General features: G+C 70.5%; 98 protein-coding genes, 1 tRNA gene and 4 pseudogenes. 41 read left to right on the forward strand and 62 right to left on the reverse strand.

Going from position 1 to position 113,916, the window contains the following annotated elements; translation table 11 throughout:
- From ACZ4SF_RS04875 to ACZ4SF_RS04890, 4 genes are all read left to right on the forward strand, one after another.
- On the forward strand, positions 1–530 hold a 530-nt coding region (locus ACZ4SF_RS04875), incomplete at its 5' end, for an alpha-glucosidase C-terminal domain-containing protein (protein WP_468378349.1).
- A 168-nt stretch (positions 531–698) separates the two neighbouring features.
- Positions 699–2,084 (forward strand): maltokinase N-terminal cap-like domain-containing protein, encoded by a 1,386-nt coding sequence (locus ACZ4SF_RS04880; protein WP_468378352.1) that lies wholly within the window; start codon positions 699–701, stop codon positions 2,082–2,084.
- A gap of 162 nt (positions 2,085–2,246) precedes the next feature.
- The gene (glgB, locus tag ACZ4SF_RS04885) at positions 2,247–4,472 is read left to right on the forward strand and encodes a 1,4-alpha-glucan branching enzyme (RefSeq protein WP_468380343.1); all 2,226 of its coding nucleotides are present in this window, start codon (positions 2,247–2,249) and stop codon (positions 4,470–4,472) included.
- A 73-nt stretch (positions 4,473–4,545) separates the two neighbouring features.
- A complete protein-coding gene (locus ACZ4SF_RS04890) occupies positions 4,546–5,019 on the forward strand; it encodes a hypothetical protein (protein ID WP_468378354.1) in 474 nt (157 codons plus the stop codon).
- Positions 5,020–5,237: 218 nt separating this feature from the next.
- Here the strand turns inward: ACZ4SF_RS04890 and ACZ4SF_RS04895 are convergent, their stop codons facing one another.
- On the reverse strand, positions 5,238–7,532 hold the full coding sequence (locus ACZ4SF_RS04895; protein ID WP_468378356.1) for a HelD family protein: 2,295 nt from the start codon (positions 7,530–7,532) through the stop codon (positions 5,238–5,240).
- 124 nt (positions 7,533–7,656) lie between these two features.
- Positions 7,657–9,330 carry an MFS transporter gene (locus tag ACZ4SF_RS04900; RefSeq protein ID WP_468378359.1) on the reverse strand — a complete coding sequence of 558 codons (1,674 nt, stop codon included), beginning with the start codon at positions 9,328–9,330 and terminating at the stop codon, positions 7,657–7,659.
- 125 nt (positions 9,331–9,455) lie between these two features.
- Between ACZ4SF_RS04900 and ACZ4SF_RS04905 the strand changes: the two genes are divergently transcribed.
- Positions 9,456–10,070 (forward strand): TetR/AcrR family transcriptional regulator, encoded by a 615-nt coding sequence (locus ACZ4SF_RS04905; RefSeq protein ID WP_468378362.1) that lies wholly within the window; start codon positions 9,456–9,458, stop codon positions 10,068–10,070.
- Between the two features lie 390 nt (positions 10,071–10,460).
- Here ACZ4SF_RS04905 and ACZ4SF_RS04910 read toward each other — a convergent pair whose 3' ends face one another.
- Complete coding sequence (locus ACZ4SF_RS04910; RefSeq protein WP_468378365.1) at positions 10,461–11,840, reverse strand: cation:dicarboxylate symporter family transporter; 1,380 nt, start codon at positions 11,838–11,840, stop codon at positions 10,461–10,463.
- Positions 11,841–11,994: 154 nt separating this feature from the next.
- Between ACZ4SF_RS04910 and ACZ4SF_RS04915 the strand changes: the two genes are divergently transcribed.
- Both ACZ4SF_RS04915 and ACZ4SF_RS04920 read left to right on the forward strand, forming a co-directional pair.
- Positions 11,995–13,623, forward strand: coding sequence for a sensor histidine kinase (locus ACZ4SF_RS04915; protein ID WP_468378368.1), 1,629 nt, complete (start codon positions 11,995–11,997; stop codon positions 13,621–13,623).
- The gene (locus ACZ4SF_RS04920) at positions 13,620–14,312 is read left to right on the forward strand and encodes a response regulator (protein WP_468378371.1); all 693 of its coding nucleotides are present in this window, start codon (positions 13,620–13,622) and stop codon (positions 14,310–14,312) included. The genes ACZ4SF_RS04915 and ACZ4SF_RS04920 overlap by 4 nt, the downstream gene beginning before the upstream one ends.
- Here the strand turns inward: ACZ4SF_RS04920 and ACZ4SF_RS04925 are convergent.
- Together ACZ4SF_RS04925 and ACZ4SF_RS04930 are read right to left on the reverse strand one after the other, a co-directional pair.
- Positions 14,194–16,380, reverse strand: coding sequence for a tetratricopeptide repeat protein (locus tag ACZ4SF_RS04925; RefSeq protein ID WP_468378374.1), 2,187 nt, complete (start codon positions 16,378–16,380; stop codon positions 14,194–14,196). The two genes, ACZ4SF_RS04920 and ACZ4SF_RS04925, sit on opposite strands and share 119 nt — an antisense overlap.
- Positions 16,377–16,934, reverse strand: coding sequence for a hypothetical protein (locus ACZ4SF_RS04930; RefSeq protein ID WP_468378376.1), 558 nt, complete (start codon positions 16,932–16,934; stop codon positions 16,377–16,379). Before ACZ4SF_RS04930 ends, ACZ4SF_RS04925 begins: the two co-directional genes overlap by 4 nt.
- 26 nt (positions 16,935–16,960) lie before the next feature.
- On the opposite strand from ACZ4SF_RS04930, the gene ACZ4SF_RS04935 reads away from it, so the two are divergent.
- The 6 genes from ACZ4SF_RS04935 to ACZ4SF_RS04960 all read left to right on the forward strand — a co-directional run bounded on the left by ACZ4SF_RS04935 (position 16,961) and on the right by ACZ4SF_RS04960 (position 23,964).
- On the forward strand, positions 16,961–17,818 hold the full coding sequence (locus tag ACZ4SF_RS04935) for a 5'-methylthioadenosine/S-adenosylhomocysteine nucleosidase family protein (RefSeq protein WP_468378379.1): 858 nt from the start codon (positions 16,961–16,963) through the stop codon (positions 17,816–17,818).
- 238 nt (positions 17,819–18,056) lie between these two features.
- The gene (locus tag ACZ4SF_RS04940) at positions 18,057–19,961 is read left to right on the forward strand and encodes a tetratricopeptide repeat protein (protein WP_468380346.1); all 1,905 of its coding nucleotides are present in this window, start codon (positions 18,057–18,059) and stop codon (positions 19,959–19,961) included.
- A 68-nt stretch (positions 19,962–20,029) separates the two neighbouring features.
- On the forward strand, positions 20,030–21,430 hold the full coding sequence (locus ACZ4SF_RS04945) for an extracellular solute-binding protein (RefSeq protein WP_468378381.1): 1,401 nt from the start codon (positions 20,030–20,032) through the stop codon (positions 21,428–21,430).
- On the forward strand, positions 21,427–22,290 hold the full coding sequence (locus ACZ4SF_RS04950) for a carbohydrate ABC transporter permease (protein WP_468378384.1): 864 nt from the start codon (positions 21,427–21,429) through the stop codon (positions 22,288–22,290). The genes ACZ4SF_RS04945 and ACZ4SF_RS04950 overlap by 4 nt, the downstream gene beginning before the upstream one ends.
- Positions 22,290–23,117, forward strand: coding sequence for a carbohydrate ABC transporter permease (locus ACZ4SF_RS04955; RefSeq protein WP_468378386.1), 828 nt, complete (start codon positions 22,290–22,292; stop codon positions 23,115–23,117). The genes ACZ4SF_RS04950 and ACZ4SF_RS04955 overlap by 1 nt, the downstream gene beginning before the upstream one ends.
- 139 nt (positions 23,118–23,256) lie before the next feature.
- Positions 23,257–23,964 carry an XRE family transcriptional regulator gene (locus tag ACZ4SF_RS04960; RefSeq protein ID WP_468378389.1) on the forward strand — a complete coding sequence of 236 codons (708 nt, stop codon included), beginning with the start codon at positions 23,257–23,259 and terminating at the stop codon, positions 23,962–23,964.
- Positions 23,965–24,000: 36 nt separating this feature from the next.
- On the opposite strand, the gene ACZ4SF_RS04965 is transcribed toward ACZ4SF_RS04960, so the two are convergent.
- A complete protein-coding gene (locus ACZ4SF_RS04965; protein ID WP_468378391.1) occupies positions 24,001–25,026 on the reverse strand; it encodes an ATP-dependent 6-phosphofructokinase in 1,026 nt (341 codons plus the stop codon).
- Positions 25,027–25,218: 192 nt separating this feature from the next.
- On the opposite strand from ACZ4SF_RS04965, the gene pta reads away from it, so the two are divergent.
- The 3 genes from pta to pyk all read left to right on the forward strand — a co-directional run bounded on the left by pta (position 25,219) and on the right by pyk (position 30,029).
- Positions 25,219–27,309, forward strand: a complete 2,091-nt coding sequence (gene pta / locus ACZ4SF_RS04970) for a phosphate acetyltransferase (RefSeq protein WP_468378394.1) — start codon at positions 25,219–25,221, stop codon at positions 27,307–27,309.
- Positions 27,306–28,517 carry an acetate kinase gene (locus ACZ4SF_RS04975; protein ID WP_468378396.1) on the forward strand — a complete coding sequence of 404 codons (1,212 nt, stop codon included), beginning with the start codon at positions 27,306–27,308 and terminating at the stop codon, positions 28,515–28,517. The genes pta and ACZ4SF_RS04975 overlap by 4 nt, the downstream gene beginning before the upstream one ends.
- A gap of 84 nt (positions 28,518–28,601) precedes the next feature.
- Positions 28,602–30,029, forward strand: coding sequence for a pyruvate kinase (pyk, locus tag ACZ4SF_RS04980; RefSeq protein ID WP_468378399.1), 1,428 nt, complete (start codon positions 28,602–28,604; stop codon positions 30,027–30,029).
- A gap of 127 nt (positions 30,030–30,156) precedes the next feature.
- On the opposite strand, the gene ACZ4SF_RS04985 is transcribed toward pyk, so the two are convergent.
- From ACZ4SF_RS04985 to ACZ4SF_RS05000, 4 genes are all read right to left on the reverse strand, one after another.
- Positions 30,157–31,566, reverse strand: coding sequence for a hypothetical protein (locus ACZ4SF_RS04985; RefSeq protein WP_468378401.1), 1,410 nt, complete (start codon positions 31,564–31,566; stop codon positions 30,157–30,159).
- Entirely contained in the window at positions 31,556–32,143 is a 588-nt protein-coding gene (locus tag ACZ4SF_RS04990; RefSeq protein WP_468378404.1) for a DUF6114 domain-containing protein, read from the reverse strand. The genes ACZ4SF_RS04985 and ACZ4SF_RS04990 overlap by 11 nt, the downstream gene beginning before the upstream one ends.
- A gap of 117 nt (positions 32,144–32,260) precedes the next feature.
- Positions 32,261–32,899, reverse strand: a complete 639-nt coding sequence (locus tag ACZ4SF_RS04995) for a DUF6230 family protein (RefSeq protein ID WP_468378406.1) — start codon at positions 32,897–32,899, stop codon at positions 32,261–32,263.
- Positions 32,900–33,523: 624 nt separating this feature from the next.
- Positions 33,524–34,495 carry a tetratricopeptide repeat protein gene (locus ACZ4SF_RS05000; protein WP_468378409.1) on the reverse strand — a complete coding sequence of 324 codons (972 nt, stop codon included), beginning with the start codon at positions 34,493–34,495 and terminating at the stop codon, positions 33,524–33,526.
- 209 nt (positions 34,496–34,704) lie between these two features.
- On the opposite strand from ACZ4SF_RS05000, the gene ACZ4SF_RS05005 reads away from it, so the two are divergent.
- The gene (locus ACZ4SF_RS05005) at positions 34,705–35,319 is read left to right on the forward strand and encodes a TetR/AcrR family transcriptional regulator (RefSeq protein WP_468378411.1); all 615 of its coding nucleotides are present in this window, start codon (positions 34,705–34,707) and stop codon (positions 35,317–35,319) included.
- Positions 35,320–35,530: 211 nt separating this feature from the next.
- Positions 35,531–36,685: a DUF3103 family protein gene (locus tag ACZ4SF_RS05010; RefSeq protein WP_468378414.1), complete on the forward strand. Its 1,155-nt coding sequence runs from the start codon at positions 35,531–35,533 to the stop codon at positions 36,683–36,685.
- Between the two features lie 68 nt (positions 36,686–36,753).
- Here ACZ4SF_RS05010 and ACZ4SF_RS05015 read toward each other — a convergent pair whose 3' ends face one another.
- The 8 genes from ACZ4SF_RS05015 to ACZ4SF_RS05050 form a co-directional block, all read right to left on the reverse strand.
- Entirely contained in the window at positions 36,754–38,454 is a 1,701-nt protein-coding gene (locus tag ACZ4SF_RS05015; RefSeq protein WP_468378416.1) for an acyl-CoA mutase large subunit family protein, read from the reverse strand.
- A gap of 75 nt (positions 38,455–38,529) precedes the next feature.
- On the reverse strand, positions 38,530–38,868 hold the full coding sequence (locus ACZ4SF_RS05020) for a DUF3817 domain-containing protein (RefSeq protein WP_468378419.1): 339 nt from the start codon (positions 38,866–38,868) through the stop codon (positions 38,530–38,532).
- A 43-nt stretch (positions 38,869–38,911) separates the two neighbouring features.
- Positions 38,912–39,421 carry a MarR family winged helix-turn-helix transcriptional regulator gene (locus ACZ4SF_RS05025; RefSeq protein WP_468378421.1) on the reverse strand — a complete coding sequence of 170 codons (510 nt, stop codon included), beginning with the start codon at positions 39,419–39,421 and terminating at the stop codon, positions 38,912–38,914.
- A gap of 216 nt (positions 39,422–39,637) precedes the next feature.
- A complete protein-coding gene (locus ACZ4SF_RS05030) occupies positions 39,638–40,288 on the reverse strand; it encodes a TetR/AcrR family transcriptional regulator (protein ID WP_468378424.1) in 651 nt (216 codons plus the stop codon).
- Positions 40,285–40,965 carry a DUF4166 domain-containing protein gene (locus ACZ4SF_RS05035; RefSeq protein WP_468378426.1) on the reverse strand — a complete coding sequence of 227 codons (681 nt, stop codon included), beginning with the start codon at positions 40,963–40,965 and terminating at the stop codon, positions 40,285–40,287. The genes ACZ4SF_RS05030 and ACZ4SF_RS05035 overlap by 4 nt, the downstream gene beginning before the upstream one ends.
- A complete protein-coding gene (locus ACZ4SF_RS05040; RefSeq protein WP_468378428.1) occupies positions 40,962–41,714 on the reverse strand; it encodes a hypothetical protein in 753 nt (250 codons plus the stop codon). The genes ACZ4SF_RS05035 and ACZ4SF_RS05040 overlap by 4 nt, the downstream gene beginning before the upstream one ends.
- A 146-nt stretch (positions 41,715–41,860) precedes the next feature.
- Positions 41,861–42,154, reverse strand: a complete 294-nt coding sequence (locus ACZ4SF_RS05045) for an MTH1187 family thiamine-binding protein (protein ID WP_468378430.1) — start codon at positions 42,152–42,154, stop codon at positions 41,861–41,863.
- Complete coding sequence (locus ACZ4SF_RS05050; RefSeq protein ID WP_468378433.1) at positions 42,151–42,501, reverse strand: DUF3817 domain-containing protein; 351 nt, start codon at positions 42,499–42,501, stop codon at positions 42,151–42,153. Before ACZ4SF_RS05050 ends, ACZ4SF_RS05045 begins: the two co-directional genes overlap by 4 nt.
- A 181-nt stretch (positions 42,502–42,682) precedes the next feature.
- On the opposite strand from ACZ4SF_RS05050, the gene ACZ4SF_RS05055 reads away from it, so the two are divergent.
- From ACZ4SF_RS05055 to ACZ4SF_RS05070, 4 genes are all read left to right on the forward strand, one after another.
- Positions 42,683–43,315: an AIM24 family protein gene (locus tag ACZ4SF_RS05055; RefSeq protein ID WP_468380349.1), complete on the forward strand. Its 633-nt coding sequence runs from the start codon at positions 42,683–42,685 to the stop codon at positions 43,313–43,315.
- Positions 43,315–43,965 (forward strand): AIM24 family protein, encoded by a 651-nt coding sequence (locus ACZ4SF_RS05060; protein ID WP_468378435.1) that lies wholly within the window; start codon positions 43,315–43,317, stop codon positions 43,963–43,965. The genes ACZ4SF_RS05055 and ACZ4SF_RS05060 overlap by 1 nt, the downstream gene beginning before the upstream one ends.
- Complete coding sequence (locus ACZ4SF_RS05065; RefSeq protein WP_468378437.1) at positions 43,962–44,771, forward strand: AIM24 family protein; 810 nt, start codon at positions 43,962–43,964, stop codon at positions 44,769–44,771. The genes ACZ4SF_RS05060 and ACZ4SF_RS05065 overlap by 4 nt, the downstream gene beginning before the upstream one ends.
- 93 nt (positions 44,772–44,864) lie before the next feature.
- Positions 44,865–45,341: a MarR family winged helix-turn-helix transcriptional regulator gene (locus tag ACZ4SF_RS05070; RefSeq protein WP_201841314.1), complete on the forward strand. Its 477-nt coding sequence runs from the start codon at positions 44,865–44,867 to the stop codon at positions 45,339–45,341.
- Positions 45,342–45,348: 7 nt separating this feature from the next.
- On the opposite strand, the gene ACZ4SF_RS05075 is transcribed toward ACZ4SF_RS05070, so the two are convergent.
- The 3 genes from ACZ4SF_RS05075 to ACZ4SF_RS05085 all read right to left on the reverse strand — a co-directional run bounded on the left by ACZ4SF_RS05075 (position 45,349) and on the right by ACZ4SF_RS05085 (position 48,955).
- A complete protein-coding gene (locus ACZ4SF_RS05075) occupies positions 45,349–46,584 on the reverse strand; it encodes an MFS transporter (protein ID WP_468378440.1) in 1,236 nt (411 codons plus the stop codon).
- A gap of 143 nt (positions 46,585–46,727) precedes the next feature.
- Positions 46,728–47,684: a methylmalonyl Co-A mutase-associated GTPase MeaB gene (meaB, locus tag ACZ4SF_RS05080; RefSeq protein ID WP_468378442.1), complete on the reverse strand. Its 957-nt coding sequence runs from the start codon at positions 47,682–47,684 to the stop codon at positions 46,728–46,730.
- 71 nt (positions 47,685–47,755) lie between these two features.
- Positions 47,756–48,955 (reverse strand): acetyl-CoA C-acetyltransferase, encoded by a 1,200-nt coding sequence (locus ACZ4SF_RS05085; protein ID WP_468378445.1) that lies wholly within the window; start codon positions 48,953–48,955, stop codon positions 47,756–47,758.
- Between the two features lie 150 nt (positions 48,956–49,105).
- Between ACZ4SF_RS05085 and mce the strand changes: the two genes are divergently transcribed.
- The 8 genes from mce (at position 49,106) to ACZ4SF_RS05125 (ending at position 59,626) form a co-directional block, all read left to right on the forward strand.
- Positions 49,106–49,546 (forward strand): methylmalonyl-CoA epimerase, encoded by a 441-nt coding sequence (gene mce, locus ACZ4SF_RS05090; protein WP_356195143.1) that lies wholly within the window; start codon positions 49,106–49,108, stop codon positions 49,544–49,546.
- Positions 49,547–49,752: 206 nt separating this feature from the next.
- Positions 49,753–53,700: a polarized growth protein Scy gene (gene scy, locus ACZ4SF_RS05095; protein WP_468378448.1), complete on the forward strand. Its 3,948-nt coding sequence runs from the start codon at positions 49,753–49,755 to the stop codon at positions 53,698–53,700.
- Between the two features lie 180 nt (positions 53,701–53,880).
- Positions 53,881–54,816 (forward strand): cellulose-binding protein, encoded by a 936-nt coding sequence (locus ACZ4SF_RS05100; RefSeq protein ID WP_468378450.1) that lies wholly within the window; start codon positions 53,881–53,883, stop codon positions 54,814–54,816.
- Between the two features lie 206 nt (positions 54,817–55,022).
- Positions 55,023–55,283, forward strand: coding sequence for a DUF3253 domain-containing protein (locus tag ACZ4SF_RS05105; protein ID WP_468378453.1), 261 nt, complete (start codon positions 55,023–55,025; stop codon positions 55,281–55,283).
- A gap of 143 nt (positions 55,284–55,426) precedes the next feature.
- Complete coding sequence (locus tag ACZ4SF_RS05110) at positions 55,427–56,380, forward strand: ABC transporter ATP-binding protein (protein ID WP_468378454.1); 954 nt, start codon at positions 55,427–55,429, stop codon at positions 56,378–56,380.
- Positions 56,381–56,383: 3 nt separating this feature from the next.
- Entirely contained in the window at positions 56,384–57,157 is a 774-nt protein-coding gene (locus ACZ4SF_RS05115; protein ID WP_468378456.1) for an ABC transporter permease, read from the forward strand.
- A gap of 130 nt (positions 57,158–57,287) precedes the next feature.
- Entirely contained in the window at positions 57,288–58,742 is a 1,455-nt protein-coding gene (locus ACZ4SF_RS05120; RefSeq protein WP_468378459.1) for an ABC transporter ATP-binding protein, read from the forward strand.
- Positions 58,739–59,626, forward strand: coding sequence for an ABC transporter permease (locus ACZ4SF_RS05125; protein WP_468378462.1), 888 nt, complete (start codon positions 58,739–58,741; stop codon positions 59,624–59,626). Before ACZ4SF_RS05120 ends, ACZ4SF_RS05125 begins: the two co-directional genes overlap by 4 nt.
- A 100-nt stretch (positions 59,627–59,726) precedes the next feature.
- On the opposite strand, the gene ACZ4SF_RS05130 is transcribed toward ACZ4SF_RS05125, so the two are convergent.
- Complete coding sequence (locus tag ACZ4SF_RS05130; RefSeq protein WP_468378464.1) at positions 59,727–60,059, reverse strand: ATP/GTP-binding protein; 333 nt, start codon at positions 60,057–60,059, stop codon at positions 59,727–59,729.
- Between the two features lie 223 nt (positions 60,060–60,282).
- On the opposite strand from ACZ4SF_RS05130, the gene ACZ4SF_RS05135 reads away from it, so the two are divergent.
- Positions 60,283–61,311, forward strand: a complete 1,029-nt coding sequence (locus tag ACZ4SF_RS05135; RefSeq protein WP_468378466.1) for an LLM class flavin-dependent oxidoreductase — start codon at positions 60,283–60,285, stop codon at positions 61,309–61,311.
- 114 nt (positions 61,312–61,425) lie between these two features.
- Here ACZ4SF_RS05135 and ACZ4SF_RS05140 read toward each other — a convergent pair whose 3' ends face one another.
- Positions 61,426–61,818, reverse strand: coding sequence for an SCO5389 family protein (locus tag ACZ4SF_RS05140; RefSeq protein ID WP_067129325.1), 393 nt, complete (start codon positions 61,816–61,818; stop codon positions 61,426–61,428).
- 276 nt (positions 61,819–62,094) lie between these two features.
- Between ACZ4SF_RS05140 and nucS the strand changes: the two genes are divergently transcribed.
- The gene (nucS, locus tag ACZ4SF_RS05145) at positions 62,095–62,766 is read left to right on the forward strand and encodes an endonuclease NucS (protein ID WP_468378469.1); all 672 of its coding nucleotides are present in this window, start codon (positions 62,095–62,097) and stop codon (positions 62,764–62,766) included.
- Positions 62,767–63,100: 334 nt separating this feature from the next.
- Here nucS and ACZ4SF_RS05150 read toward each other — a convergent pair whose 3' ends face one another.
- The 4 genes from ACZ4SF_RS05150 to ACZ4SF_RS05165 all read right to left on the reverse strand — a co-directional run bounded on the left by ACZ4SF_RS05150 (position 63,101) and on the right by ACZ4SF_RS05165 (position 68,102).
- Positions 63,101–65,704, reverse strand: coding sequence for an ATP-binding protein (locus tag ACZ4SF_RS05150; RefSeq protein WP_468378471.1), 2,604 nt, complete (start codon positions 65,702–65,704; stop codon positions 63,101–63,103).
- A gap of 304 nt (positions 65,705–66,008) precedes the next feature.
- Positions 66,009–66,332, reverse strand: coding sequence for an STAS domain-containing protein (locus ACZ4SF_RS05155; RefSeq protein ID WP_014675024.1), 324 nt, complete (start codon positions 66,330–66,332; stop codon positions 66,009–66,011).
- Between the two features lie 157 nt (positions 66,333–66,489).
- A complete protein-coding gene (locus ACZ4SF_RS05160; RefSeq protein ID WP_468378472.1) occupies positions 66,490–67,338 on the reverse strand; it encodes a 3-hydroxyacyl-CoA dehydrogenase family protein in 849 nt (282 codons plus the stop codon).
- A gap of 122 nt (positions 67,339–67,460) precedes the next feature.
- A complete protein-coding gene (locus ACZ4SF_RS05165) occupies positions 67,461–68,102 on the reverse strand; it encodes a TetR/AcrR family transcriptional regulator (RefSeq protein WP_468378474.1) in 642 nt (213 codons plus the stop codon).
- Positions 68,103–68,189: 87 nt separating this feature from the next.
- On the opposite strand from ACZ4SF_RS05165, the gene ACZ4SF_RS05170 reads away from it, so the two are divergent.
- From ACZ4SF_RS05170 to ACZ4SF_RS05180, 3 genes and pseudogenes are all read left to right on the forward strand, one after another.
- The gene (locus tag ACZ4SF_RS05170; protein WP_468378476.1) at positions 68,190–68,975 is read left to right on the forward strand and encodes an ABC transporter ATP-binding protein; all 786 of its coding nucleotides are present in this window, start codon (positions 68,190–68,192) and stop codon (positions 68,973–68,975) included.
- Positions 68,976–68,994: 19 nt separating this feature from the next.
- A pseudogene (locus tag ACZ4SF_RS05175) lies at positions 68,995–69,744 on the forward strand (ABC transporter permease).
- A 13-nt stretch (positions 69,745–69,757) separates the two neighbouring features.
- On the forward strand, positions 69,758–70,330 hold the full coding sequence (locus ACZ4SF_RS05180; RefSeq protein WP_468378478.1) for a cob(I)yrinic acid a,c-diamide adenosyltransferase: 573 nt from the start codon (positions 69,758–69,760) through the stop codon (positions 70,328–70,330).
- Between the two features lie 19 nt (positions 70,331–70,349).
- Here ACZ4SF_RS05180 and ACZ4SF_RS05185 read toward each other — a convergent pair whose 3' ends face one another.
- Together ACZ4SF_RS05185 and ACZ4SF_RS05190 are read right to left on the reverse strand one after the other, a co-directional pair.
- On the reverse strand, positions 70,350–70,853 hold the full coding sequence (locus tag ACZ4SF_RS05185) for a DinB family protein (RefSeq protein WP_468378481.1): 504 nt from the start codon (positions 70,851–70,853) through the stop codon (positions 70,350–70,352).
- The gene (locus ACZ4SF_RS05190) at positions 70,850–71,446 is read right to left on the reverse strand and encodes a hypothetical protein (RefSeq protein ID WP_468378484.1); all 597 of its coding nucleotides are present in this window, start codon (positions 71,444–71,446) and stop codon (positions 70,850–70,852) included. The genes ACZ4SF_RS05185 and ACZ4SF_RS05190 overlap by 4 nt, the downstream gene beginning before the upstream one ends.
- Before the next feature lie 151 nt (positions 71,447–71,597).
- Here ACZ4SF_RS05190 and ACZ4SF_RS05195 point away from each other — a divergent pair, with 151 nt between their 5' ends.
- From ACZ4SF_RS05195 to ACZ4SF_RS05205, 3 genes are all read left to right on the forward strand, one after another.
- Positions 71,598–72,770 carry a sensor histidine kinase gene (locus ACZ4SF_RS05195; protein ID WP_468378487.1) on the forward strand — a complete coding sequence of 391 codons (1,173 nt, stop codon included), beginning with the start codon at positions 71,598–71,600 and terminating at the stop codon, positions 72,768–72,770.
- Positions 72,767–73,408: a response regulator gene (locus tag ACZ4SF_RS05200; protein ID WP_468378489.1), complete on the forward strand. Its 642-nt coding sequence runs from the start codon at positions 72,767–72,769 to the stop codon at positions 73,406–73,408. Before ACZ4SF_RS05195 ends, ACZ4SF_RS05200 begins: the two co-directional genes overlap by 4 nt.
- A 125-nt stretch (positions 73,409–73,533) precedes the next feature.
- Positions 73,534–75,354 carry a glycosyl hydrolase family 18 protein gene (locus ACZ4SF_RS05205; protein ID WP_468378492.1) on the forward strand — a complete coding sequence of 607 codons (1,821 nt, stop codon included), beginning with the start codon at positions 73,534–73,536 and terminating at the stop codon, positions 75,352–75,354.
- Positions 75,355–75,416: 62 nt separating this feature from the next.
- Here ACZ4SF_RS05205 and ACZ4SF_RS05210 read toward each other — a convergent pair whose 3' ends face one another.
- The 27 genes and pseudogenes from ACZ4SF_RS05210 to ACZ4SF_RS05340 form a co-directional block, all read right to left on the reverse strand.
- A complete protein-coding gene (locus ACZ4SF_RS05210; RefSeq protein WP_468378494.1) occupies positions 75,417–75,863 on the reverse strand; it encodes a DUF2550 domain-containing protein in 447 nt (148 codons plus the stop codon).
- Positions 75,864–76,016: 153 nt separating this feature from the next.
- Positions 76,017–76,391, reverse strand: coding sequence for a F0F1 ATP synthase subunit epsilon (locus tag ACZ4SF_RS05215; RefSeq protein ID WP_468378496.1), 375 nt, complete (start codon positions 76,389–76,391; stop codon positions 76,017–76,019).
- A gap of 110 nt (positions 76,392–76,501) precedes the next feature.
- Entirely contained in the window at positions 76,502–77,938 is a 1,437-nt protein-coding gene (gene atpD / locus ACZ4SF_RS05220; RefSeq protein WP_468378499.1) for a F0F1 ATP synthase subunit beta, read from the reverse strand.
- A complete protein-coding gene (locus ACZ4SF_RS05225) occupies positions 77,938–78,855 on the reverse strand; it encodes a F0F1 ATP synthase subunit gamma (RefSeq protein WP_468378502.1) in 918 nt (305 codons plus the stop codon). Before ACZ4SF_RS05225 ends, atpD begins: the two co-directional genes overlap by 1 nt.
- Before the next feature lie 21 nt (positions 78,856–78,876).
- The gene (atpA, locus tag ACZ4SF_RS05230) at positions 78,877–80,469 is read right to left on the reverse strand and encodes a F0F1 ATP synthase subunit alpha (protein ID WP_468378504.1); all 1,593 of its coding nucleotides are present in this window, start codon (positions 80,467–80,469) and stop codon (positions 78,877–78,879) included.
- Between the two features lie 148 nt (positions 80,470–80,617).
- Complete coding sequence (locus tag ACZ4SF_RS05235; RefSeq protein WP_468378506.1) at positions 80,618–81,433, reverse strand: F0F1 ATP synthase subunit delta; 816 nt, start codon at positions 81,431–81,433, stop codon at positions 80,618–80,620.
- Positions 81,430–81,978 carry a F0F1 ATP synthase subunit B gene (locus ACZ4SF_RS05240; RefSeq protein WP_468378509.1) on the reverse strand — a complete coding sequence of 183 codons (549 nt, stop codon included), beginning with the start codon at positions 81,976–81,978 and terminating at the stop codon, positions 81,430–81,432. The genes ACZ4SF_RS05235 and ACZ4SF_RS05240 overlap by 4 nt, the downstream gene beginning before the upstream one ends.
- Before the next feature lie 39 nt (positions 81,979–82,017).
- Entirely contained in the window at positions 82,018–82,260 is a 243-nt protein-coding gene (locus ACZ4SF_RS05245) for an ATP synthase subunit c family protein (RefSeq protein WP_468378511.1), read from the reverse strand.
- Between the two features lie 78 nt (positions 82,261–82,338).
- Positions 82,339–83,109 (reverse strand): F0F1 ATP synthase subunit A, encoded by a 771-nt coding sequence (gene atpB, locus ACZ4SF_RS05250; protein ID WP_468380351.1) that lies wholly within the window; start codon positions 83,107–83,109, stop codon positions 82,339–82,341.
- Positions 83,110–83,382: 273 nt separating this feature from the next.
- Positions 83,383–83,820, reverse strand: coding sequence for a hypothetical protein (locus ACZ4SF_RS05255; RefSeq protein WP_468380354.1), 438 nt, complete (start codon positions 83,818–83,820; stop codon positions 83,383–83,385).
- Between the two features lie 416 nt (positions 83,821–84,236).
- A complete protein-coding gene (locus ACZ4SF_RS05260) occupies positions 84,237–84,572 on the reverse strand; it encodes a hypothetical protein (protein WP_468378513.1) in 336 nt (111 codons plus the stop codon).
- A gap of 314 nt (positions 84,573–84,886) precedes the next feature.
- Positions 84,887–86,260 carry an MraY family glycosyltransferase gene (locus ACZ4SF_RS05265; RefSeq protein ID WP_468378515.1) on the reverse strand — a complete coding sequence of 458 codons (1,374 nt, stop codon included), beginning with the start codon at positions 86,258–86,260 and terminating at the stop codon, positions 84,887–84,889.
- 183 nt (positions 86,261–86,443) lie between these two features.
- A complete protein-coding gene (locus ACZ4SF_RS05270) occupies positions 86,444–87,682 on the reverse strand; it encodes a serine hydroxymethyltransferase (RefSeq protein WP_468378517.1) in 1,239 nt (412 codons plus the stop codon).
- A gap of 100 nt (positions 87,683–87,782) precedes the next feature.
- Positions 87,783–88,460: an arsenate reductase/protein-tyrosine-phosphatase family protein gene (locus ACZ4SF_RS05275; protein WP_468378519.1), complete on the reverse strand. Its 678-nt coding sequence runs from the start codon at positions 88,458–88,460 to the stop codon at positions 87,783–87,785.
- The gene (locus tag ACZ4SF_RS05280) at positions 88,457–89,104 is read right to left on the reverse strand and encodes an L-threonylcarbamoyladenylate synthase (protein WP_201841391.1); all 648 of its coding nucleotides are present in this window, start codon (positions 89,102–89,104) and stop codon (positions 88,457–88,459) included. Before ACZ4SF_RS05280 ends, ACZ4SF_RS05275 begins: the two co-directional genes overlap by 4 nt.
- 52 nt (positions 89,105–89,156) lie before the next feature.
- A complete protein-coding gene (gene prmC / locus ACZ4SF_RS05285; protein ID WP_468378522.1) occupies positions 89,157–90,002 on the reverse strand; it encodes a peptide chain release factor N(5)-glutamine methyltransferase in 846 nt (281 codons plus the stop codon).
- A 39-nt stretch (positions 90,003–90,041) separates the two neighbouring features.
- Entirely contained in the window at positions 90,042–91,109 is a 1,068-nt protein-coding gene (gene prfA / locus ACZ4SF_RS05290) for a peptide chain release factor 1 (protein ID WP_468378524.1), read from the reverse strand.
- A 107-nt stretch (positions 91,110–91,216) separates the two neighbouring features.
- Positions 91,217–91,438 (reverse strand): 50S ribosomal protein L31, encoded by a 222-nt coding sequence (rpmE, locus tag ACZ4SF_RS05295; RefSeq protein ID WP_015657814.1) that lies wholly within the window; start codon positions 91,436–91,438, stop codon positions 91,217–91,219.
- Between the two features lie 142 nt (positions 91,439–91,580).
- The gene (locus ACZ4SF_RS05300; protein WP_468378528.1) at positions 91,581–92,747 is read right to left on the reverse strand and encodes an LCP family protein; all 1,167 of its coding nucleotides are present in this window, start codon (positions 92,745–92,747) and stop codon (positions 91,581–91,583) included.
- A 195-nt stretch (positions 92,748–92,942) separates the two neighbouring features.
- The gene (locus tag ACZ4SF_RS05305; RefSeq protein WP_468378531.1) at positions 92,943–94,745 is read right to left on the reverse strand and encodes a trypsin-like serine protease; all 1,803 of its coding nucleotides are present in this window, start codon (positions 94,743–94,745) and stop codon (positions 92,943–92,945) included.
- Positions 94,746–94,990: 245 nt separating this feature from the next.
- On the reverse strand, positions 94,991–97,003 hold the full coding sequence (gene rho / locus ACZ4SF_RS05310; protein ID WP_468378534.1) for a transcription termination factor Rho: 2,013 nt from the start codon (positions 97,001–97,003) through the stop codon (positions 94,991–94,993).
- Between the two features lie 403 nt (positions 97,004–97,406).
- The gene (gene thrB / locus ACZ4SF_RS05315; RefSeq protein WP_468378536.1) at positions 97,407–98,324 is read right to left on the reverse strand and encodes a homoserine kinase; all 918 of its coding nucleotides are present in this window, start codon (positions 98,322–98,324) and stop codon (positions 97,407–97,409) included.
- A gap of 295 nt (positions 98,325–98,619) precedes the next feature.
- Positions 98,620–99,678 (reverse strand): threonine synthase, encoded by a 1,059-nt coding sequence (gene thrC / locus ACZ4SF_RS05320; protein WP_468378539.1) that lies wholly within the window; start codon positions 99,676–99,678, stop codon positions 98,620–98,622.
- 6 nt (positions 99,679–99,684) lie between these two features.
- The gene (locus tag ACZ4SF_RS05325) at positions 99,685–100,983 is read right to left on the reverse strand and encodes a homoserine dehydrogenase (RefSeq protein ID WP_468380357.1); all 1,299 of its coding nucleotides are present in this window, start codon (positions 100,981–100,983) and stop codon (positions 99,685–99,687) included.
- 167 nt (positions 100,984–101,150) lie between these two features.
- Positions 101,151–102,542: a diaminopimelate decarboxylase gene (gene lysA / locus ACZ4SF_RS05330; RefSeq protein ID WP_468378541.1), complete on the reverse strand. Its 1,392-nt coding sequence runs from the start codon at positions 102,540–102,542 to the stop codon at positions 101,151–101,153.
- A 56-nt stretch (positions 102,543–102,598) separates the two neighbouring features.
- A complete protein-coding gene (nrtL, locus tag ACZ4SF_RS05335; RefSeq protein ID WP_468378544.1) occupies positions 102,599–103,882 on the reverse strand; it encodes an ArgS-related anticodon-binding protein NrtL in 1,284 nt (427 codons plus the stop codon).
- Between the two features lie 787 nt (positions 103,883–104,669).
- Positions 104,670–105,170: pseudogene (locus ACZ4SF_RS05340) on the reverse strand (response regulator); the annotation flags it as partial.
- Between the two features lie 112 nt (positions 105,171–105,282).
- Between ACZ4SF_RS05340 and ACZ4SF_RS05345 the strand changes: the two are divergent.
- A tRNA-Arg gene (locus ACZ4SF_RS05345) sits at positions 105,283–105,354 on the forward strand.
- Between the two features lie 396 nt (positions 105,355–105,750).
- On the opposite strand, the gene ACZ4SF_RS05350 is transcribed toward ACZ4SF_RS05345, so the two are convergent.
- Positions 105,751–107,487: an LAGLIDADG family homing endonuclease gene (locus ACZ4SF_RS05350; protein WP_468378547.1), complete on the reverse strand. Its 1,737-nt coding sequence runs from the start codon at positions 107,485–107,487 to the stop codon at positions 105,751–105,753.
- Positions 107,488–107,768: 281 nt separating this feature from the next.
- Positions 107,769–108,151, reverse strand: a pseudogene (locus ACZ4SF_RS05355) (tyrosine-type recombinase/integrase); the annotation flags it as partial.
- A gap of 192 nt (positions 108,152–108,343) precedes the next feature.
- Here ACZ4SF_RS05355 and ACZ4SF_RS05360 point away from each other — a divergent pair.
- The gene (locus tag ACZ4SF_RS05360; protein ID WP_468378550.1) at positions 108,344–108,736 is read left to right on the forward strand and encodes a hypothetical protein; all 393 of its coding nucleotides are present in this window, start codon (positions 108,344–108,346) and stop codon (positions 108,734–108,736) included.
- Between the two features lie 622 nt (positions 108,737–109,358).
- Here the strand turns inward: ACZ4SF_RS05360 and ACZ4SF_RS05365 are convergent.
- The 3 genes from ACZ4SF_RS05365 to ACZ4SF_RS05375 form a co-directional block, all read right to left on the reverse strand.
- Positions 109,359–109,652, reverse strand: a complete 294-nt coding sequence (locus ACZ4SF_RS05365; protein ID WP_468378553.1) for a hypothetical protein — start codon at positions 109,650–109,652, stop codon at positions 109,359–109,361.
- 259 nt (positions 109,653–109,911) lie between these two features.
- Positions 109,912–110,151, reverse strand: coding sequence for a hypothetical protein (locus ACZ4SF_RS05370; RefSeq protein ID WP_468378556.1), 240 nt, complete (start codon positions 110,149–110,151; stop codon positions 109,912–109,914).
- Between the two features lie 376 nt (positions 110,152–110,527).
- On the reverse strand, positions 110,528–111,517 hold the full coding sequence (locus tag ACZ4SF_RS05375; RefSeq protein ID WP_468378559.1) for a hypothetical protein: 990 nt from the start codon (positions 111,515–111,517) through the stop codon (positions 110,528–110,530).
- 340 nt (positions 111,518–111,857) lie between these two features.
- On the opposite strand from ACZ4SF_RS05375, the gene ACZ4SF_RS05380 reads away from it, so the two are divergent.
- A complete protein-coding gene (locus tag ACZ4SF_RS05380; protein ID WP_468378562.1) occupies positions 111,858–112,328 on the forward strand; it encodes a GNAT family N-acetyltransferase in 471 nt (156 codons plus the stop codon).
- Positions 112,329–112,334: 6 nt separating this feature from the next.
- Here ACZ4SF_RS05380 and ACZ4SF_RS05385 read toward each other — a convergent pair.
- Positions 112,335–113,084 (reverse strand): annotated as a pseudogene (locus ACZ4SF_RS05385) (transposase).
- Positions 113,085–113,916 lie beyond the last annotated feature (832 nt).

The following is a 113,916-nucleotide window of genomic DNA, read 5'->3' on the forward strand; positions in this document are numbered from 1 at the left end:
ACGAGATCGGCATGGGCGACAACATCTGGCTCGGCGACCGCGACGCCGTGCGCACGCCGATGCAGTGGACCCCCGACCGCAACGCCGGCTTCTCGTCCTGCGACCCGGGACGCCTCTACCTGCCGACCATCATGGACCCGGTCTACGGCTACCAGGTCACCAACGTGGAAGCCTCCATGTCCTCGCCGTCCAGCCTGCTGCACTGGACACGCCGGATGATCGAGATCCGCAAGCAGAACCCCGCCTTCGGACTCGGGTCCTACACCGAGCTGCCGTCGTCGAACCCCGCGGTGCTCGCGTTCCTGCGCGAGGCCCCCTTGTCCGAGGAAGGAGGGGACGACCTCGTGCTCTGCGTCCACAACTTCTCCCGGTTCGCGCAGCCCACCGAGCTGGACCTGAGCCGGTTCGGCGGGCGGCACCCCGTCGAGTTGTTCGGCGGGGTGCGGTTCCCGGCGATCGGTGAACTGCCGTACCTGCTCACCCTCGCGGGGCACGGTTTCTACTGGTTCCGGCTGCGCCGGGACGCGTAGGCGCTCCGCGGGGCGGGCCGTCGGCCGTCCGGTGGCTCGTTGTGGCCGGTCGGGCAGCTCCCGGCGCCCCCTCGGGGCGCTGCCGGGCGGGGCGGTGGTTTCCGCCGTCCCGCCCGGGGCACGCAGAAGTGACACCCCCTCGCGCTCAGGGGAAAGGACGTGACGCCCATGGCGGAAACGGTCACCTCGTTCGGCACCACCCCTCTGCTCGCCTCGCTGGACCCCTTGTTGCGCGCATGGCTGCCGCGGCAGCGCTGGTTCGCGGGCAAGGGCCGCCCGGTCACCGGGTTCACCCCCGTGGCCGTCACCGAACTGCTCCCGCCCGGCGGCCGGCTGGGCCTGTACCACCTGTTGCTGCGCGTCCACCAGCCCGACGCACCGGGCGCGCCGCCGCACCCCGGCGACTGCTACCAGCTCCTCATAGGCGTGCGCGAGGCCCTGCCGCCCCGGCTGGCGCCCGCGCTGATCGGCCATGTGGAGGAAGGCCCGCTCGCCGGCTGCACGGTGTACGAGGCCCTGTACGACCCCCGGCCCGCCGAAGTGCTCCTGGAGGCCCTGCGCACCCGGGACCGCATCGGCGGGCTGTGCTTCGAGCGGGACCCGCAGCAGGAGATCCGGACGGGTCTCGTGGCCCGCCTGATGACCGCCGAGCAGTCCAACTCCTCGGTGGTGTACGGCGATACGTTTATCCTGAAGCTGCTCCGGCGGGTGGTCCCCGGTGTCAATCCCGACCTGGAGATCCCGCTCGCCCTGGCCCGCGAGGGCTGCGCCCGGGTGCCGGCGCCGACGGGCTGGCTGCGCGCCGAGCCGGCGGCCGGGGAGCCGTATGTGCTCGCCGTGCTCCAGCCCTATGTCAGCGGGGCGAGCGACGGCTGGGAGCTGGCGCTGAGCGAACTGGCCAAGGGCGAGGACTTCGTCGCCGAGGCACGGGCACTGGGCCGCGCCACGGCCGAGGTGCACACCGCGCTCGCCCGCGCCCTGCCGACGGTCACCCTCGGCCACACCCAGCTGGAAGTGATGGTCGACGGCATGGCCGAGCGGCTGGCGGCGGCCGTCCGGGCGGTGCCGGCGCTGCGGCCGTACGAGCGCGGGCTGCGCTCGGCGTACGAGGCGCTGGCCGGGCTCGCCGCCGAGGGCGGCACCTGGACCGCTCAGCGCGTCCACGGCGATCTGCACCTCGGACAGTGTCTGCGCTCGCCGTCCGGCCAGTGGTCACTGATCGACTTCGAGGGCGAGCCGGCCCGGCCGCTGGCCGAACGCCGTATGCCGCAGCCGCCGGTGCGGGACATCGCGGGGATGCTCCGCTCCTTCGACTACGCGGCCCATTCGGCGACGCCGCCCCACCCGGCGTGGGCGCACACCTGCCGGGCCGCCTACTGCTCCGGGTACGCGGAGGTGGCGGGCCGCGATCCGCGCACCGATCCGGTGCTGCTGCGGGCCTACGAGACCGACAAGGCGGTCTACGAGGTCGTCTACGAGGCCCGGCACCGCCCCGACTGGCTCCCCGTACCGCTGTCGGCGATCCGCCGTCTCGCCGCGTCCGACCAGACCTGACCCGATCCTCGCCCGGGAGACTCGCTCGTGACGTCGAAGAAGCCAGCCCCCTCGAAGAACGCCCAGGACACGAAGAAGGCCAAGGACACCAAGAGCAGCAAGGAGGCGAAGAACAGGTCCGGCAGGGGCAGGGCCGAGAAGCCGAAGGTCCCGGAGCCGCGAGTGCCCGCTCAGCCGGCGGCGCCGGAGCAGGAGGCCGCCGTCTCCCCCGCCGTGGACGCCGGTGACCGCGAGCGGCTGCTGCACGGCACCCATCACGATCCGCACTCCGTGCTGGGCGCGCACCCGGTCCGGGGCGGGGTCGCCTTCCGTGCGTTCCGCCCGTACGCACAGGCCGTCACGGTGGTCTCGGGCGAGCTGCGGGCGGAACTGCACGACGACGGCGACGGCTTCTTCTCCGGCCTGCTCCCGCTCGCCGAGGTCCCCGCGTACCGGCTGCTGGTGACGTACGACGGCACGGTCCAGGAGACCGAGGACGCCTACCGCTTCCTGCCCACGCTCGGCGAGCTGGACCTGCACCTGATCGGCGAGGGCCGGCACGAGCAGCTGTGGCGGGCGCTGGGCGCGCACGTCACCCGCCACCAGGGGGTCACCGGCACCCGGTTCGCGGTGTGGGCGCCGAACGCGCTGGGCGTCCGGGTCACGGGCGGCTTCAACTTCTGGGACGGCACCGGCTTCCCGATGCGCTCGCTGGGCGCCACCGGGATCTGGGAACTGTTCGTACCGGGCATCGGCGAGGGCGAGCTGTACAAGTTCGAGGTCACCCGCCCGGACGGCTCGCGCACCCTGCGCGCCGACCCGCTGGCCCGCCGCACCGAGGTCCCGCCCGCCACCTCCTCGATCGTGCACGCCTCGCACCACGAGTGGGGCGACGCCCAGTGGCTGGCGCACCGGGCGGACACGCCGGTCCACGCGGCCCCCTTCTCGGTCTACGAGGTCCACCTGGCGTCCTGGCGGCCCGGCCTCACCTATCGCCAACTGGCCGAACAACTCCCCGCATATGTCTCGGAGATGGGCTTCACACACGTGGAGCTGATGCCGGTGGCCGAGCACCCGTTCGGCGGCTCGTGGGGCTATCAGGTCACCGGCTTCTACGCTCCGACGGCCCGCCTCGGCACCCCTGACGACTTCAAGTACCTGGTGGACAAGCTGCACCAGGCCGGCATCGGCGTCCTGATGGACTGGGTGCCGGCGCACTTCCCGCGGGACGAGTGGGCACTGGCGGAGTTCGACGGGCGCCCGCTGTACGAGCACCACGACCCGCTGCGGGCGGCCCACCCCGACTGGGGCACGCTGGAGTTCGACTTCGGCCGGCGCGAGGTGCGCAACTTCCTCGTCGCCAACGCGGTGTACTGGTGCGAGGAGTTCCACATCGACGGACTGCGGGTGGACGCGGTCGCCTCGATGCTCTACCTGGACTATTCGCGTGAGCCGGGCCAGTGGACCCCGAACGAGCACGGCGGCCGGGAGAACCTGGACGCGGTGGCCTTCCTGCAGGAGATGAACGCCACCGTGTACCGGCGCTGCCCGGGCGTGGTGACCATCGCCGAGGAGTCGACGGCCTGGGACGGCGTCACCCGCCCCACCCACCACAGGGGCCCGAGCGGTTTCGGCGGGCTCGGCTTCGGCCTGAAGTGGAACATGGGCTGGATGCACGACTCGCTGCAGTACATGAGCCACGACCCCGTGCACCGCAAGTACCACCACCACGAGATGACGTTCTCGATGGTCTACGCGTACAGCGAGAACTACGTGCTGCCGATCTCTCACGACGAGGTGGTGCACGGCAAGCGGTCCCTGGTGTCGAAGATGCCCGGCGACTGGTGGCAGCAGCGCGCCGGCCACCGCGCCTATCTCGGCTTCATGTGGGCCCACCCGGGCAAGCAACTCCTCTTCATGGGGCAGGAGTTCGCCCAGGGCGCCGAGTGGTCCGAGGCGCACGGACCGGACTGGTGGCTGCTCGACCCGTCCTACGGCGCCGAGGCCGACCACCGGGGCGTGCGGGACCTCGTACGGGACCTGAACGCGCTGTACCGCGCGACCCCGGCCCTGTGGCAGCAGGACACGGACCCGGCGGGCTTCGAGTGGGTCACCGGGGACGCGGCCGACGACAACGTCTTCGCCTTCCTGCGCCACGACGCCGAGGGCAGCCCGCTGCTCGCGGTCTCCCACCTGGCCCCGGTGGTCCGGCGCGAGTACCGGATCGGGGTGCCGGAGGACGTGCCGGCCTGGGTGGAGGTGCTGAACACGGACGCCGCGCGCTACGGCGGCGGCGACGTGAGCCACCCGGACGTGGTCAAGCCCGAACCGCACCCCTGGCACGGCCGCCCGGCGAGCATCCGGCTGACCCTGCCCCCGCTGGCCACGGTGTGGCTGCGTCCGGCCTGACCTCCCCTTTGCCCTCCGTCCCGCGCTGCGCATACGCTCTGCGCCCGGTGGGGCGGGGCGGAGGGGGCGGATCATGCGGCGGATCGTCGTGGCTCTGGGGACGATGGCGGTTGCCCTGACGGGCTGTGCGTCCGACAGGGCGTGCACCCTGACGGGCATGGACTCGGGCGTCACCGTGCTGTGGCGGCCGGCCGACTTCGGCAGGCAGCAGGACGCGGTGACGGTCCGGCTGTGCGTGGACGGCAGGTGTGTGCAGCGGGCGTCCGGCGACCCCGGCGACCCGGTCCGCGCCCTGTCGGTGAGGCTCCCGGACGACGCCGGCGCCGGGCCGGTGCCGGTGCGGCTCACCGTGACGTCCCGCGAGGACGGGCGGGTCGTCGTCCGGGGCAGCCGGCGGGCCCGGCTGAGCGAACAGCACCCGAACGGCGCGGCCTGCCCGCCCACCGCCTGGACCGCGTCGTTCCGGGCCCACCCCGAGCGGGGGCTGGTGTCGCCGAAGGGCATGAGGCTGCAACGGCCGGGCGGGAAGGATGCCCGGGGCGGGTGAGCGACCTGCGCAGGCCGGGTACGCAAGAGGACGCGTGAGCAAGGGCCCGGGAACCACTGCCCCCAGGCCCTCCGCGTCGCTCAGAGCCTCTGCGTCACCCCGCGGCCCAAGCCCTCCAAGCTTTCCGCGTCACTCCGCGGCCCAAGCCCTCCAAGCCCTCCGCGTCACTCCCCGCCGCCAAGCCCTCCGCGTCATCCGCGCCGCCCAAGCCCTCCACGTCACTCCGTGCCGCTCAGGCCCGGCGGCAGCGCACCCGTGTACAGCACCCCGAGCCGCTGCGTCGCCCGGGTCAGCGCCACGTACAGGTCGCTCGTGCCGTAGGCACCCGGCTCCACCACCAGCACCGAGTCGAACTCCAGGCCCTTGGCCTGGCGCGGGTCGAGCAGGACGACCGCCTGCGTCAGGTCGGGTTCGGTGCCGGCCGTGACGCCGTCCAGCCGGGCGGCCAGCGAACGGTGCAGCTCGCGCGGGGCGATCACCGCCAGCCGGCCCTCGACGGGCGTGAGTTCGGCGACCGCCTTGGCGACCGCACCGGGCAGGTCGTCGACGGCCCGCCGCACCCAGGGCCGTACGCCGGTGGAGCGCACGGAGCTGGGCGGCTCGAAGTCCGGGTTCCCGGCACGGACCACGGCCGCCGCCAGGTCCATGACCTCCGCCGGGGTGCGGTAGTTGACGCCCAGCCGGGTGTGCTCCCAGCGGTCCTCGACATAGGGGGCGAGGATGTCCGCCCAGGAGCCGACGCCGGCCGCCTCCGCGGTCTGCGCGGGGTCGCCGACCAGGGTCATCGAGCGGGTAGGGCTGCGCCGCATCAGCAGCCGCCAGGCCATCGGCGACAGCTCCTGCGCCTCGTCCACGATGATGTGCCCGAACGCCCAGGTGCGGTCGGCGGCGGCCCGCTCGGCGGCGCTGCGGTGGTCGGCCTCCTCCTGTCGCTCGGCGAACCGCTCGGCGTCGATGATGTGGTGCGCCGAGAGGACCTCGGAGGCGTCCGGGTCACCGTCCTCCTTGTCCTCGAACTCGTACGTCCGCGACGCGTACGACACGTCCAGCACACCCTGCGCATAGGCCACCTGGGTCTCGCGTTCGCGCTCGGCGCGGGCGCGGACCACCCGGTCGTCCTCGCCGAGGAGTTCGGCCGCCTCGTCCAGCAGCGGCACGTCGGCGACGGTCCAGGCGCGGGTCACCCGGCGGCGGACCGCGTCGGCGTCCTCCTCGGAGAGGTAGCCGTCGGGCTCGGCCAGGAAGTCGGCGACCAGCCGCTGCGGGGTGACCCGGGGCCACAACCGGTCGATGGCGGACCAGACCTCGGGGTTCTCGGCGAGTTCGTCGCGGATCTGGGTGAGGTCCGAGGCGTCGAGCAGGCTGCTGCCGTCGTACGGGTCGGTGCCCACACGCTCGGCGTACAGCTCGGTGAGGGTGTTGAGGATGTGCCCCTCGAAGTGCTCGCGGGCCACGTTGTGCGGCAGCCGGGCGGCCCGGGTGCGTTCCCGGGCGACGCCCACCAGACCGTCGTCGAGCATGAGCACCTCGCGGTCGTGCTCGATCGCGACGACCGGGTCGGGCAGGGTCTGCCGGTCGCGTACGACGGCGGCGAGCACGTCGGCCATGCCGGCGCGGCCCTTCACGGCGGCCGCCTCGGGGGTGTCGGCGGTGGTGGCCTTCACCCCGGGGAACAGCTCGCCGACCGTGGCCAGCAGCACCCCGGTCTCGCCGAGGGAGGGCAGCACCTCGCCGATGTAGCCGAGGAAGGCCGGGTTCGGGCCGACGATCAGGACCGCCCGGCGGGCCAGCAGTTCCCGGTACTCGTAGAGCAGGTAGGCCGCCCGGTGCAGGGCGACCGCGGTCTTGCCGGTGCCGGGACCGCCCTCCACGACCAGTACGCCGCGGTGGGGCGCCCGGATGATCCGGTCCTGCTCGGCCTGGATGGTCTGCACGATGTCGCTCATCCGGCCGGTGCGCGCCGAGTTCAGCGCGGCCAGCAGGACGGCGTCGCCGTTGTGGTCCTCGTGGCCGGTGCGGGTGGCGTCGCCGAGGTCCAGGATCTCGTCGTGCAGGGAGGTGACGGTGCGGCCCTCGGTGGCGATGTGCCGGCGGCGGCGCAGGCCCATCGGGGTGTGGCCGGTGGCCAGGTAGAAGGGGCGCGCGACGTCGGCCCGCCAGTCGACGAGGACCGGCGTGCGCTCCGCGTCGTCCTCGCGCAGCCCGATCCGGCCGATGTGGTGCTTCACCCCGTCGGCGAGGTCGATCCGGCCGAAGCAGAGGGAGCCGTCCACCGCGTTCAGCGCGGCGAGCAGCCCCGAGCGCTCGGCGACCAGGATGTCCCGTTCCAGCCGTGCCTGCATGGGCTTGTCGCCCTGGGCGAGCGCGTCCGAGACGGAGGTCTCGGCCTCCCCGCGCAGGACGTCCACGCGCGCGTACAGCCCGTCGATGAATTCCTGCTCGTGCCGCAATTCATCGTCCGGAAATTCACTGTTCGACAGATCCGCGTTTGACAATTCCGCTCCCGCCCGCATATACTGTGCTCACTGGACTTCTACGCGACTCAATTCAATTGAAGTCGCGAACCATTGAATATACGCCCAGAAATCCCCCGAGCGCAATTGCCGGGGGATTTTTTGCGGGCCGGGCGCGGACGGATCAGCCGGCCGCGGTGTCGACCAGTTCCTTCTCCTCGGCCTTCACCTCCGGCGCGGGTGCCTCCCGGCGCGGCAGCAGGACGGCCACCAGGACCGTGCCGATGCCGAGGATCACCGCACCGAACAGGCTGGTGCGGGCCACCGCGTCGGCGAAGGACGAGCCCACCGCGTCAGCCATCTGCTTGGCCCCGGCGGCCAGTTCGGCGGCCTGGTGCTTGAGCGCCGCCGCCTGCTGCGGATCCTGGGCCTGCGCCGCCCGCCCGGCCAGCTGGTGCGCCTTGTCACCGATGCCCTGCGCGACGGCGTACCCGGCGCCGACCGAGTCCTGCGCGGCGTCACGGGCGCTCGCCGGGAGCTTGCTGCCGGCGGTGGCGTCGGAGAGGTGGTCGCCGTAGGAGGTGGCGAGCAGCGAGCCGAGAATGGCGATGCCGAGCGAGCCGCCCAGTTCCAGCGAGGTGTCGTTGACGGCGCCGCCGACCCCCAGCTCGGACTCCGGGAACGCCCCCATGATGGCGTCGGTGCAGGGCGAGAGGGCGAGGCCGATGGCGAGGCCCAGGATGATCAGCGGCGCCACGAAATCGCCGTACGCGGAGCCGGCGTCCACCCGGGTCAGCAGGGCGAGGGCGGTCGTACCGCCGACCATGCCGGCGCTGACGGTCCACTTCATGCCGACGCGCGGGGTGAGCCAGCCGGTCAGGGCGGAGCCGGCGAACACGGCACCGGCGAGCGGCAGCATGCGCACACCGGTCTCCAGGGCGTCGTAGCCGAGGACGAACTGCAGGTGCTGGGTGAGGTAGTAGAAGGCGCCGAAGACGGCGAGGAAGAAGAGGGCGACCGCGAGGTTGGAGCCCGCGAACCGGCGGCCGGTGAAGCGGCGCACGTCCAGGATCGGGCGCGGGTGGCGCAGCTCCCACAGGACGAAGGCGACCAGGGCGACGCCCGCGACCACGGCCGCGGTGACGGCCTTGACTCCCCAGCCGAAGTGCGGCCCCTCGATGATCATGTAGATCAGCGCGGCGGTCCATATCACCGACAGCAGTCCGCCGACGTAGTCGATGCGGTCGTGATGGCCGGCCTTGGACGGCGGCACGAGGACGAAGGCGCCGACGATCGCGACGGCCGCGATGGGCACGTTGATCAGGAAGGTCGAGGACCAGCCGTGGTCGCGCAGCAGGGCGCCGGCGACCACCGGACCCGCGGCGATGGCGAGCCCGGCGGTGGCGGTCCACAGTGTGATCGCCTTGGCCCGCTCGGCACGCGGGAAGGTCGCCGCGAGCAGCGAGAGCGTGGCCGGCATGATCAGGGCCGCGCCGACGCCCATCACGGCCCGGGCCGCGATGACGGTCGTGGAGCTGTCGGCCAGGTACCCGAAGACGGCCCCGCCGCCGAACACCACCAGGCCGAGGACGAGCGCCCCACGCCGGCTGTACTTGTCGCCGATCGCGCCCAGCAGCAGCATCAGCGCCGCGTAGGGGACGGTGTAGCCGTCGACCACCCACTGCAGGTCGGCGCTGGTGAGCCCGAGGTCCTTCGTCATGTCGGGGGCCGCGACCGTGAGGGCGGTGTTCGCCATGACGATGATCAGCAGACTCAGGCAGAGCACCAGCAGCGCCCACCAGCGCCGGGCGTAGGGCCGGTCCATCCTTTCGACCGGTTCGGTCGTGACGAGTCGCATGACAGGGCACCTTCCTCGGATGTGCGACGGAATTGCACAGTGGCGTGCAATTGCACGACCATGTGAAATGTACGTCGTTGCACAGCACTGTGCAAGTCGGGTCGGGAAGGAGCGGGGAAGGCACAATGGCCGCCATGACCACGGGTAGCACCAGCCGCGCGGACGCCAACCGACGCCGCATCCTCGACGTCGCCCTCGCCGAACTGCTGCGCGACCCCGATGCCTCCATGGACCAGATCGCGCGTGCCGCGGGAGTCGTGCGACGGACGGTCTACGGCCATTTCCCCAGCCGCGAGGCGCTGATCAGCACCCTGGTGGACGGGGCCGTGGCGGCACTGGCGGACGCGGACACCCGGGCCCGCGCCGGTGTGACCGACCCGGCGGAGGCGCTGGCCCGTTCGCTGCTCGCCCTGTGGCCGGTGGCCGACCGCTACCGGCTGCTGATCGCGCTGGCCCAGCGCACGGTCACCGTCCAGGGCATCCGCGAACGCCTCGCACCACTGCGCGAGGACAAGATCCGCCTCCTGCAGCGCGGCCTGGACGAGGGTGCGTTCGTCTCCCCGCTGCCCGCGCCGGCCCTCGCCTACGTGGTCGAGCAGATGCTGTTCGCGGTGACGGAGGCGGTCAACGACGGCCTCCTGGCAGCAGAAGAGGCGGCCCACTCGGCCACGGTCGCCGTCCTGACCGCGGCCGGCGTACCCGCCGCACGCGCCACCGAGCTGGTGGCCGAGGTGTCATAGCGCTTTCCCGCGCGCCGACTCGTGGCGCCGGCCTCGGGGTGACGACGTCATGGCGCCGAACGCGTGTCGCCGAACGTGTGACGCCGCACCCATGGCGGTGGCCGCCGCGCCCATGGCGGTGACGCCGCACCCATGGCGGTGGCCGCCGCACCCATGGCGGTGGCGTCGAATTCCGGAGGCCGGGCGGCCGAGGTACGGGGGAGCCTCGGCCGCCCGGCGGCGATACCGGACGCCCGGCCCGGGTTCAGGCGGGGCCGGACGTCCGGAGCATGGGGACGGGGCGCGAAGCGCCCACGTCCAGGGGGGGCGCGCCCCGACAGGGGCGCGGGGAACTGCGCGATCAGCCACGTCGAGGCGGCAGCCGCCCGACGGGACGAGCCCGGCAGACGCCTAGGCCTTGACCAGCCCTTCCTCCCGGGCCCCGGGAACTTCGCCCACCGTCGTGCGGCCCTCGTCCAGCAACGTGGCCTCGTCGAACGGCAGCTCGCCCGCCAGCACCTGCCGCACCCGCACCTTGTCGATCTCCTTGGTCCACGTACCCACGAGCACGGTCGCGACCGCGTTGCCCGCGAAGTTCGTCAGCGCCCGGGCCTCGCTCATGAACCGGTCGATGCCGACGATCAGACCGACGCCGTCGACCAGCGCGGGCTTGTGCGACTGCAGACCGCCGGCGAGGGTGGCGAGCCCCGCACCGCTGACACCGGCCGCGCCCTTGGACGCCAGCAGCAGGAACAGCAGCAGCGGAATCTGCTCCCCTACGGACATCGGCGTACCGAGCGCGTCCGCGATGTACAGCGACGCCATGGTCATGTAGATCATCGTGCCGTCGAGGTTGAACGAGTACCCGGTCGGCACGGTGATGCCGACGACCGGCCGGCTGACGCCCAGGTGCTCCATCTTCGCGATCAGCCGCGGCAGCGCGGACTCCGAGGAGGAGGTGGACAGGATCAGCAGGAACTCCCGGGCGAGGTACTTGAACAGGGAGAAGACGTTCAGGCCCGCGACGATCCGGAGCAGCGCGCCGAGCACGATGAAGACGAACAGGAAGCAGGTGACGTAGAAGCCGACCATCAGCACGGCCAGGCTCTTGAGCGCGTCGAGGCCCGCCGAGCCGACCACGGCCGCGATCGCCCCGAACGCACCGACCGGCGCGGCCCACATCACCATCGACAGGATGCGGAAGACCAGCCGCTGGAGGTGCTCGACACCGCGCAGCACCGGCTGCCCGGCCGAGCCCATGGCCTGGAGCGCGAACCCGGCGAGCAGGGCGACCAGCAGCGTCTGCAGGACCTGGCCCTGGGTGAAGGCCGACACGAACGTGGTCGGGATGATCGACAGCACGAAGTCCACCGGCGGCAGCGCCTCGCTGGAGACCTGTGCGTGCCCCGTCTGCTTGAGCGCGTCGGTCAGCTGCAGCCCCTCACCGGGGTGCAGGACGTTGCCGACGACGAGTCCGATGGCGAGTGCGACGAGCGACATCACCAGGAAGTAGCCGAGGGCGATACCGCCGACGGCCCCCACCTTGGCGGCCTTCCGCACGGAACCGATGCCGAGCACGATCGTGCAGAAGATGATCGGCGAGATCATCATCTTGATCAGGTTCACGAACCCGGCGCCCAGCGGCTTCAGCTCCACAGCGGCATCGGGCCAGATCAGGCCCACGGCGATACCGAGGACGACCGCGCCGATGACGGCGATGTACAGGTAATGAGTCCGGTCCCGCTTCACACGGGGTGCGGCAGGTGCCGTATCGGGAATGCTGGCGGCCACGACTGCCCTCCTTGACGTCTGCGTCGGCGAACAACCGGCGTGCGGCTCACGTCCGGGCGTTGCAGGGGAATGCCGTGACTATCTCCCGCCGTGTGAGGGCGGTCACCCTTCCGTTCATTTAGTTCACGCTGAACCGGAGAGGGACACTGCAGACATGCGCGTACCCACCCTTCCGCGGCCCCGCAGCCTGGCCGGGCAGCTGTTCGCCATGCAGGCCGTGCTGATAGCCGTGGTCGTGGCCGGGTACGCGCTGTTCACCTACGTCAGCGACCAGCAGCAGGCCGAGGACGCGGCCGCCCGCCAGGCCACGGCGGTGGCCCGCTCGATCGCCGACTCCCCCTCGGTCCGCGCGGCGATCCGCACATCGGACCCCACGGACCTGCTGGAGCCGTACGCCCTCCAGGTGATGCGCGACGCGAACGTCGATTTCGTCACGATCATGAACCCGACCGGCATCCGCTGGACCCACCCCGACAGGAAGCAGATCGGCAAACGCTTCCTCGGCAACATCGGGCCCGCCCAGCACGGGCGCACCTTCACCGAGACCTACACAGGCACCCTCGGCGCGTCCGTCCGCGCGGTCACTCCCATCACCGACAACGGCCGGATCATCGGCCTGGTCAGCGCCGGCATCAAGGTGGAGACGATCAGCGCCCGGGTCCAGGACCAGGTCACCGCGCTGCTCGGGGTGGCCGGCGTGGCCCTGCTGCTGGGCGCGGTCGGCACGTACGTGATCAACGCGCGGCTGCGCCGCCACACCCACGGCATGAACGCCACCGAGCTGAGCCGGATGCACGACTACCACCAGGCGGCACTGCACGCGGTGCGGGAAGGGCTGCTGATGCTGGACGGCCGGTACCGGGTGGCGCTGATCAACGACGGCGGCCGGGAACTGCTGGGCGTGGGCCCGGAGGACGAGGTGGTGGGCCGCTCGGTGGCCGACCTGGGCCTGCCGGTCCCGCTGACCGGCGCCCTGCTGTCCGCCGAGCCCCGGGTGGACGAGGTCCATCTGACGGCGTCCCGGGTGCTGGTCGTGAACACCTCCCCGGTGTCGGGAGGCGAGCAGCGCGGCACGGTCGTCACCCTGCGCGATGTCACCGAACTCCAGTCCCTGATGGGCGAGCTGGACTCGGAGCGCGGCTTCACCCAGGCCCTGCGCTCCCAGGCGCACGAGGCGGCGAACCGGCTGCACACGGTCGTCTCCCTGATCGAGCTGGGCCGGGCCGAGGAGGCGGTGGGGTTCGCGACCGCCGAGCTGGAGCTGGCCCAGGCCCTCACCGACCAGGTCGTCGCGGCGGTGGGCGAGCCCGTCCTGGCCGCCCTGCTGCTGGGCAAGACGGCCCAGGCGAACGAGCGGGGCGTGGAGCTGGTGGTCTCCCCGGACAGCCGCCTGGACGACGGCCTGCTGCCGGCCGAACTGTCGGCGCGGGACCTGGTCACGATCCTCGGCAACCTGATCGACAACGCGGTGGACGCGGCGCAGGGGACGGTGGGGGCGCGGGTGACCGTCACGGCGTACGCCTCGGACGCCGAACTGGTGCTGCGCGTGTCGGACACCGGCCCAGGGGTCGACCCGGACCACGCCGACCTGGTATTCCAACGGGGGTTCTCCACCAAGCCGGCCGGGCCCGGCGGGCGGGGGCTCGGGCTGGCCCTGGTCCGGCAGGCGGTGACCCGCCACGAGGGCACGTTGACGGTGGCGGAGTCCGACGAGGATGGCGAGGGCGGAGCGGTGTTCGAGGTGCGGTTGCCGTTGCGCACGGCCACGGGTGACGGCAGATGACGAACGAGCAGCAGCCGATCCGTGTCCTCGTCGTCGAGGACGACCCGGTGGCCGCCGACGCCCACGTGATGTATGTCGGCCGGGTACCGGGCTTCGTCGCGGTCGGCACGGCGCACACGGGCGCGGAGGCACGACGGATCCTGGACCGCACGCCCGTCGACCTGCTGCTGCTCGACCTCCACCTGCCTGATGTGCACGGCCTGCAACTGGCCCGTTCGCTGCGGGCGGCCGGGTACCACGCGGACGTGATAGCGGTGACCTCGGCCCGCGACCTGGCGGTGGTCCGGGAGGGCGTCTCGCTCGGCGTCGTCCAGTACGTCCTGAAGCCGTTCACCTTCGCGACGCTCCGGGACCGGCTGGTGCGGTACGCCGAGTTCCACGCGGCGGTGGGCGAGGCGAGCGGCCAGGACGAGGTGGACCGGGCCCTGGCGGTCCTGCGCGCGCCGTCGCCCGCGGCACTGCCGAAGGGGTTGAGCGGGCCGACGCTGGAGCGGGTCACGTCCACCCTGCGGGAGGCTTCGGAGGGGCTCACCGCGGCGGGGGTGGCCGAGGCGGTGGGCATCTCCCGGATCACCGCGCGGCGGTACCTGGAGCATCTGGTGGATGCGGGGCGGGCGGGGCGGAGTCCGTTGTACGGGCAGGTGGGGAGGCCGGAGCTGATGTATCGGTGGGTGCCGCAGGGGCGGTGAGGGCGGCTGCGCGGGCGCGGGCTTCGGCGGCTTCGGTGGGGGAGCCGGCTCGGAGGTAGGCATCGACGGCTCGGCTCCAGTGGGAGCCGGCGCCGGAGAACCGCTCGGCTTCTTCGTGTATCTCGGCCAGGCGTGCGTGGGTCCCGGCGACCCAGTACCAATCGTTGCTCTCCCGGTAGAGCGACAGAGCCGTGTGGAACGCCTCGATCGCCTCCTGCGCTCGGCCTGTCTCCCGCAGGGTGTCGCCCAGGTTGAACCACGTCACGGCCTCGGAGCGGCGGTCCTCGAGGGTCCGGAACAGCTCCCGGGCCTGGATCAGCGCGTCGACCGCTTCCCCGGTGCGACCCCCGGCTTCCAGGGCGCGGCCGAGATTCGCCCAGGCGGTGGCCTCGCCGTGTTGGTCGCCGTCGGCGCGGCACAGGTCACGGTCCCGCTTGTGTGCCTCGACGGCCTCTTCCACTCGGCCGACCTCACGCAGCGCGAGTCCCAGGTTGTTCAACGTGGCGCACTCGTGCCGGCGGTCTCCGACGGATTGCAAGATGTCACGGGCACGCAGGTGCGCGTCGACCGCCTCGTCCGCCCGGCCCATCTGATGCAGGGCGCACCCGAGACTGGTCCACGCCAGGCCCTCGCCCAGGCGATTCCCGATGCGGCGGGCAGCCTCCTGAGCGGTGCGGCTGACGATGATCCAGTCACCGAAGTGCCGCCCCCACTCGAGGTATGTCGTCAGGCACTCCGCCAGAGCCACCGCCACGGCCGCGTAGCGCTCCTCCCGCCCCCACAGCACGGCCTCCACCAGCGACGCCCGCTCCGTGCCCAGCCAATCGAGCGCCTGCGCGTGATCGTCGAAGCCTTCGGGCTGCGCTTGACCCGGCAACCACCGCAAGCGGTCGTCGGCCGCGTTCGCCCACCAGTAGTAGCAGGCCAGAACCCGTTTCCGTGCGGCATCCCCCTCCTCGCACAGCTCGGCCGTACGTGCCGTCACTCCCGCGCAGAACGCCCGCACGAGGTCGTGCAGGCGCCACCGTCCGCTTACCCGCTCGAGGAGGTGGGCACGGGCCAACGCCTTCAGCTGCAGCCGGGGAGGGGCGTCGGCCCCGGCCAACACGGCGGCCATCTCCTCACTCACGTCGGGCCCCGGTGCGAGGGCGAGCAGACGCAGCAACCGTGCCTCGTCCGCAGGAAGCCGCCGGTACGACAGGTCGAACGCGGCGCGCACACTGCGGTCGCCGTCATCGAGCGCGGCGAGCCGGTCGTACGACGTGCCCAGTTCGTCGGCGAGTTCCGCCACCGGCTTGCCGGGATCCTCCGCCAGTAGGGCCACCGCGATCTGCAGAGCCAGCGGCAGATACCCGCACAGCCCAGCCAGCCGCGCCGCCGCCTTCGCCTCCTCCACGACCCGGTTGTCCTCCGGGTCGGCGATACGGAGTGCCCTGTCGAGGAGTTCGTACGCGGCGCCAGGCGTCAACTGATCCAACGGCAGCAGCCGAGCGCCCAGCTGAGCCAGCCGATCCCGCGAAGTGACGAGCACTCGGTGCCGCACACCCCCCGGCAGCAACGGTCTTACCTGCTCCGACGACGACGCGTTGTCGGCGACGATCAGCACCGCCTCCTGCTCGGCCAGCACCGACCGGTACAGCCCCGCCCGCTCGTCCGCCGTGGCCGGAATGTGCTCCGGCTCCACGCCCAGCGCCCGCAGCAGCGACTGCAACGCCTGGTCGGCGGTGACCGGAACGTCGTCGTAGCCGTGCAAATCCACGAACAGCACCCCGCCCGGGAACCACCCCGCCTCCCGCGCCGCGTACGCCGCCTGCACCGCCAGTGCCGTCTTCCCGATGCCACCGAGCCCGGACACGGCGGTGACGAGGACGGCTTGTTCGGCGTCGGCGGCCGAGGGATCCAGCGCGGCCCGTAGACGCACCAACTCCTGATCCCGGCCGGTGAATCCGGCGGCCCTCGGCGGCAGCGCGTCCAGCGCCGTGGGCGCCGGCGCCTGCTGCCGGTACTCGGCCTTGCCGATGACCGGTCCGGTGAACTTCCCGCCCTGGAAGTCGACATGATCGCTCATCCCGCCGCGCTCCCCGCCCCGAACGGCACGGCGTACTGGACGATGTACACCCCCAGTCCCGCCACCGCGACGGCCTCCAGAGCGGAGAGAGTCACCAGTCCCGCCGAGACGTCATCGCTCACCCAGTACACGACGAGCCCGCTCAACGGAACGACGCAGAAGGCCAGCAGGTCCACGACACACTGCGCGGCCTTCCGCGAGAACCGCCGCGCGTCCCCCCGGTGCGCGACCTCCCACCGGAACACCTCGGCGCCCTCCACCTGCACCAGCTCGGCGAGCCGCGGCCCCAGTTCCCCCCGGACGTACGTCCCGATCGCCGAGATCTTCTGGTCGTTGACGAGGTACGTCCACCCGAGCACGACACACACCGGCGGCAGCGCCAGCAGCATCGCCGTCTGCCTGGCCTGGGCCGCGGCGGCGATGACGGCCGCGACGACGGTCAAGGTCACGTACAGCAGATTGTCCCGGAACCCGATCCGTGTCTTCTGCTCGTCCTTGACGGTCTGGTACTCGGTGAGCAGCAACTGCCCCACTGTGACGTCCCGTTCCGGCACTTCGACCCCTTCCCCCGGCGTACCTTATGAGTGTGCCGGAGACAAAGCCCACTGTTCTGGTCCTGACCGCACTTGCGCTGGAGTACGCGGCGGTGCGGGCGTACGTCGAGGAGCGGGAGGAACGCGTCCATCCGAACGGGACCCGCGTCGAAACGGGCAGGCTGCCCGACAGCCCGTGGCGGGTCGCGATCAGCGAGCTGGGGGTCGGCGCCGAGCGGGCCGCGGCACTCGCGACGCGGCTCATCGAGTGGCTGAAGCCGCAGGCCGTGTTCTTCGTCGGGGTCGCCGGCAGCCTGAAGAAGGACGTCGGCATCGGTGACGTCGTGGTCGGCACCGATGTGTACGAGATCCACGGCGGCAAGCAGACGGGCGAAGGCTTCAAGGTCCGCCCCAAGGCCCTGCCGGGCTCCCACGCGCTCGAACAGGCCGCGCGTTCGGCGGCGCGTGATCTGGCGGACGTCGCGGTGCACTTCGCGCCGATCGCCACCGGTGACGTGGTGCTGGCCGATGCCGAGTCCGCCATCGCACGGCACCTGGAGACGCACTACAACGACGCCGCGGCGATCGAGATGGAAGGCTCCGGGGCGGCCCGGGCGGCCCACTTCAGCGGTCAGTTGGACGCCCTGGTCATCCGGGGCATCAGCGACCGGGCGAACGCGGACAAGGCCGCGGCCGACGCCGGTGGCTCGCAGCAGCTGGCGGCTGCGCAGGCCGCCGCGGTGACGATGGCGGTGCTGCGCAAGCACCTGCCTCGTGACGGGGGTTCCGCCGACTCCGAGGAGGGTCCTCAAGGCCGCCCCGCGCACCACGGCGGCGAGCACATCGACTTCCGCGGTGGTGTCTTCCTCGGCCCCGTCATCGGAAAGCAGGTCGGGGGACAGTAGGCCTGAGGGCAGTACTCATGGGGACAGTGAGCCGGAGGGCGGTACTCCTGGGGGCAGTAGGCCGGAAGGCGGCGTGGGGGCGGTCCACGGACCCGTTCCGCGGGCCAGGGCCACGCTCCCGCCGCGGCCCATCGGATTCACCGGCCGCGCGGACGAACTGAACCGCCTGCTCCCCTGTCTCGTGCCCGTCCCCAAGGACGACAGCGCACCGCCCATCCTCATCTCCGCCCTCACCGGCATGGGCGGCATCGGCAAGACCGCGCTGGCCCTGGAGGCGGCGCACCGGGCGTGCGCGCGGGAGTGGTTCCCGGGCGGCACGCTCTTCGTGGACCTGCGCGGCTACGACGACGACCCGGTCACCGCCGACCAGGCGGTGCTGGCGCTGCTGGACGCGCTCGGCGTACAGGGGCCGGACCTGCCGACGACGGCGGCACGGCAGTACGACGTGTACCGGGACCGGCTCGCCGGACGGCCCCGGACCCTCCTCATCCTCGACAACGCCTCCGACCCGGCCCAGTTCCGCGAACTGCTGCCCGGCACCGACCGGCACCGGGTGCTGATCACGTCCCGGGACCGCCAGGACACGCTGCCCATCCGGCACGTGGATCTGGAGACACTGGACCCGGCCGACTCGGTGGCCCTGCTGACCCGGGCACTGATCGACGCGGACGAGCGCGACGACCGGGCGGCGCGCGAGCCGGACGCCCTGCTGCGGCTGGCCTCGCTGTGCGGGCATCTGCCGCTGGCCCTGCAGATCGCCGCGGCGATGCTGCGCCGGCGCCGGCACCGTGGCATCGCCTCGCTGGTCACCGAGATCGAGGAGGCCGGTGACCCGACCCGCGTACTCGACAACGGCAGTCCGGGCAGGGATCTGTACGGCCGTTCGCTCGTCCTGCGCCCGGTGCTGGAGACGTCGTACCGCCGCCTCGCGCCGGAGCAGGCCCGCCTGCTGCGGCTGCTGGCGCTCGCTCCCGGCGAGGACTCCGGTACCGAGGCGCTGTCCGCCCTGGCGGACCTGGACGAGGACACGGTGCTGCGTCTGCTGGAGGATCTCACCGCCACGCACCTGGTCACGGTGGTCAACGCCAAAGTGGCCGGAGCCACGGTGCGTTGGCGCATGCACGACCTGGTACGGACGTTCGCGGCGAGTGTGGTGACGGCGGACCCTGACTTCCGCGAGGAGGGCGACGCGGCGCGGGAGCGGATGCTGGAGTTCTGTCTGCGGACGGCCGAGGCGGCCAGTGACCGTCTGTCCTGGCTGCCGGGGCATGACGAGCCGGAGCGGTTCGCCGACCGGTCCCAGGCCTTGGCGTGGCTGGACGGGGAACGGTCCCTGCTGGTGGCAGCCGCTTTGTGGGCACGCGAAGAGCGGTACGCGGCCGCGGCGATCCAACTGGCCCTGGATCTGGCCGACTACCTCGACTGGCGGCGTTACTTCGACGACAAGGTGACCGTCTCCCAGGCGGCTGTGGATGCTGCCCGGCGAGTCGGGCACAGCAGGGCCGAGGCCGCGGCGTGGAACAACCTCGGCGTCGCCCTGGTGGCGCTGGGGCGCGGTGAGGAGGCGCGCGACGCCTTTGTCCGCGCCCTGGAACAGCATCAGTCGAATGCGGACCGGCACTTCGAGGCGCAGGTGTGGAACAACCTGGGTCTCACCCTGCGTTCGGCAGGCCGGTCGGACGAGGCGATCGACGCGCTCACGCGTGCTCTCGAACTGTTCCGGAGCCTGGGCGACCGCCACTACGACGCCATGACGTCGAACAATCTCGGTACCGTCCTCAGGTCGGCAGGCCGGCTGGACGAGGCGATCGACGCTCACACGCACTCCCATGAGGTGGCCAAGGCCCTCGGCGACCGCCTCAGGGCCGCCATGGCGCTGAGCAACCTCGCCAATGCCCTGCTGGTGGCGGGCCGTGCGGAGAAGGTGATCCAGATGCACACCGAGGCGCTGGAGATCTACGAGGAGTTCGGAGACTGGTTCCGAACCGGTCAGTCCCTCTACAACCTGGCCATCGCCCACCAGGTCGCTCAGCAACCCGTCCAGGCGCGCGCCTGCTGGCTCATGGCCGTGGACGCCTACAACCGTGCCAATGCCCCCGAGCAGGCCGCCAGATCACAATCCCACGCAGACGCATTGACCTGACCGGACCGCCCCTCATACCTTCACACGGCAGCAATCTCCGCGCCACCCCCACGTGTGCTCAGGAGGTCATGCCCGTGCGCCCCACCGCCGCCCTCTTCCCGCGCTCCCCGCTCGCCCCCCTCTCGGCCCTCCTCACCACCGTCCTCGCCGCCACCGCGCTCACCGCGTGCAGCGAAGGCTCCGGCAGCAGTCCGGACACGGTGAAGGTGTCCTACAAGCAGTCCACGGACAACTCCGTCAAGGTGATGGACACCTACCTCGCCGGCATCAAGAAGGAGTTCGAGCACACGCACCCCGGCAAGAAGGTCCGGTTCGTGCCCATCAAGGCCCCGGACTCGGAGTACTACACCAAGCTCCAGCAGATGCTGCGATCGCCGCGCACCGCTCCGGACCTGGTCTACGAGGACACCTTCCTCATCAATTCCGACATCACGAGCGGCTACCTCAAGCCCCTCGACCCGTACCTCGCCAAGTGGCCGGACTGGAGCCGGTTCATCGACACCGCGAAGGCGGCCGCGAAGGGCCAGGACGGGAAGACGTACGGCGTTCCGGACGGGACGGACACCCGCGGGCTGTGGTTCGACAAGCGGGTGTTCGAGAAGGCCGGGCTGCCCACGGACTGGCAGCCGAAGGACTGGGACGACGTGCTCGCCGCCGCCCGCACCATCAAGCGGAGGGTTCCCGGCGTCACCCCGCTCAACGTCTACACCGGCAAACCGGCGGGTGAGCGGGCGACCATGCAGGGGTTCGAGATGCTTCTGTACGGCACCGGTGACGGCACCTCCGATCCGCTCTACGACCGTACGGCGAAGAAGTGGATCAGTGCCGGCCGGGGATTCCGGGACGCGTTGACGTTCGTCGAGACCGTCTACAAGGAGAAGCTGGGTCCCGACGTCTCCGACGCCCTCGATCCCAACTTCGCCACCACCGTCAACGGCGAGCTGCTCCCCCAGGGCAAGCTCGGCATCGACCTGGACGGCTCCTGGCTGCCGCAGGCCTGGCTCCCGGGCAGCGGGCACGCCTGGCCCGACTGGTCGAAGCAGCTGGGGCTGGCCCACATGCCGACCCAGAACGGGCAGGCGCCCGGCAAGGTGAGCATGTCCGGCGGCTGGACCTGGGCCGTCCCGGCCAAGGCCGGCAACCCGGACCTCGCCTTCGACTTCATCAAGGTGATGCAGACGAAGGACAACGCCCGGAAGTGGTACATCGCCAACTCCGGTATCGCCGTGCGGAAGGACGTCGCCGAGGATCCCGCCTACGCCACCGCCCAGCCCGGCATCAAGTTCTTCACCGACCTGGTGGCCAGCACCCACTACCGGCCCGCCTACCCGGCGTACCCGAAGGTGTCGACCGCCGTCCAGGAGGCCATGGAGGGGGTGACGACCGGTGATCAGTCCGTGGAGGAGGCGGCGAGCGGGTACGACTCCGCCCTCGATGACGTCACCGACGGCCAAGTGATCCGCAAATGAGGGCCCGGCGCCGGGCGGCCCGGTTCCTTCCGCTCACTCCCGCCGTCGTCCTCCTGCTCCTCTTCCTCGCCGGGCCGATCGCCTACTGCGGGTACATCGCCTTCACCGACCTGCAGCTGACCGGCCAGGCCCACTCCTCCTTCGTCGGCCTCGCCAACTTCCGCCGGGCCTTCCGGGACGACGCGTTCCTGAACGCCGTATGGCTGACCCTGGTGTTCACGGTGCTGTCCTCGCTCGTCGGACAGAACACCCTGGGGCTCGCCCTGGCCGCGCTCATGAAGCGGGCGTCGAAGCCGGTGCGCACGTTCACCGGCGGGGTCGTGGTCACGGCGTGGGTGCTGCCGGAAGTGGTCGCCGGGTTCCTGCTGTACGCGTTCTTCCGGCGGGAGGGAACGCTCAACGCCATCCTCGGCTGGCTGCACCTGCCCCGGCAGAACTGGCTGTTCACGCTGCCCGTGCTCGCCGTGTCCTTCGCCAACGTCTGGCGGGGCACGGCGTTCTCGATGCTCGTCTACTCCGCCGCCCTGGCCGAGATACCCGCCGAGATCACGGAGGCCGCCGAGGTGGACGGCGCCGGCGGCTGGCGGCGGATGTGGCACATCACGCTGCCGATGATCCGGCGCTCCATCGGCACCAACCTCATGCTCAACACCCTGCAGACGCTCTCCGTCTTCGGGCTGATCTGGGTGATGACGCGGGGCGGCCCCGGGGACCGGAGCCAGACCCTGCCGCTGTTCATGTACGAGCAGGCGTTCCAGAACAGCATGATCGGTTACGGCACCGCGGTCGCCCTGCTCCTGCTGCTCGTCGGCTCCCTGTTCTCCGTCGTCCATCTGCGGCTGCTGCGGACGGAGGTCTGATGGCCCGCGACCGTGCCTCCCGGCGGCTCGTCGCCGACGTCTCGCTGCTGGCCGTGGCCCTCGCCTTCGCGCTGCCCCTCGTCTGGGTGCTGCTGTCCGCCGTCGACCCGCACGCCGGACTGCGGGTCAGGGTGCCGGACGGGGTCACCGCGGACAACTTCGACGCGATCCTGACGCCGGACATCACCTGCACACCGCTGCTGAACAGCCTGGTCCTGTGCGGGGGCGGCACGGCACTGACCGTCGTCTGCGCCGCGCTCGCCGCGTATCCGCTGTCCCGGTTCCGGTCCCGGCTGAACCGGCCGTTCCTGCTGACGATCCTGTTCGCGACGAGCCTGCCCGTCACGGCGATCATGGTGCCGGTGTACGCGCTGTTCGTCCGCGTGAACCTGATCGACACCCTGCAGGGCACGATCTTCTTCTTCGCCGCCTCGCAGCTGCCCTTCGCGATCTGGCTGATGAAGAACTTCATGGACGGCGTGCCCAAGGAGCTGGAGGAGGCGGCCTGGACGGACGGGGCATCGTCGCTGCAGTCCCTCGTCCGGATCGTGCTGCCGCTGATGGGGCCCGGGCTCGCCGTCGTCACCGTGTTCTCGTTCGTGATGATGTGGGGGAACTTCTTCGTCCCGTTCATGCTGCTGCTCACGCCGGACCGGATGCCGGCCTCGGTGAGCATCAACGACTTCTTCGGCAACCGGGGCATGGTGGCGTACGGACAGCTCGCCGCGTTCTCCGTGATCTATTCGACGCCGGTGATCCTTTTGTATGTTCTGGTGGCACGGCGGCTGGGCGGCGGGTTCGCGCTCGGCGGTGCGGTGAAGGGGTAACGTGAGGTAACGCCAGGTCACGGGGCATGACACGGAGTGTCAGCTCACTCTGCGCGATCAACCCGTACGTTCCTACGATCCGTGATCTCGGCGGAACCGACCGTAGTCAGCACCGGGTTGCGCCCCTACTTTGTCCGGAGTGCGCCAACCCTCAGCCCAACCGAACCCCCCGGCTCCCCCGTTCAACGCCCCGGCCGCCCGCAGGCTCCGCGCCGCACTCGGCATGGGGCCCGAGCACGTCGCCTACGGGATGCGTGCCTCGTACGGACTGCCGTACGTCACCCCTGATCTCGTGATCGCCTGGGAACGCGGCACCGTCACCCCCGGCAACCCCGAACTCACCGCGCTGGCAGGCGTGCTGTGGTGTTCCCCGGGTGAACTCATCGGCCGCCCGCGCACCCTGCGCGAGCACCGCATCGCCCGTGCCGTCGCCCCCGAGGACGTCGCCCACGCCGTCGGCATGGAGCTGCGCGCGTACCTGCGGACGGAGGAGAGCGGGCAGTGGCGTGGCAACGAACGCCAGTCGGCCGCGCTCGCGCGGATACTGGATCTCGCCCTGCCCGACTTCGTCGCCGTCACCGGCCGCGAGGCGAAGCTCGCCGAGCTGCTGCACAGCGCGGTGTCCACCCGCTGGCAGGCCTATGTGCGGCCGGTGATGAAGCTCGCCCCCCTGGACAAGGACGTCGTGGAGACGGTGCTGCAGGAGCTGCACCAGGACTATCAGGGGCACATGGCCGCCACCCTCAGCTGGGGCGGCGGCAGCAGGAGTGCCAGCGAGTCCGGGGAGAAGTTCCTGGACGGGATCGTCGACAACTTCTGGGCCGGCGTGGAGGACCGGACCGGCTGACCGCGGCCCGCCGGGCCGGGCGAGGTGCCGTACGGCTCAGAAGACCGACTCGGCCTCGTCCATGCGGTTCTTCGGCACGGTCTTCAGCTCGGTGACCGCCTCGGCGAGGGGCACCATCACGATGTCGGTGCCGCGCAGCGCGGTCATCCTGCCGAACTGGCCGCGGTGTGCGGCCTCGACGGCGTGCCAGCCGAAGCGGGTGGCGAGGACGCGGTCGTAGGCGGTGGGGACACCGCCGCGCTGGATGTGGCCGAGGATGACCGGCTTGGCCTCCTTGCCGAGGCGCCGCTCCAGCTCGTACGCCAGCGCGGTGCCGATGCCCTGGAAGCGCTCGTGTCCGAACTGGTCGATCTCGCCCTTGCTGTAGTCCATGGTGCCCTCGGCGGGGTGGGCGCCCTCGGCGACGCAGACGACGGCGAACTTCTTGCCGCGGGAGAAGCGTTCCTCGACCATCTTGACCAGGTGGGCGGGGTCGAAGGGGCGCTCGGGCAGGCAGATGCCGTGGGCGCCGGCGGCCATGCCGGACTCCAGGGCGATCCAGCCGGCGTGCCGGCCCATCACCTCGACGACCATGACGCGCTGGTGGGACTCGGCCGTGGTCTTCAGGCGGTCCATGGCCTCCGTGGCGACGCCCACGGCGGTGTCGAAGCCGAAGGTGCGGTCGGTGGAGGAGATGTCGTTGTCGATGGTCTTGGGGACGCCGACGACCGGGAGGCCGGCGTCGGAGAGCATGCGGGCCGCGGTCAGGGTGCCCTCGCCGCCGATCGGGATCAGCGCGTCGATGCCGAACTCCTCGACCATGTCGGTGGCCTTGTCGCAGGCCTCGCGCAGCCGGTCGCGCTCCAGGCGGGAGGAGCCGAGGATGGTGCCGCCGCGGGCCAGGATGCCGCTGACCGCGTCCAGGTCGAGGGCGCGGTAGTGGCGGTCCAGCAGACCCCGGTAGCCGTCCTCGAAGCCGATGACCTCGTCGCCGTACTGCGCCACCGCCCGGTGCACGACCGAGCGGATCACGGCGTTCAGGCCGGGGCAGTCGCCGCCTGCGGTGAGAACTCCGATGCGCATCGTGCTGTGTCTCCTGCTCGCTGTCGGTGCCGGTGAGCCGGTGTCGATTCTTTCACGTCCACGGGGCAGGCGAAGTCCTGACGGGCGCCTTATCCGGCAGCAGGGGTATTGTCAAGAGGGTTCAGCTCACCTCGGTGGGCGATTTTTATGCCGAAGAGGCGACATACGAGACATGAGGAACGGAGTGGACACGTGACGCGCAGCGTGTACGTGACCGGGATCGACCGCGGTGACGGCCGCCAGGTCGTGGAGCTGGGAGTCATGGAGCTGCTGACCCGGCAGGTCGACCGGGTGGGGGTGTTCCGTCCGCTCGTCCATGACGGCCCCGATCGCCTGTTCGAGTTGCTGAGGGCGCGCTACCGGCTCTCGCAGGACCCGGCCACCGTCTACGGCATGGACTACCACGAGGCGTCCGCCCTCCAGGCCGAGCAGGGCACCGACGAGCTGGTCTCCGCCCTCGTCGACCGCTTCCACCTGGTGGCCCGTGACTACGACGTCGTCCTCGTCCTCGGCACCGACTTCGCCGACACCCAGCTGCCGGACGAACTGTCGCTCAACGCCCGCCTCGCCAACGAGTTCGGCGCCTCCGTCATCCCGGTGGTGGGCGGCCGCAAGCAGAGCACCGAGTCGGTGCTCGCCGAGACGCGCAACGCCTTCCGCGCCTACGACGGCCTCGGCTGCGACGTGCTCGCCATGGTCACCAACCGGGTCGCCCGCGAGGACCGCGACGAGATCGCCGGACGGCTCGCCGACCGGCTGCCGGTGCCCTGCTACGTCGTGCCCGACGAACCCGCGCTGTCCGCGCCGACGGTCTCCCAGATCTCGCAGGTCCTCGGCGCAAAGGTGCTGCTCGGCGACGACTCCGGGCTCGCCCGGGACGCGCTGGGCTTCGTCTTCGGCGGGGCGATGCTGCCGAACCTCCTGGGCGCCCTGACCCCGGGCTGCCTGGTCGTCACCCCGGGGGACCGCGCCGACCTGGTCGTCGGCTCGCTCGCCGCGCACAGCGCCGGCACCCCGCCGATAGCCGGTGTGCTGCTCACCCTCGACGAGGTGCCGAGCGACGAGATCCTCACCCTCGCCGCCCGCCTCGCCCCCGGCACTCCGGTGCTGTCGGTGACCGGCAACAGCTTCCCCACCGCCGAGCGGCTCTTCTCGCTCGAGGGCAAGCTGAACGCGTCCACCCCGCGCAAGGCGGAGACCGCGCTCGGCCTGTTCGAGCGGTACGCCGACACCGCCGACCTGGCCCGCAGGGTCTCGGCGCCGAGCGGCGACCGGGTCACCCCGATGATGTTCGAGCACAAGCTCCTGGAACAGGCCCGCTCCGACAAGCGCCGGGTCGTGCTGCCTGAGGGCACCGAGGAGCGGGTGCTGCACGCGGCCGAGGTGCTGCTGCGCCGGGGCGTGTGCGACCTGACCCTGCTCGGCCCCGTCGACCTGATCCGCAAGAAGGCCGCCGACCTCGGCATCGACCTGGGCGACACCCAGCTCATCGACCCGGCCACCTCCGAGCTGCGCGACTCCTTCGCCGAGCAGTACGCGGCCCTGCGCGCCCACAAGGGCGTCACGGTCGAGCTGGCCTACGACGTCGTCTCCGACGTCAACTACTTCGGCACGCTGATGGTCCAGGAGGGCCTGGCCGACGGCATGGTGTCCGGATCGGTGCACTCCACGGCCGCGACCATCCGGCCCGCCTTCGAGATCATCAGGACCAGGCCCGAGTCGTCGATCGTCTCGTCGGTGTTCTTCATGTGCCTGGCCGACAAGGTGCTGGTCTACGGCGACTGCGCGGTCAACCCGGCCCCGAACGCCGAGCAGCTCGCGGACATCGCCGTCCAGTCGGCGGGGACGGCCGCGCAGTTCGGGGTGGAACCGCGGATCGCGATGCTGTCGTACTCCACCGGTACGTCCGGTTCGGGCGCCGACGTGGACAAGGTGCGCGAGGCCACCGAGCTGGCCCGCTCGCGCCGGCCGGACCTGAAGATCGAGGGCCCGATCCAGTACGACGCGGCCGTCGAGCCGTCCGTCGCCGCCACCAAGCTGCCCGGGTCCGAGGTCGCCGGCCAGGCCAGCGTGCTGATCTTCCCCGACCTCAACACCGGCAACAACACCTACAAGGCCGTGCAGCGCTCGGCCGGCGCGATCGCCGTCGGCCCGGTCCTGCAGGGGCTGCGCAAGCCGGTCAACGATCTGTCCCGGGGCGCGCTCGTCCAGGACATCGTCAACACCGTCGCCATCACGGCGATCCAGGCCCAGAACCCCAGCGAGAAGGCGTCCCAGCAGTGACCTCCCCCACCCGTGTCCTCGTCCTCAACTCCGGCTCCTCGTCGGTGAAGTACCAGCTGCTGGACATGCGCGACAGCAGCCGGCTCGCGGTGGGCCTGGTCGAGCGCATCGGCGAGCAGACCTCGCGGCTCGAGCACACCTGCCTGACCTCCGGCGACACCCGTGAACACACCGGGCCGATCGCCGGTCACGACGCCGCCCTCAAGGCGGTCGCCGAGGAGCTGACCCGGGACGGCCTCGGTCTGGACTCCCCCGAGCTGGCCGCGATCGGGCACCGGGTGGTGCACGGCGGGATGTTCTTCACCGAGCCGACCGTCATCGACGACGAGGTGCTCACCGAGATCGAGCGGCTGATCCCGGTCGCCCCGCTGCACAACCCCGCCAACCTCACCGGCATCCGCACCGCCCGGGCGCTGCGCCCCGACCTGCCCCAGGTCGCCGTCTTCGACACGGCGTTCCACACGACGATGCCGGAGCCGGCGGCGCGCTACGCGATCGACCCGAAGATCGCCGACCGGCACCGGATCCGGCGCTACGGCTTCCACGGCACCTCGCACGCCTACGTCTCCCGGGAGACCGCGCGGCTGCTGGGCAAGGACCCGTCCGAGGTCAACGTGATCGTGCTGCACCTGGGCAACGGCGCCTCGGCGTCCGCGGTCGAGAGGGGCCGGTGCGTGGACACCTCCATGGGGCTGACGCCTTTGGAGGGGCTCGTGATGGGTACGCGCTCCGGTGATCTGGACCCGGCCGTCATCTTCCATTTGGCACGGGTTGGGGATATGTCCATGGACGAGATCGACACTCTCCTCAACAAGCGGAGCGGTCTGTTCGGTCTGTGCGGGGACAACGACATGCGGGAGATCCGCCGCAGGATCGACGAGGGCGACGAAGAGGCCTCGCTCGCCTTCGAGATTTACATTCACCGGATCAAGAAGTACATCGGCGCCTATTACGCCGTTCTCGGCACAGTGGACGCGGTCGCCTTCACCGCCGGTGTCGGCGAGAACGCGGCACCCGTACGGGAGGCGGCGATCGCGGGCCTGGAGGCGCTGGGCCTGGCGGTCGATCCGGAGCGGAACTCCGTGCGCGGCGGTGAGCCGCGGCTGATTTCGCCGGACTCGGCGCGGGTGGCGGTGGCCGTGGTGCCGACGGATGAAGAACTGGAGATCGCGACGCAGACCTACGCACTGGTCGGAAAGAACAACTGAATAGCACCTGAGCGGTGTGGCACTCATTTGTATCTTCCGCCAGACGGAATATTCCGTAGCGAAACAAACCGATAGGATCGCCCCATGCGCCGTTCGAAAATCGTCTGTACTCTCGGCCCCGCGGTCGACTCCCACGAGATGCTCGTCGCCATGATCGAGGCGGGCATGAATGTGGCCCGGTTCAACTTCAGCCACGGCACCCACGCCGAGCACCAGGCGCGGTACGACCGCGTCCGGGCCGCCTCCAAGGAGACCGGCCGTCCCATCGGCGTCCTCGCCGACCTGCAGGGCCCGAAGATCCGCCTGGAGACCTTCGCCGAGGGTCCGGTCGAGCTGGAGCGCGGTGACGAGTTCGTCATCACGACCGAGGACGTGCCGGGCGACAAGCACATCTGCGGTACGACGTACAAGGGGCTGCCGGGCGACGTCTCGCGCGGCGACCAGGTCCTGATCAACGACGGCAACGTCGAGCTGAAGGTCCTGGACGTCGAGGGCCCGCGGGTCAAGACGATCGTCATCGAGGGCGGTGTCGTCTCCGACCACAAGGGCATCAACCTGCCCGGCGCGGCCGTCAACGTGCCCGCGCTGAGCGGCAAGGACGTCGAGGACCTGCGCTTCGCCCTCCGCATGGGCTGCGACCTGGTCGCGCTGTCCTTCGTCCGGGACGCCAAGGACGTGCACGACGTCCACCGTGTGATGGACGAGGAGGGCCGCCGGGTCCCGGTGATCGCCAAGGTCGAGAAGCCGCAGGCGGTCGAGAACATGGAGGACGTCGTGATGGCGTTCGACGGCGTCATGGTCGCCCGTGGCGACCTCGCCGTCGAGTACCCGCTCGAGAAGGTCCCCATGGTGCAGAAGCGCCTGATCGAGCTGTGCCGGCGCAACGCCAAGCCGGTGATCGTGGCGACCCAGATGATGGAGTCGATGATCACCAACTCCCGCCCGACCCGCGCCGAGGCCTCCGACGTGGCCAACGCGATCCTGGACGGCGCGGACGCGGTCATGCTGTCGGCCGAGTCCAGCGTGGGCGCCTACCCGGTCGAGACGGTCAAGACCATGTCGAAGATCGTCGCCGCTGCCGAGCAGGAGCTGCTCGCCAAGGGCCTGCAGCCGCTGGTGCCGGGCAAGAAGCCGCGCACGCAGGGTGGTTCGGTGGCCCGTGCCGCCGCCGAGATCGCCGACTTCCTCGGCGGCAAGGGCCTGATCGCCTTCACCCAGTCCGGTGACACCGCGCGCCGGCTGTCCCGCTACCGCGCGACCCAGCCGATCATCGCCTTCACCACGGACGAGGGCACCCGCAACCAGCTCACGCTCAGCTGGGGCGTGGAGTCGCACGTCGTGCCGTTCGTGAACACCACCGACGAGATGGTCGACCTGGTGGACCAGGAGATCGCCCGGCTGGGCCGGTTCGACGCGGGCGACACCGTCATCATCACCGCCGGCTCGCCCCCCGGGGTCCCCGGCACCACCAACATGCTCCGCGTCCACCACCTGAGCACCCAGGGCAACTGACCCGTCCCCGCACGGGCCCTGCAACGGCGCAGAGGGCGCCCCCTGCGACAGGGGGCGCCCTCTGCGGTTCCCCGGGCCCTGGAGGCACCGGGGGTGTTGCGGCTCCCGAACCGGCTTGTGCGACCGCTCAGTCGGTCGTGAACACGTGCATGCCGGGCACGTGCAGGTTGCCGCCGAACTGAGCCGCCTGGACCACCTTGACGTGGGTGAAGTAGATCAGCGGGATGTTCAGCGGGGGCGGGCTGTCGGGGCTGAACGTCACCGGGATCAGCCCGAACAGGTTGCCCGAGATGCTCTCGGTGTACATCACCGTGTCTCCGCCGGTGATGGTGGACGTGGAGCCCTTGGCCGCCTGGACGTGGTACGTCTTGTTCGCCTGCTTGTCCTCGACCGTCTGGTGCAGGTCGCCGATGTCGGTGCCGCCGGAGATGACGTACTTCAGCACCTTCTTCTTGGTGCCGTTGGCCGTCTTCACCTCGACGATGCCCTTGTAGTCGGCGCCCTTGAGGAGCAGGGAGCTGGCGTTCAGGTACCAGGGGTCGTCCGCGACCGGCACCTTGTTGTCGACGCCGCCCTCGTCGTCCGTGGCCGCCGGGCAGTTCTCCGCGTCGGCGGACTCGCTCGCGGACGGGCTCGGCGTGACCGACGGGGTCGCGTCCTTGACCTTCTCGGTGGCGTCCTCGGCCGTCTCGGCCGCGGTCCCGGTGGTGTCCTCGACCGTGTCCTTGACGGTGTCCGCGGCCTTCTCGGCCGTGTCCTTGACGGTGTCGCCCCCGGCGGTGCCGCCGCCCGAGTCCTTGGCGCCGCCCGGCGAGGTGTCCGTGCCGGACGGGGACTGGGACGCGGAGGGCGTCGACGTGGGGGACGGGGTCGCCGACGCCGTGCCGGAGTCCTTGTCCTCGCCGCCGCCGGTGAGGATGTCGCCGACCGTGTCGCCGATGGTGTCGAGGACGCCACCGCCGCTGCCCTGGGTCGCCGACGGCGCCGGCGTGGCCGTGTCCCCGCCCGTGCCGGAGCCCGAGCCCGAGTCCGACGAGCCGGAGTCCGAGCCGGACGAGCCGGAGCCCGAGCCGGAGGTCTCGGTGGGCTTGGGCGTGCCCTTGTCGCCGGAACCTGAATCCGGCGAAGAGGTGCCGCCCGGGCCTTCGGTGTCCTTGCCGTCCCCGGTGCCCGCGGTCGCCGTGGGAGCCGGTGTGGCCGTGTCGTCGGCCGTGCTCTGCGACGCGGACGGCTTCGGCGAGGCCGAGGTGTCCTTGTCGTCGCCCAGCGCCTTGACGCAGTCCTTGTACTCGTCGGCCGTCAGGCTCTTGGCCGACGTCGACGGGGACGGGCTGGCGTTGTTGTCGGCCAGGGCGAGCGTGGACGTGAAGCCCATGCCCATCAGCACCGCCGTGGGCATCGCCACGGAGGCTATGGCCTTGCCGGCCGGCATGTGGAACCTGGTGAACAGCGCCTTCCTGGGGGCCGCGTGGCGGGGCCCGGTTCTCGCGCGGGACCCGTCCACGTCGGTCCCGCGGGTCACCTCGTCAGCCGGCACTGTGCCTCCCGTTCGCCCCGTTGGCCGGGCTCGTTCCTGACAGGTCGTTCTCCCAGGGCGCCTTGTAGGGCCCGGTGGGCCCCTCGCCCGCGGGGCCCGTGCCCTGGTGCGGCAGCGGGGCCGTCTCGGGGGCGCCGCCCTCGCCCGGGGCGGCCTCGGCCGGCGGCTCCTGCTGCGGAGGCGCGCCCGGCGCCCAGGCCACGGCCAGCGCTCCGCCGATCAAGGAGAGCAGGAAGCCCATGACGAAGCCGCCGAAGTTGGCCACGGGGATGGACACCAGCGCGAGCAGGATCGCGGCGACGCCCGCGAAGGTGCGTACGTGCTTCTGGAACCAGAGGCTGATGCCCAGCACGACGAGCAGCACACCGATGATCAGGGATCCGGCTCCCGCGGTGGTCGACATCGCCAGCGTCAGATGGCCGAGCTGGAGATGGGCGTACGGGAAGTACATGATCGGAACGCCGCCGAGCATGACGAACAGTCCGGCCCAGAACGGACGCGTGCCCCGCCAGGCGCGGAACTGCAGCCTCCGGCGGGTGAACTGGCCAGGTGCGGCGGCAGGAGTCTCGGCGCTCATGGAAAACAGCTCCCTGGTGCGGCGTTGCTGTGGTGGTGATGTGTGCCGCGCGTGAAGGCGCGGCCGGAGAGTGGACGGGCGGGGGCGCCACCGGCTCCCCCGCCCGTCAGCGAGTGCCTAGTAGCACTCCTTGACACCCGTCGACAGCGACATCTTCAGGCCGTTGAGCTTGAAGGTGCCGGCGGTGGTCGCCCACGCCGTCTGCTTCACGTCGGAGAGTGTGGCCTTGTCGGCCTGCTGCGCGAAGCCGAAGGGGTTGGCCTGCTCGCCACCGCCCTTCATGCCCGGACCCTTGGAGGCGTCCTTGGCAGCCACACCGATGTCGATGTTCTCGAACACCGCGTCGGCGTTGAGGTCGGCGACGTCGATGTAGATGTTGTCGGCCTGGACCTTGTCGTGGCCCGCGCCACCGGCCCGCAGGATCAGGCTGACGTTGCCGAAGATCGGCACGTCCGGCGTGACCACGGACTGGCAGAGGTTGGTGATCTCGGCGTGCTTGAACGCCGAGACGGCCACCGGGTGAGCCGTCTTCTTGCCGTCCATCGTGTAGCCGCTGTCGATGGCGCCGTACTGCGCGAAGCCGGTGCCGACGAGCTGGTCGGCGGACACCTTGAACGACTGGCCGGACACGCTGAACGAGGCGGCGAGAGCGCCCTGCGCGAGGGCGACACCTATACACGCCGTGGCGGCCACGCTGGGCACCATGACCACAGCGAACCGCTTCCATCTGGTCCCGCCACGCACCTGGGACTCCATATTTCCTCCTTCTCGGACGTACATCTCCTGACCCCGACTCGCCCCCAAGCGGCGGCTCAGCCAGGCAGGGATGGGAGAAGTGCTACGTCCTCGGGAAGGAGAGCGCCCGCGCTCGGAGGCGCGAACCGCGCCCGAATCACCGGCGATCACCCCCGAGCGACAACCACTGGTCGCGCCTGACACGCATCACGCACAACCTTGCCGGACAGGCTTCACCGGTATGGCGAAGACCCCCCTGTCCTAGAGCCGGCGCCACTGCCGCCGGCTCTGCTCGGTGGGGACCCAGAGTCTCCCGTGACCCGACCGGCTGTCGGGGTACGGGAATGGACCGAGCGTCGCCGATCGTGGTGCATTCTCGGCCCGGGCACAAGGGGGTTCGTTACTGGCTAGTAACGGCCGGATAACCGGGGGACGACCGACCGGTCTCGGAACGCGACGCTCGGTGGCGTCGACGGGCAGAGCAAAGCCGTTGATCCCTGGACGAAACCAGACAGACCAACGGCTGCAATTTACTCGGAGTAACAGCGGCCGCGATTACCAAGATTTGGTAAAGCGCGGCCGCCGTGACGCCTTGTCGGCGAATCTTTCACCCCGGCATCACAAGCCGTGGCGTTTAGCGACTGGTCAGAACAGGGCGCGCGCGAGCGCCCTGCGTGCGCCCACCACGCGCGGGTCCTCGGGCCCCACGACCTCGAACAGCTCCAGCAGCCGGAGCCGTACCGCGTCCCGGTCGTCACCCACCGTGCGCTGCACGGTCTCGATCAACCGCCCGAAGGCGTCCTCGACATGACCGCCCACCAGGTCCAGGTCGGCCGCGGCGATCTGCGCGCCGGCGTCCTTCGGCCTCTCGGCCGCCTCCCGGCGCACCTTCTGCGGGTCCATGCCCTGTACCCGCTGGAGCAACTCGGCCTGCGCCAGGCCCAGTTTGGCCTCGGGGTGGGCCGGGTCGTCGGCCAGCACGCTCCGGTACGCCTGGACGGCCCCGCCCAGGTCACCGGCGTCCAGCGCCTGCGCGGCGGCATTCAGCGCGGCGTCGTACGGACCCGCCTGCTCCACGTCCTGCGCGGCACCGCCCGGCTCGGCGTCCGGGTCCACGGTCAGACCGGTCAGCCCGAAGCGCTGCTCGGCGACCTGCACCAGCTGGTCCAGGGTCTCCCGGATCTGCGGCTCGGGGGTCACCCCCTGGAACAGCGGCAGCGCCTGTCCGGCCACGACGGCGAAGACGGCCGGGATGCCCTGGATCCCGAACTGCTGCATCAGCATCTGGTTGGCGTCGACGTCGATCTTGGCGAGGAGGAAGCGCCCGTCGTACTCGACGGCCAGTCGCTCCAGGACCGGGCTCAGCTGCTTGCAGGGCTGACACCACTCGGCCCAGAAGTCGAGGACGACGGGGACTTCGGCGGAGCGCTGCAGGACATCCCGCTCGAATCCCGCCTCATCGACATCGATGACGAGATCGGCCGGCGAGACGGCCCCCGTCCCGCCCTGCCGGGCGGCTGCGGCGCGCGTCTGCTCGGCCTTGGCCTTGGCCTCCTGGGCCGCCTTCACCGCGGCGAGGTCGACGACGCCGCTCATGGACATGTTCCGTGGCTGCATGCGTCTATCCTCCCCCGATCTCGTCCCTGAATGAAAAAAGCGATGCGCCGGCGCCGGGTCCCCACCCCACGCCCGCGGTCGTCGCCCGCGTACGTCCGTCGCGAGCTTTCGCTACGACTCGTAGCGTAATGCCATGAGGGCACCGCGCGACACCACGCGTCGGTGATCTCTCTCACGGCACCGCGTGAACGGCCGGTTATGGTCGTGGGATGCAGAGCCGCACCCCCGCCAGCCGTACCGGACGCCCGCGCAGCGCGGCCGCGGACGCCGCGATCCTGGCCGCGACGCGGGAGGCGCTGGTGGAACTCGGCTGGTCCGGGCTCACCCTGGGAGACGTCGCCACGCGGGCCGGGGTTGCGAAGACGACGGTCTATCGCCGCTGGGCGGGCAAGAGCGAGCTGGTCACCGACGCGCTGGCCACCCTCTTCGACCAGCTCGCCCTGCCGGACCGGGGCAGCCTGCGGGCCGACGTCGAGGGCGTGGTGCTGCAGTTCGCCGAGCTGCTGGAGCAGCCCGCGACCAAGACGGCCCTGATGGCGGTGGTCGCCGAGGCCACGCACGACGAGGCCCTGCGGCAGCGGCTCCGCGAGAAGATCGTGGCCCGCCAGAAGCGGCTGGTGGTGGAGGGCCGGCGGCGCGCCCAGAACCGGGGCGAGATCCCCGCGGACGCGACCGACCCCGGCCCGCAGATCGACCTGATCTTCGATGTGATCGCCGGAGCGGTGGTGCACCGGACCCTGGTCTCCTGCGAGCCGGTGGACGCCGACTGGGCGAGCCGGTTCACCGCGGTGCTGCTCGACGGACTCGCCGCGGCCGGCGGCTGACCCCGGCGTTCCCCACGTGACACCGACACGCCTCTTGTCACAGTGTCATGTCACCGTCATTCTGGGTCTCCGGGTCTACTCGCATAGATCCCGCACGGATCCCGCGGCGGATCTACGCGCATAGACACCGTACGGATCCCGCACCGACCGCTTCTCGCAGCACCCGCTCCACCTGACAGCGCAACCCCACACGCCAGGAGGACCGATCCACGTGAGACCCCGTCAATCCCGCCGCCACGGCGCCGTCGTCACCCTCGCCGCCGCCCTGGCCGCCCTCGGCGCCGGACAGATCCTCGCCGCCCCGACCGCGTCAGCGGCCCCCCACGCCCCCACGCCTTCCTCCGCGGTGGCCGCGGCCCAGGACCAGGCCGCACGCGCCATCGCCGGCTCGCTCTCCGACACCGCCTGGCGCGCCCGTCTGCGCACCGCGGCCCTCGCCTCCGCCGAGGTGCCCGTCACCCGGCTGGCCGGCAGCGCCCTGAAGCCCGCCCTGACCGCGGCCGACCACCGCATCGCCACCGCAAAGGGCCTGGACGGCCACGTCGGCTCACTCCTGCGGCTGCGCCTCGGGGACGACTCCATGCGCGCCGCGCTGACCGCCGGCAGCACCCCCTGGGTCGCCGCGGCGACCTCCGACGACGGCGCCACCTCCGTCACCGCCTACGACAGCCACGGCCGGGCCCACACGCTCGACGCGCACAAGGCGCCCGCACACCCCGTCTACGTCGTCGACATCGACGGGGACCAGGCACTCGCCGCCGGCCTGCGGGTCCTCGGCACGGAACTGCACCGGCTCGGCGTCGCCTCCACGGCCCCCGCGCCCACCGCCGCACGGAACACCCGGAAGGCCGCCGGACCGGCGGCGCCGGCCACCGCGGGTTTCTGGACCACCAAGATCACCGCGGTGGAGCTGTCGGACGACGAGGAGCCCTGGGTCAAGGGCGACGCGGAGATCTACACCCTCGTCACCGGCTTCGGCCAGGACGGCAAGGTCCGCGTCGACCCCGTCGACATGCCGTACCTCGACAACGACGGCACGGTCTACCGGCCGAACCAGATCCTGGTCAACTGGTCGAACTACAAGTACGACCTGGCCGACGCCGTGATGATGGAGGAGGACGGCAGCACCAACTACCGCGACCTCGCCAAGGCCATCGCCACCGTCCTGCTCACCATCGCCGACCAGGGCGCCTACGTCCCGCTGGTGAACGCCGTCCTGGACGCCATCCCGGACGACTGGTGGACCGACGACCCGGACTACGTCGACTCCTGGTACACCCTGGCCCGGAGCGACAACGGCACCCGCAACGGCGCCCGGGGCAACGGCCGGCTGACCGTGCAGCCCTACTTCGTCCAGCAGTTCTGACACCGCCGGCCGGCGCGGCACGGCGACGGGCCGGCGGAGTCGCTCCGCCGGCCCGTCCGCAGCCGCCGTCAGAACCCGGCCGGCTCCGTGTACACGCCCCACTCGTCCCGCAGCACCCCGCAGATCTCGCCCAGCGTCGCCTCCGCGCGCACCGCGTCCAGCATCGGCCCGATCATGTTGGAGCCGTCCCGCGCGGCGGCCAGCATGCCGTCGAGGGCGGACCGCACGGCACTCTCGTCCCGCGCCGCCTTCCGGTCGGCGAGCACCCGCACCTGCTCCCGCTCCACCTCGTGGCTGACGCGCAGGATCTCCAGGTCGCCGGTCACCGAGCCGGTGGCGACGTTGACGCCCACGACCCGCTTCTCGCCCTTCTCCAGGGACTGCTGGTAGCGGAACGCCGACTCGGCGATCTCCCCGGTGAACCAGCCGTCCTCGATCCCGCGCAGGATGCCGGAGGTGACCGGACCGATCGGGTGCCGCCCGTCCGGGTGCGCCCTGAGGCCCCGCTCCTTGATCTGTTCGAAGATCTTCTCGGCGTCCGCCTCGATCCGGTCCGTCAGCTGCTCGACGAACCACGAGCCGCCCAGCGGGTCCGCCACATTGGCGACCCCGGTCTCCTCCATCAGCACCTGCTGCGTGCGCAGCGCGATCTCCGCGGCCTGCTCGCTCGGCAGCGCGAGGGTCTCGTCCAGGGCGTTGGTGTGCAGCGAGTTCGTCCCGCCGAGCACGGCGGCGAGCGCCTCGACGGCCGTACGCACGACGTTGTTGTACGGCTGCTGCGCGGTCAGCGAGACACCGGCGGTCTGGGTGTGGAAGCGCAGCCACTGCGCCTTGTCGGACTTCGCGCCGTACACGTCCCGCATCCAGCGCGCCCAGATGCGCCGGGCCGCGCGGAACTTGGCGATCTCCTCGAAGAAGTCGACGTGCGCGTCGAAGAAGAAGGACAGGCCCGGGGCGAAGACGTCCACGTCCAGGCCGCGGCTGAGGCCCAGCTCGACGTACCCGAAGCCGTCCGCGAGCGTGTACGCCAGCTCCTGCGCGGCCGTGGCCCCGGCCTCCCGGATGTGGTAGCCGGAGACGGACAGCGGCTTGTACGCCGGGATGCCCGCCGCGCAGTACTCCATGAGGTCGCCGATCAGCCGCAGATGGGGCTCCGGCTGGAAGAGCCACTCCTTCTGGGCGATGTACTCCTTGAAGATGTCGGTCTGGAGGGTGCCGTTCAGAACCGACGGATCCACGCCCTGGCGCTCGGCGGCGACCAGGTACATGCAGAAGACGGGGACCGCCGGACCGCTGATGGTCATGGAGGTCGTCACGTCCCCCAGCGGGATGTCCTTGAACAGCACCTCCATGTCGGCGGCCGAGTCGATGGCGACCCCGCAGTGCCCGACCTCGCCGAGCGAGCGCGGGTCGTCGGAGTCGCGGCCCATGAGCGTGGGCATGTCGAAGGCCACGGACAGGCCTCCGCCGCCGGCGTCCAGGATCATCTTGTACCGCTCGTTGGTCTGCTCGGCGTTGCCGAACCCGGCGAACTGCCTGATCGTCCAGGTACGCCCGCGGTAGCCGGTCGGATGGAGGCCACGGGTGAAGGGGTACTCCCCCGGCCAGCCGATCCGCTCGAATCCCTCGTACGTGTCGCCCTCTCGGGGCCCGTACACCGGCTCCACGGGGTCGCCGGAGAGCGTGGTGAAGTCCGCGTCGCGCTTGCGTGCGGCGTCGTAACGGGCCTGCCAGCGCCGGCGGCCCTCCTCGATGGCGTGAGCGTCCATACCCTCGAATTTACTTGGACGTCCTAGTAAATGTCGATGGCTGACCGCCGCACGGCATCCGTACGGCGGTGTGGGCTACGCCTTGGCGACGGCCGGGGCCTGGTCGGCCACCCCGGCGTCCAGCTCACGGCTGATCTTGCGCTCGACGAAGAAGGCGGCGGTGGGGATGGTGCCCGCGACCAGTACCCACAGCTGCTTGCCGACCGGCCACTTCGCCTTGGAGCCCAGGTCGAAGGCGAAGACCAGGTACAGGACGTACAGCCAGCCGTGCGCGATTCCGACGACCTTGACGTAGCTGTCGGCCCCATCGAGGTGCAGCCCGTACTTGGCGACGCAGCCGAGAGTCAGCAGCACGAGCAGCACACCGGTGACGTAGGCCATGACCCGGTAGCGGGTCAGCACGCTCTTTTTCATGCAGTCGAGCGTAACCACCCGTTCCGGGAGATCTTGTCCCGGGTCAGGCCTCGTCGAAGTCGTGTGCCGAGATCCGCAGCGGGCGGAGCATCGCGAAGATCTCCTGGCACTCCTCCGCGTCGTAGACCCCGAGCCCGAAGTCCATGGCCATCAGGTCGCGGGTGGCCGCGTCGACCACCTCGCGGCCCTTGGCGGTGATGACGGCGAGGGTGCCGCGGCCGTCGTTGGGGTTGGGGCGCTTGGCCACCAGGCCGGACTTCACCAGGCGGTCCACGGTGTTCGTCACGGAGGTGGGGTGCACCATCAGCCGCTCGCCGATCTTGGACATGGGCAGCTCACCGGCCTTGGAGAAGGTGAGCAGCACCAGTGCCTCGTAGCGGGCGAACGTCAGCCCGTACGGCTTGACCACCGCGTCCACCTCGGAGAGCAGGATCTGCTGGGCGCGCATGATCGAGGTGATGGCGGCCATGGACGGCACGTTTCCCCAGCGCTGCTTCCACAGCTCGTCGGCGCGGGCGATGGGGTCGAACGGAAGGCTGAGAGGCTTCGGCACGTCATCAGACCCTACCCGCCGGTCATATGCCGGTCAGCTCCGTCTCGGCTTTCGGGCGCCGCCCCCCTCAGCCGGGTCCGGCCGGCCGCTCCCCCGGGGTCCGGGCCGTCGCACGCGCCGCGGCCGGCAGCGGACGACGCCGGCCGTGGAGCCGGGCGCCGAGCAGTACGCGGGACCCGGCCGGCCGGGAGGGAGCGGACCTCGTCGACCCGGCGGTCAGCGGCGTCCGGTGCGCCGCAGACGGTGGCGTACCGCGCGCTGGGCCACCGGTCCGAGTTCCTCCAGCGCGGCGACGAGGGCGCCCAGCTGTTCGAGGGCGTCCAGCGCCGCGTGGGCGCCCCGCTCGTCGACGCCCTCGTAGAGTTCGATGCCGACGAAGGAGGCGGCGACGGCGCGGGCGAGCCCCGCCGGGTCGGTGAACTCACCGAGGGGGGTCGTCGCGAGCACGCGGCGGAGCGCCTTCTCGATCTCGGTGATCCACAGGTCGAGGCCCGCGGCGGTGGCCGGGCCGAGGCCGGCGTGGGTCTGTGCCCCGGCCAGCAGCTGGCCGAGCAGGGCCACATGGCCGCCCTGGCGCTCGTGCTCGTGGATCTCCCGTCCGACGGCCAGCAGTTCGGACAGCGAGGAGACACGGGCGAGCCGCTCCCGGTACCGGGCCACGGCCTTCTCGGCCCCGTACCGGCACGCCGCGGCGAGCAGCTCGTCCACGGATCCGAAGTGGTAGAAGACGAGCGCCTGGTTGACCCCGGCCGCCGCGGCCACGGTGCGCGCGGACGTCTTGGCGATGCCCTGCTCGGTGAGCGTCCGCAGGGCACCCTCCAGCAGCTTCGCCTTGGTCTCCTGGGATTTCGCCGTCTCCGGGCTCATGCGCGGGCCTCCTCCCGCACCGGGCGCAGACCGGGCCGCACGCCGCAGGTGCCGATGTCCGTGTACGACGCCGTGAAGGAGCCCTCGTAGCCGAAGAGCGGCCCGAAGTACCGGTTCACCACCCGGACCCGGATGCGGAAACGGCCTGCCTGCTCGTCGTACGACTCACGGACCTCGGCGGTGGCGCCGACGAGTTCGGGGACGCGCACGTCCACCGGACCCTCCCGGAACCGGTGTGCGCCGGAGCGGATGAGCAGGGAGCCGTCGGGTTCGGCGTGGAAGTGCAGATCCGTGGCGAGGTGCTGGTGGGTGCCGAGGTAGTCGAGGATGCGGTCGCCGCGGGGGCCGAGCACCATCTGCGCGTCGAAGCGGCGGGCACGGCCGGGCAGGTCGAAGGTGCGCACAAAGCTCACCGTCTCACGGCCGAAGGTGTCGGTGTACGGCACGTTCTCGATCACGAAGGGGATGTTCCGGCCGGCCCGGGGGACCAGGATGTTCCGGGTGGTGCCCAGGGCGAGGAACGGCTTCACGAACGCCGGCCCGTGCCAGATGCGGTCCATCACGCCCCGGCCGGTGCACGCCTCGCCGCTCGCCAGGCCCACGGAGAAGCGGCGTCGCAGCGCGGGGTGGAGGCGGTGGAAGCCGGGGCCCATGACGGTCCGGAAGATCGAGGTCATCCGAGTTTCTCCAGGGTGCGCAGGAGGCGGGGCGCCCGGGCGGGGCCGACGGGGACACGAACGCAGCGGCGGGCGGCCGGGGTGACGGACAGCGGTGCCTTGAACAGGGCGAGGGAGATGCCGACCACCAGCAGCAGCGGGCACAGGTAGGCCGTGGCGTCGGTGAGGGGTCCGGACGGGCCGGGGACCCCGCCCCGTCCGAGCCCGGTCAGGCATCCGGCGAGGACGCATGCGCGAACGGCCAGTTCGGCCAGCCAGTGGCCGAGGGCCCGCTCGGGGGTGATGCCGCGCTCCAGCCAGAGCCGGAGCCGGTCGAAGGACCAGGCGGTCGCCCACCCCATCAGCGGACGGAACAGCAGGCGGTCGGCGAGGGCGCCGAGGGCGCCCCATCGGGGGCGGTAGTCGTAGCCCGTGAGGAAGCGGACGCCGTGGGCGTCGGGCACGTAGCGCCAGTAGCCGCTGCCTTCGGCGATCAGGGAGAGCGGGTGCGGGGAGGAAAAGCGCAGCGCGGAGGTGCGGGTGCCGTCGGGGCGTTCCTTCTCGCCGGCCGCGACGCCGGTGCCGGCGACCGTGAGGAACGGCAGGACCCGTGTGGCGTACCGGAAGCGCTGGGGCTCGCCCTCCACGCGCGGGAGGTAGCGGATCTCGGTGAAGCGCAGGTCCCAGCGTTGGTGCCGGGCGGGCTCCTGGGTGCGGGCCCATAGGTCGTCCAGGTCGGCGCGGATGTGCGTCTCTATGTAGAGACCCATGTGTTCCCCCACGTCAGCACGGTGTTTGAGCGACCGCTCAAACCATCTGGCGGCGAACGTACACCCTTTTGAGCGATCGCTCAAACAGGGGGTACGAGAAAACCCCGGCCCGCGCGGCCGGGGTCTTCTGGCGGTTCGGCCGGCGTCTACCGCGCCAGGTGCCGCTCCACGGTCTCCACCTTGGAGGTGAGGCCGTCGGTGACACCCGGCCGGATGTCGGCTTTGAGGACGAGCGACACGCGCGGCGCGCGCGCCTCCACGGCGGCGACGGCACGCCTGACGACGTCCATGACCTCGTCCCAGTCGCCCTCGACAGAGGTGAACATGGCGTCCGTGCGGTGGGGCAGGCCCGACTCGCGGACCACGCGCACGGCGTCGGCGACGTACTCCCCCACGTCCTCACCGACACCGAGGGGCGTCACGGAGAAGGCGACGATCATGCGTTCACGACCCCTTCCTTACGGGCGCGGGCGGCGATGACGGCGTCCTCGGCCTCACGGCGCAGCACGCGCTCGATGACGAAGCCGCCGCCGGGAATGATCGAGTACGCGAAGTACAGGGCGGCCTTGCCCGTGTTCCACCTGGTGCGGTTCCAGGCGTCCGCCCAGAAGAGCACGTAGAGGACGAACAGCACGCCGTGGATCGGACCCAGCACCGGGGCGACGTCGACGCCGGAGTCGACGGTGTACTTGATGACGGTGCAGCCGGCGAGAACGATCCAGGAGATGCCCTCCGGCACGGAGATCAGTCGGAGGCGGCGGATGGCGGAGGCTGTCTTGAGGTCCACGGGTCACCTTCGGTGGGAGTGTCGCTGAGGGCGCGGTCGCCGCTTGCTCCGCTTTGTGAACGGAAGCACAAGCGTTCCCCCATTGTGGCAAACGGCGCCCGTAGGGGTCCGGTCAGGGTGGGTCTCCACCCATGGGCCCTGTTCCGTCCACCCGCCCGGCCGCTACTTTCGCACCGTGGCGATGTTCCGACTCCAAGGGAGCAAGGTTCTCGCCGTCGACATGACCGGGGACGCCGTGAAGGCGAAGAACGGCTCGATGGTCGCGTACGACGGGCAGATGGCCTTCAAGAAGCTGAGCGGTGGCGGCGAGGGGCTGCGCGGGATGGTGACCCGGCGGCTCACCGGTGAACAGATGACGGTGATGGAGGTGAGAGGGCAGGGGACCTGCTGGTTCGCGGACCGGGCGTCCGAGATCAACCTGGTCGGCCTCCAGGGTGACACCTTGTACGTCGAGGCGGGCAACCTGCTGGCGACGGACGGCGGCCTGCGGACGGGCACGACGTTCACGGGCCTGCGCGGCGCCTCGCAGGGCAACGGGCTGTTCACCACGACCGTGGAGGGGCACGGCCAGGCGGCGATCATCTCCGACGGTCCGGCCGTCGTGCTCCGGGTCAGCCCGCAGTACCCGCTGATGGTCGACCCGGGCGCCTATGTCGCCCACCAGGGCAACGTACGGCAGTCCTTCCAGTCCGGTGTGACCTTCCGCACCCTCCTCGGGGAGGGCGGCGGCGAGGCCTTCCAGATCCGCTTCGAGGGCGACGGGCTGGTGTACGTGCAGCCGAGCGAGCGGAACACGATAGCGGGGGACCTGTGATGACCTTCCGGGAGATCAACTCCAAGATGGTCGAGGCGACCGTGCTGCCGGGGCAGCGGCTGTTCAGCCAGCGCGGGGCGATGCTCGCCTACAAGGGGGACGTGTCCTTCACGCCCAGCGTCCAGGGCGGTCAGGGCGGGCTGATGTCCATGATCGGGCGCCGGGTGGCCGGCGAGGCGACCCCGCTCATGGCCGTGGAGGGCAGCGGCACCGTCTTCTTCGGGCACGGCGGCCATCACGTGCACGTCATCACCCTCACCGGCGACACCCTGTACGTGGAGGCCGACCGCCTGCTCGCCTTCGAGGGCACGCTCCGGCAGGGCACGATGTTCATGGGCTCGCAGGGCGGCGTCATGGGCATGGTGCGCGGCCAGGTCACCGGGCAGGGCCTGTTCACGACGACCCTGCAGGGCCAGGGCGCGGTCGCCGTGATGGCGCACGGCGGGGTCTTCGAGATCCCGATCACCCCCCAGCGCCCGGTCCACGTCGACCCGCAGGCCTACGTCGCCCACCACGGCGACGTACGCAACAAGCTCTCCACCGCGCTCGGCTGGCGCGACATGGTGGGCCGCGGCTCCGGCGAGGCCTTCCAGCTGGAGCTGAGCGGCAACGGCACGGTGTACGTCCAGGCGTCGGAGGAGAAGCTGTGAGCACCTACGGAACGCCGGGCGCCGGACCGGTCGTGTACGACCCGATGACGCTCCCCGCCGACGACAACGTGAACAAGTACACCTTCTGTGTCGAGCTCAAGAGCGGGCAGTGGTTCCTGCAGAAGGGGAAGATGATCGCCTACTACGGATCGATCGATTTCAACGGCATCGGGCACGGGCGACTCGACCGACTTGTCCGTACGGCGTTCCATTCGCCACTGCACGCGAGCGACTGGGTCGTGGCGGAGGGCTCGGGGAAGATGCTGCTGGCCGACCGGGCCTTCGACGTCAACTCCTACGACCTGGACGACGGGAACTTGACCATTCGCGCGGGCAACCTGCTCGCTTTTCAGCCAAGTCTCGCGCTCAAACAATCGATCGTGCCGGGTTTTCTGACCCTCATCGGAACCGGAAAGTTCGTGGCGGCATCTAACGGGCCGGTGGTGTTCATGGAACCTCCGATCCGGGTCGACCCTCAGGCGCTCGTCGGGTGGGCCGACTGCCCGTCTCCGTGTCATCACTACGACCACGGGTACCTGACGGGCGTACTGGGCGGTCTACGTGCGATGACGGGCCTCGGCGGGGTCTCCGGCGAGGAGCACCAGTTCGAGTTCGTGGGCGCCGGGACGGTGTTGCTGCAGTCGACGGAGACCCTGATGGCCGAGGCGGCCACGGGGGCGGTTCCGCCCGGACCGGGGGTCCCTGGTGGTGGCGGAACGGCACCAGGCGGACACGGTCCGCAATCGTCGGGTGCAAGGGGCCTTCCCGGACAGCTCGGGGACCTCCAGCGTCGCTTCGGGCTGTGAGCGGTAGTCTGCAGAGTGTGACATCGAACGCGTGCGCACAGTCACACCACCCGAAGTAGTTCGGCATTCAACTTTCTTAGGTAGACTTCATTCATGGAGACCGAGACGGCCACGCGCTGGCTGACCGATGCGGAGCAGTGCGCCTGGCGCACCCACCTGGAGGTCAACAGGCTGTTGACGTACCAGCTCGAAAAAGATCTGCAGCCGTTCGGCCTGACAATGAACGACTACGAGATCCTGGTGAACCTGTCCGAGTCCGAAGACGTACGCATGCGGATGAGCGACCTCGCCTCCGCCACCCTGCAGTCCAAGAGCCGGCTCTCGCACCAGATCACGCGCATGGAGAACGCGAACCTGGTGCGCCGCGAGAACTGCGAGTCGGACCGGCGCGGCCTGTACGCCGTGCTCACCGAGCACGGCATGGACACGATGCAGAAGGTCGCGCCGCACCACGTGGCCTCCGTGCGGCGGCACTTCATCGACCTGCTGCCGCAGGAGGCCTTGATAGAGCTGGACAAGGCGCTCAAGCCGATCGCCGAGCATCTGAGAGGGCAGCGAGGACGCCCCTGAGCCGGGCTCAGCTGCCCTGGGTGCGGTAGCCGGCGGGCGGAGCGGGGTCGCTCACCGGTGTCCGCAGGAAGCGACCGCTCCCGGCCACGGCGGCGGCGGCCAGGGCCGTGGCGCCCGCCAGGGCGAAGCACATCTGCGTCGGCAGCCGGCCGATCAGCACCCCCGCCACCAGCGCTCCTGCTGAGCTTCCCGCGTTCACCGCCATGTTCACCCATGCCCCGGCCCGGGTGCGGGCGCCCTCGGGGGCCGTCTCGTCGGCCAGCAGATACGCCGTCGTCAGGGCCGGGGCGATGAACGCACCGGCGAGGGCCATCACTCCGGCGAGGGTCCACAGCCCCGGCACCAGGCCGGCCGGGACGAGCACCAGGCCGAGGCCCGCCGCGAACCGGCACAGCCGCGTACGCGTACTCGTACGCCACCGCACCGCCCCGCCCACCAGACCGCCCAGCGCGCTGCCCGCCGAGAGCGCGCCCAGGACCCAGGGGACGAGTGCGGTGTCGTACGACCGTTCCGCGGCGAAGGCCATCACCAGCAGTTCGACGCCGCTGAGGGCCAGGCCGACGCCCAGTGCCACCGCGACCGGGGGCAGCAGACCACGGACGGCGGCCGGCTTCTGCGAGCGTGCTGCCGGACGGGGGCCGGGCATGACCGGGGACATGACGAAGACACAGGTACCGGTCACGTTCAGGAAGGCGCTGAGCAGGATCCCGGAGGCCGGCGGGGCGAAGCCGACGAGGGTGCCGATCAGCGCCGGGCCGGAGACGAACAACAGTTCCTCGGCCACTCCGTCCAGGCTGTAGGCCCGCTGCAACAGGTCCCGGTCGGCGACCAGTGCGGACCACACGGCGCGCATGGTCGGTCCCAGCGGGGGCGCGCAGGCGCCCGCCAGTGCGGCGGAGCAGGCGATGAGCGGCACCGGGGCGCCGGGACGCCAGGTGAGGGCCGCCAGGACGCACAGCAGGGCGCCGTAGAGCGCCGACATGGGCAGCAGGGCCCGGCGCGCCCCGTGGCGGTCGATCAGGGAGGCCCTCAGCGGCATCAGGAAGACGGTCGTGGCGCCGAAGAGGGAGAGCACGGTGCCGGAGGCCGCGTAGGACCCGGTGGCGCGGGTGACGGAGAGCAGGACCGCCAGGGCGACCGTGCCGTAGGACAGCCGGGCGGTCAGGGCGGCGGTGAAGGTGCGGCGCGCATGAGGAACGCGCAGGACGGCGGCGTACGAGGGCCGCGAAAGGTGCGTGGACACGCGGAAGTTCCTCTGATCGAGGCGGAAGAGGGGACACCGGGGGGCGCGGTGGCCGGTTGCCGGCACCGCTGATCCGGTGTGCTCTACGCCAAGGAGAGGAACATGTCGATCAAGCTAGCAGAGCGGCCCCTGGTCGGCCAGGGTCAGCCCTGGGTGACGCCCGCGACCAGTTCGTCCGCCGCCCGGTACGGGTCGAGTTCCCCCGCGACGATCTTCTCCGCGAGCGCACTGAGGCGGCGGTCGCCGTGCAGGTCGCCGATACGTTCCCGCAGCGCGGTGACGGCGATGGTCTCCACCTCGCGGGCGGCGCGGGTCCTGCGGCGCTCGGCGAGGACGCCGCGCTCCTCCATCCAGGCCCGGTGCTTCTCCAGGGCCTCCACGACCTCGTCGACGCCCTCGGCGCGGGCCGCGACCGTCTTCACGATCGGCGGGCGCCAGTCGCCGGGGCCGCGGGCCTCGCCCAGGCCCAGCATGTGGTTCAGCTCGCGGGCCGTGGCGTCGGCGCCGTCGCGGTCCGCCTTGTTGACGACGTAGACGTCGCCGATCTCCAGGATTCCGGCCTTCGCCGCCTGGATGCCGTCGCCCATGCCCGGCGCCAGCAGGACGACCGAGGTGTCGGCCTGCGAGGCGATCTCGACCTCCGACTGGCCGACGCCGACCGTCTCGACCAGGATCACCTCGCAGCCGGCCGCGTCCAGCACCCGGATGGCCTGCGGGGCCGCCCAGGCCAGGCCGCCGAGGTGGCCGCGGGTGGCCATCGAGCGGATGTAGACGCCGGGGTCGGAGGCGTGGTCCGACATGCGGACCCGGTCGCCGAGCAGGGCGCCGCCGGAGAACGGGGACGAGGGGTCGACGGCCAGGACGCCGACCCGCTTGCCCTGTTTGCGGTACGCCGTGACGAGCGCGGAGGTGGAGGTCGACTTGCCGACGCCGGGCGAGCCGGTCAGGCCCACCACGTAGGCGTTGCCGGTCAGCGGGGCCAGCGCCGCCATGATCTCCCTCAGCTGCGGGGACGCCCCCTCCACGAGGGAGATCAGCCGGGCCACGGCCCGCGGCCGGCCTTCCCTGGCCTGGGCCACCAGAGAGGAGACGTCCTGCATCACAGCTCCGTTCACCTAGACGAACTCAGCGGAACCCGGTGGGATCCGGAAGGAACCTCGGAAGGTACCGCTCAGGCCTTCGGTACCCGCACGATCAGCGCGTCACCCTGACCGCCGCCACCGCACAGCGCCGCCGCGCCGACGCCGCCGCCCCGGCGCTTGAGCTCCAGCGCCAGGTGCAGCACGATCCGGGCACCGGACATGCCGATCGGGTGGCCCAGCGCGATGGCGCCGCCGTTGACGTTCACCTTTTCCGTGGACACGCCGAGGTCCTTCATTGACTGCACGGCGACCGCGCCGAAGGCCTCGTTGATCTCGATGAGGTCGAGGTCGGAGACCTCCCGGCCCTCCTTCTTCAGGGCGTCCAGGATGGCGTTGGACGGCTGGGAGTGCAGGGAGCTGTCCGGGCCGGCCACATTGCCGTGCGCGCCGATCTCGGCGAGCCACTCCAGGCCCAGTTCCTCGGCCTTGGCCTTGCTCATCACGACCACGGCCGCCGCCCCGTCCGAGATCTGCGAGGAGGTGCCGGCCGTGATCGTGCCGTCCTTGCCGAACGCCGGGCGCAGCTTGGCCAGGGACTCCACGGTGGTGTCGCCGCGGATGCCCTCGTCCTTGCTGAACAGCACCGGGTCACCCTTGCGCTGCGGGATCTCCACCGGGGTGATCTCGGCCTCGAACAGGCCGTTCTTCTGCGCGGCGGCGGCCCGCTGCTGGGACAGGGCGGCGACCTCGTCCTGCTCGGCGCGGCCGATGCCGAGGCGCGTGTTGTGCTTCTCGGTGGACTCGCCCATCGGGATGTTGTCCCACGGGTCGGTCAGGCCGTCGTGGGCCATCGTGTCGAGCATCTGGACGGCGCCGTACTTGAAGCCCTCGCGGGACTTCGGCAGCGCGTGCGGGGCGTTGGTCATGGACTCCTGGCCGCCCGCGACGATGATGTCGAACTCACCCGCGCGGATCAGCTGGTCCGCGAGCGCGATCGCGTCGAGGCCGGACAGACACACCTTGTTGACGGTGAGCGCCGGGACGTTCATCGGGATGCCGGCCTTGACCGCGGCCTGGCGGGCCGGGATCTGGCCGGCGCCGGCCGTCAGCACCTGGCCCATGATCACGTACTGCACCTGGTCGCCGCCGATCCCCGCACGGTCGAGGGCGGCCTTGATCGCGAAGCCGCCGAGATCGGCCCCGGAGAAGGACTTGAGCGAGCCCAGCAGCCGTCCCATGGGCGTACGGGCGCCCGCGACGATCACAGAGCTGGTCGTTCCAGAAGACATGAGCTGCGATCCCCTTACCGGCCTGCACCAGGCCGAGGAGTGAACGAGGGTTTACTTCGAATGTACTGACGGCACTCCGTGCCGTCATCGGGCCGTAGGTGTGATCGCGCGCACGTTGCGTAACCACCTCCGGAGCGCTGCACTGAGTCCATGCTGACGCGAATCGACCACATCGGGATCGCCTGTCACGACCTCGACGCGACTGTCGAGTTCTACCGGGCCACGTACGGCTTCGAGGTGTTCCACACCGAGGTCAACGAGGAACAGGGCGTGCGCGAGGCCATGCTCAAGATCAACGAGACCTCGGACGGCGGCGCCTCCTACCTCCAGCTGCTGGAGCCCACCCGCGAGGACTCCACCGTCGCCAAGTGGCTCGCGAAGAACGGGGAGGGCGTCCACCACATCGCCTTCGGCACGGCGGACGTGGACGCGGACGCCGCGGACATCCGGGACAAGGGTGTCCGCGTGCTGTACGAGGAGCCACGGCGCGGCTCCATGGGGTCGCGGATCACCTTCCTGCACCCCAAGGATTGCCATGGTGTCCTCACAGAACTGGTCACTTCGGCCCCTGTTGAGTCGGCCGAGCACTGACCCCCGTACATAAGGGCCGGTAGGGTTGGGGGCGGTCGTCCCTCTTTGCGGGGCGGCCGCATGCCGGGGTCCGGGTTTCGGGGGACGAGCGTCGGGGCAGCAGCCCGTGCTCCGCCGTTGATCTGACACCATTCCCCGGGGGCCCCGTTCGGCGGATGGACGGAGCTCGTTGGAGAAGCTGACCAGGGGACGGATGGGACCGCGCAGTGCGGGGCTACGAGAGCCAGGAGCGAGAGCCGGCGGCTGACGTCGACCACCTCTCTCGGTTCGAGGCCGAGATGAAGCGGCTGAAGACCGAGCGGGAAAAGGCGATCCAGCACGCCGAGGACCTCGGCTACCAGGTCGAGGTGCTGCGCGCCAAGCTGCACGAGGCGCGCCGTACCCTCATGACCCGGCCCGCCTACGACGCGGGTGACATCGGCTACCAGGCCGAACAATTGCTCCGCAATGCCCAGATGCAGGCCGAGCAGCTGCGCCAGGACGCCGAGCGGGAGCTGAGCCAGGCCCGCGCGCAGACCCAGCGCATCCTGCAGGAGCACGCCGAGCAGGCCGCCCGGCTCCAGGCCGAGCTGCACCAGGAGGCGGTCACCCGGCGCCAGCAGCTGGACCAGGAGCTGGCCGAGCGCAGGGCCACCGTCGAGTCGCACGTCAACGAGAACGTGGCCTGGGCCGAGCAGCTGCGCGCCCGTACGGAGCAGCAGGCGCGCCGGCTGCTGGACGAGTCCCGCGCGGAGGCCGAGCAGGCCATGGCCGCCGCCCGCACGGAGGCCGAGCGGCTGACCCGGGAGGCCCGGGAGCGGCTGCAGAGCGACGCCGAGTCCGCCCGCGCGGAGGCCGAGCAGCTCCTGCGCCGCGCCCGCACCGACGCCGAACGGCTGCTGAACGCCGCCTCGACGCAGGCCCAGGAGGCCACCGAACACGCCGAGCAGCTGCGCACGGCCACCGTCACCGAGTCGGACAGCGCCCGCCGGCAGGCCGCCGAGCTGAGCCGGGCCGCCGAGGAGCGGATGGCCGCGGCCGAGGAGGCACTGCGCAAGGCGCAGGCCGAGGCCGACAAGGTGCAGACGGAGGCCAAGGAGGCCGCCGCCAAGGCCCTCGCGAGCGCCGAGGCCGCGGGCGAGGCGCGCACGCGCACCGCCAAGGAGCAGGTCGCCCGGCTGGTCGAGGAGGCCACCAAGGAGGCCGAGAACACCAAGTCCGAGGCCGAGCAGCTGGTCGCCGATGCGCGCGCCGAGGCCGAGAAGATCGTCGCCGAGGCCGCCGGGAAGGCCCGCTCGATCACCGCCGAGGAGACGGCCACCCAGCTGTCCAAGGCGGCCAGGACCGCCGAGGACGTGCTCAACAAGGCGTCCGAGGACGCCCAGAGGACCACCAAGGCCGCCGCCGAGGAGGCCGAGCGGATCCGCAAGGAGGCCGAGGCCGAGGCGGACCGGCTGCGCTCCGAGGCGCACGACATCGCCGAGCAGCTCAAGGGCGCGGCGAAGGACGACACCAAGGAGTACCGCGCCAAGACGGTCGAGCTGCAGGAGGAGGCCCGCCGGCTGCGCGGCGAGGCCGAGCAGCTGCGTGCCGACGCGGTCGCCGAGGGCGAGTCGATCCGTGCGGAGGCCCGCCGCGAGGCGGTGGCGCAGATCGAGGAGGCGGCCAAGTCCGCCGAGGAGCTGCTGGCCAAGGCCAAGGCGGACGCCGACGAGCTGCGGCAGAAGGCGACCACCGACAGCGAGAAGGTCCGCACCGAGGCCATCGAGCGTGCCACCGGCCTGCGCCGGCAGGCCGAGGAGACCCTGGAGCGCGCCCGCAAGGAGGCCGAGCGGCTGCGCGCGGAGGCCGACGAGCAGGCCGAGGCGGCCCGGGCGGACGCCGAGAAGGCCGCGCGGGAGCTGCGCGAGGAGACCGAGAAGGCCGTCGAGGCCCGCCGCGCCGAGGCGGCCGGGGAACTGACGCGGCTGCAGACGGAGGCGCAGGAGCGGCTGGCGTCGGCCGAGCAGGCGCTGACCGACGCCCGCGAGGAGGCCGAGCGGATCCGCCGGGAGGCCGGCGAGGAGACCGAGCGGCTGCGCAGCGAGTCCGCCGAGCGGATCCGTACGCTCCGGCAGCAGGCCGAGGCCGAGGCCGAACGGCTGCGGAACGAGGCCGCGGCCGACGCGTCCGCCTCCCGCGCCGAGGGCGAGGCCATCGCCGTACGGCTGCGCTCCGAGGCCGCCGCCGAGGCCGAGCGGCTGAAGGCGGAGGCGCAGGACACCGCCGACCGGGTGCGTGCGGAGGCGCAGGCCGCCGCCGAGCGGCTCGGCACCGAGGCGTCCGAGACGCTGGCCGCCGCGCAGGAGGAGGCCGCCCGGCGCCGCCGCGAGGCCGAGGAACTCCTCGGTGCCGCCCGCGAGGAGGCCGACCAGGAGCGGCAGCGGGCCCGCGAGCAGAGCGAGGAGCTGCTGGCCTCCGCGCGCAAGCGCGTGGAGGAGGCGCAGACCGAGGCGACCCGGCTGGTCGAGGAGGCCGACCGGCGGGCCACCGAGATGGTCTCCGCCGCCGAGCAGCACGCGCAGCAGGTGCGGGACTCCGTGTCCGGGCTGCACGAGCAGGCGCAGGAGGAGATCGCCGGGCTGCGCTCGGCCGCCGAACACTCCGCGGACCGCACCAGGCGGGAGGCCGAGGAGGAGGCGGACCGGGTCCGCGCCGACGCCTACGCCGAGCGGGAGCGGGCGAGCGAGGACGCCTCCCGGGTCCGGCGCGAGGCGAACGAGGAGTCGGAGGCCGCCAAGGCGCTGGCCGAGCGCACGATGGCGGAGGCGATCGCCGAGGCCGAGCGGCTGCGCACGGACGCCGGGGAGTACGCCCAGCGGGTGCGCACGGAGGCGTCGGACGCGCTCGCCGAGGCCGACCAGGCCGCGGCCCGTACCCGCGCCGACGCCCGCGAGGACGCCAACCGCATCCGCTCGGACGCGGCGACCCAGGCGGACACCCTCATCACCGAGGCCCGCAGCGAGGCCGAACGGCTGCAGAACGAGACGGTCGCCGAGGCCGACCGGGTGCGCACCGAGGCGCTCACGGAGGCGGAGCGGCTCCAGACGGAGACGGCCGCCGAGGCCGAGCGGGTCCGCATCGAGGCCCTCGCCGAGGCGGACCGGGTCCGCGCGGAGGCCGTCGCCACCGCCGAGCAGCTCGTCGGGGAGGCGACCGGCGACGCCGAGCGGCTGCGCGCCGAGGCCGCCGAGACGGTCGGCTCCGCCCAGCAGCATGCGGAGCGGCTGCGTGCCGACGCCGAACGGCTCAAGACGGACGCGGAGGCGGAGGCCGAACGGCTCGTCAACTCCGCGCGCGAGGAGTCGGAACGGACCCTGGACGAGGCTCGCAAGGACGCCAACAAGCGGCGCTCCGAGGCGGCCGAGCAGGTCGACAAGCTCATCACGGAAACCACGGCCGAAGCCGACAAGTTGCTCACCGAGGCGCAGGCGCAGGCGCTGAAGGCCACCGCGGACGCCGAGTCGCAGGCGGACACGATGGTCGGCGCGGCCCGCAGCGAGGCCGAGCGGATCGTGTCCGAGGCGACCATCGAGGGCAACTCGCTGGTGGAGAAGGCCCGGACGGACGCGGACGAGCTGCTGGTCGGTGCCCGCCGGGACGCCACCGCCATAAGGGAACGCGCCGAGGAACTGCGCGACCGCATCACCACCGAGATCGAGGAGCTGCACGAGCGGGCCCGCCGCGAGGCCGCCGAGACCATGAAGTCCGCCGGCGACCGCTGCGACGCGCTCATCAAGGCCGCCGAGGAGCAGCTGGGCAAGGCCGAGGCGAAGGCCAAGGAGCTGGTCTCGGAGGCCAGCTCCGAGGCGGGCAAGGTACGCATCGCCGCGGTGAAGAAGGCGGAGGGGCTGCTCAAGGAGGCCGAGCAGAAGAAGGCCAGCCTGGTCAAGGAGGCCGAGGAGCTGAAGGCGGAGGCGATCCGCGAGGCCCGGCGCACGGTCGAGGAGGGCAAGCGGGAGCTGGAGGTCCTGGTGCGCAGGCGCGAGGACATCAACGCCGAGATCTCACGTGTCCAGGACGTCCTGGAGGCGTTGGAGTCCTTCGAGGCGCCCTCGTCGGGCAAGGACAACGGAGTCAAGGCGGGCGCCACGGTGGGCGCCCCCCGATCGGGTGGCAAATCGTCGGAGAGCTAGCGGACGGGATGCGTTCCGGTGTCTTCTGGGGGCTTTGCCCTACTCCTTGGCAAGCCGTCCTACGGTCAGCCACTCAAAAGAGGTGCCATTCTCCAGATCAAAAGCGTATCCGCTCGATGACACACCGCTTCGGCCCCTAGGATTCCCTTATCACCTCACCGGTCTCATGACAGGAACCCCATGAGCGACACTTCCCCCTACGGCTTCGAGCTTGTGCGGCGTGGGTACGACCGCGCTCAGGTGGACGAACGTATCTCCAAGCTCGTCTCCGACCGTGACAGCGCTCTCTCCCGCATCACCGCCCTGGAGAAGCGCATCGAGGAGCTGCACCTCGAAACGCAGAACGCCCAGGCTCAGATCACGGACGCCGAGCCGTCGTACGCGGGTCTCGGCGCACGCGTCGAGAAGATCCTGCGGCTGGCCGAGGAAGAGGCCAAGGAACTGCGTGAGGAGGCCCGGCGCGCGGCCGAGCAGCACCGCGACCTCGCCGAGTCGGCGGCCCAGCAGGTCCGCAACGACGCCGAGACGTACGCGGCCGAGCGCAAGGCCAAGGCCGAGGACGAGGGCGTCCGGATCGTCGAGAAGGCCAAGGCCGACGCCTCCCAGCTGCGCGCCGAGGCGCAGAAGGACGCGCAGTCCAAGCGCGAGGAGGCGGACGCCCTCTTCGAGGAGACCCGCGCCAAGGCCGCACAGGCCGCCGCCGACTTCGAGACGAACCTGGCCAAGCGCCGCGAGCAGTCCGAGCGCGACCTGGCCTCGCGTCAGCAGAAGGCCGAGAAGCGCCTCGCCGAGATCGAGCACCGGGCCGAGCAGCTGCGCCTGGAGGCGGAGAAGCTGCGCACCGACGCCGAGCGTCGCGCCCGCCAGACGGTGGAGACCGCCCAGCGCCAGGCCGAGGACATCGTGGCCGACGCCAACGCCAAGGCCGACCGGATCCGTTCGGAATCCGAGCGCGAGCTGGCGGCGCTCACCAACCGCCGCGACAGCATCAACGCCCAGCTGACGAACGTCCGCGAGATGCTCGCGACGCTGACCGGCGCCGCGGTGGCCGCGGCCGGCACGTCGACCGAGGACGAGCCGGTCTCCCGGGGCGTCCCGGCGCAGCAGTCCCGCTAGTCGTACGACACGGTGACCCTTCGAAGGGGGCGGTGGGGCCGGGTCCCGCCGCCCTTTTCGTGTGCCCGCGTCGCCCGGGCGGAGCATACGCTGACTGAAGGGCACGGAACCGGGTGGACCTGATCCGGGTCCGGCGCGTGGAAGGGATCGGTCCGCGGACCGGAGCCGGACGGCGCAAAGGCCTTCGGACGGCGGAAGGGATTCGGATGGCAGTCACCGGCCGGTCCCTCGAAGCCGCCGTCCTCGGTCTGCTCGACCGGAGGCGTCCGGGCGCGTCCGTGTGCCCTTCGGACGTCGCCCGCGCTGTGCACGGGTCCGCCGACGAGGGATGGCGCGAGCTGATGGAACCCGTCCGCCGCGCCGCGGCCCGGCTCGCCGCCCGGGGGCAGGTCGAGATCACCCAGCACGGCACTCCGGTCGACCCCGCCCGCGCCCGCGGCCCCATCCGGATCCGCCGTCCGAGCTGACCCGTGACACGGCCCGCTCGGCCCGGCCCCGCGCACCGGGCCGTGCGGACCGAGGAAGCGGGAGCACATCCGCGGCCGCTCGCGTGGCAGGCGCCCGCTCGACTCGAGTGGCAGGCGCCCGGAGCCCGTCTTAGCGTGACCGCATGATCGAGCTGGAGGGGCTGACCAAGCGGTACGGCGAGAAGGTCGCGGTGGACCGCCTCACGTTCGCCGTGCGGCCCGGGATCGTGACGGGCTTTCTCGGGCCCAACGGCGCCGGGAAATCCACGACCATGCGGATGATCCTCGGGCTCGACCATCCCACCGCCGGCGACGTCCGTATCGACGGCAGGCACTACCAGCAGCTGAAGGACCCGCTGACGTACATCGGCGCCCTGCTGGACGCCAAGGCCGTGCACGGCGGCCGCAGCGCCTGGAACCACCTCCTCTGCCTCGCGCAGAGCAACGGCATCCCGGGGAGGCGGGTGGCAGAGGTGCTGGACGTAGTCGGGCTCACCGCCGTGGCGCGGAAGAAGGCCAAGGGGTTCTCGTACGGCATGGGCCAGCGGCTCGGGATCGCCGCCGCGCTGCTCGGGGACCCGCGGATCCTGATGTTCGACGAGCCGGTCAACGGGCTCGACCCCGAGGGCATCCACTGGATCCGGAACCTGATGAAATCGCTGGCCGCGCAGGGGCGGACGGTGTTCGTGTCGAGCCACCTGATGAGCGAGATGGCGCTGACCGCCGAGCACCTGGTCGTGATCGGGCAGGGCCGGCTGCTCGCGGACACCTCCATGGCCGACTTCATCCGGACGAACTCGCGGTCGTACGTCCGGGTCCGCACCCCGCAGCGCGAGCGGCTGCTCGACGTGCTGCACGAGGCCGGGATCACCGTCGTGGAGGCGGGCGGGGAGGCGCTGGAGGTGGAGGGCGGCAAGGCCGAGCGGATCGGTGAGCTGGCCGCTCAGTACGGGCTCGTGCTGCACGAGCTGAGCCCGCAGCAGGCGTCGCTGGAGGAGGCGTTCATGCAGCTGACGGCCGAGGCGGTGGAGTACCACGCGCACGCCGGTCCGGGTCCCGCCCCGCAGGACTGGGGTACCGGCTGGAAGGGGGCCTGAGCCATGGCGGCCGTACACGTCATCCGGTCCGAGTGGACCAAGATCCGGTCGGTGGCGTCCACGGTGTGGACGCTGTCCCTGGCCGTGGTGGTCACCGTCGCCCTGGGGATGCTCATCTCCGCACTGTCGAACAGCCAGTTCGGGGACATGCCCGTGCGGGAGCAGGTGTCCTTCGATCCCACGCTCGTCAGTTTCGCGGGCATGGGACTCGGCCAGCTCGCCATGATCGTGTTCGGCGTGCTGGTCGTCTCGAACGAATACAGCACCGGCATGATCCGGGTCTCGCTGGCCGCCGTCCCGCAGCGCGGCACCTTGCTGTTCGGCAAGATCGCGGTGGCCGCCGCGCTGGCACTGGCCGTCGGCATGGTGACGAGCTTCGCCGCGTTCTTCCTCGGCCAGGCGATGCTCGGCTCCCACCGGGCCTCGATCGGCGACCCGGGCGTCCTGCGCGCGGTGTTCGGCGGCGGGCTCTACATGACGCTGATCGCGGTGTTTTCCATGGGCGTCGCCACAATGCTGCGCTCGGCGATGCTGTCCCTCGGCATCCTGATGCCCTTCTTCTTCCTGATCTCCAACATCCTCGGCAACGTCGACGCCACCGAGAAGGCCGGCCGCTACCTGCCCGACCAGGCCGGCAGCCGGATCATGGAGGTGGTGCCGCGGCTCGGCGACGACACGCCCTACGGCCCCTGGGGCGGCCTCGGGATCATGGCGCTGTGGGTGATGGCCGCGCTGGCGGGCGGGTACGTGCTGCTCAAGCGCCGGGACGCCCAGTAGGACCGGAATCACACAGCGTATTGCTCTGGCTTTACTTTCTCTTGAGCGGAACCGTCAGCGCCCGGATATCCTCCTAACCCTTACGGGGGCGTGTGCCCCGCTGTCCTGAACCTTTCGATGGGTGCGGAGCATGATCGAGGCTGTCGGCCTGACCAAGCGCTACGGCGACAAGACCGCCGTGTACAACCTTTCCTTCCAGGTGCGGCCCGGAGCCGTCACCGGCTTCCTCGGGCCCAACGGCTCGGGCAAGTCCACGACCATGCGGATGATCCTGGGCCTGGACAACCCCACGTCCGGGTCGGTCTCCATCGGCGGCTACCCGTACCGCAAGCTGCCCAACGCCCCCCGGCAGGTCGGCGCGCTGCTCGACGCCAAGGCCGTGCACGGCGGCCGGTCCGCCCGCAACCATCTGCTGAGCCTGGCCCAGCTGTCGGGCATCCCGGCCCGGCGCGTGGACGAGGTGCTCGGCGTGGTCGGTCTGCAGGACGTGGCCAGAAAGCGCTCCAAGGGCTTCTCGCTCGGCATGGGCCAGCGGCTCGGCATCGCCGCCGCACTGCTCGGCGACCCGCAGGTGCTGCTCTTCGACGAGCCGGTCAACGGCCTCGACCCCGAGGGCATCCTCTGGGTCCGCAACCTCATGAAGGCGCTCGCCGCCGAGGGCCGGACGGTCTTCGTCTCCTCGCACCTGATGAGCGAGATGGCGCTGACCGCCGACCACCTCATCGTCATCGGGCGCGGCCAGCTGCTCGCCGACATGAGCATCAAGGACTTCATCTCGGCCAACTCCGCCGACTTCGCACGCGTGCGCACCCCCGACACCGAGCCGCAGCTGCGCGAGAAGCTGTCCTCCGCGCTCGCCGAGGCGGGCGGCCACGTGCTGCGCGAACAGGACGGCGCGCTGCGCATCACCGGGCTGGCGCTGCCCCGGATCAGCGACCTGGCGCACGAGGCGGGCGTCCGGCTGTGGGAGCTGTCCCCGCACCAGGCCTCGCTGGAGGAGGCGTACATGCGGATGACGCAGGGCGCCGTGGACTACCGGTCGACCGTCGACCAGAAGGCGGGGCTCCAGCAGCCCCTGCCGCCCGGCGCCCAGCCGCCCGTGCCGGTGCCCGGCCAGGGCCAGCCCGGCTGGTACGCACCGCCGCCGCCCCAGCAGGGCGGGCAGCCTTTCGCGATGCCGACGCCCGCCGCGGGAGCGTACGGCGGCGCCCCGGCGGGCGGTTACGGCGCTCCGGCGCCGGGCGCCGCCAACCCGTACGCCCAGCAGGGCGCACCGGTCCAGCAGGCCGCGCAGGCCCCGCAGCCCCAGCCTCAGCAGCCCGCGCAGGCCCCGACGGCCGGCTCGGCCCCGCAGGACCAGCCGCCGGCCCTCGTCAAGGACGCTCCGGCAGCAGCCGCGGCCCCCGCAGCCGCGTCGGCAACCGCAGCGCCGGCCACCCCCGCCGCCCCGGCCGCCCCCGCGGCCGCGCCGGCTCCGGCCGCTCAGCCCGCGCCGCAGCAGGCGCCCGCCGCCGCTTCCCCGGCCCCCGCCCCCGCCTCCTCCGCCGACCCGACCCAGACCCAGTCCAAGGACGTCGCCCGATGAGCACCCACCAGCCCCCGATGCCGCAGGCCCCGGCAGCCTCCCCATCCGACTGGCAGGCGGCGCCCGGCGGCCCGTACCCCGGCTACACCTCGCCCATCCCGGTCGTGCGCACCCACCTCGGGCACGCGCTGGCCTCCGAGTGGACGAAGATCAAGTCGGTGCGCTCCACGATGTGGACGCTCGGCGTGTTCGTGCTGCTCGTCGTCGGCATCGGCCTGCTCTCCGGCGCGCTGGTCGAGTCCAACTCCGACTCCGAGAGCCTGTCCGGCGAGAACCCGCTGTCCTTCGGCTTCTTCGGTCTGCTCCTCGGCAGCATCTGCATCATCACGCTCGGGGTGCTGACCACGGCCTCCGAGTACGGCACGGGCATGATCCGCACGACGATGACCGCGTGCCCCAGCCGGGCGCGGGTGCTCGCCGCCAAGTCGATCGTGTTCTTCGCCGTCGCCTTCGTCTTCACCCTGGCCACCTCGGGTTTCGTGGCCATGGTCCATGCGTCGATGCTGGAGGGCACCGGCGCCCGGACGCCCTCCGGAAGCGAGTGGTTCAAGGCCACCGTCGGCATCAGCCTGTACATGGCGCTGCTCGGACTGCTCTCGCTGCTCATCGGCTCGGTCATCCGGCACTCCGCGGGCGCCATCACCATCATGATCGGCGTGCTGCTCGCACCGCTGGTGCTCGCGCTGTTCATGTTCACCGAGTCGCTGAGCACGGTGCGTGAGGCGCTGCTGCAGTACTCCATCCCCAACCAGATGAGCGTCTTCTACGCCAACTCCCTCAGCGAGTCCGGGCCGTCCGGCTGGGACCCCCTGTGGATCATGCTTGGTGTGACGGCTGCGGTGTTCGCGGGCGCTTACGCGCTGCTGCAGAGCCGGGACGTGTAGCGCTCCGGCTGCACTCATTCCCGCGCCGGCAGCGCACCAGCCCCCGGACAGATGCTCTGTCCAGGCCGGTTGGCGAAGCACTGCTGCACCAGCGGGACGCTCAGAATCTGGGCGCGTTACGGGACCGCTGCACCCGCGTGGTGCGGCGGTCCTTCGCGTTCCAGCACGCCTTGTGCCAGTGCCGGCGGTCGTCGACACCCGCGTGCTCCGGCCAGGCCACCACGTGCGGGACGCCGGAGGCGATCAGCTGGTCGCAGCCCGGGCAGCGGTACGTCTTGCCCTCGGCGCTCGCCCCGGCGACATGACGCACGCTCCAGTGCTCGCCCTGCCAGCTCTCCGTGGACTGCCACCCGCCGTACCGGCCGGCGCGGTCGTCCTCGGCGCTCCGGCCCGTCGATCCGGCTGCCTTCGGTCGGTTGCGACGCGGGGACACGGGACACCTCTCGGAGCTATACAGGAAGCACGGGCTGCATCCAGCCTACGCGCCGCCGAGCCGGGTACGCGTACGGAACCAACCCGTACAAGTCCCCCTCCGCGACCACCCATTCTGCAGACAATCCGCAAATCTCTCCGCGAGGCCGTGTCCTGGGCACGTGTCAGACGGTTATGCCGGGTGGGGGAGCTCCCGGGTCGGAGCCAAGGAAGCAGGAAAAGCGATGTACGTAGGTAGTTTTGTGCTGGCCGCCCAGTTCCCGGGCCAGGGCCACGGGGAGGCCCTGCACCGGGCCGTCCGCTCGGCCGAGGTCGCCGAGCAGGCCGGGCTGGACGCGGTATGGCTGGCCGAGCACCACTTCGTGCCCTACGGCACATGCCCGTCCGCCGCCACGCTGGCCGCCCTGCTGCTCGGCCGCACCGAGCGCATCCGGATCGGCACCGCGGTCAGCGTACTGCCCACCGCGCACCCGGTCGCCCTCGGCGAACAGGCCGCGCTGCTGCACCTGACGAGCGGCGGACGGTTCACGCTGGGCGTCGGGCGCGGCGGCCCCTGGGTGGACCTGGAGGTGTTCGGCGGAGGCCTGGAGGCGTACGAACACGGGTTCCCGGAGTCGCTCGATCTGCTGCTGCGCTGGCTGCGCGAACCGTCCGTCGCGGCTTCCGGAGAGCGGTACTCCTTCCGCGAGGTGCCCGTCGTACCCCGCCCGTCGGAGGCCCTGACGGACGCGGCCGGCCCCGAGGTCGTCCTCGCCTGCACCTCACCGTCGAGCGTGCGGCTGGCCGCCGAGCGCGGTCTGCCGATGCTGCTCGGCATGCACGTCGGGGACGAGGAGAAGGCAGAGATGGTCGCCCTGTGGCGGCGCTGCGCCCGCGCGGCGGGGCGGACGGCCGAGGAGATCGCGGGCGCCGCCCATGTCTCGGCCGGGGTGTGCCAGCTCGCCGACCGGCGCACCGACGCGGTGGAGACGCTGCTGAAGGCGATGCCGGGCTGGCTGAAGCAGGGGCTCGACGCCCATGTGACGGTGGACGGACGGGCCCGCTCGATGCGCGACCCGCACGCCTACACGGAACTGCTCTGCGGGCTGCACCCGGTGGGCACCCCGCGGCTCGCCGCCGACCGGCTCGCGGCCACCGCGGAGCGCACCGGCATCTCCCGGTTCGCTCTCCTGGTGGAGGGCTCGGGAGACCTCGCGGCCACGGAGGAGAACCTCCGGCGCCTGGGCGCCGAGGTGCTGCCCCAGCTGCGCTGACCCGCGCCGACCGGGCAAGCCGCATGAGGCTTGCCGCCCCGGTGCTGGATGCACCTCCCGCAGGTGGAGCGGCAAGCAGGCGGCTCACCGCCTCGGTCCGGCCGGAGCCTCGCCTCAGCAGTCCCGAAGCTCCGGCGACTGGTTCAGCAACTGATTGCGCACCGACGTGAAGCGGGCCAACGTCTCGTCCGCCGAGGCGTCCGGCGGGAACACCGCCACACGGTGGCAGTTCTGGAATGCCAGCCGCACACCGAAGTGCCGCTGCAGCGCGCCGCGTATCGCGTCACTCGCGAGCGCACGCAGCAGCTGACCGCGTGCCTGCTCGTCCGGCGGGGGCGTCTGGTTGTCGGCGAACGGACCGCCGTCGACCTTCAGCTGGGCCACCAGGGAGCTGATCATCTCCCATGCGTAAGGCAGGGAGGTCCGGACGCAGTCGACGAATGCTGCTTCGTCGACCTCGCCTCGCTCGGCCTGTTCGAGTAGGGCCGGTGAGACGTCGAGCGACATGGGTTCTCCTCTCGCACCCCCGGCGAGCAGGGGTTGCCGGACAGGTAAGGGAGTTCGCGATTTCGAACACGCTGAGTACATGAGCCGCAACCTCCCGTTCTCTACGGTAGGCAACGGTCGGTGACCACACCAGCAGATTGCGCATATGGAACGGTCTGCTCATGCTCACTATCGGCCAAGGATGAACAAGAGTTTCCAGGGATAATTGGGGCGATTCACGGGGAGCGGGATGGGCGGATCGCGTGCACCGGCGCGCGTCGAGTAGCGTTGCCGACCATGCGTCTCGTCATTGCCCGCTGCTCGGTCGACTACGCCGGCCGGCTCACCGCCCACCTGCCCTCGGCGCCCCGACTGATCCTGGTCAAGGCGGACGGCAGCGTCTCCATCCACGCCGACGACCGGGCCTACAAGCCGCTCAACTGGATGTCGCCGCCCTGCACGCTGAAGGAGGGCACGGGTGGGGACGAGGGTGTGTGGACCGTCGTCAACAAGTCGGGCGAGAAACTGATCATCACGATGGAGGAGATCCTCCACGACTCCTCGCACGAACTCGGCGTGGATCCGGGTCTGATCAAGGACGGCGTGGAAGCGCACCTCCAGGAACTGCTCGCCGACCGCATCGAGACGCTGGGCGAGGGCTACACGCTCATCCGCCGCGAGTACATGACCGCGATCGGCCCGGTGGACATCCTGTGCCGGGACGCCGACGGCCAGACGGTCGCGGTGGAGATCAAGCGCCGGGGCGAGATCGACGGCGTGGAACAACTCACGCGCTACCTGGAGCTGTTGAACCGCGACCCGCACCTGGCTCCGGTCCGCGGCATCTTCGCCGCCCAGGAGATCAAGCCCCAGGCCCGCGTCCTCGCCACCGACCGCGGCATCAACTGCCGGCTCCTCGACTACGACGCCCTACGGGGCATCGAGGACGACAAGCTCAAGCTCTTCTAGCGCCTCCGTCGCACTCCGGGCGCCCCGCCCGTCCCACCGCACGCCCCCACGCACCGATCCGGGACAAGGCCCCATCCAGGGGTGACAACACGGACGCAAGGGGTATGAAGCTCGGATCATCGCGGTGGACAACAGGGCACTACTGCCGACTCGGGGCAGGGGCGCCATGAGTGCGTTTCATGGACGAGGACGCCTCTCGTGAGATGACGGACGGCCTGGACGGGGAGGGGTTGGTCCTGAAACTCCCGGACGGTGCGCGCCGAGTGTCCGATCCGGTCACCGTCCGACGCCGGTGAGCAGCCCGCCCCGAAGGGCGCGCCGTCACGTCACCCCGTCACATCAGCGTCCTGGTCGCCCCCGGCGCGCTCTGGGGCGCCGAGGCGCTGCTCGACGTACCGCCGGCGGAGCCGGTCGTGCCGGCGTCCGTGCCGCCCGTGGTCGTGCCGCCGGTGCTCGTGCCGCCGGTGGTGTCGCCCGTCGTACTGCCGGTCGTACCACCGGTGGTGCCGCCCGTCGTGGAGCCGCCGCTGGTCGTGCCGCCCGTGGACCCGCCCGTGGTGCCGCCCGTCGTGCCGCCCGTGGTGCCGCCGGTCGTGCCACCGGTGCTTCCGCCCGTCGAGCCGCCCGTGGTCGTGCCGCCGGTGCTTCCGCCCGTCGAGCCGCCGGTGGAACCACCGGTGGAGCCACCCGTCGTACCGCCGCCGGACGAGCCCGAAGAGCCGGACGGCTTGGGCGACTTGGACGGGGAGTGCGAGGACGAGCCGGAGCCGGAGGGCCGGACGCTCTCCGAGGGACGGGCCGTGTTCGCCGGCGGTGCCGGGTCGTCCGCCGTGCCGTACGTGCCGTCGGGCCCCGGTGACGTCGGCCGGCCGGTGGCCGTGCCGGTGCCGCCGCCCCCGCCGCCCTGCGTCGGGCCCGCGCCCAGGTCGCCGCCGTCGATGCCCTGACCGACGGACGGGTTGACGTCGACCTTGCCCGCCGGGTCCCGGTCGCCGTCCGGGTCGGACGTCATGCCGAGCGTCACGACCGTGCCCAGCACGGCGGCGAGCAGCGCCCCGGACCCGGCCGCCACCAGGTTGCGGCGGGCCAGGCGCCGGAAGCCGCCGCCCTGGGCCGCCGGCCGCGGCGGCTGCTGCGTGACCAGGGTGTCGGCCACGGGGCCGTACGGCGGCGCCGGCACCTCGTGCCGGGTCTCGGGCCGCTCCTCCCCCGCGGGCGGCAGCGCCGACGGGCCGGGTGTCTGCCCCGCGCGGTCGGCGAGCAGGGCCAGCGCCCGGCGCCCGGCGACCGCCCCTCGCTTGTCGGCGAGAGCGCCGCGCAGCCCGCCCGACGCCTCCAGTTCGGCACGGGCCCGGTCGAACTGGCCGGCGCAGAGCGCGAGGATGCCCAGCTCGTGGTGGAAATAGGCTTGTTCGGGCACCTCGCCGGCCAGCCGGGCGGCCTCCGCACCGGAGCGCAGGGTCCGCTCCCAGGCGCTCCAGTGGAGTCCGGCGGCGAAGGCGGGCGCGGCGGTGCGGGCGAGCCGTACGGCCGTGCTCTCCTCGCCCTCGGCCGCCGGGGTGGTCTGCGGCACGGCGGCGGAGAGCGCGGCAAGCACCGCGTCGGCCTCGGCGCACACCCGTTCGGGGGTGACCGAGGGATGACCAGCCCACCACGCGTAGTGCTGGGCGGCGGTGAAGGCCCGGTCGGAGGCGTCATCGCCGTATCCGGCGGCCTCCAGCTGGGTCTGCACCCCGGCCGCGAGGCGGTAGCGGGAGCCGACGGGCGAGACCAGTCCGCAGCCGGCCAGCTCGCCGAGGGCGGCGTCCGCGTGGGTGTCGCCGACCAGTGCGGGCAGATGCGCCTGGTGCGGCATCTCGCCGCCGAGGGCGACCGCGAAGCGGAGGGCGGCGCGGGCGGAGGCACTGAGCCGGGAGGCGAGCAGCGGGGCGGGGGCCGCGGCGTCGCCGAGGGAGGGCAGCGGGATGTCCTCGTCCATGTCGACGGGCATGTCCGCCGGGTGGCGTACGTCCTCGAAGACCCCGTACTCGTCCACCGCTCCGGTGCTGGCCCGCAGCTCGTCCCGCTGCCGGAGCAGGGCACCGGCCTGGACGAACCGCAGCGGCAGCCCCTCGGACTCGAACCACAGGTCGCCGGCCCAGTTGGCCTCGTCCTCGGTCAGGACCCGGCCGACGGTCCGCTCCAGGATCTCCACGCCGGCGGCCCGGTCGAGTCCGGCCAGGAAGACCTCCTCCACGTCCGACCCGGCGGAGGGCGCGGGCACGTCGGGGGTGGCGCCGAACAGGAACGCGCACTCGGGGGTGGCCTCGAGGAGTCCGTCGAGGGCGGCGCCGCCGAACGCGAGGTCGTCCAGGACGACGACGGCACCGATCTCGCGGACGCAGGCGATCAGTTCATCCTGGCCGGGTCGGTACCGGGGGGCGTCGTAGACGGCGTGGAACAGGTCGTGGAGGACGTCGTCGGCGGTGCGGTGGAGGCCGCCCAGGTGCACCACCCCGTCCGGGGCGAGGTCCAGGCAGTCGGCGGCGACCAGGTCGAGCAGGGCGGTACGGCCGGAGCCGGGCGGGCCGGTGAGGCGGACCGAGCGGCCGCGGGCGAGGAGGCGGACCAGGCGTTCGCGCTCGTCCTGGCGTTCCAGCAGGGAGACCGCGGGCTGGGCGGGGCCGGGCGGTACCGGCGGCCGGGCCGTGCGTTCCCGCTCGGCGCGCTCGTCGGCGGTGCGCTTGCGGGGCCTGCCGGGGCGGTCGGCCGGCGGGCAGGGTTCTATCTCGCTGCCGTCGACCGGGTTGACGGTCAGCTGGAGGTCACCCGTGACGAGCTGGGTCGTCCGGGCGGGCGTGGGCGCGCCCGGGGCGAAGTCGGAGGTGAGGGATTCCCGGGGCGGGCGACGGCTGTGCGCCTGGTCCTGCTCCTCGGGTCCCGGGTTGATCGGGTCCATGGGTTCAAGCCCCCCAAAAGCGTCGTGTGCCCGTGATTCCGGCCCTCCCGGCCTTGTCGCACACCGTGCTGTCGCTTCTGGTCCGGGCCCGCTCGGTCGAGGGTTGCGAGGGAGCGGGCGACCGAACCCTAAACCTTCGCTCAGTGTCTCCGACAGGGTGGGGTGCCATGCGGTCCGAGACGTCACGGTCTTGTGAGGATTGCCTCCGCCGGGTTCTTCGGCGGCTGCGTCCCGGTCGCCCCCCTCGCCCGGTTCAGCCCTGTACGCACCTCACACCCGTCCGCACCCCGCACCCGCGCCCGCCTCACACGCGGGGCAGCGACTCCACTCCGATACCGCCCTCGATGGCGAGGATCCGGTGCAGCCGGGTGGCCACCAGCAGCCGCTGCATCTGCGGTGGTACGCCCCGCAGCACCAGTCGGCGCCCGCAGCGGCCGGCCCGCCGGTGGGCGCCCATGATCACCCCGAGCCCGGTGGCGTCCCAGGAGTCCAGTTCGGACAGGTCGAGCACCAGGTCGCCGACTCCGGTGTCGACGGCCGAGTGCAAAGCCGTACGGGCGTCCGCCGCGCTGCGTACGTCGAGGCGGCCCCCGACGACCAGCTCGGCGTGGTCGCCCCTGATGTGCATATGCGCTCCCCGTTGAGTGCGGTTGGCGTACTCCGTGACGGTGCTGTGCAACGTCTGACTGTGCGAGTGGCGGTGCGGTTGCTGCTTGTAAGCGAACCGATACCGAATTCACCCTCGGGGGTGATACCCCCGGGGCTGTCGGGCGTGGACGGGTGACTCAGTACTTGTAGAAGCCCTGCCCGCTCTTGCGGCCGATGTCACCGGCGTCCACCATCCGGCGCATCAGCTCCGGCGGGGCGAACTTCTCGTCCTGGGACTCGGTGTAGATGTTGCCGGTGGCGTGCAGCAGGATGTCGACGCCGGTGAGGTCGGCGGTGGCGAGCGGGCCCATGGCGTGGCCGAAGCCCAGCTTGCAGGCGAGGTCGATGTCCTCGGCGGTGGCGACACCGGACTCGTAGAGCTTGGTCGCCTCGACCACGAGGGCGGAGATGAGCCGGGTGGTGACGAAGCCGGCGACGTCGCGGTTGACGACGATGCAGGTCTTGCCGACGGACTCGGCGAACTCCCGTGCGGTGGCGAGGGTTTCGTCGCTGGTCTTGTAGCCGCGGACCAGCTCGACGAGCTGCATCATCGGAACCGGCGAGAAGAAGTGCACACCGACGACCCGCTCGGGGTGCTCGGTGGCCGCCGCGATCTTGGTGATCGGGATGGCGGAGGTGTTGGAGGCGAGCACGGCGTCCTGGCGCACGATCTTGTCGAGCGCGCGGAAGATCTCGTGCTTGACCTCGAGCTTCTCGAAGACGGCCTCCACCACGATGTCCGCCTCGCCGGCGGCGTCCAGGTCGGTGGTGGGGGTGATGCGCGCGAGGGCGGCCTCGGCGTCCTCGGCGGCCAGCTTGCCCTTGCCGACGAACTTGTCGTAGGAGGCCTTGATGCCGTCGGTGCCGCGCTTCAGTGCCTCGTCGGTGACGTCCCGCAGGACGACCTCCCAGCCCGCCTGCGCGGCGACCTGAGCGATGCCGGACCCCATGAGACCGGCCCCGATGACGGCGAGCTTCCGTGCCACTCCGACTCCCTGTGAACGTGGTTGAGGTGCCTCTTCGGCGGACCATAGCGCTCCGGCGCCGCTGTGTGACCGGTAAGTAACGCGCGTCACGTCTCATTTGACGGACATCACACCGGCAGGGGTCATTCCGCGCCTCGGACGGCGTAGTTGAGCACCTTTTCACTCAACAGGTCCTCGATGTCATGCAGGAGGAGAAGTACCTCTCGTGATACTTCGGCCGGTTTTCGACCGTCGAGCATCCGACGGCCGATGGTCACGAACACCGTCTGATGGATCCAGCAGATCTGACCGGCCATCAGGTCGGGCAGCGGGTCGCCTTCGGCGGCGCCGGTCTCGTCGCGCAGGGCCGCCTCCAGGCTGTCGTGGATCTCCTGCTGCAGGCTCCACAGCCGGGAGCGCAGCGGCGGTGCCTCATGGATGACGCGCATGAAGCGGTCGTAGCCCTCCATCAGGCCGACCCGGGGCGAGACGGCCTCGACCTCCTCGCGCAGTTCGCGCAGCACGGCCCGGGCGGCGGACTCGCCCGCGTCCCGGCCGCGCACCCAGCGGGCCAGCCGGTCCACGACGCCGGCGGAGCGGTCGAAGAAGAGGTCCTCCTTGGCCGGGAAGTAGTTGTAGACGGTGTTGACGGAGACGTCGGCCGCTTCCGCCACGTCCGCCATGGTCACCGCCATGAAGCCGCGCTCCACGAACAGCCCCGTGGCGATGTCCGAGATGCGCTGCCTGGTCTCGCGCTTCTTGCGCTCCCTGAGCCCCTCTGCCATGCCGCCATCGTAGGCCGCCCACAATCATGGTGACCTTGAAACTTTGGTGGCGTTGCAAAATTTCAGGGACTCTGTTTTTCTGGGGGCATGCCAGCAGTCATCAGTACGGCGGGCCTCGCCCGCACCTTCCGGACGAAAGCCGGCCCCGTCGACGCCGTCCGCGGCATCGACCTCACCGTCCACGAGGGCGAGATCCTCGGTTTCCTCGGCCCCAACGGCGCGGGCAAGACCACGACCCTGCGCATGCTCACCACCCTGCTGAAGCCGACCGCCGGCGCGGCCACCGTCGCCGGGTGCGACCTGGCGACCGATCCGGCCGGGGTACGCCGCGCCAGCGGCTGTGTCGCGCAGTCCGGCGGGGTCGACCCGCAGATCACCGTCCGCGAGGAACTGGTCACCCAGGGCCGGATGTACCGCCTGCCGAAGGCGCAGGCCGTGGCCCGCGCGGAGGAACTGGCGGCGGACCTCGGTCTGACCGCACTGCTCGACCGGAAGACCGGTGCGCTCTCCGGCGGCCAGCGGCGGCGCCTGGACATCGCGATGGCGCTCACCCACCGCCCGAAGGTGCTGTTCCTCGACGAGCCGACGACCGGCCTCGACCCCGGCAGCCGCGCCGACCTGTGGGCGCTGGTCCGGAGGCTGCGCGACGAGCACGGCACGACCGTCTTCCTGACCACCCACTACCTGGACGAGGCCGACGCCCTCGCCGACCGCCTGGTGATCGTCGACGCGGGCGCGGTCGCCGCCGAGGGCACCCCGGGCGTACTCAAGCTGCGCCACGGCGGCTCGCCCGACGCCACGCTCCAGGACACCTTCCTCGCCGTCACCGGCCGCCGCCGCGCGACCGAAGACTCCGCCCCCGTCGCCGTATAGGACGTACAGGACCCGCCTGATGCTGCTTCATGACACGGCCCTCATCTACGGCCGCTATCTCCGCCAGTCCCTGCGCTCCCGCTTCGCCCTGCTCTTCGGGGTGCTCACGCCTCTGCTCCATCTGCTCTTCTTCGGCCCGCTGCTCACCGGTCTGCCGCTGGGCGGGCAGGGCAGCTCCTGGCAGGTGCTCGTCCCAGGCCTGTTGCTTCAACTCTGCCTGTTCTGAGCCCTGTTCGCGGGGTTCACGATCATCGTCGAGAAGGGGCAGGGGGTGGTGGAGCGGATGCGGGTGACCCCGGTCAGCCGGCTCGCCCTGCTGCTCGGCCGGGCGCTGCGGGACGCCACGGTCTTCGTCTTCCAGGCGGTGCTGCTGGTGCTGGCCGCGCTGGTGATGGGCCTGCGCGCACCGCTCGCGGGCGTCCTCATCGGCTTCGCGTTCGTCGCCCTGCTGACGCTCTCACTGGCCTCGGTGTCGTACGCCCTCGGCATGAGGGCCCGCACCCCGCAGGAGTTCGGCCCGCTGATCAACGCGGTGTCGATGCCGTCGATGCTGCTGTCCGGCCTGATGCTCCCGATGAGCCTCGCCCCGGGCTGGCTGGACGTACTCTCGCACTTCGTCCCGTTCCGCTATCTGGTGGACGCCGTCCGTGACGCGTACACCGGCGCGTACGCGACCCCGCACATGCTGTACGGCATCCTGGTCGCCGTCGGCTTCGCGGCACTGGCCGTGACGACGGGCACACGGGTGTTCCGGACGGCCGGAGCGTAACTACGCTGGCCACATGGTCAATCTGACGCGTATCTACACCAGGACCGGCGACCAGGGCACCACCAGCCTCGGTGACATGAGCCGGGTGTCCAAGACGGATCTGCGGATCTCCGCCTACGCGGACACCAACGAGGCCAACGCGGTCATCGGCACCGCCATCGCGCTGGGCGGCCTGGACGAGGAGATCGTCCCGGTCCTCACCCGCGTCCAGAACGACCTGTTCGACGTGGGTGCGGACCTGTCGACGCCGGTGGCCGAGAACCCGGAGTTCCCGCCCCTGCGGGTCGAGCAGTTCTACATCGACAGGCTGGAGGCGGACTGCGACCGCTTCAACGAGCGTCTGGAGAAGCTGCGCTCCTTCATCCTGCCGGGCGGCACCCCGGGTGCCGCCCTCCTCCACCAGGCGTGCACGGTGGTCCGCCGGGCCGAGCGCTCCACCTGGCAGGCGCTGGAGGCGCACGGCGAGACGATGAACCCGCTCACCGCGACCTACCTCAACCGCCTCTCCGACCTGCTGTTCATCCTGGCCCGCAGCGCCAACCGGGAGGTCGGCGACGTGCTGTGGGTGCCGGGCGGGGAGCGCTAGGCACGGCCCAGGGGTCCGGTCAGGCGCCGGTCCGGCCGTCGGCCAGCTCGCGCAGGATGTCGAGGTGGCCGTTGTGCCGGGCCGTCTCCTCGATGAGGTGCAGCAGGATCCAGCGGAGGTCGAACGCGCTGCCGTCGTCCCGCTTGCGCTGCGCCTTGGCGTCCAGGTCGTGCGCGGCGACCAGTTCGTCGTAGCGCGCGGACTCCGTGGCGTACTCGTCGAGCAGCTGGGACAGCGGGAAGTCGACGGCGATGCGCATCTCCCGGTCGGGGTCCTCGTCGGTCCAGGGGCCCTCGTCCTCCTCCCCGAGGAAGACGACCCGGAACCAGTAGTACTCGACCCAGCGCAGATGGTTGATCAGCCCGCTCAGGGTCATCAGCGGCGAGCCGGGGAGGGGTGCCTTGGCGGCGTCCTCGTCGGAGAGTTCCTCGCACTTGGCACGCGCGGTGGCGCGGACGTAGTCGAGGAAGGTGGTCAGCTGAGTGCGCTCGTCCCAGGCGGGAGGCGTATCGGTGCGTGTCATCGCCCGGATGATCTCCCTGCACCCGCCTCGGAGTCGAGCGGATTTTCGACAGCCCCGGCCGTGGGCTTCCGCTTGGGGAAGAGGGTGTAACTGGCCGCGATCACCAGATTGATGCCGATCACCCAGAGCATGCGCGTCTGCCAGGCCCGCAGTGACCCGGTGTCGCCGTCGTCGCCCACGTACCAGACCGCGCCCTGGAGCAGCGCGAGGGCGACGACCGACGCCAGGATCCAGCGGCCCGCGACCTTCCACTCGTGGACCGCGCGCGCCGTGCCGTACTTCGGGGGCTTCGCCGGGGGCGGGCCGGCGGCGAAGCGGTGGGCCACCCGGGCGTCCGCCCACTTGATGGTCGAGTGGCCGAGGCCCACCGTGAAGCCGATGTAGACCGCGGCGAGACCGTGCCGCCAGTCCGGTTCGGCGCCGTGCTTGAGATCGATCGCGGTGACGGTGAAGAGCACGATCTCCAGCAGCGGCTCGCACAGCAGCAGGGCCAGGCCGGTGCGTCGCATCCGCAGTCCGTACCGGAACGCAAGTCCGGCCGCCAGCAGCACCCAGAACGCCACCTCACAGGCGATGATCAGTCCGACGATCACGGTTCGCTCCCCTCGTTCACCCTTCCAGGCTCCCGTGGGCCGGCCCGCGGATCATCGTCGGCGGTGACGAGACCGGCGTAAGCGAAAGTCGCAGTCCGGGACCCTTCCCCAGGCGCAGGCACGGTGGCCGGAGGCCGTGTTGGATGGGGGCATGTCCCTCGCACTTCCCCGCCCGCACCGCGACGACTGGCGTATCGCCGTGGGCGGGCTGGCCGGCGGGGTGCTGCTGTGGGCGCTCGGCATCCACCCCCGCCTCGACCAGGACGGCCTCGTGCTGTGGCACGCCCCCTGGGCCCCGCTCGTCCCCCTGACCGTGACGGCCGCCTGCGAGCCGCTGCGCCGCATCATGCCCCGCACCGGTCTGCTGATCGGCACGGCGGCGCTGGTCCTGGACACGGTGACCCTCGGCAGCATCGTCACGATCGTGCTCTACACCGACCTGATGTACGCGGCCGTGCTGTACGGCACCCCGGCCGCCGCCCGGCGCATCCCGTGGGTGACCGGGATGCTGACGGTCGTCGCCGGGGTCGTACCCGCCGCGCTCTGGCGGGATCCCCAGGGCCTGCTCATCGGGGTGGGCGTCGGGGTGGTCGCGTTCGGGCCGGCCGCCACCGGCGTGCTCGTGCGCGACCACCGCGACGCCGCCGAGGCCGCCCGGCTGCGTGCCGAACAGACCGCGCTGCTGGCCGAGATGGACCGCACGCAGGCGGTCACCGCCGAACGCTCCCGGATGGCGCGGGAGCTGCACGACATGGTGGCCAACCACCTGTCGGCCATCGCCATCCACTCCACGGCCGCGCTCTCCATCGACGACCCCGAGACCAGCCGGGACGCACTCGCCGTCATCCGCGAGAACAGCGTGGAGGGCCTGGCCGAGATGCGCCGGCTGATCGGCATCCTGCGCGACGGCTCCGGCGACCGGGAACCGGCCGCGTCCCCCACGCTGGACGGCCTCGGCGCCCTGGTCGGCAGCGCCCGCGCCAACGGCCTGGAGGTCACGCTCGACGCCCGTCACGACGACGTGCCCGCGCCCGTCGAACTCGCGGCCTACCGGATCGTGCAGGAGGCGCTGACCAACGCCCTGAAGCACGCGGCGAAGGGCTGCGTCCGGGTCCGCCTCCGGCAGCAGGACGGGGCTCTGGACATCCGGGTGACCAGCCCCTACCGGCCCGGCGACATCCCTCGGGCACCCGGCTCCGGCGCCGGTCTCACCGGGATGCGGGAGCGGACCGCACTGCTCGGCGGCACGTTCGAGGCCGGACCGCAGGGCGCCCTGTGGTCCGTACGCGCCACGCTTCCGCTCACCGAAGGAGACCCCGCATGATCCGCGTCCTGGTCGCCGAGGACCAGTCGGCCGTCCGCGCCGGGCTGGTCCTCATCCTGGGCAGCGCGCCCGACATCGAGGTGGCCGGGGAGGCGGCGGACGGGGAGCGGGCGGTGGAGCTGGCCCGGCAGCTGCGGCCCGATGTGGTGCTGATGGATGTGCAGATGCCGGTGCTGGACGGGGTGACCGCGACCCGGCGGATCGTCGCCGAGCAGCTCGCGGACGTCCTCGTGCTGACCACCTTCGACCTGGACGAGTACGTGTTCGGGGCGCTGCGGGCCGGGGCGGCCGGCTTCCTGCTGAAGAACACCGAGGCACGGGCGCTGCTGGACGCGGTACGGACGGTGGCGCGCGGGGAGGGCATCGTCGCGCCGGCCGTGACCCGGCGGCTGATCGCCGAGTTCGCCGCGGGACCGGCGCGGGAGGCGGCGGGCGACCCGGCCGTGCTGGAGGGGCTGACCCGGCGGGAGCGTGAGGTGCTGGGCTGTATCGGCGAGGGGTTGTCGAACGCGGAGATCGCGGCGCGGCTGGACATGGCTGAGGGCACGGTGAAGACGCACGTCAGCCGGTTGCTGGCCAAGCTTGAGCTGCGCAGCCGGGTGCAAGCGGCTGTTCTGGCGCGGGAGTTGGGCGTCTAGCGCGCTCCGTCCGGAATGGTCCAGACCTATTGACCTGTGGTCCAGACCTTTCTACCCTCGCAGCACCGTGGGGCGTGAAGGCTCAGTCATGCCCCTGACACCCCCGACGACGAGGGAGGCGCAGCATGCGCTTCAGACACAGAGCCGCGGCAGGGTTCGCGACCCTGTTGCTCCCCCTGGCCGGCCTGGTCGGTCTGGCCGGCCCGGCCCAGGCCGCGACGAACGCGACGGCCAGTTTCACCAAGACCAGCGACTGGGGCACCGGCTTCGGCGGCCAGTGGACCATCAAGAACACCGGCAGCAGCAGCATCAGTTCCTGGACCGTCGAGTGGGACTTCCCCTCCGGTACGTCCGTCACCTCCGCCTGGGACGCGGACGTCACCAGCGCCGGCACCCACTGGACCGCCAAGAACAAGTCCTACAACGGCACCATCGCCCCCGGGGCCTCCGTCTCCTTCGGCTTCAACGGCGCGGGCTCCGGCTCCCCCGCCAACTGCAAGCTGAACGGCGACAGCTGCGACGGCACGACGGTCCCCGGTGACGCCACTCCCTCCGCCCCCGGCACCCCGACCGCCTCCTCGGTCACCGACACCTCCGTGAAGCTCGGCTGGAGCGCGGCCACCGACGACAAGGGCATCAAGAACTACGACGTCCTGCGCGACGGCACCAAGGTCGCCACGGTCACCACCACGTCGTACACCGACACCGGCCTGACCGCCGGCACCGACTACTCCTACACCGTGCAGGCCCGCGACACCGCCGACCAGACCGGCCCGGTCAGCGGCGCGGTCAGGGTGCACACCACCGGCGGCGGCACCACTCCCCCGCCCACCGGCAACAAGGTCAAGCTCGGCTACTTCACCGAGTGGGGCATCTACGGCCGCAACTACAACGTCAAGAACCTGGTGACGTCCGGCTCCGCCTCCAAGATCACGCACATCAACTACGCCTTCGGCAACGTCACCGGCGGCAAGTGCGCGATCGGCGACTCCTACGCCGACTACGACAAGGCCTTCACCGCCGACCAGTCGGTCAGCGGCACCGCCGACACCTGGGACCAGCCGCTGCGCGGCAACTTCAACCAGCTGCGCCAGTTGAAGGCCAAGTACCCGAACATCAAGGTGCTGTGGTCCTTCGGCGGCTGGACCTGGTCCGGCGGCTTCGGTGAGGCCGCGAAGAACCCGGCCGCCTTCGCCCAGTCCTGCTACGACCTGGTCGAGGACCCGCGCTGGGCCGACGTCTTCGACGGCATCGACATCGACTGGGAGTACCCGAACGCCTGCGGCCTGTCCTGTGACACCAGCGGCGCCGCGGCCTACAAGAACCTGATGTCCGCGCTGCGCGCCAAGTTCGGCTCCAGCAACCTGGTCACCGCCGCCACCACGGCCGACGCCTCCTCCGGAGGCAAGATCGAGGCCGCGGACTACGCGGGCGCCGCCCAGTACGTCGACTGGTACAACGTGATGACGTACGACTTCTTCGGCGCCTGGGACGCCAAGGGCCCGACCGCCCCGCACTCCCCGCTCACCTCGTACTCCGGCATCCCGAAGGCGGGCTTCACCACCGCCGACGCGATGGCCAGGTTCAAGGCGATCGGCGTCCCCGCGAACAAGCTGCTCATCGGCATCGGCTTCTACGGCCGCGGCTGGACCGGCGTCACCCAGGACGCCCCCGGCGGCACGGCCACCGGCCCCGCGTCCGGCACCTACGAGCAGGGCATCGAGGACTACAAGGTGCTGAAGTCGTCCTGCCCGGCCACCGGCACGGTCGCCGGCACCGCGTACGCCCACTGCGGCAGCAACTGGTGGTCGTACGACACCCCCGCCACCATCGCCTCGAAGATGACGTGGGCCAAGAACCAGGGCCTCGGCGGGGCGTTCTTCTGGGAATTCAGCGGTGACACCAGCAACGGCGAGCTGGTGAACGCCATCAGCAGCAACCTGTAGGCGAGCAGTCCCCGCTCAGAGCCGCGTTCGCCCCCTCGGCCTCGGCCGGGGGGCGGATGCGGCTACGCCACATTCACCCGCTGTCCGGGCGGGGCCGCCTCGAGCCACGCGAGGAAACCGGTCAGCGCGTCTTCGCTCATGGCGAGTTCGAGGCGCGTGCCCCGGTGGGTACAGGCCAGCACCACGGCGTCGGACAGCAGCGCCAGTTCCTCCTCGCCGTCGGGCAGCCGGCGGCCGGCCACCTCGATCTGCGCGCGCTCCAGGACGCGGCGGGGGCGGGGGGCGTAGGAGAAGACCCGGTACCACTCGATGCGGTCACCGTTGTAGCGGGCGACGCCGTAGCTCCAGCCCTTGCCGCCGGCGTCGGGTTTCTCGGCCACGTCCCAGCGCAGCGAGCAGTCGAAGGTGCCGCCGGAACGCTGGATCAGTCTGCGGCGCAGTCCGAACAGGAACAGTCCCACCACCACGAGCGCGACCACGATCCCGCACACAGTCAGAGCGAGGACCATCGGCACCGACCTCCTCGTCTCCCCGGCAGCAGTGCTGCTCTTGTTACTGAGTAATGAAACGGAAAAAACACCCACATCTGCCTCAGCCGCGACCGGCACCGGATACTCCGGGCCGGCCGCGGCTGAGTGACGTCAAGGTACAGCGCGGCTGGTTCAGCTCGCCGTCGCGGCGCGCAGTCGGACGTCCGCGCGGCGCTCGGCGGCGGCGTCGCCCTCCGCCTTCGCGCGCTCCAGCTCCCGCTCCGTGCGCTGGACGTCGATCTCGTCCGACAGCTCGGCGATCTCCGCCAGCAGCGAGAGCTTGTTGTCCGCGAACGAGATGAAACCGCCGTGCACCGCGGCGACGACCGTTCCACCTTCACTCGTACGGATGGTCACCGGGCCCGACTCCAGCACACCGAGCAGCGGCTGGTGACCGGGCATGACGCCGATGTCGCCGGACGTGGTGCGCGCGACGACCAGGGTGGCCTCGCCGGACCAGACCTGGCGGTCGGCGGCGACCAGCTCGACGTGCAGCTCAGCAGCCAAGGGTGGCTCCTCGGGTCACCACCCGGCAGGGGTGCCGGGTGTTGGGGTCAATTCTAGAGGGCGTGGATGAGGGGGCGGGACGCGCCCGCCCCCTCACACGAGCACGAGGCTCAGGAGACGCCCAGCTCCTTGGCGTTGGCCTTGAGGTCCTCGAGGCCACCGCACATGAAGAACGCCTGCTCGGGGAAGTGGTCGTACTCACCGTCGCAGATCGCGTTGAACGCGGCGATCGACTCGTCGAGGGGCACGTCCGAACCGTCCACGCCGGTGAACTGCTTGGCGACGTGGGTGTTCTGGGACAGGAAGCGCTCCACACGACGGGCACGGTGGACGACGAGCTTGTCCTCCTCGCCCAGCTCGTCGATACCGAGGATCGCGATGATGTCCTGGAGGTCCTTGTACTTCTGCAGGATCGTCTTCACGCGCATGGCCGCGTTGTAGTGATCCGCAGCGATGTAGCGCGGGTCCAGGATCCGGGACGTGGAGTCCAGCGGGTCCACGGCCGGGTAGATGCCCTTCTCGGAGATCGGACGGGACAGAACCGTCGTCGCGTCGAGGTGGGCGAAGGTGGTGGCCGGGGCCGGGTCGGTCAGGTCGTCCGCGGGGACGTAGATCGCCTGCATCGAGGTGATCGAGTGACCACGGGTCGAGGTGATGCGCTCCTGGAGGAGGCCCATCTCGTCGGCCAGGTTCGGCTGGTAGCCCACCGCGGAGGGCATACGGCCGAGCAGGGTCGACACCTCGGAGCCCGCCTGGGTGAAGCGGAAGATGTTGTCGATGAAGAACAGCACGTCCTGCTTCTGGACGTCACGGAAGTACTCGGCCATGGTGAGGCCGGCCAGCGCGACGCGCAGACGGGTGCCCGGGGGCTCGTCCATCTGACCGAAGACCAGGGCGGTCTTGTCGATGACGCCCGAGTCGGTCATCTCCTCGATGAGGTCGTTGCCCTCACGGGTGCGCTCACCGACACCGGCGAACACGGAGACACCGTCGTGGTTGTTGGCGACACGGTAGATCATCTCCTGGATGAGCACCGTCTTGCCGACGCCGGCGCCGCCGAACAGACCGATCTTGCCGCCCTTGACGTACGGGGTCAGCAGGTCGATGACCTTGACGCCGGTCTCGAACATCTCGGTCTTCGACTCGAGCTCGTCGAAGTTCGGGGCCTTGCGGTGGATGCCCCAGCGCTCGCCCTCGTACTTCTCGTCGACGTTCAGCACCTCACCGAGGGTGTTGAACACCTTGCCCTTGGTGAAGTCACCGACGGGCACCGTGATGGCGTCGCCGGTGTCGGTGACCGGGGCCTGGCGGACCAGACCGTCGGTGGGCTGCATGGAGATGGTGCGGACCAGGCCGTCACCCAGGTGCTGGGCGACCTCCAGGGTCAGCTTCTTCTTCTCGCCGGCGTTGGCCGGGTCGGCCACCTCGACGTGAAGGGCGTTGTAGATGTCCGGCATCGCGTCGACGGGGAACTCCACGTCGACGACCGGGCCGATGACCCGGGCGACGCGGCCCGTAGCCGTCGCGGTCTCAACAGTGGTGGTCATTATCGGTCACTCCCCGCGGTCGCGTCGGCCAGGGCGCTGGCGCCACCGACGATCTCGCTGATTTCCTGGGTGATTTCGGCCTGGCGGGCCGCGTTGGCAAGACGGGAGAGCGTGTTGATCAGCTCGCCCGCGTTGTCGGTGGCCGACTTCATCGCGCGCCGCGTGGCGGCGTGCTTGGAAGCGGCCGACTGGAGCAGCGCGTTGTAGATGCGGCTCTCCACGTAGCGCGGCAGCAGGGCGTCGAGGACGTCCTCCGCCGACGGCTCGAAGTCGTACAGCGGGAGGATCTCGCCCTTGGGCGACGCCTCCTCGGCGACCTCTTCGAGGCGCAGCGGCAGCAGCCGGGCGTCGAGCGCCGTCTGCGTCATCATCGAGACGAACTCGGTGAAGACGATGTGGAGCTCGTCCACGCCGCCGTCCGCCGTCTCCTTCTCGATGGCCTCGATCAGCGGCGCGGCCACCTTCTTGGCGTCCGCGTACGACGGCTCGTCGGTGAAGCCCGTGAACGACTCCGCGACCTTGCGCTCACGGAAGTTGTAGTGGGCGACACCGCGCCGGCCGACGATGTACGTGTCGACCTGCTTGCCCTCGCGCTCCAGGCGCTCGGTCAGCTGCTCCGCCGCCTTGATGGCGTTGGAGTTGAAAGCACCGGCCAGACCGCGGTCGCTCGTGAGGAGCAGGACCGCGGCACGGCTCGGGTTCTCCGTCTCCGTGGTGAGCGGGTGCTTGGTGTTCGAACCCGTACCGACCGCCGTGACCGCGCGGGTGAGCTCCTGCGCGTACGGCGTGGAGGCCGCCACCTTGCGCTGCGCCTTGACGACGCGCGAGGCGGCGATCATCTCCATCGCCTTGGTGATCTTCTTGGTCGCGGTGACGGATCGGATGCGACGCTTGTAGACCCGGAGCTGGGCTCCCATGAGTCAGGTCCCTTCCTTACGTCACTTGGCGGCAGCGGCAGGAACGTCCTCGCCGAGCAGCTTGCCGTCCGAGGTCTCGAACTGCTTCTTGAACTCCACGATCGCGTCGGCGATGGCCGTGAGGGTGTCGTCGGACATCTTGCCGCCCTCGCGGATGGAGGTCATGAGGCCCTGCTCCTTGCGGTGCAGGTACTCCAGCAGCTCCTTCTCGAAGCGGCGGATGTCGGCGACCGGAACCTCGTCCATCTTGCCGGTGGTGCCGGCCCAGACGGAGACGACCTGGTCCTCGGTGGACATGGGCTGGTACTGGTCCTGCTTCAGCAGCTCGACCATGCGCTGACCGCGCTCCAGCTGGGACTTCGAGGCGGCGTCCAGGTCGGAACCGAAGGCGGCGAACGCCTCCAGCTCACGGAACTGGGCGAGGTCCACGCGGAGACGGCCGGAGACCTGCTTCATCGCCTTGTGCTGCGCGGAACCACCGACTCGGGAGACGGAGATACCGACGTTCAGCGCGGGGCGCTGACCGGCGTTGAACAGGTCCGACTCCAGGAAGCACTGGCCGTCGGTGATGGAGATGACGTTGGTCGGGATGAACGCCGAGACGTCGTTGGCCTTGGTCTCGACGATCGGCAGACCGGTCATCGAACCGGCACCCATGTCGTCGGAGAGCTTGGCGCAGCGCTCCAGCAGACGGGAGTGCAGGTAGAAGACGTCACCCGGGTAGGCCTCGCGGCCCGGCGGGCGGCGCAGCAGCAGCGACACGGCGCGGTAGGCGTCGGCCTGCTTCGACAGGTCGTCGAAGATGATGAGGACGTGCTTGCCCTCGTACATCCACTGCTGACCGATGGCCGAACCGGTGTACGGCGCAAGGTACTTGAAGCCGGCCGGGTCCGACGCCGGGGCGGCGACGATGGTCGTGTACTCCAGGGCGCCGTTCTCCTCCAGCGCGCGGCGCACGCCGGCGATGGTGGAGCCCTTCTGGCCGATGGCGACGTAGATGCAGCGGACCTGCTTCTTCGGGTCGCCCGAGCGCCAGTTGTCGCGCTGGTTGATGATCGTGTCGACGGCCAGGGCGGTCTTGCCCGTCTGGCGGTCACCGATGATCAGCTGACGCTGACCACGGCCGATCGGGGTCATCGCGTCGACGGCCTTGTAGCCGGTCTCCATCGGCTCGTGCACCGACTTGCGCTGCATGACCGTGGGGGCCTGCAGCTCGAGGGCGCGGCGGCCGGACGTCTCGATCTCGCCGAGGCCGTCGATCGGGTTGCCGAGCGGGTCGACGACGCGGCCGAGGTAGCCCTCGCCGACCGCGACGGAGAGGACCTCACCGGTGCGCTGCACCGGCTGACCCTCCTCGATGCCGCTGAACTCACCGAGGACGATGGCACCGATCTCGCGCTCTTCCAGGTTCAGCGCGAGGCCGAGGGTGCCGTCCTCGAACTTCAGCAGTTCGTTGGCCATGGCCGAGGGGAGGCCCTCGACCTTCGCGATGCCGTCGCCGGCAAGGGTGACCGTACCGACCTCCTCGCGCGAGGCCGCGTCCGGCTTGTACGACTGGACAAAGTTCTCCAGCGCGTCCCGGATCTCCTCCGGCCGGATCGTGAGCTCCGCCATCTGGGTTCCCTGCTCTCCTTGTTGGGCCCGAAGTTTCACTTGGGGGGGATGGGGACTCCCCCCTGAAAGAGGTGAATCCTCTGCACGGCCCAACCAGGGCCGTAATTACGTACTGCTTTTCTCGACGAGTCGAGATGTCGAGTTGCTGCTAGCTCGCCATGCGGCGGGCGGCGTCGTCCAGCCGGTCCGCGATCGAGCCGTTGATGACCTCGTCACCGACCTGCACCCGGATACCGCCGACGACCTCGGGGTCGACGTCGAGGTTGAGGTGCATCCGACGCCCGTAGAGCTTGGTCAGAGCAGCGCCGAGGCGCTCCTTCTGCCCGTCGCTCAGCGGCACCGCCGAGGTGACGACGGCGACCATGCGGTTCCGGCGCTCCGCGGCGAGCTTGGACAGGGACTCCAGTCCCGCTTCCAGGCTACGTCCACGCGGCGCGGTCACGAGGCGCGTCACCAGACGCTCGGTGGCCGGCTTGGCCCGCCCGCCGAGGAGCCGGTGCAGCAGCTCGGTCTTGGCCGAGGCGCCGGCGGCACGGTCGGTGAGCGCGGCGCGCAGCTCGGTGCTGGAGGAGACGATCCGGCCGAACCGGAACAGCTCGTCCTCGACGTCGTCGAGGGTGTCCGTCTTCTCCGCGGCCGTGAGGTCGGCGATGCTCGCCAGGTCCTCCAGCGCGTCCACCACGTCACGGGGCTGCGACCAGCGGGACCGGGCCATTCCGGCCACCAGGTCGGCGGTGGCGCCGCTGACCTGGCCACCGATCAGACGCTGGACCAGCGTCGCCTTCGCCTCTCCGGCCTGCGCCGGGTCGGTGAGGACCCGGCGCAGGCCGGCCTCGCGGTCGAGCAGCGCGGTGACGGCCGCCAGCTCGTCGGCGAGCTGCGCGGCGTCCACGGACGTGGAGTCCGTCAGCGCGTCGAGACGCTCCCGTGCGGCTGCCAGGGCCTCGCGGCTCGCTCCGTTCATCGCGTGGCCTCGGCCTTCTCCTCGAGCTCGTCGAGGAAGCGGTCGATCACACGGCTCTGGCGGGCGTGGTCCTCGAGGGACTCGCCGACGAGCTTGCCGGCCAGGTCGGTGGCGAGCTTGCCGACGTCCTGACGCAGCGCGCCCGCGGCGGCCTTGCGGTCGGCGTCGATCTGGGCGTGACCTGCGGCGACGATCTCCTCGCGCTGCCGCTGGCCCTCGGCCCGCATCTCGGCGATGAGCGCGGCACCCTGCTCCTGCGCCTCCTGGCGCAGGCGCGCGGCCTCGTGCCGGGCCTCGGCGAGCTGGGCCTTGTACTGCTCAAGGACGCTCTGGGCCTCGACCTTCATGGCGTCGGCCTCTTCGATGCCGCCTTCGATCGCCGCGCGACGCTCCTCCAGAACCTTGTTGATGTTCGGAAGCAGCTTCTTCCAGAAGAAGAAGAACACGATGGCGAAGGCGATGGTGCCGACGAGCAGCTCGGGACCGGCCGGGATAAGCGGGTTCTGCTTCTCCTCGGCCGCCAGCTGCACCAGGTTGGCGATCACATCAGTGCCTTTCGTCGAAACGTGTGCGGTAAGTAGGAATTACTGACCGAACACGAACGGCATAACGATGCCGATGAGGGCGAGCGCCTCACAGAACGCGAAGCCGAGGATCTGGTTGGCACGGATCAGACCGGCAGCCTCGGGCTGACGGGCCAGAGCCTGGGTGCCGTTACCGAAGATGATGCCGACGCCGACGCCGGGGCCGATGGCCGCGAGGCCGTAGCCGATCGAACCGAGGGAGCCGGTGACGCCTTCGGCGGCAAGGGTCTGGAGAGCGGACATGCCGGTTCTTCCTTCTCTTTCATGGACCGGTGGGGGTTGGCCACCGGACGTCTGGTGGTACGGGGCGGGTGGTTCGGGTCAGTGGTGCTCGGCGAGAGCGCCCTGAATGTAGGAGCAGGCGAGGAGCACGAAGACGTACGCCTGGACGGCCTGCACGAAAAGCTCGAAGCAGATCATGGCCATGGTCATCACGAAGGAGACACCGGCGGCCGGGATCATCCAGCTGTTCAGGAGGTACCAGGAGGCGACGGTGAACATCACCAGCATCAGGTGACCGGCGAACATGTTGGCGAACAGTCGCACCGCGTGGGTGAAGGGCCGCACGAACAGGTTCGAGAGGAACTCGATGACCATGACCAGCGGAAGGACCGGGCCCAGCGACTTGTCATAGCCCGTGACGTTCTTGAAGAAGCCGACGAAGCCGTGTCGCTTGAAGGTCAGTCCGACCCACAGCACCCACACGAGCAGGGCGAGTACGAGCGGGAAGGCGAAGACCGAGGAGACCGGGAACTGGGCCAGCGGGATCACGGACCAGATGTTCATGATCCAGATGAAGAAGAAGAGGGAGACCATGAGTGGCGCCCACTTCTCGCCCTCGCGCTTGCCGAGGGTCTCGTACACGATGCCGCGGCGCACGAAGTCGTAGCCGGCCTCGCCGATCATCTGCAGCTTGCCCGGGACGACCTTGGCGTTGCCGAAGGCGGCCCAGAAGAAGGCGACGACGAGCACGGTGGTGATGAGCGCGAGCAGCATCACCTTGTTGAACTCGAAGCCCCCGACCGTGGCGAGCGGCTTGAACAGGAACGAGTGCAGGCCCGGAGCCGGGAAGCCACACCCGTTGTCGGACATGATCCGACAACTCCAGTCGAAGGCGAGCTGGGTCTGGTCAGCACTCACCGCGGGCTCCTTCGGCGTGACGCATAGGTACGGCAACCTCGTTGTGTCGGCGCGGCACACGGCCGCGGATCGGCACCGGACTGGTGTTACGGATGTGGGGGCGGCTGGGGGGCATCGAGCCTCGCGTTCGAGCAGGCGTCAGCTCAGATGCCCGCGCCCGCGATGCCGCAGTTGGCACCGGACGATAGCAGGAGATCTCACAAGCCTTTATCCCGCCCCTACCCCTCACGGCTTCGGCCCTGTCTTCTCGGGCTTCTCACTCTTCGCGGAGTCCGGGTCGACGTAGAAAATCTTGGCCTTCATGTGGGCGCGCGCCTGCGCGGCCATCCACACGACGGTCGCGACGACCAGCGACACGGCGAACGTCTTCGCGTTGAAGAGGGAGGTGTCCTTGAAAACAGCGACAAAGATCAGGAGGAGCAGCAGCTGGGCCACGTAGAGCATGAGTCCCATGGCCTGGAACAGCTGCGGGAGCGTTTTTGCCGTCCACTGCAGCACGTACAGGCCGATTCCCATGAACAGGATGGCCAGCACCGTGCCGACCGCCGCACCGAGCGCACCCTTGCCCCCCGCGACCGCGGCGCTCACGGCGACGGTGATCGCGCCTGCAGCCGCTGTGGGCACAGCGGTCTGCAAGAGGTTCCGGGCGTCATTGGACGGCATGGCGGCAACTCCGCTTTCACAGGGGGCAGGTGTCGTCATGGACGAGCGTAGTCCCGGCTTGAGTGGTCAGACCTCACGCCTTCGGACCGTCGCACTCGGGTCCTTCGGCTCTATCCGGGGTTCTCGTGAACCGTATCACAAACTATTTGATGAGGTCTTTACCTGGATGGTGTGCTGGCTGTCACACATGAGAGTGACGGTGCACGTCTGCGCAGAAACCGAGCCCAGTTGTCTGGTATTAGGGCGGTTTGCTCCCCCACGACTTGGCAATGCTCTAGTCAGATTCTTACCTTGGCCGTCAGCGCGACGTTTGAACTCCACCCGCTCGCGCAATGCACTGCGCCCCCAGGAAGCCTCGAACAGGCATCCCAGGGGCACTGAGAGCGCGGCTCACGCCACGGTCGTACGACGCTGCGTCAGCAGGTGACGACCTTGTCGTAGTCGACCCACGGCTGCATGGAAGTGAGCAGCGCCGACTTGCCGGCCTTCACCGGCGTACAAGGCGAGTCGTAGCCGTACTTGAAGACGCCCTTGAGCTTCTTCGTGCTGGTGCAGTTGTTCGTGACCTTGAAGGCCTTGTAGCCCTCGTCCTGATGCGTCCGCTTGACGTCGACACAACTGGGCACGGCCCCCCGAGCGACGGCCCCGGACACCGAAGCCGTCTGCGGTACAGCAACGGCCTCCGAACCCATGAGGCCCAGCGAACCACTCAGGGCGACTACGGCAACGCCCACTGCGGCCAGTTTGCGCATGAAAATACCTCCACTCACGTATGAGCAGGGACGACCCGTCGTGGTCAGCGACGGTCGATTCCCCCGTTTGGCATGCACATTCCTAACACAGGAGGTAGCCGGAGAACCACTGAGTGCTTATGCCCCGTGGGTAATCGGGGTCTCAAAAGCCACTTGTCCCTCGATCAAGCAGGCATACGTACAGGGAACCGATCGCCAGAGTGCCTGGTGGCAGGCGCATCCCTCGTCGCTCGACCTGGCCATGCGGGGGCTTTCACACCTTTTCGGTCAGATCCAACCGCTGCCGTTGTCCCGTCCGACGGACACCCGCGTCCTCAGCCGCGACTCCGGCCACGGCGATGGTCCAGAAACTGCGATCGAGCGCCGATCGCGGTCGCCCCGTTGACGCCCGAGACCCCGGCGGTGACAGGGGCGCGCTGCCCCGCCCCGGAAGCGACCTGCTCTCCCGGCTCCGCCGCCGTCTCCCCCGCCGAGACCCCCGCCGCCGTCTCGTCCGGCAGCGCCTCGTCCGACGGCCGGCGTCGCCTGCGGTAGCGCGGTGGCACGAAGCGCTGGGCCCACACCGGCACGCGCGGGGTGAAGCGGGGCAGGAGAAGCAGGACCAGGCCGACCGCGCTCAGGAAGACCACGCTCAGGACGATCCACATCGAGGCCGAGTTGACCGAGTACGCCAGCGCGCCGAAGGCGATCAGGGCCGACCAGAAGTACATGATCAGCACCGCCCGGCTGTGCGAGTGGCCGATCTCCAGCAGGCGGTGGTGCAGATGGCCGCGGTCGGCGGCGAACGGCGACTGGCCGCGCCAGGTGCGGCGGACGATCGCCAGCACCAGGTCGGCGGCCGGAACGGCGATGATCGTCAGGGGCAGCAGCAGCGGGATGTAGACCGGGACCGTCTGGTGGACCGCCGCCTTCTCGGAGCCCGCGTACAGGTTCAGCGCGTCCGGGTCGAGCTGGCCGGTGATCGAGATCGCGCCGGCCGCCAGCACCAGGCCGATCAGCATCGAGCCGGAGTCGCCCATGAAGATCCGCGCGGGATGCATGTTGTGCGGCAGGAAGCCCAGGCACATGCCCATCAGGATCGCCGCGAACAGCGTGGCGGGGGCGGCGGCCTCGATGCCGTACGACACCCAGACGCGGTAGGCGTAGAGGAAGAACGCGGCCGCCGCGATGCACACCATGCCGGCCGCGAGGCCGTCCAGGCCGTCCACGAAGTTCACGGCGTTGATGGTGATGACGACCAGGGCGACGGTCAGCAGCGTGCCCTGCCACTGGGTCAGTGCCACGTTGCCGACGCCGGGGATGGGCAGCCACAGGATCGTCAGACCCTGCATGACCATCACGCCCGCGGCGATCATCTGGCCGCCCAGCTTGATCAGGGCGTCGATCTCGAACTTGTCGTCCAGGACGCCGATCAGCCAGATCAGGGCGGCTCCGGAGAGCAGCGCCCGCGGCTCGTTCGACTTGGCGAAGACCTCGTTGAGGTTGGCGAGGTGGTCCGCGACCAGCAGCCCCGCGCACAGCCCGAAGAACATGGCGATACCGCCGAGGCGCGGAGTGGGTTCCCGGTGCACGTCACGGGCCCGGATCTCCGGCATCGCCCCGGCCACGATCGCGAACTTCCGTACCGGCCCTGTCAGCAGGTACGTCACCGCGGCCGTGATGCAGAGCGTCAGCAGGTATTCACGCACGGGCTTCCCCACAGGTCTCGCTGGCCATCACAGCCCCACACCCTAGCGAGGGACGCATGTGGATGAGGACTTCCGGGTGGCGACGATGGTTGCATGCACGGCTGTGTACACCGGCCCACCACGATCGGCCGGTGCCCGCCGCGGAACGCACACCCCGGTGTACGGGACCGCGTCCACCCCCGCTCAGCCGGGATACGGCGGAAACTGAGCGGTGAGCGCGCGCACCTCCTCCCGTGCCCCCGCCGGCTCCGTCTCCCCCCGCAGCACGGCCGCCAGCAGCGCCGCGATCCGCACCATCTCCGGCTCCCCCATGCCCTGCGTGGTCACCGCGGCCGTGCCCAGGCGCAGCCCGCGGCCGTCGCCGTGCGGCAGCGCGCAGCAGTCCAGCACCAGACCGGCCGCGAGGAGCCGGCCGCGTGCGGTGCGGCCGTCCACGCCGAGCGGGGCCGGGTCCGCGGTGATCAGGTGGGTGTCCGTGCCCCCGGTGGTGACGACCAGGCCCTCCGCGGCCAGATGACCGGCCAGCACCCGGGCGTTGGCGACCACCTGATGGGCGTACACGGTGAACGCCGGCGTCGCCGCCTCGCCGAACGCGACGGCCTTGGCGGCGATGGTGTGCATCTGGGCGCCGCCCTGGGTGAAGGGGAAGACGGCCCGGTCGACCCGCTGAGCCAGGTCGGCACCGCACAGGATCATCCCGCCACGCGGGCCGCGCAGGACCTTGTGGGTGGTCGCGCAGACGATGTCCGCGTACGGCACCGGGTTCGGTGCCACTCCCCCGGCGACCAGCCCGATCGGATGCGCCGCGTCGGCGATCAGATAGGCGCCGACCTCGTCGGCGACCTCGCGGAAGAAGGCGTAGTCGATATGGCGGGGGTAGGCGATGGAGCCGCACACGATCGCCTTCGGGCGGTGGTTGCGGGCGAGGTGACGTACCTGGTCGTGATCGATGAGCCCGGTCTCCGCGTCCACGCCGTATCCCACGAAGTCGAACCAGCGGCCGGAGAAGTTCGCCGGCGAACCGTGGGTGAGATGGCCGCCGTAGGGCAGGCCGAGGGCGAGGACGGTGTCGCCGGGGCGCAGCAGGGCCGCGTAGGCGGCCAGGACGGCCGAGGAGCCGGAGTGCGGCTGGACGTTGGCGTGCTCGGCGCCGAAGAGGTCCCTGGCCCGGTCGATGGCGGCGCGTTCGGCTACGTCCACGAGTTCGCAGCCGCCGTGGTGCCGGGCGCCCGGATAGCCCTCGGCGTACTTGTTGGCGAGCGGCGAGCCGAGTGCCGTCAGCACGGCCGGCGAGCAGAAGTTCTCGGCGGCGATCAGCTGCAGTGTCGTGGACTGCCGGGCCAGCTCCCCGAACAGGATCTCGGCCATCGCCGGATCCTGCCGCCGCAGGACATCGGTCTCGTGGGCAGTGGTGACCGACATGACGGGCTCCGGGCGGTCGACGGTGACGTATCCCCAATGTAGGCCCGGGCCACGGCGGAAGCGCGACGTTCGCGCCTCTTTTGTACCGGTTCGTGTCGGCTCAGGCCCGTGCGGGTACGCCCGTCAACGCCGTCACCACCGGATCCAGGGCGTCCCTTATCTCGTCCCCGATCGACCGGAAGAACGTCAGGGGAGCCCCGTACGGGTCGTACACCTCGTCCGCCTCCGCCGTCGGCGCCAGCAGCCAGCCGCGCAGCGCCGCCGCCGCACGGACCAGAGCCCGGGCACGCAGGACCACGCCGTCCTCAAGGGGCGGCAGGGTGGCCGGGTCTATGGCGCGGACCAGGCGGGTGAACTCCTTCAGGGTGAAGGTGCGCAGGCCCGCCGAATGGCCCATCGAGATGACCTGGGCGCGGTGGTCGCGGGTGGCGGTCAGGACCAGGTCGGCCATGATCACGTGCTCGTCCAGCAGCTCCCGGCCCACGAAACCCGTGGCGTCCGCGCCGAAGTCGCCCAGCACGGTCTCCGCGTTGCTCTCCATGGGCGCGCCCTCGTGGCCCCAGGTGCCCGCGCTCTCCACGATCAGCCCGCCGCCGAGTACGCCGAGCCGCTCCGCGACGAAGTGGCGGGTCAGCCGCTCGGTGATGGGCGAGCGGCACACGTTGCCGGTACTGACGTGGAGGATGCGGAAGGTGTCGCGGGGGAACCCGAACGTCGTCGTCTCCTCCGCGCTGTATACCCCGCGGCCTATGCCACGCCCCGCTTCAGGGGCCGTCAATTCGCCACCTCGAGGTCGGGTACGACCTTGCGCAGCTCGTCCGGGGAGATGGCGCCCTCGCGCAGCAGCAGCGGCACCTCACGGGAGACGTCCACGATGGACGACGGCACGTTGCCCGGGGTGGGGCCGCCGTCGAGGTAGACGGAGACGGAGTCGCCGAGCATCTGCTGGGCGGCGTCGCAGTCCTCCGGCGCCGGGTGGCCGGTGAGGTTCGCGGAGGACACGGCCATGGGGCCGACCTCGGTGAGCAGTTCGATGGCGACCGGGTGCAGCGGCATGCGCACGGCCACCGTGCCGCGGGTGTCGCCGAGGTCCCACTGCAGGGACGGCTGGTGCTTGGCGACGAGCGTCAGGGCACCCGGCCAGAACGCGTCGACCAGCTCCCAGGCCAGCTCGGAGAAGTCCGTGACGAGGCCGTGCAGGGTGTTCGGGGAGCCGATGAGGACGGGCGTGGGCATGTTGCGGCCCCGGCCCTTGGCGGCGAGCAGGTCGGCGACCGCCTCCGAGGAGAACGCGTCGGCGCCGATGCCGTACACGGTGTCGGTCGGCAGCACCACCAGCTCGCCCCGGCGGACGGCGGACGCGGCCTCACGCAGACCCGTCACACGGTCGGTCGCGTCGTTGGTGTCGTATCGCCGTGCCATAACTAGCTGGCCTCCTCGTACACGTACTGCGGGATGGAAGTCTGCGCGGTGCTCACGGCAGCGCCTTGCGGGCGGTCGCGAACCGGGGGCGGTTGTTGAGGTCCGGGTGGTCGGCCGCGTCGGCCCAGCCCCGCTCCTCGGTGAAGATCCACGGCACCTGGCCGCCCTGGGTGTCGGCGTGCTCGATCACGACGACGCCGCCGGGGCGCAGCAGCCGGTGCGCGGTGCGTTCTATGCCCCGGATGAGGTCCAGGCCGTCCTCGCCGGAGAACAGCGCCATCTCCGGGTCGTAGTCGCGGGCCTCCGGGGCGACGTACTCCCACTCGGTGAGCGGGATGTACGGCGGGTTGGAGATGACCAGGTCGACCTGGCCGTCGAGGTCCGGGAAGGCAGTGAGGGCGTCACCCTGGCGCAGGTCGACCCGCGACCCGGCCACGTTCTTGCGCGTCCACACCAGGGCGTCCTCCGACAGCTCCACGGCGTGCACACGGGAGCGCGGGACCTCCTGGGCGAGGGCGAGCGCGATGGCGCCGGAGCCGGAGCACAGGTCGACGATGCAGGGCTCGACGACGTCCATGGCACGCACCGCGTCTATGGCCCAGCCGACCACGGACTCGGTCTCCGGCCGGGGCACGAAGACGCCGGGGCCGACCTGGAGCTCCAGGTAGCGGAAGTAGGCCCGCCCGGTGATGTGCTGCAGCGGCTCGCGCTGCTCACGCCGGGCGATGACCTCCCAGTACCGGGCATCGAAGTCGGCGTCCTTCACGGAGTGCAGTTGACTGCGCTTCACGCCGTGCACGAACGCGGCCAGCTCCTCCGCGTCGGTGCGCGGCGAGGGCACGCCGGCGTCGGCCAGCCGCTGGGTGGCCTGCGCCACCTCCGCGAGCAGCAGGTTCACGCGAGTCCTCCGTGTCGTACTCGTGCGTGCGTACGGGTCTTACGCGGCGGCGAGCTTCGCCGCCGAGTCGGCGTCGACGCAGGCCTGGATCATCGCGTCGAGGTCGCCGTCCAGGACCTGGTCCAGGTTGTACGCCTTGAAGCCGACCCGGTGGTCCGAGATGCGGTTCTCGGGGAAGTTGTAGGTGCGGATCTTCTCGGAGCGGTCGACGGTACGGACCTGGCTGCGGCGGGCGTCGGCGGCCTCCCGCTCGGCCTCCTCCTGCGCCGCGGCGAGCAGCCTGGAGCGCAGGATACGCAGCGCCTGCTCCTTGTTCTGCAGCTGGCTCTTCTCGTTCTGGCAGGAGGCGACGACCCCGGTCGGCAGGTGCGTGATGCGCACGGCGGAGTCGGTGGTGTTGACGGACTGACCGCCCGGGCCGGAGGACCGGTAGACGTCGATGCGGAGGTCGTTCGGGTTGATCTCCACGTCCACCTCCTCGGCTTCCGGGGTGACGAGGACACCGGCGGCGGAGGTGTGGATGCGGCCCTGCGACTCGGTCGCGGGCACCCGCTGCACGCGGTGCACACCGCCCTCGTACTTCAGCCGGGCCCACACGCCCTGGCCGGGCTCGATCTGCCCGCGGGCCTTCACCGCGACCTGGACGTCCTTGTAGCCGCCCAGCTCCGACTCGGTGGCGTCGATGATCTCGGTCTTCCAGCCGATGCGCTCCGCGTAGCGCAGGTACATGCGCAGCAGGTCACCGGCGAACAGCGCCGACTCGTCGCCGCCCGCGCCCGCCTTGATCTCCAGAATGACGTCCTTGTCGTCACTCGGGTCGCGCGGGACGAGCAGGAGGCGCAGCTTCTCGGTCAGCTCCTCGCGCTGCTGCTCCAGATCCTTGACCTCGGCCGCGAAGTCGGGGTCGTCGGCGGCGAACTCGCGCGCCGTCTCGATGTCGTCGCCGGTCTGCTTCCAGGAGCGGTAGGTGGCGACGATCGGGGTCAGCTCGGCGTAGCGCTTGTTGAGCTTGCGCGCGTTCGCCTGGTCGGCGTGAACCGACGGGTCGGCGAGCTTCTTCTCCAGGTCGGCGTGCTCGGCGACGAGTTCCTCGACGGCCTCGAACATCTTTCGGCTCCTGTACTGCGATGAAGGGAAGGACGGGCGACCAAAAACGCCGGTCCCGGGCACACCCCCGGGAAGGGCGTGGCCGTGGACCGGCGAAATGGGGCTCGCTACTTCTTGGAGCCGGCAGCCTTGCCGAAGCGGGCCTCGAAGCGGGCCACACGGCCACCGGTGTCGAGGATCTTCTGCTTACCCGTGTAGAACGGGTGGCACTCGGAGCAGACCTCGGCCCGGATGGTGCCGGACTCGATGGTGCTACGGGTGGTGAACGACGCGCCACAGGTGCAGCTGACCTGCGTCTCGACGTACTCGGGGTGGATGTCGCGCTTCAAGGTGTCTCCTAGTTTCGGGAGGGCGCCGGGTCGCAGCCGCACGGTGCGGGAGCGTGAACCGGAGCCGACGTACCAGTCTGCCAGGACTGGGGCCATCCACCCAAACCGGGGGTGCGGTTGTTCTATTCCTGGGGGTGAGGCGTCAGCTCACGACGCCCTTGGCCTCGCCGGTGGCCGTTCCCTCGGTGGCCGATGCCGGGACCGGTGCGTCGTTCTTCAGGGCGTCCCAGACCGCTTGCGCCTTCTTCTTGTCCAGCAGGACGCGGTTGGGGTTGGCCGGGTCGTACTGGACGGGCATCGTCACCATCTTCATGTGGGACGAGCCGATGCCCTTGAGCCCGCCGGCGAAGTCCATCAGCGAGTCGACCGACCCGAGGTCGGAGTCGGTGGTGACGGCCTTGGTCGCGGTGTCGGCCAGGTCGTACAGCCTCTTCGGGTTCGTGAACACGCCGACGTGCTTGACCTGGTCGATCAGCGCCTTGATGAAGGCCTGCTGGAGCTGGATACGGCCCAGGTCGGAGCCGTCGCCCACGCCGTGCCGGGTCCGGACCAGGCCGAGGGCCTGCCCGCCGTTCAGGGTGTGCGGGCCGGCCTTGAGGTCCAGGTGGCTCTGCGGGTCCTTGATGTCCTTGGTCGTGGTGACGTGGACGCCGCCGAGGTCGTCGATGAGCTTCTGGAAGCCCTCGAAGTCGACCTCCAGGTAGTGGTCCATGCGGATGCCGGTGATCGACTCGACGGTCTTCACCGCGCAGGCCGCGCCGCCGGTGCCGTAGGCCTCGTTGAACATCACGCCGGACGCCGCGTCGTGCGTCGTGCCCTTGGTGTCGGTGCACCGGGGGCGGTCGACGAGGGTGTCCCGCGGGATCGAGACCACGGTGGCCTTCTTGTGGCCCTCGTACACGTGGACGATCATCGCCGTGTCGGAACGGGCGCTGCCGTCGTCCGTGCCACCGCCGAGCTTCTTGTTCTTGCCGGCGCGGGTGTCCGAGCCGAGGACCAGGATGTTCTCCGAACCGTTGTCGATCTTCGAGGGCCGGTCGCTGCCGAGGGCCTGGTTGATGTCTACGCTGCGGAGGTTGCCGTTGAGCTTGAAGTACACGTATCCGGCGCCGGCTCCGCCCAGCACGACCACGCCGGCGGCCGTCCAGGCCGTCGCACGCAGGGCCTTGCTTCCCGTGGTGCGGGCCTTGCGCCGACGGCCCTTGCCCCGGGTGAGCGTCCCCCCGCGCGAGCGGATTCTGTCGCCGGGGAGGGGTCCAGTCGTGCCGGGCTCGGTTATCGCGGGCTCCGGCGTGCTCTCGGCAGCCACATCGCTCCTAGGTCTCGACGGTCGGTTACCCCCTGCGGTCAGGGTGAGGCGCGGTTGTCACCGCTCCATCGTCGCTCCGCCTGGTCAGACGGAGAAACTCGGGAAAGGGTTGCACAACGCAGCGTGCCCACCGCGTACAGCGATGGGCACAGCACGTAGTCACTCGCTACCGGTGGACGGCGTTCACCTGCGGGTTCAGCCCCAGAGGTCGTAGGCCTGGAAACCGGTGCCCACCGAGACCCTTGTGGCAAAGATCTCGCTTGTGGCCTTTGCGGTGCCCTTGTACAGGTAGAGGGTGCCGCCGGAGGTACGGGCCAGGAAGTCGGCCTTGCCGTCGCCGCTCACGTCGCCGACCGCGTCGAAGGCGTTGTATCCGGTCCAGGCGCTGCGCACCTTGATCCGCGTGGCGAACGCGCCGGTCCCGGACTTGCCGGTGCCCTTGTACAGGTACAGGTCGCCGGTGCTCGACTTGCGGGCGAGCAGGTCGGCCTTGCCGTCACCGGTGAAGTCGCCGTGCCCGCGCACCATGTTGTACTGGTTCCACCCCGTGCCGACCTGCACGCGCGAGCCGAAGGTGCCGTTGCCCTTGCCGGGATAGATCCACAGCGTGCCGCCGGAGTCCACGGACAGCACGTCGGGCAGGTAGTCGCCGGTGACGTCGCCGGGGGTGACGATCCGGGTACGGGTCTTCCAGCCGGAGAAGAGCTTGGTGTCGCTCCAGGAGCCGCCGGTACGGGCACTGTTGAGCACGAAGTGCTCCCAGTACACGTCCCCGCTGGAGCTGACCCGGTAGATCAGGTCCTGGTAGCCGTCGCGGTTCAGGTCGGTCTGGAGGACGAGGTTCACTCCGCTCCAGTCGCCCCAGGAGGCCCGGGCCCCGAACGAGGTGCCGCTCGAGTCCTTCTCGTAGCCGGTCTTCGTGGAGGAGGCCCGCACGAACAGGTCGGCCTTGCCGTCCGGCTTGTTGTTGAAGAGGCTCAGGTTGGTGTCGTCGATCTGGGCATAGGCCGAACTGACGTAGAAGCCGACCTTGGTGAAGACGCTGTAGTAGCCCTTCGCCACGCAGTCCTGGACGCCGAAGGAGACCACTCCGGCGATCCGGCCGCCCACCACGAGCGGACCACCGGAGTCGCCGTTGCACGCCGCGCTGGTACCGGTGTCGCTGCCGCTCTGCGTGCCCGCGCAGACCATCCGGCCCGCGATGTAGGCCGAGTCGTAGACGCCGGAGCAGGTGCCGTCCGAGTGCAGGGCCAGCGTGGTCGACCTCAGCGTCGGCGATATGTCGTCGCTGGTGGAGCTGGTACGGCCCCAGCCGTAGACCTTGGCGCTGGTGCCGGCGGTGTAGGAGGCGGTGTCACCGGAGGTGACCATGCGGATCGGCGTGGCCTTGACCGGGACGGCCAGGGTGAGCAGGCCGAGGTCGTCCTGGTTCCGCCCCGTCTCCCTGTCGACCGGGTCGTAGCCCGGTTGCCACCACTGCCGCAGCACGGCCGTGGCCTGGCCGCCGTGCAGGTCCGTGGCGCCGGTGGAGTCGGTGGTGGGCAGCTGGGCGGTACCCGTGACGACGGTGCCGTGGGCCCGCCAGTCGTAGTCCTTGTTGTCGTTCCTGACGCAGTGGGCGGCGGTGAGGACCTTCGTCGGCGAGACGACCGAGCCACCGCAGAAGAAGCTCACGTCGTCGCTGGTGTCCTCGGTGTTCCTGTCGTCGTGGTACCAGAGCTGGGCCATCCAGGGCGCCGAGGAGATGGTGGTGTCGGTGCCACCGATGATCTTCGGCGAGACGGCGGATCCGCTGCTGCTGCTGGTGGCGGCGGCCGACCGGTCGGTGCGCAGGGCACCCGCGATCCGCTTCTCCAGGGTGGCCTGGGAGGGCTGGCTGACGACAGGGGTCGCACTCGCCTTGGGCAGCACGGTGGCCGCACCGGCGGAGGTCGTCAGCAGGGCGGCGGTGACGGCGGCGGCGACACCGGCCGCGGCGAGGGGCAGGCCGACGCGCATGCGGCGTCTGTGCCGCCCGGGCAGGGGCATGAGCAAGGGAGAACCCCCAGGGGTGGGTGAAAGGGAAGGGGCGCGTGGTGCGTCCCACTCCCCTCAGCGCCAAAAGGCCACCCCCCGTCACTCATCGACAGGGGGTGGCCCGAACACCCTGGGGGCGGGTCCGGATCAGTCGTCGGATCCGCCGGGTGGACGCGACCGGCCGCGGGCTGTCCGCGGCCGGCCGGCGACAGTCGGTTCCGCGGCGCTCAGTCGCCGTTGCCCGGAGCCGGGGTCGTCTTCTGGATCTGCATCAGGAACTCGACGTTCGACTTGGTCTGCTTCATCTTGTCGAGGAGCAGCTCGATGGCCTGCTGCTGGTCCAGCGCGTGCAGGACACGGCGCAGCTTCCAGACGACGGCCAGCTCCTCGTTGCCGAGCAGGATCTCTTCCTTACGGGTACCGGACGCGTCGACGTCCACCGCCGGGAAGATGCGCTTGTCGGCGAGCTTCCGGTCGAGCTTGAGCTCCATGTTGCCGGTGCCCTTGAACTCCTCGAAGATCACCTCGTCCATGCGGGACCCGGTGTCCACCAGGGCGGTGGCGAGGATGGTCAGCGAGCCGCCGTCCTCGATGTTGCGGGCCGCGCCGAAGAACCGCTTCGGCGGGTACAGCGCGGTCGAGTCGACACCACCGGACAGGATGCGGCCGGAGGCCGGCGCGGCCAGGTTGTAGGCACGGCCCAGACGCGTGATCGAGTCGAGCAGCACGACCACGTCGTGACCCAGCTCGACCAGGCGCTTGGCCCGCTCGATGGCCAGCTCGGCGACGGTCGTGTGGTCCTCGGCCGGGCGGTCGAAGGTCGAGGAGATGACCTCGCCCTTGACCGACCGCTGCATGTCGGTGACCTCTTCCGGACGCTCGTCGACGAGGACGACCATCAGGTGGCACTCGGGGTTGTTGTGCGTGATCGCGTTGGCGATCGCCTGCATGATCATGGTCTTGCCGGTCTTCGGCGGGGCCACGATCAGACCGCGCTGGCCCTTACCGATGGGGGAGACCAGGTCGATGATGCGGGTGGTGAGGACACCGGGGTCCGTCTCCAGGCGCAGGCGGTCCTGCGGGTAGAGCGGGGTCAGCTTGTTGAACTCCGGGCGGCCACGGCCGTGTTCGGGGGCCATGCCGTTGACGGAGTCGAGGCGGACGAGCGCGTTGAACTTCTCACGGCGCTCACCCTCCTTCGGCTGACGGACCGCACCGGTGACGTGGTCACCCTTGCGCAGGCCGTTCTTGCGGACCTGGGCGAGGGAGACGTACACGTCGTTCGGGCCGGGCAGGTAGCCGGAGGTCCGGATGAAGGCGTAGTTGTCGAGGATGTCCAGGATGCCCGCGACCGGGATCAGGACGTCGTCCTCGGCGAGCTGCGGCTCGGCGATGTCGTCGCGGCCACGACGGCCACGGCGGTCGCGGTAGCGGCCACGACGGCCGCGGCGGCCGCCCTCGAAGTCGTCGTCGTCCTGGCGGCTGTCCTGGCGGTCCTGCCGGCCGCCGCCCTGCGGCTGGCCCTGCTGCTGACGGTCCTGACGGCCGCCCTGGCCCTGCTGGTCGTCGCCCTTGCCGCGGCGGTCACGGTCCCGTCCGCGCTCACGGCGGTCGCGGCGGCCACGGCCCTCGCCGTCACCTGCGTCACCCTTGGCCTCGCCCTGCTGCTGCGCGGGCGTCTCGGCCTTCGGCTCGCTCTTGGCCTCGGCGGCGACCGTCTCGGCGCTGCCCGCGGCGGGGCTGCCCGCATCGGCGGTGGCACGACGGCGACGGCGCTCGGTCGGGGCGTCGTCGGCGGGAGCACCGCCCTGCTCGAGCGAACCCGAGGCCTTGGGGGACGGCTGGCCGGGGATCTCGATCTGCTGCTGGGCCACGGCCTTCTCGGCAGGAGCCTCGGACTTGGCCTCCGCCTTCTTCTCGGCGTCCTCGCCGGTGCGGGCCTTCGAGGTGGCCCGGCGCTTCGGCTTGCTCTCGGTGGCGGTCTCGGCCTTGGGGGCGGCACCCCCGGCGGCCTGCGCCTCCTTGATGACCTCGATCAGCTGGCTCTTGCGCATCCGCGCGGTGCCCCTGATGCCGAGGCCCGAGGCGACCTGCTGCAGCTCGGCCAGCACCATGCCCTCGAGGCCGGTACCGCGGCGCCGCCGGGAGCCGGCACCGGTGGCAGGCGCGGAGGCGTCCGTGGAGGGCGCGGCAGCGGTCTCCTCGACACGTGCGCCCATCAGATCGGTGGTGTCGCTCACGAAGGGTCCTTCCCTGGAGCGGACGTCGGCCTGTCTGGCTCGGCGACCGGTTGTGCTGTCCGGCTACGGTCCTGTCTTCTGCGAACCGTGCCGGGGCGGTGGTCCGCCAAAGCGGCGGAAGAAATGTGCGGTGATGGCGCTTCCGCGAGTCGTGGCACCCAGTGTCACGTGGCGTGGTAGCACCGATTCCGAAGCGTGCCCGGCGGCCCGCTCAGTGTCCGCATGCGACGTACTGCCCAGGTACGGCGCAGGGAACACGGAGTGGCGCGGGAGGCTCCCGGAAGAATGTCTGTCCCGGACGGGGACACGAGGCACCTCGCCATGGTGGGGTCGGGTGCAGACTTGAGGTTAACACTACCGGATCCAACAAACATTCCCCCTCTCCAAATCCGGCAACCGTGTGTCAGGTCGCAAGCGGCAGCACGCTCGCTCCCTGTGCGTCCAGGCTCAGCCGGTTGGCGGCCCAGTCGGCGCCGGCCAGGGCCTCGACCTTGTCGGCGGTGCCGGCGTCGGCGAGTGCCATGACGGTGGGCCCGGCACCCGAGATGACGGCCGGGATGCCGTCGGCGCGCAGCCGCTCCACCAGCGCGGCGCTCTCCGGCATGGCCGGCGCGCGGTACTCCTGGTGGAGGCGGTCCTCGGTGGCGGGCAGCAGCAGCTCGGGGCGCCTGGTCAGGGCCTCGACGAGCAGGGCGGCACGGCCCGCGTTGGCGGCGGCGTCGACATGCGGCACGGTGCGCGGGAGCAGCCCGCGCGCGGTCTCGGTCAGGACCGGCTTTCCGGGTACGAAAACCACCGGAACGATGGAATCGTTCGGCTCCATCCTGATGGCCCGGGCGGTGCCGGCCTCCATCCAGGAGAGCGTGAAGCCGCCGAGCAGACAGGCGGCCACGTTGTCCGGGTGGCCCTCGATCTCGGTGGCCAGTTCCAGCAGGGCGTCGTCGTCCAGACGGGCCTCGCCGCCTATGGTCACCGCGCGGGCGGCGACGATGCCGGCGCAGATGGCGGCGGAGGAGGAGCCGAGGCCGCGGCCGTGCGGGATGCGGTTGGCGCAGACGATCTCCAGGCCGCGCGGCTGCCCGCCCAGCAGGTCGAAGGCGGTGCGCAGGGAGCGGACGAGGAGGTGGCTCTCGTCACGCGGGAGGGTCTCGCTGCCCTCGCCCGCGATGTCGATGTGCAGCCCGGAGTCGGCCACCCGGACGACGACGTCGTCGTACAGCCCCAGCGCGAGGCCCAGGGCGTCGAAGCCCGGACCGAGGTTGGCGCTGGTGGCGGGGACGCGCACCCGGACGGCGGCGGCGCGGAAGGCGGGACCGGCCATCGCTCGAAGACTCTCCTTGAGCTGCGTGACGGTCGAATGACGCTCGAGGGATTCGATGGTCATTCGGTGGACTGCCGATGACTGACGTGCGAAGACCCTGCGGGCCGCGGACACGGCGCGGCGCCGCGCCACATGCGGGGGCATATGCGGCAGGCGGGTTCAGTACAGCCTATCGAAGGAAGGTTCTGTGGCGACATAGGGCGCACGGGAGGCGCACGATGCGTGTCGTAAGCCCCCCGTGCACCCTGTCAGGGACTTCCCGGACCCGGGGCGCGGAGCCTCGGGTCCGGGGCGCTCAGCCGAGGCCCAGGCGCTCGGCCGCGGTGGCCGCGTCGACCGGGACGGTGACCGGCTGCGGGGCGCCGGCGACGGCCCAGTCGGGGTCCTTCAGGCCGTTGCCGGTGACCGTGCACACGATGCGCTGACCGGGGTCGACCTTGCCCTGCTCGGCGGCCTTGAGCAGACCGGCCACGGAGGCGGCGGAGGCGGGCTCCACGAAGACGCCCTCCTGCGCGGCCAACAGGCGGTAGGCGCGCAGGATTTCACGGTCCGTCACCTCGTCGATGGCACCGCCGGACTCGTCCCGCGCGGCCAGCGCGTACTGCCAGGAGGCGGGGTTGCCGATGCGGATGGCGGTGGCGATGGTCGACGGGTCCTTCACGACCTCGCCGCGCACGATCGGGGCGCTGCCGGAGGCCTGGAACCCCCACATGCGGGGCGTCCTCGAGGAGATCCCGTCGGCGGCGTACTCCTTGTAGCCCCTCCAGTAGGCGGTGATGTTGCCCGCGTTGCCGACCGGGAGGACATGGATGTCGGGCGCGTCGCCGAGCATGTCCACGATCTCGAAGGCGGCCGTCTTCTGGCCCTCGATGCGCACCGGGTTGACCGAATTCACCAGCGCCACGGGGTAGTTCTCGCTCAGTTCCCGCGCGAGGGTGAGGCAGTCGTCGAAGTTGCCGTCCACCTGGAGGATCTTCGCGCCGTGCACGAGGGCCTGGCCCATCTTGCCGAGGGCGATCTTGCCCTGCGGCACGAGCACGGCGGAGACCATGCCGGCGCGCACCGCGTACGCGGCCGCACTGGCGGAGGTGTTGCCGGTGGACGCACAGATGACCGCCTTGGCCCCCTCCTCCTTGGCCTTGCTGATGGCCATGGTCATGCCGCGGTCCTTGAAGGACCCCGTGGGGTTGGCCCCCTCCACCTTCAGGTGGACCTCGCAGCCCGTGCGCTCGGAGAGCACCTGCGCGGGCACGAGGGGCGTGCCGCCCTCGCGGAGCGTCACGACCGGCGTGGTGCCGGACACCGGCAGCCTGTCCCGGTACTCCTCGATGATTCCGCGCCACTGGTGGGTCATTGCTGGTTACTCTCCTTCAACCCGCATGATGCTGGCGACACCCCGCACGGTGTCGAGCTTGCGCAGCGCCTCGACGGTCCCGGTGAGGGACGCGTCGGACGCGCGGTGGGTGACGACGACGAGGGAGGCCTCGCCGTCCCCGTCTGGACGTCCTTGCTGCCGGACGGTGTCGATGGACACCCCGTGCTCGGCGAAGACGGTCGCGACCTGGGCGAGCACACCCGGCTTGTCCGCGACGTCGAGGCTGATGTGGTAGCGCGTGACGACCTCGCCCATCGGGGAGACGGTCAGGTCGGCGTAGGCCGATTCACCGGGCCCCGTGGCCCCGCCCCGCCGGTTGCGGCAGACGGCGACGAGGTCGCCGAGCACGGCGGAGGCGGTCGGGGAACCACCGGCGCCGGGGCCGTAGAACATGAGCTGCCCGGCCGCGTCGCTCTCCACGAAGACGGCGTTGTACGCGCCGCGCACGGAGGCGAGCGGGTGGGTCAGCGGAATCATGGCGGGGTGCACGCGCGCGGTGACGGACGCACCGTCTTCGGACCGCTCGCAGATGGCGAGCAGCTTGATGGTGCAGCCCATCTCCCTGGCCGAGCGGAAGTCCGCGGCGGTGACCTCGGTCATGCCCTCGCGGTAGACGTCGTCGAGCCGCACGCGCGTGTGGAAGGCGATGCCGGCGAGGATGGCGGCCTTGGCGGCGGCGTCGAACCCTTCGACGTCGGCGGTCGGATCGGCTTCCGCGTAGCCGAGCGCGGTGGCCTCGTCGAGGGCCTCCTGGTACCCGGCGCCCGTGGAGTCCATCTTGTCGAGGATGAAGTTGGTCGTCCCGTTGACGATGCCGAGCACCCGGTTGACCTTGTCCCCGGCGAGGGACTCGCGCAGCGGCCGGATCAGCGGGATGGCGCCGGCGACGGCGGCCTCGTAGTAGAGGTCCTTGCCGTGCTGCTGGGCGGCGGCGTGCAGGGCGGCCCCGTCCTGGGCGAGCAGGGCCTTGTTGGCCGAGACGACGGAGGCGCCGTGCTCGAAGGCGGTGGTGATGAGGGACCGGGCGGGCTCGATCCCGCCGATGACCTCGACGACCACGTCGATGTCGCCGCGTTTGACGAGGGCGGTGGCATCGGTGGTGACGAGCGCGGGGTCGATGCCCTCGCGCACCTTGCCCGGACGCCGCACCGCGACCCCCGCGAGCTCGACGGGGGCCCCGATCCTGGCGGCGAGGTCGTCGGCGTGCGTCGTCATGATGCGCGCCACCTCTGAGCCGACCACTCCACAGCCCAGCAGCGCCACCTTCAGCGGACGCGTACGCATCATCCGACCTCGTTTCCTCTTACCGTCTACGGTTGGACCAGTCTCACTCACCGGACGGGAGTTTCTACCCTTCGTCCGGATCGTGAGACATCTATTTCATTTGTACGGACACGTGGGACCGGAGATCTTCCGCCCACGGCTTCTGACGTGCGCGTCCGTCGTTCTCGTCACCCGACGTCGAGACGCAGGAGGTCCTCCTCCGTCTCACGCCGGACGATCACCCGGGCGGCACCGTCCTGCACGGCGACGACGGGCGGCCGCATCACGTGGTTGTAGTTGCTGGCCATGGACCGGCAGTAAGCGCCGGTGGCCGGCACGGCGATCAGGTCACCCGGTGCCAGATCCGCCGGCAGGAACGCGTCCTTGACCACGATGTCCCCGCTCTCGCAGTGCTTGCCGACGACCCGGGTGAGCATCGGCGCGGCGTCGCTCGTCCGGGACACCAGGGCGACGCTGTACTCGGCGTCGTACAACGCGGTCCGGATGTTGTCGGACATACCGCCGTCGACGGAGACGTACGTCCGCAGCCCGTCCAGCGGCTTGACCGTGCCGACCTCGTACAGCGTGAACGCGGTGGGGCCGACGATGGCCCGCCCGGGCTCGACGGAGATCCGCGGCGTCTGCAGCCGGGCGGCCTCGCACTCCCGGCCGACGATCTCGCTGAGCGCCTTGGCGATCTCGTGCGGCTCACGAGGATCGTCGTCGCTGGTGTAGGCGATGCCGAGCCCGCCCCCGAGATCGATCTCGGGCAGCTCCACCCCGTGCTCGTCCCGGATGTCCTTCAGCAGCCCGACGACACGGTGGGCGGCGACCTCGAACCCGGACATGTCGAAGATCTGCGACCCGATGTGCGAGTGGATCCCGATCAGCTCCAGCCCGTCGAGCTGCAGCGCCCGCCGCACGGCTTCGGCGGCCTGCCCGCCGGCGAGCGGAATCCCGAACTTCTGGTCCTCGTGCGCGGTGGCGATGAACTCGTGCGTGTGCGCCTCGACGCCGACGGTGATCCGGATCTGCACCTTCTGCCGCACACCGAGGGACTGCGCGACATGGGCGACCCGCACGATCTCCTGGAAGGAGTCGAGCACGATCCGCCCGACACCGGCCTCGATGGCCCGGGTGATCTCACCGACGGACTTGTTGTTGCCGTGGAACGCGATGCGCTCGGCGGGCATCCCCGCGGACAGCGCGGTGGCCAGCTCCCCGCCGGAACACACATCCAGATTGAGCCCCTCCTCCTTCAGCCACCGCACGACGGCCCGGGACAGGAAGGCCTTCCCGGCGTAGAACACGTCGGCGTCCGGCCCGAACGCGGTGCGCCAGGCCCGCGCCCGCGCCCGGAAGTCGGCCTCGTCGAGGATGTAGGCAGGCGTCCCGAACTCCTCCGCGAGCCGGGTCGCGGTGATCCCGCCGACGGTGAGGACACCGTCGTCGTCCCGGCTGACGGTCTGGGCCCACACCTTGGGGTCGAGGGCGTTGAGGTCGGTGGGCGGCGCGGAGTAGTGCCCCTCGGGCAGGACATCGGCGTGGCGGGGCCCGGCGGGATGGGCGGAACGGCTCATGACGTGACTCTCAGACTCTCTGTCTTCTCTCCGGGACGCATCTGCTCTCGGGCGTCTCAGAGGTGTTCGGGTGCGTCGATGCCGAGCAGGGACAGGCCGCCGGCCAGCACCGTCCCGGCAGCTTCGGCAAGCGCCAGCCGGGCCCGGTGGGCGGCCGAGGGTTTCTCCTCGCCACAGGGCAGCACGCAGGGCAGAAAGGGCAGCACGGCATCAGCAACGGTGACGAGATGCCGGGCAAGCCGGTCCGGGGCACGGTGGGTGGCGGCCGCGGCGAGGATGCGGGGGTGGTCGGCTAGGGGGGTGAGGAGGGGGTGGGGGGTGAGGGGGTGGGGGGTGGGCTGGGCGTGGGCGGTGCGGTGGGAGGTGGGGGTGGGCTGGGCGTGGGCGGTGGCCCTGTGGGGGATGAGGTTGGGGTGGGGGGTGGCGTTGGTGTGGGAGACGTCTTCCACGTACGGGGCGGCGCCCGAGCGGAGGTGGGGGGCCGCGACGGGGGCCGCGACGGCACGGGGTTCGACGGGAGCGGGCTCGAGGAGGCCGGGCTCGATGAGAGCTGGCTCGGCGCGACCGGGCTCGGCGCGACCGGGCTCGACGGGAGCTGGCTCGACGCGACCGGGCTCGGCGAGAGTTGGCGCGACGGGGCCGGGCTCGGCGGCGAAGCCCAGGCGGGCGGCGTTGCGGCTGAGGGAACGGATGCGGGCGTGGGCGTACCGCACCCGGAACAGCGGATTGCTCTCCCGCTGCACGAGATGATCGGCGGTGATCCGGGGCCGGTCGTGCGGGGCGGGATGCAGCAGCGCCCACTGCGCGGCGTCGGCCCCGAGCAGAGCGGGATCCTCCGGGGCGGGTACGGGCCTCAGATTGACGGGTTCACCGTGCTCGACGGTGGCGCGCCCGCCCTGCGTCCCCACGATCCGTACGACGGCGTCGGCAACGACCTCGGCCCGCACCTCGTACGGCACCCGCAGCGCGACGACCTGCCCGGCGAGGGAGTCCCCGTGTCCGTACCGGGAACCCTGCGCACGGATCTCCCGCACCAGCCCGGTGACGGGGTCGGCGTGCTCGTCGAGGCTGATGTTGAGGAACCCGGGCCCGGTGACGACGACGTCCCGGACGCCGAGGGCGCCTGCAAGCCGGTCCCGCAGAATTTCGGCGACCCGCAGCGGCGGCTTCCCGGCCGGCCGGGCGAGCTGCAACGCGATGGTGGTGGCGAAGTCCCCGCACCCCCCGGGCCCCGGCTCGGTCACCACGGCCCGCTCGGGCACGGCGACATCCAGCTCTCCGTCATCGACAGCACGGCGCACCGCATGCAGCACGGTGCGGGAGAGCTCGGCGGGGGTCACGGGACAAGCCTAGGCGAGGAGGGGGGTGGGTACGCGAGGCGGTTATGGGTGGGGGTCTGGGGCGGTTACGGGTGGGGGCGTGAGGGCGGTGGCGCGGAGGGGGCGCCGGGTGGCGAGGAGCGATGGGGTGGCGCCGAGTGCCAGGTAGCGCCGGGTGCCGAGGGGCGCCAGGTGGCAGGGGGCGCCAGGTGCCGAGGGGCGCCGGGTGCCAGGTGGCGCCGAAGGGCGAGGGGGCGCCAGGTGATGGGGTGCCCGGTGGCGCCGGCGACCTGCAGCGTCCGAGGCACACGTCTGCGCGGACCGCCGAGGATGGCTGGGGTTGGCGGGCGTAGGTTGCCCGCCATGGGTTACCGGGCGTGGACTGCCGGGCATGAGTGCCGGTTCCGCCCCCGAGGGACGCCCGACTTGATCCACCATCGATGCCCCGGCACCACAGGCTCGGCGCCGCAGGACCGGCCCCTGACGGACATCCCGACATCCCTGCTCCCCGGCACAAGCAGAGCCGCGCTTCACCACGGAAGCCAGGGCCCTGCTCATCACCATCTGTCACCCAAAACACGGCAGTCGCCACTCCCACGGCAGTCACCGCGCCGATGCGGCCGTCAGGCGTCAGGCGTCAGGCGTCAGGCGTCAGCAACGGTCACCGATGCGGGAGACTCGGCCCCCGGGAGGCTCGGTCCCCGTCGGCTTCCCCGTCACCGCCCTCGCCCCGGTCTCCTCCACCATCGCCCCCGCGGGAGTCGCCCTCATGGCCCCCATGCCCCTCATGACTGCCATGTCCCCAGCGCCCACCTTGACTCCCATGACCTTCACGAGCCTCATGCCCGCCCTGCCCGCCATGCCCATCTTGTCCGCCGCCCCGGCGATCGATGAGGTGCTTGACGAGCCGTACGAGTTCGGACGGCTCGAAGGGCTTGGCGAGAAAGGCGTCCACGCCGACATCAAGGCCGGTCTCGACCTCATGTTGCGTGCACGCGCTGATGATGGCGAGGGGAAGGTGATGCGTTCGAGGATCGGCACGGAGGCGGGCGGCGGTGCGCAGCCCGTCCAGTCGGGGCATGACGACATCGAGGGTCACGACGTCGGGCTGCACCTCATGCACCACGTCCAGACACTCGGCACCATCGGCCGCGGTCACGACCTCGAGCCCTTCCAGCTCGAGATTGACCCTGATCAGCTGCCGGATGACCTTGTTGTCGTCCACAACAAGCACCCGGCCCGAAGCGCCTGGCACAAGTCGAGAGTAGGTCCGGCCCAGCCACCGCGTCCGGGTTTTCCCCACTTCCACCCCGTACAGGGGACCCGCACACCCCCGCGCCGGTAATCGAGTTCCTGATCACCCCTCCGGACCTGCTAGTGTTCTACCCGTCGCCGCGAGCGAACAGCTCAGCGCCCGACACGCCCCCGTAGCTCAGGGGATAGAGCAACGGCCTCCGGAGCCGTGTGCGCAGGTTCGAATCCTGCCGGGGGCACCCAACATGAGGTGCCCAAAGACCCCGTCACCAGCGGAAACGCTGGGGCCGGGGTCTTCGCGTATGTGCAGGCACATGCGGCTCGGAGCGGGCGTATGCCGGGGCCTGCGGACTATTTGTGGACAGGATCTTGGGCCATGAGCCCAGGTCAGCCGTAGCAGACGCGAAAGCCCCTGGACGACTCCAGGGGCCGAGCCGGCGCCAGCGGTGTACGGCATCCTTGCGCAGTTAGGCTGGGCACGAAGGGTGCGCCAGTGCCACAGAGGCCAGGGGCATGGATCATCGCGCCCCACTGGGCCTGCTTGTCTGTCGCTATCACCGGCGGACGCTGTAGCCCGCCTCGTCGCACGCAGTCAAAGCCCCCCGGCGAATCGACCCATCGCATGAGCTGCTCTTTCAGAACAAGCTGCCTGGGTCTGCCGAAGAACGGTTGACCTTGACTCCGGTACCTCGTCTGGGGATGCCCCAGCGGACGAGGTAGTTGCGGATCGTTGACGGGCTCACGCCGTACTTGCGGGCCAGCTCGTGGAGGGAGGCATCGGCGTATTCACGTCTCAGTTCTTCCGGGCTGACCAGTCGTTCGAGGCCGAGGCGCTGGCAACGGTCACGCCTCGAAATGCCGGCGCGCTGAAGGGCATCGCGTACCTGGTCGGGGCGCACGCTGAGTTGTTGAGCGATTTCCCTGGTCTCGTAGCGCGCGTAGAGCTGCTCAAGTTCCTGGGCGGGAAGGTCTCGCGCAGCGTTGCGCACCGGTTCCATTTTTCCGGTGATTTCCTTCTGCCCTGCCTGCGCGAGAAGAACTCGTACCTCAGACTGAGGCAAAGCATGCTTCATGGCGAGCGCAGTAACGTTCATGCCCTGACGGTGTTCATGCGCCAGCCGATGCGGCGCGACTGTGCCCTCATCACAGTGGGCGCGGGGCGGAGCGGGTTGCCGAGGACGTGGCAATGAAATCAACCGTGCGGCTGTCTCTAGGGAAACGGCGATACCATCGACGGCGATCCATGCTGGGGCCGCAGTGGTCAAAGTCATGCCCCATTCCAGGCTAACGTCTCCTTGACTTGCCACCTTGTCATCGTATGGCTTTTTGTAAAAGGTATGCCCCTCGACGGCTGAGAGATACTTGCCAGCCTTTTCTGAGTCGGCGAACCCGATGGTCTCCATGTAGGTGCGGGTATCGGCGCCGGAGATGATCAAACGCCAGCTTTCCTTAGCGGCGTAGAGACGCGTCCCGCCGCGCCCGTCAGGCATGGGATGAAGACGGGCCGAATGCCCCTTCCGCACACGTGACCTGACGCCCAGCCAGGCGAACATTCGCTGGATCCGTAGCAGCATGTCCTGGTCCGACTGGGACAACCGGATAGTAACGCCTGCAGTGCTCGGATTACCTTCAACGTGCCCGTCACAGTCAAGCAACGCTTTGAGCAGGCCCGCAAGAAACAGAGGTGAGACGCCCTCTTCGCAGAGCCGTCCCGGCTTCTTCCGCCCTGGCGCCACTCCGTAACTCAGCACCATCTCCAGGCCGGACACAGGCAGCCGATAGCGCCACTTGCCGTGCCCGGGAAGATAAGTCCATCCACTGGCGTCGGACCGGCGGGGAAAGTCTTCTGCGCACCGACTGATGTGCTGTCTGACGCCGTGGGGGCCGTGGGTGTCTCCCCACACGTTCAGGTCGGCTGTCGTACGTGTGAAGTGGCCGTCTCCGATGAGGTGCCCGACGAGATACCCGTCACGTGCATCGCCCTCGCCTAGCCAGTCTGCCAATAGCGGGATACCGAGTCCGACTCGGGTTGCGGGTTCGGCGGCGGCGACTGGTACCAGCGTGGAGGGACTGAACTTGCCCAGCGGGCGAGGCTGGCGGGCCTCAATCCCATGACGACGGCGCGCAGCCTGCGCTTCTGCTGGTCGAACGGCACCGGCAGCCAAGAGTGTGTCCGGCGAAGCCGTCAGGCACAGGCCACCCTCCAGCCGAACTTTACTCATCGGCACCAGACCAGCCGATGACACCTGGACGTCCACAAAGCCAGGGGCATCTGCACGTGCCACGGAAACCGTCTTACCTTCAAGGCGCCACAGCGGATGGGCGCCCAAAGACGTGAGCACCCAGGAACGCTCCGACAGCCAACCCGACATAACGGGCAAGTTGAGATCACCTCTCCCATTGAGAAGCATCCGGACGCACGCTGCCTACCCCACGCACACCGCTGCAGCTCTACTGAAACGCAGCTTCCCACGTACCACTGACAACCCGTCACTGCCCACCGGGCGCCACACGAGGTGCACAAGCAACTGCAGTGGTCATGGAGCAAGTGCAGAAGGCCAGGCAGAACCTTTGGGCGCTGTCACCGATCAGCTACTGCAACGGCTCAGCCCCCAGGCCCAGCTGGGAGCCTGAACCCGGGGGGCACATGAGATCACTCGTACTCGCCCAACAACTCTTCGATCTTGCGGTTGGCGATCTCCTGCCGCCCGTCGATGCACTTGGCGTAGCGGCTCAGCAGAACCTCGACGCTGTTGCCGGCACGTTGAGCCACCTCGGTTGGGTCAACCCGGGAGTTAAGCCATGTCGACAGCGCCGAGTGTCGCAGGTCGTACGGGCGAGCGGCGAGGCGGCAGCGGCCGGTGGGAGTGCCAGGGCGCGAGCCTCCTGCCACACGCGGTAGTACGTGGACGAGCCGACCACTCCCCCGCGCTCGTTCGTGAACAGCCGCCCGTCCTTCGCTGTTCCGAACGTGCCGAGGTGATTTCGGAGAATCGCCACGAGCTGCGGCGGGATCGGCACGGGCCGAACCTCCTCCGGAGCCGTGTGCACAGGTTCGAATGCGACTGGTCCACGTCGCGCTCCTCCAGCGCCTTTGTGATCTTCGCGTTGGCTGCTTTCTCGTGGCCAGCCGCTAGCATCGGCCCATGACGTCACATCAGGCAGATGCCACGTAGGTCCCCGCGCGAGGTGAGGGCCACTGTGCCCGATGGGCAAAGCGATGGTGCGGTGAACACGCTGCTCATCAGCGCGTGTCCTGGGCCGCCAGCGTGTGCTGCCGTTCACACGTACTTCTTCGTCGATGGCCTCGACGTCGTTGCGCGCAGCGATAGCAGAATGGCCGGCCTTGACCCACGCCGACTGCTGCGGCCAGGCGGACCGCTCTATCCGACGGATACGCCGTGCATGGTGGATTTGGCAATCCAGGAGCAGCCCGAGCCAGGGCCGGACGGGCTGACCATCCGGGTCCGGCTCCGGGGCGAGACGGTCATCTGGTCCGACCTGATGTACCCAGGCCTCGATGGCAGGCCCATCGAGGAGGTTCGTTTCCGCCTGGAGCAGTACCTGGGCGAGGTCGAGCGAGCATACGCGGCGTTGAAGGGCCACCCCGTTGGTCAGTAGTTCGGGACGAAGAGGTCGTGCCGGAACCGTGCCAGGTCGTACGGGAAACCACGGGGAATGGCGGGGAACCGGAGGTCCTCTCGTCAAGTCGCACCCCTGCTTCGCCGCAGGTCAGCCCGACAACCGACCTGAAAAGACCCCAGCTTCCCAAGCCGATGGCGCACCGCCGGCCTTGACCTCATCGGCCCGCCCTGATCGGCTGAGTCCATGGCCACGGACCCCAGCGAGTACGAGAAGGCGATGCCGATCGTGGCAGCCCACATGGCGAAGATCGAGCGGGAGGTCGACCGGACCCGAGCCTCGCACGCCGGGCAGCCTATGCGGCAGTCCATCAAGCGCTTGTCGAAGCGCTGTAAGACGAAGCCGCTCAGCGCGTCGTCCCGCAGGTGATCGAGGAGTTGGCGCGACAGATCTCTGAGACCCCGGCGAGCCCCCTTCCTGACATCCACACCTGACATCAACGACGGCAGACAGCAGGAGCCTTGGGCGAAACGTGGCGGCTTCACCCCGCGAGCATCTGAGGTCCCTGAGGCCAGGTGGATCGAACTCCTAAAGCGGGTATCGCAAGCCCGTATTCTGCTGAGAGCTCGGACGGTGCCGCCAGGCCAGGGGAGGCCAGACACTAGCCTTCCGTATCCGGATTCCAAACTCGCAGCTTCGTCCCACGCACCGGAGACCTGCGCAGGTACTCATCCGTGAAGTCTGTCGACTCCTTGACTGAGATGCCATCCGTAGCGACCCACCCTTGGATCAGCTCTCTTCTTGCATCTGCGACGAAGTCGTCGATGCGTGGCAGCAGTTCACTCGCCGACATGTGGGGGTTTTCCTCGATCCACTCAGAGATGCGCTCCCGCCACTGCAGCGCGTACTCCGCTTGGTCTTGGAGGATGTGTCTCCACGTGACGTCTCTCATCATGGACGGAGTGTGGCATCCATGGCTGACATCTACGCGCGAAGGCAGCAATCACCCAGGACGAGAAGCCTCTGTGAGAGCCCTTCCGGGCCGTCCCTGGGCCGTCCGGGATCGCTCGGCAGTGGCCAATGAAGACCAATGACGACCACTCGGGCACGCTGAACGTGGCGCCGACCAGCAATGACCCAGCTGACCAAGATCCCCGGCAAGACCCAGGGCAGGAAGAAGTAGCGTACCGAGCGGTTGGAGCATGTCGTTCGGGTCAGGCCGTGGGCCGGCGGCGAGCGCGGAGCCAGTGGACACCCTTCGCGGCGTAGACGGCGGCCATGAGCGCGAAGTTGGCGAAGGTGAGCCAGAACGCCACTGCGAGACTCAGCAGCAGGCCGCCGAAGAGCAGCAGGGAGCCGACGACGTCCAACAGGTCAAGGCGCGCCTTGAAACGCACCGGCGAGTCGGATCCGCACAGGCGACGGATGACGGGAACGAGGCCGAGGGCCTGCATGACGGCCAGACCGAGAACGATCCAGAGACGAACCAGCCGGGTATGTCCACGGCGCGCACTGTATCGCGCCCCTCGGGACCCTCGAGTGTCTCACTGCGTGATGACGCAACAGACGAACAACGGCGGACAAGCGCGGCCGTCTGCGGATCATCAGAGCAGGTAGGAACCACAGAAGCCCGAAGACTCCGCCCCACCCCAAGTTGCTCCGGGAGGAAGACGTCGTAGCTGAAAGCCAAGCGTCTGGAAAGCGCGACGGCGACATGGCTTTCACGGCTAGGCGGAGTTCTACTGCTCACTCTGCGGGATCAGACCTGCGTGGGCCGCGCACCCGGAATCCGTACAGCGCGGGGCGTCACCCTGGACGGCTGCGAAGCGGTCAGAGCTCAGGTGCGAGCAGAGTCAGGCGAAGCAGCGCAGCGGCAGCCAGAACCGCCGGGGCTGCATACCACCACTTGCGCAGCCACTCGGCCTTGACGAATACCCACGTCAGCGCTGCCGTGATGACCGATAGGACCAAGGGAAGACCGGAGGCGAAGTTCGAATGAGCAACGGTCTCGCTGTCCCAGGGGCCGGCGGGCGTGGCCATGTACGCAAGAAAGGCGGAGTAGGTCGCGAGTAGATGCCCCAGGGTCAGGACGAGACCGCATACGGCAGAGCCGACCCTGGCGCGCACGCCCGGCTTCCGGGCTGTCGGTGCCTGGGAAGTCGAGGGGTGGGCGGAGCGGCTCACCGCAGGGCCTCCCTGGCGTCGTCCAACTTCCGGTCGAAGCCCCGACCATATGCCTGAGCGTTCGGGTCCTGGTAACAGGGGCCGCCGTTGTAGCGGGCGGCAAGCTCCTGCATCTGCTCGCGAGTCATCTGTTCTGGGGGGACATCGGCGAATCCGCTCTCCCCCCTTGAGTTCGGCCAGGTACTCCGAGGCGATGAAGATGTTCTGAGCAGGATCCTTGATCGCGTCAACGACCTGGTCCCGCGGCCCGTCCGTGAGATGGTGCGGGTCACAGCCGAGCACCTCAGCAGCACGGCGTACCTGGATGGACATGGGGCCCATCGACGTCTCGTCGGAGTCCTTGGCGAAGGGCAGGATCTTGCGGCCTTCGTACGCCAGGTCGTCCGCGACTCCGGGATCACCCATGACTTCCTGCCAGGCGATACCGGCGACCATTTCGGGCGGCAGGCCCGCGTCGTGGTCGGCAGCGTTGATGAGCTCCCTGTTTGCTGAGATGTACTCACCGCGCCCATCGTCGGAGTTCGAGGGCAGCCAGTAGTAGTTTCCGTGGCCCTTCGGCAAACCATCGACGCGCCTCTTGATCCGGTACAGCGTTTCGGTGATCAGCACGTCCTCGTCCGCGGTGGGGATGGGCATCTCGTCCACCTTGGGGCCCGAGCCCGGAAGCTGAGCACAGGGTTGTCGCTCGCCTCCCGAGCCTCAGCCTGCAGCGTCCCCAAACTCTTCAGGAATGCCCCGGATCAGCAATGGGGCTCCTGAAGTCGGGGAGGGACCGGTAGGCATCATGGGGCGTCTGCCCTGGTAAAAGCGGTTGCCTCGCCAACGGACACAGCCCGGGCGTGCCAGTCCCGCTCCAGAGCCGCTGCGTCGAATACGCTGCCAAGACGTCCAACCTGACGTCCTTGATACTGCCGCACGGCGGCGGCTCCACGCCGGCCCGAATGGCACAGGCGCCGCATGCAGGAAGGGGTGGGGCATGAGACCCCCAGGCGTGCATCTGCGGGAGATCACCGACGACAACCGGGATGCCGTCCGTGCCCTCCGCGTCAGACGCGACCAGAAGCAGTTCGTCGCCTCCGTGTCCAAGTCGCTCAAGGAGGCGACAAAGAAACCAGAGGCCAATCCTTGGTACCGCGCCGTGTACATCGGCGACGAGCCAGTCGGCTTCGTGATGCTGTCGTGGAAGCCACCGACTGGTCCTTACAAGGGGCGCCACTTCATCTGGCGCCTCCTCGTCGACAAGCGGCACCAGAGGCGAGGGGTCGGCCGAGAGACGCTCACCCAGATCGCAGCCCTGGTTCGCGCGGACGGCGCAACCGAGCTGCTGACCAGCTACGATCCCGGCGAGGGCGAACCATGGCCCTTCTACGAGAAGTTCGGGTTCGAGCCCACCGGGGAGATCGACGACGGGGAGATCGTTCTGCGGCTCGTCTTCCCCGCTCAGTGAGCTTCTTCAGCGTTGCAGCTCCAGTGTGAGGAGCGCCTTGGCGATTGACGTCATGCGGTTGGGGCTGCAGCGGGATCTGCGGAAGATCCGCCAGGACTTCAGGCGGGCGACGCCGCGTTCGACGGGTGCTCGTGCCGCGGCCAGGGCACGGTTGCGGGTCCTGTCGGTGGGAGTGAGTTCCTGGAGGGGCCTGCGCTAGATGCCGGTGGTCAGCCACGGGCCGGCGCCCTGGTAGGCGAGATCGGCCACGATCGGAACGCCCTGGCGTTCGCAGATTCGGATGATCCGGTGGGTGCGTGCGGCGGTCAGGTCGTGAGTGCGGCCCGGCAGGGCGGGCGAGAGCCGTAACAGCCGGCCACCGGGATCGGTGACGACCTGCACGTTCACGCCGTGGCGCCGGTGTTTGTGGGAGTAGTCGGCCCGGCCGTCGCCGACCCGGTCGCACTCGGCGAGGGTGCCGTCGGGTAGGACGAAGTCGGGCTCGTGCTCGCGCAGTGTCTTCAGCAGACCCGGCGCACGCGCGGCGAGCAGGTCGACGACCGCGCTGGTGTAGGCGTGGGCGGTGGACTCGCTGATTCCGAACCCGGTGGCGATCTTCGCCAGAGTGATGTGTTCGCGCAGGTACACCAGTGCCACCATCGCGCGCTGGGACGGCCGGAGCTTGCAGCGCCGGTTGCCCTCAGGGGTGACGATAAGCATGGTGACCCACTCCACGAGTGCATGCGGCAGGTCGAGTGCGGCAGGATGGATGACCAACGAGGCCCCCGAGCAACGAGATTGAGACGTCAGACATCTCGATCAACAGCCCGGGGGCCTCGCTTGTTGCGCTTCACGGCCCATCACCCGATCGGTGGCGACCTCGAAGAAGCTCACTCAGCCATGGGTCGAGGCGCACATCTTCCGGGCGTTCGCAACCTGCAGTACGCCGCGCCTGCACAACCTGCTCCACGAGCGCTTTGGCGTCAGCAGGGAAATGAGGAAGCGCCCTCCCCGGAGGGCATCCGTTCTTCAGGTCCACGAACTCCCAACACTGAGTCGGGGTCACCCCGCAAGTAACTTGGAACACAGCATTTGCTTAGTACGTAAGACACTTACCTGAATGACGAGCGATAATTTCGTACCCTTGACCGCCACCCACGTCCCGGATATCGAACTGTTGATTTGCGGCGGAATCTCGCTGCGGATAGACGACCAGGCCTTGATACTCATCAATTCGCGCCCCGATCACATCGAGCACTACTCCCAGAACTCTGGGAGTAGATGAAGACACCCAGGTGATTAGCCGAGGCCGGCGTAGGCGTGAGCAGGCCGAATGCCACGAGAAGCGCGGCCGCCAGCGAAGCTCGCAGCGTTTTCCATCTTGGGAGAGACCGGTTGTTTCCCATGTGCGTCCACTTCAAGACGTGCTGCTCACAGCCTGCCGGCCGGGCTACGACACCTGGCGGGGACTGCTCGCGCATTGCGGAGGACTCGGGCCCCGACTTCGAAGAGAAAGGCGTGTCGGCTCACTTCGCCTGACGCCGGCTGAACCGTGGAAGCGTGAGGCTGTCTCAGGCTGCACGACGCCGCCCGGCATACGCCCACGTTC

It is taken from the genome of Streptomyces sp. NPDC027663 (assembly GCF_055566415.1).

What these genes read in the sequence shown, in the direction of transcription:
- ACZ4SF_RS05020 (WP_468378419.1), bottom strand. Translation starts at nt 38,868, where the DNA reads ATGAAAAAGAGCGTGCTGACCCGCTACCGGGTCATGGCCTACGTCACC.
- ACZ4SF_RS04880 (WP_468378352.1), top strand. Translation starts at nt 699, where the DNA reads ATGGCGGAAACGGTCACCTCGTTCGGCACCACCCCTCTGCTCGCCTCG.
- ACZ4SF_RS04955 (WP_468378386.1), top strand. Translation starts at nt 22,290, where the DNA reads ATGGCCCGCGACCGTGCCTCCCGGCGGCTCGTCGCCGACGTCTCGCTG.
- ACZ4SF_RS05180 (WP_468378478.1), top strand. Translation starts at nt 69,758, where the DNA reads ATGGTCAATCTGACGCGTATCTACACCAGGACCGGCGACCAGGGCACC.
- ACZ4SF_RS04895 (WP_468378356.1), bottom strand. Translation starts at nt 7,532, where the DNA reads ATGCGGGCGGGAGCGGAATTGTCAAACGCGGATCTGTCGAACAGTGAA.
- ACZ4SF_RS05150 (WP_468378471.1), bottom strand. Translation starts at nt 65,704, where the DNA reads ATGGACCCGATCAACCCGGGACCCGAGGAGCAGGACCAGGCGCACAGC.
- nucS (WP_468378469.1), top strand. Translation starts at nt 62,095, where the DNA reads ATGCGTCTCGTCATTGCCCGCTGCTCGGTCGACTACGCCGGCCGGCTC.
- ACZ4SF_RS05035 (WP_468378426.1), bottom strand. Translation starts at nt 40,965, where the DNA reads ATGACCTCGATCTTCCGGACCGTCATGGGCCCCGGCTTCCACCGCCTC.
- lysA (WP_468378541.1), bottom strand. Translation starts at nt 102,542, where the DNA reads ATGAGCCGTTCCGCCCATCCCGCCGGGCCCCGCCACGCCGATGTCCTG.
- ACZ4SF_RS05195 (WP_468378487.1), top strand. Translation starts at nt 71,598, where the DNA reads ATGTCCCTCGCACTTCCCCGCCCGCACCGCGACGACTGGCGTATCGCC.
- ACZ4SF_RS05140 (WP_067129325.1), bottom strand. Translation starts at nt 61,818, where the DNA reads ATGTCGCTCGACGTCTCACCGGCCCTACTCGAACAGGCCGAGCGAGGC.
- ACZ4SF_RS04940 (WP_468380346.1), top strand. Translation starts at nt 18,057, where the DNA reads ATGGGCGGCATCGGCAAGACCGCGCTGGCCCTGGAGGCGGCGCACCGG.
- ACZ4SF_RS04900 (WP_468378359.1), bottom strand. Translation starts at nt 9,330, where the DNA reads ATGCGACTCGTCACGACCGAACCGGTCGAAAGGATGGACCGGCCCTAC.
- ACZ4SF_RS05165 (WP_468378474.1), bottom strand. Translation starts at nt 68,102, where the DNA reads ATGGCAGAGGGGCTCAGGGAGCGCAAGAAGCGCGAGACCAGGCAGCGC.
- ACZ4SF_RS05100 (WP_468378450.1), top strand. Translation starts at nt 53,881, where the DNA reads ATGAGCGACACTTCCCCCTACGGCTTCGAGCTTGTGCGGCGTGGGTAC.
- ACZ4SF_RS05350 (WP_468378547.1), bottom strand. Translation starts at nt 107,487, where the DNA reads ATGTCGGGTTGGCTGTCGGAGCGTTCCTGGGTGCTCACGTCTTTGGGC.
- ACZ4SF_RS05155 (WP_014675024.1), bottom strand. Translation starts at nt 66,332, where the DNA reads ATGCACATCAGGGGCGACCACGCCGAGCTGGTCGTCGGGGGCCGCCTC.
- thrB (WP_468378536.1), bottom strand. Translation starts at nt 98,324, where the DNA reads ATGGCCGGTCCCGCCTTCCGCGCCGCCGCCGTCCGGGTGCGCGTCCCC.
- ACZ4SF_RS05375 (WP_468378559.1), bottom strand. Translation starts at nt 111,517, where the DNA reads ATGCCCATCCCCACCGCGGACGAGGACGTGCTGATCACCGAAACGCTG.
- ACZ4SF_RS05210 (WP_468378494.1), bottom strand. Translation starts at nt 75,863, where the DNA reads ATGGTCCTCGCTCTGACTGTGTGCGGGATCGTGGTCGCGCTCGTGGTG.
- ACZ4SF_RS05205 (WP_468378492.1), top strand. Translation starts at nt 73,534, where the DNA reads ATGCGCTTCAGACACAGAGCCGCGGCAGGGTTCGCGACCCTGTTGCTC.
- ACZ4SF_RS05325 (WP_468380357.1), bottom strand. Translation starts at nt 100,983, where the DNA reads ATGCGTACGCGTCCGCTGAAGGTGGCGCTGCTGGGCTGTGGAGTGGTC.
- ACZ4SF_RS04935 (WP_468378379.1), top strand. Translation starts at nt 16,961, where the DNA reads ATGAGTGTGCCGGAGACAAAGCCCACTGTTCTGGTCCTGACCGCACTT.
- ACZ4SF_RS05055 (WP_468380349.1), top strand. Translation starts at nt 42,683, where the DNA reads ATGTTCCGACTCCAAGGGAGCAAGGTTCTCGCCGTCGACATGACCGGG.
- ACZ4SF_RS05000 (WP_468378409.1), bottom strand. Translation starts at nt 34,495, where the DNA reads ATGCAGCCACGGAACATGTCCATGAGCGGCGTCGTCGACCTCGCCGCG.
- ACZ4SF_RS05370 (WP_468378556.1), bottom strand. Translation starts at nt 110,151, where the DNA reads ATGCAGGCCCTCGGCCTCGTTCCCGTCATCCGTCGCCTGTGCGGATCC.
- ACZ4SF_RS05380 (WP_468378562.1), top strand. Translation starts at nt 111,858, where the DNA reads ATGAGACCCCCAGGCGTGCATCTGCGGGAGATCACCGACGACAACCGG.
- ACZ4SF_RS05060 (WP_468378435.1), top strand. Translation starts at nt 43,315, where the DNA reads ATGACCTTCCGGGAGATCAACTCCAAGATGGTCGAGGCGACCGTGCTG.
- ACZ4SF_RS05045 (WP_468378430.1), bottom strand. Translation starts at nt 42,154, where the DNA reads ATGATCGTCGCCTTCTCCGTGACGCCCCTCGGTGTCGGTGAGGACGTG.
- ACZ4SF_RS05110 (WP_468378454.1), top strand. Translation starts at nt 55,427, where the DNA reads ATGATCGAGCTGGAGGGGCTGACCAAGCGGTACGGCGAGAAGGTCGCG.
- ACZ4SF_RS05105 (WP_468378453.1), top strand. Translation starts at nt 55,023, where the DNA reads ATGGCAGTCACCGGCCGGTCCCTCGAAGCCGCCGTCCTCGGTCTGCTC.
- prfA (WP_468378524.1), bottom strand. Translation starts at nt 91,109, where the DNA reads ATGTTCGAGGCCGTCGAGGAACTCGTCGCCGAGCACGCCGACCTGGAG.
- ACZ4SF_RS04950 (WP_468378384.1), top strand. Translation starts at nt 21,427, where the DNA reads ATGAGGGCCCGGCGCCGGGCGGCCCGGTTCCTTCCGCTCACTCCCGCC.
- ACZ4SF_RS05070 (WP_201841314.1), top strand. Translation starts at nt 44,865, where the DNA reads ATGGAGACCGAGACGGCCACGCGCTGGCTGACCGATGCGGAGCAGTGC.
- ACZ4SF_RS05260 (WP_468378513.1), bottom strand. Translation starts at nt 84,572, where the DNA reads ATGCGCAAACTGGCCGCAGTGGGCGTTGCCGTAGTCGCCCTGAGTGGT.
- atpB (WP_468380351.1), bottom strand. Translation starts at nt 83,109, where the DNA reads ATGTCCGACAACGGGTGTGGCTTCCCGGCTCCGGGCCTGCACTCGTTC.
- ACZ4SF_RS05135 (WP_468378466.1), top strand. Translation starts at nt 60,283, where the DNA reads ATGTACGTAGGTAGTTTTGTGCTGGCCGCCCAGTTCCCGGGCCAGGGC.
- ACZ4SF_RS05235 (WP_468378506.1), bottom strand. Translation starts at nt 81,433, where the DNA reads ATGAACGGAGCGAGCCGCGAGGCCCTGGCAGCCGCACGGGAGCGTCTC.
- ACZ4SF_RS05200 (WP_468378489.1), top strand. Translation starts at nt 72,767, where the DNA reads ATGATCCGCGTCCTGGTCGCCGAGGACCAGTCGGCCGTCCGCGCCGGG.
- ACZ4SF_RS05040 (WP_468378428.1), bottom strand. Translation starts at nt 41,714, where the DNA reads ATGGGTCTCTACATAGAGACGCACATCCGCGCCGACCTGGACGACCTA.
- ACZ4SF_RS04920 (WP_468378371.1), top strand. Translation starts at nt 13,620, where the DNA reads ATGACGAACGAGCAGCAGCCGATCCGTGTCCTCGTCGTCGAGGACGAC.
- ACZ4SF_RS05030 (WP_468378424.1), bottom strand. Translation starts at nt 40,288, where the DNA reads ATGAGCCCGGAGACGGCGAAATCCCAGGAGACCAAGGCGAAGCTGCTG.
- ACZ4SF_RS05225 (WP_468378502.1), bottom strand. Translation starts at nt 78,855, where the DNA reads ATGGGAGCCCAGCTCCGGGTCTACAAGCGTCGCATCCGATCCGTCACC.
- meaB (WP_468378442.1), bottom strand. Translation starts at nt 47,684, where the DNA reads ATGCAGGACGTCTCCTCTCTGGTGGCCCAGGCCAGGGAAGGCCGGCCG.
- thrC (WP_468378539.1), bottom strand. Translation starts at nt 99,678, where the DNA reads ATGACCCACCAGTGGCGCGGAATCATCGAGGAGTACCGGGACAGGCTG.
- ACZ4SF_RS04925 (WP_468378374.1), bottom strand. Translation starts at nt 16,380, where the DNA reads ATGAGCGATCATGTCGACTTCCAGGGCGGGAAGTTCACCGGACCGGTC.
- ACZ4SF_RS04990 (WP_468378404.1), bottom strand. Translation starts at nt 32,143, where the DNA reads ATGAGCGCCGAGACTCCTGCCGCCGCACCTGGCCAGTTCACCCGCCGG.
- ACZ4SF_RS04905 (WP_468378362.1), top strand. Translation starts at nt 9,456, where the DNA reads ATGGCCGCCATGACCACGGGTAGCACCAGCCGCGCGGACGCCAACCGA.
- ACZ4SF_RS04890 (WP_468378354.1), top strand. Translation starts at nt 4,546, where the DNA reads ATGCGGCGGATCGTCGTGGCTCTGGGGACGATGGCGGTTGCCCTGACG.
- ACZ4SF_RS05125 (WP_468378462.1), top strand. Translation starts at nt 58,739, where the DNA reads ATGAGCACCCACCAGCCCCCGATGCCGCAGGCCCCGGCAGCCTCCCCA.
- atpA (WP_468378504.1), bottom strand. Translation starts at nt 80,469, where the DNA reads ATGGCGGAGCTCACGATCCGGCCGGAGGAGATCCGGGACGCGCTGGAG.
- ACZ4SF_RS04965 (WP_468378391.1), bottom strand. Translation starts at nt 25,026, where the DNA reads ATGCGCATCGGAGTTCTCACCGCAGGCGGCGACTGCCCCGGCCTGAAC.
- pyk (WP_468378399.1), top strand. Translation starts at nt 28,602, where the DNA reads ATGCGCCGTTCGAAAATCGTCTGTACTCTCGGCCCCGCGGTCGACTCC.
- atpD (WP_468378499.1), bottom strand. Translation starts at nt 77,938, where the DNA reads ATGACCACCACTGTTGAGACCGCGACGGCTACGGGCCGCGTCGCCCGG.
- ACZ4SF_RS05120 (WP_468378459.1), top strand. Translation starts at nt 57,288, where the DNA reads ATGATCGAGGCTGTCGGCCTGACCAAGCGCTACGGCGACAAGACCGCC.
- ACZ4SF_RS05085 (WP_468378445.1), bottom strand. Translation starts at nt 48,955, where the DNA reads ATGTCTTCTGGAACGACCAGCTCTGTGATCGTCGCGGGCGCCCGTACG.
- ACZ4SF_RS05255 (WP_468380354.1), bottom strand. Translation starts at nt 83,820, where the DNA reads ATGCCGTCCAATGACGCCCGGAACCTCTTGCAGACCGCTGTGCCCACA.
- ACZ4SF_RS05170 (WP_468378476.1), top strand. Translation starts at nt 68,190, where the DNA reads ATGCCAGCAGTCATCAGTACGGCGGGCCTCGCCCGCACCTTCCGGACG.
- ACZ4SF_RS04915 (WP_468378368.1), top strand. Translation starts at nt 11,995, where the DNA reads ATGCGCGTACCCACCCTTCCGCGGCCCCGCAGCCTGGCCGGGCAGCTG.
- ACZ4SF_RS05015 (WP_468378416.1), bottom strand. Translation starts at nt 38,454, where the DNA reads ATGGACGCTCACGCCATCGAGGAGGGCCGCCGGCGCTGGCAGGCCCGT.
- ACZ4SF_RS05245 (WP_468378511.1), bottom strand. Translation starts at nt 82,260, where the DNA reads ATGTCCGCTCTCCAGACCCTTGCCGCCGAAGGCGTCACCGGCTCCCTC.
- ACZ4SF_RS05270 (WP_468378517.1), bottom strand. Translation starts at nt 87,682, where the DNA reads ATGTCGGTCACCACTGCCCACGAGACCGATGTCCTGCGGCGGCAGGAT.
- ACZ4SF_RS05005 (WP_468378411.1), top strand. Translation starts at nt 34,705, where the DNA reads ATGCAGAGCCGCACCCCCGCCAGCCGTACCGGACGCCCGCGCAGCGCG.
- ACZ4SF_RS04945 (WP_468378381.1), top strand. Translation starts at nt 20,030, where the DNA reads ATGCCCGTGCGCCCCACCGCCGCCCTCTTCCCGCGCTCCCCGCTCGCC.
- ACZ4SF_RS05115 (WP_468378456.1), top strand. Translation starts at nt 56,384, where the DNA reads ATGGCGGCCGTACACGTCATCCGGTCCGAGTGGACCAAGATCCGGTCG.
- ACZ4SF_RS05365 (WP_468378553.1), bottom strand. Translation starts at nt 109,652, where the DNA reads ATGATGAGAGACGTCACGTGGAGACACATCCTCCAAGACCAAGCGGAG.
- ACZ4SF_RS05305 (WP_468378531.1), bottom strand. Translation starts at nt 94,745, where the DNA reads ATGCGCGTCGGCCTGCCCCTCGCCGCGGCCGGTGTCGCCGCCGCCGTC.
- mce (WP_356195143.1), top strand. Translation starts at nt 49,106, where the DNA reads ATGCTGACGCGAATCGACCACATCGGGATCGCCTGTCACGACCTCGAC.
- ACZ4SF_RS04995 (WP_468378406.1), bottom strand. Translation starts at nt 32,899, where the DNA reads ATGGAGTCCCAGGTGCGTGGCGGGACCAGATGGAAGCGGTTCGCTGTG.
- ACZ4SF_RS05185 (WP_468378481.1), bottom strand. Translation starts at nt 70,853, where the DNA reads ATGACACGCACCGATACGCCTCCCGCCTGGGACGAGCGCACTCAGCTG.
- ACZ4SF_RS05280 (WP_201841391.1), bottom strand. Translation starts at nt 89,104, where the DNA reads ATGGCACGGCGATACGACACCAACGACGCGACCGACCGTGTGACGGGT.